The organism is Providencia rettgeri, assembly GCF_023205015.1.
Taxonomy (GTDB): Bacteria; Pseudomonadota; Gammaproteobacteria; order Enterobacterales; family Enterobacteriaceae; genus Providencia; species Providencia rettgeri_E.
The window spans coordinates 4,382,086-4,494,258 of sequence record NZ_CP096258.1; the positions used below are offsets into that span (position 1 = coordinate 4,382,086).

At 42.4% G+C, this 112,173-nt stretch carries 109 protein-coding genes and 1 pseudogene (1 of these 110 only partly in view); 64 read left to right on the forward strand and 46 right to left on the reverse strand.

Translation table 11 applies throughout. The features are described 5' to 3' along the window. The 5 genes from M0M83_RS20145 to radC form a co-directional block, all read right to left on the reverse strand. Nucleotides 1-463, reverse strand: the 5' portion of a protein-coding gene (locus M0M83_RS20145; protein ID WP_248467276.1) for a glycosyltransferase family 4 protein. Its footprint begins 659 nt before the window's first position; 463 of the gene's 1,122 nt are visible here — the first part of the coding sequence; the start codon lies at nucleotides 461-463; the stop codon falls past the left edge of the window. A gap of 1 nt (nucleotide 464) precedes the next feature. Continuing rightward, entirely contained in the window at nucleotides 465-1,529 is a 1,065-nt protein-coding gene (gene rfaQ / locus M0M83_RS20150; RefSeq protein ID WP_248467277.1) for a lipopolysaccharide core heptosyltransferase RfaQ, read from the reverse strand. 198 nt (nucleotides 1,530-1,727) lie between these two features. Continuing rightward, complete coding sequence (gene rpmG / locus M0M83_RS20155) at nucleotides 1,728-1,895, reverse strand: 50S ribosomal protein L33 (RefSeq protein ID WP_004265124.1); 168 nt, start codon at nucleotides 1,893-1,895, stop codon at nucleotides 1,728-1,730. An 11-nt stretch (nucleotides 1,896-1,906) separates the two neighbouring features. Further along, the gene (gene rpmB / locus M0M83_RS20160; protein ID WP_004265123.1) at nucleotides 1,907-2,143 is read right to left on the reverse strand and encodes a 50S ribosomal protein L28; all 237 of its coding nucleotides are present in this window, start codon (nucleotides 2,141-2,143) and stop codon (nucleotides 1,907-1,909) included. A 274-nt stretch (nucleotides 2,144-2,417) separates the two neighbouring features. Further along, nucleotides 2,418-3,083, reverse strand: coding sequence for a RadC family protein (gene radC, locus M0M83_RS20165; protein WP_248468475.1), 666 nt, complete (start codon nucleotides 3,081-3,083; stop codon nucleotides 2,418-2,420). Between the two features lie 183 nt (nucleotides 3,084-3,266). On the opposite strand from radC, the gene coaBC reads away from it, so the two are divergent. From coaBC to slmA, 3 genes are all read left to right on the forward strand, one after another. Further along, a complete protein-coding gene (gene coaBC, locus M0M83_RS20170) occupies nucleotides 3,267-4,478 on the forward strand; it encodes a bifunctional phosphopantothenoylcysteine decarboxylase/phosphopantothenate--cysteine ligase CoaBC (protein ID WP_125895053.1) in 1,212 nt (403 codons plus the stop codon). Next, a complete protein-coding gene (gene dut, locus M0M83_RS20175; RefSeq protein WP_125895055.1) occupies nucleotides 4,465-4,920 on the forward strand; it encodes a dUTP diphosphatase in 456 nt (151 codons plus the stop codon). Before coaBC ends, dut begins: the two co-directional genes overlap by 14 nt. Before the next feature lie 217 nt (nucleotides 4,921-5,137). Further along, nucleotides 5,138-5,737, forward strand: coding sequence for a nucleoid occlusion factor SlmA (gene slmA, locus M0M83_RS20180; RefSeq protein ID WP_004265112.1), 600 nt, complete (start codon nucleotides 5,138-5,140; stop codon nucleotides 5,735-5,737). A gap of 49 nt (nucleotides 5,738-5,786) precedes the next feature. Here the strand turns inward: slmA and pyrE are convergent, their stop codons facing one another. Both pyrE and rph read right to left on the reverse strand, forming a co-directional pair. Then, nucleotides 5,787-6,431 carry an orotate phosphoribosyltransferase gene (gene pyrE / locus M0M83_RS20185; protein ID WP_125895057.1) on the reverse strand — a complete coding sequence of 215 codons (645 nt, stop codon included), beginning with the start codon at nucleotides 6,429-6,431 and terminating at the stop codon, nucleotides 5,787-5,789. 112 nt (nucleotides 6,432-6,543) lie between these two features. Further along, entirely contained in the window at nucleotides 6,544-7,257 is a 714-nt protein-coding gene (rph, locus tag M0M83_RS20190; protein ID WP_125895059.1) for a ribonuclease PH, read from the reverse strand. Nucleotides 7,258-7,380: 123 nt separating this feature from the next. On the opposite strand from rph, the gene M0M83_RS20195 reads away from it, so the two are divergent. The 28 genes from M0M83_RS20195 to M0M83_RS20335 all read left to right on the forward strand — a co-directional run bounded on the left by M0M83_RS20195 (nucleotide 7,381) and on the right by M0M83_RS20335 (nucleotide 27,164). After that, the gene (locus M0M83_RS20195; protein ID WP_125895061.1) at nucleotides 7,381-8,244 is read left to right on the forward strand and encodes a YicC/YloC family endoribonuclease; all 864 of its coding nucleotides are present in this window, start codon (nucleotides 7,381-7,383) and stop codon (nucleotides 8,242-8,244) included. A gap of 190 nt (nucleotides 8,245-8,434) precedes the next feature. Beyond that, on the forward strand, nucleotides 8,435-9,703 hold the full coding sequence (locus tag M0M83_RS20200; protein WP_248467278.1) for a tyrosine-type recombinase/integrase: 1,269 nt from the start codon (nucleotides 8,435-8,437) through the stop codon (nucleotides 9,701-9,703). Then, nucleotides 9,700-10,359: a hypothetical protein gene (locus tag M0M83_RS20205; protein ID WP_222960096.1), complete on the forward strand. Its 660-nt coding sequence runs from the start codon at nucleotides 9,700-9,702 to the stop codon at nucleotides 10,357-10,359. Before M0M83_RS20200 ends, M0M83_RS20205 begins: the two co-directional genes overlap by 4 nt. A gap of 746 nt (nucleotides 10,360-11,105) precedes the next feature. Next, the gene (locus tag M0M83_RS20210) at nucleotides 11,106-11,342 is read left to right on the forward strand and encodes a helix-turn-helix transcriptional regulator (protein WP_144140339.1); all 237 of its coding nucleotides are present in this window, start codon (nucleotides 11,106-11,108) and stop codon (nucleotides 11,340-11,342) included. Continuing rightward, on the forward strand, nucleotides 11,342-11,749 hold the full coding sequence (locus M0M83_RS20215) for a hypothetical protein (protein ID WP_004265094.1): 408 nt from the start codon (nucleotides 11,342-11,344) through the stop codon (nucleotides 11,747-11,749). Before M0M83_RS20210 ends, M0M83_RS20215 begins: the two co-directional genes overlap by 1 nt. Before the next feature lie 15 nt (nucleotides 11,750-11,764). Next, complete coding sequence (locus tag M0M83_RS20220; protein WP_239978470.1) at nucleotides 11,765-12,556, forward strand: antA/AntB antirepressor family protein; 792 nt, start codon at nucleotides 11,765-11,767, stop codon at nucleotides 12,554-12,556. Further along, nucleotides 12,556-13,701 carry a host cell division inhibitor Icd-like protein gene (locus tag M0M83_RS22050; protein WP_423811127.1) on the forward strand — a complete coding sequence of 382 codons (1,146 nt, stop codon included), beginning with the start codon at nucleotides 12,556-12,558 and terminating at the stop codon, nucleotides 13,699-13,701. The genes M0M83_RS20220 and M0M83_RS22050 overlap by 1 nt, the downstream gene beginning before the upstream one ends. Further along, complete coding sequence (locus M0M83_RS20235) at nucleotides 13,694-13,867, forward strand: DUF4222 domain-containing protein (protein ID WP_004265088.1); 174 nt, start codon at nucleotides 13,694-13,696, stop codon at nucleotides 13,865-13,867. The genes M0M83_RS22050 and M0M83_RS20235 overlap by 8 nt, the downstream gene beginning before the upstream one ends. Nucleotides 13,868-13,869: 2 nt before the next feature. Then, nucleotides 13,870-14,064 carry a hypothetical protein gene (locus M0M83_RS20240; protein ID WP_248467279.1) on the forward strand — a complete coding sequence of 65 codons (195 nt, stop codon included), beginning with the start codon at nucleotides 13,870-13,872 and terminating at the stop codon, nucleotides 14,062-14,064. After that, nucleotides 14,061-14,222, forward strand: coding sequence for a hypothetical protein (locus M0M83_RS20245; protein WP_004255433.1), 162 nt, complete (start codon nucleotides 14,061-14,063; stop codon nucleotides 14,220-14,222). Before M0M83_RS20240 ends, M0M83_RS20245 begins: the two co-directional genes overlap by 4 nt. Continuing rightward, entirely contained in the window at nucleotides 14,219-14,398 is a 180-nt protein-coding gene (locus M0M83_RS21890) for a hypothetical protein (RefSeq protein WP_004255431.1), read from the forward strand. Before M0M83_RS20245 ends, M0M83_RS21890 begins: the two co-directional genes overlap by 4 nt. Next, nucleotides 14,395-14,604, forward strand: coding sequence for a hypothetical protein (locus tag M0M83_RS20255; protein ID WP_248467280.1), 210 nt, complete (start codon nucleotides 14,395-14,397; stop codon nucleotides 14,602-14,604). Before M0M83_RS21890 ends, M0M83_RS20255 begins: the two co-directional genes overlap by 4 nt. After that, a complete protein-coding gene (locus M0M83_RS20260; RefSeq protein WP_196731547.1) occupies nucleotides 14,601-15,185 on the forward strand; it encodes an ORF6N domain-containing protein in 585 nt (194 codons plus the stop codon). Before M0M83_RS20255 ends, M0M83_RS20260 begins: the two co-directional genes overlap by 4 nt. Further along, nucleotides 15,182-15,355 carry a hypothetical protein gene (locus tag M0M83_RS21895; protein WP_004255426.1) on the forward strand — a complete coding sequence of 58 codons (174 nt, stop codon included), beginning with the start codon at nucleotides 15,182-15,184 and terminating at the stop codon, nucleotides 15,353-15,355. Before M0M83_RS20260 ends, M0M83_RS21895 begins: the two co-directional genes overlap by 4 nt. Next, nucleotides 15,355-15,549: a hypothetical protein gene (locus tag M0M83_RS20270; RefSeq protein ID WP_181488332.1), complete on the forward strand. Its 195-nt coding sequence runs from the start codon at nucleotides 15,355-15,357 to the stop codon at nucleotides 15,547-15,549. Before M0M83_RS21895 ends, M0M83_RS20270 begins: the two co-directional genes overlap by 1 nt. Beyond that, nucleotides 15,549-16,163: a hypothetical protein gene (locus tag M0M83_RS20275; protein WP_248467281.1), complete on the forward strand. Its 615-nt coding sequence runs from the start codon at nucleotides 15,549-15,551 to the stop codon at nucleotides 16,161-16,163. The genes M0M83_RS20270 and M0M83_RS20275 overlap by 1 nt, the downstream gene beginning before the upstream one ends. A 58-nt stretch (nucleotides 16,164-16,221) precedes the next feature. After that, a complete protein-coding gene (locus tag M0M83_RS20280) occupies nucleotides 16,222-16,596 on the forward strand; it encodes a hypothetical protein (protein ID WP_181489823.1) in 375 nt (124 codons plus the stop codon). Continuing rightward, on the forward strand, nucleotides 16,550-18,955 hold the full coding sequence (locus M0M83_RS20285) for a primase-helicase zinc-binding domain-containing protein (protein ID WP_336432214.1): 2,406 nt from the start codon (nucleotides 16,550-16,552) through the stop codon (nucleotides 18,953-18,955). The genes M0M83_RS20280 and M0M83_RS20285 overlap by 47 nt, the downstream gene beginning before the upstream one ends. Before the next feature lie 378 nt (nucleotides 18,956-19,333). Beyond that, nucleotides 19,334-20,071 (forward strand): competence protein CoiA, encoded by a 738-nt coding sequence (locus M0M83_RS20290; protein ID WP_004906517.1) that lies wholly within the window; start codon nucleotides 19,334-19,336, stop codon nucleotides 20,069-20,071. Between the two features lie 42 nt (nucleotides 20,072-20,113). Continuing rightward, nucleotides 20,114-20,560, forward strand: a complete 447-nt coding sequence (locus M0M83_RS20295; RefSeq protein WP_248467282.1) for a ProQ/FINO family protein — start codon at nucleotides 20,114-20,116, stop codon at nucleotides 20,558-20,560. Nucleotides 20,561-20,572: 12 nt separating this feature from the next. Continuing rightward, the gene (locus tag M0M83_RS21900) at nucleotides 20,573-20,791 is read left to right on the forward strand and encodes a tryptophan synthase subunit alpha (protein WP_172767321.1); all 219 of its coding nucleotides are present in this window, start codon (nucleotides 20,573-20,575) and stop codon (nucleotides 20,789-20,791) included. 77 nt (nucleotides 20,792-20,868) lie between these two features. Further along, nucleotides 20,869-21,384 carry a hypothetical protein gene (locus M0M83_RS20305; protein ID WP_004255412.1) on the forward strand — a complete coding sequence of 172 codons (516 nt, stop codon included), beginning with the start codon at nucleotides 20,869-20,871 and terminating at the stop codon, nucleotides 21,382-21,384. 180 nt (nucleotides 21,385-21,564) lie between these two features. Continuing rightward, nucleotides 21,565-21,738 carry a hypothetical protein gene (locus M0M83_RS20310; protein ID WP_004255410.1) on the forward strand — a complete coding sequence of 58 codons (174 nt, stop codon included), beginning with the start codon at nucleotides 21,565-21,567 and terminating at the stop codon, nucleotides 21,736-21,738. Beyond that, on the forward strand, nucleotides 21,738-22,076 hold the full coding sequence (locus tag M0M83_RS20315; protein ID WP_004906508.1) for a hypothetical protein: 339 nt from the start codon (nucleotides 21,738-21,740) through the stop codon (nucleotides 22,074-22,076). Before M0M83_RS20310 ends, M0M83_RS20315 begins: the two co-directional genes overlap by 1 nt. 18 nt (nucleotides 22,077-22,094) lie before the next feature. Then, nucleotides 22,095-25,427, forward strand: a complete 3,333-nt coding sequence (locus M0M83_RS20320; protein WP_248467283.1) for a hypothetical protein — start codon at nucleotides 22,095-22,097, stop codon at nucleotides 25,425-25,427. A 46-nt stretch (nucleotides 25,428-25,473) separates the two neighbouring features. Then, nucleotides 25,474-25,839: an HK97 gp10 family phage protein gene (locus M0M83_RS20325; protein WP_172767319.1), complete on the forward strand. Its 366-nt coding sequence runs from the start codon at nucleotides 25,474-25,476 to the stop codon at nucleotides 25,837-25,839. A 295-nt stretch (nucleotides 25,840-26,134) separates the two neighbouring features. Further along, on the forward strand, nucleotides 26,135-26,704 hold the full coding sequence (locus tag M0M83_RS20330; protein WP_187710246.1) for a hypothetical protein: 570 nt from the start codon (nucleotides 26,135-26,137) through the stop codon (nucleotides 26,702-26,704). Nucleotides 26,705-26,765: 61 nt separating this feature from the next. Next, complete coding sequence (locus tag M0M83_RS20335) at nucleotides 26,766-27,164, forward strand: hypothetical protein (protein WP_172767317.1); 399 nt, start codon at nucleotides 26,766-26,768, stop codon at nucleotides 27,162-27,164. A gap of 100 nt (nucleotides 27,165-27,264) precedes the next feature. Here the strand turns inward: M0M83_RS20335 and M0M83_RS20340 are convergent, their stop codons facing one another. Next, nucleotides 27,265-27,690, reverse strand: a complete 426-nt coding sequence (locus M0M83_RS20340; RefSeq protein ID WP_172767316.1) for a hypothetical protein — start codon at nucleotides 27,688-27,690, stop codon at nucleotides 27,265-27,267. 1,037 nt (nucleotides 27,691-28,727) lie between these two features. Between M0M83_RS20340 and M0M83_RS20345 the strand changes: the two genes are divergently transcribed. From M0M83_RS20345 to M0M83_RS20355, 3 genes are all read left to right on the forward strand, one after another. Further along, a complete protein-coding gene (locus tag M0M83_RS20345) occupies nucleotides 28,728-28,916 on the forward strand; it encodes a hypothetical protein (protein ID WP_187710247.1) in 189 nt (62 codons plus the stop codon). Nucleotides 28,917-29,391: 475 nt separating this feature from the next. Continuing rightward, complete coding sequence (locus M0M83_RS20350; RefSeq protein WP_248467284.1) at nucleotides 29,392-29,964, forward strand: cytochrome b/b6 domain-containing protein; 573 nt, start codon at nucleotides 29,392-29,394, stop codon at nucleotides 29,962-29,964. A gap of 724 nt (nucleotides 29,965-30,688) precedes the next feature. Then, a complete protein-coding gene (locus M0M83_RS20355; RefSeq protein WP_195698545.1) occupies nucleotides 30,689-30,976 on the forward strand; it encodes a hypothetical protein in 288 nt (95 codons plus the stop codon). 807 nt (nucleotides 30,977-31,783) lie between these two features. Here M0M83_RS20355 and M0M83_RS20360 read toward each other — a convergent pair. The 3 genes from M0M83_RS20360 to M0M83_RS20370 all read right to left on the reverse strand — a co-directional run bounded on the left by M0M83_RS20360 (nucleotide 31,784) and on the right by M0M83_RS20370 (nucleotide 34,841). Next, nucleotides 31,784-33,040 (reverse strand): nucleoside permease, encoded by a 1,257-nt coding sequence (locus tag M0M83_RS20360; protein ID WP_125895063.1) that lies wholly within the window; start codon nucleotides 33,038-33,040, stop codon nucleotides 31,784-31,786. Further along, entirely contained in the window at nucleotides 33,037-33,954 is a 918-nt protein-coding gene (locus tag M0M83_RS21905; protein WP_125895065.1) for a DMT family transporter, read from the reverse strand. Before M0M83_RS21905 ends, M0M83_RS20360 begins: the two co-directional genes overlap by 4 nt. A gap of 68 nt (nucleotides 33,955-34,022) precedes the next feature. Beyond that, a complete protein-coding gene (locus M0M83_RS20370) occupies nucleotides 34,023-34,841 on the reverse strand; it encodes a purine-nucleoside phosphorylase (RefSeq protein WP_125895067.1) in 819 nt (272 codons plus the stop codon). 297 nt (nucleotides 34,842-35,138) lie between these two features. On the opposite strand from M0M83_RS20370, the gene M0M83_RS20375 reads away from it, so the two are divergent. Beyond that, a complete protein-coding gene (locus M0M83_RS20375; protein ID WP_248467285.1) occupies nucleotides 35,139-36,233 on the forward strand; it encodes an ROK family protein in 1,095 nt (364 codons plus the stop codon). A gap of 77 nt (nucleotides 36,234-36,310) precedes the next feature. After that, complete coding sequence (gene thiM / locus M0M83_RS20380; protein ID WP_213913799.1) at nucleotides 36,311-37,099, forward strand: hydroxyethylthiazole kinase; 789 nt, start codon at nucleotides 36,311-36,313, stop codon at nucleotides 37,097-37,099. 49 nt (nucleotides 37,100-37,148) lie between these two features. Here thiM and M0M83_RS20385 read toward each other — a convergent pair whose 3' ends face one another. The 7 genes from M0M83_RS20385 to fdhE all read right to left on the reverse strand — a co-directional run bounded on the left by M0M83_RS20385 (nucleotide 37,149) and on the right by fdhE (nucleotide 46,435). After that, on the reverse strand, nucleotides 37,149-37,853 hold the full coding sequence (locus M0M83_RS20385) for a lipopolysaccharide core heptose(II) kinase RfaY (protein ID WP_213913801.1): 705 nt from the start codon (nucleotides 37,851-37,853) through the stop codon (nucleotides 37,149-37,151). Nucleotides 37,854-38,041: 188 nt separating this feature from the next. After that, entirely contained in the window at nucleotides 38,042-39,208 is a 1,167-nt protein-coding gene (locus tag M0M83_RS20390; protein WP_213913802.1) for a nucleotide sugar dehydrogenase, read from the reverse strand. A gap of 44 nt (nucleotides 39,209-39,252) precedes the next feature. Continuing rightward, nucleotides 39,253-40,254 carry an NAD-dependent epimerase gene (locus M0M83_RS20395; protein WP_248467286.1) on the reverse strand — a complete coding sequence of 334 codons (1,002 nt, stop codon included), beginning with the start codon at nucleotides 40,252-40,254 and terminating at the stop codon, nucleotides 39,253-39,255. Nucleotides 40,255-40,486: 232 nt separating this feature from the next. Then, nucleotides 40,487-42,151, reverse strand: a complete 1,665-nt coding sequence (locus tag M0M83_RS20400) for an LTA synthase family protein (RefSeq protein ID WP_125893740.1) — start codon at nucleotides 42,149-42,151, stop codon at nucleotides 40,487-40,489. Nucleotides 42,152-42,220: 69 nt separating this feature from the next. Then, nucleotides 42,221-44,089, reverse strand: a complete 1,869-nt coding sequence (selB, locus tag M0M83_RS20405) for a selenocysteine-specific translation elongation factor (RefSeq protein ID WP_248467287.1) — start codon at nucleotides 44,087-44,089, stop codon at nucleotides 42,221-42,223. Beyond that, a complete protein-coding gene (gene selA, locus M0M83_RS20410; RefSeq protein WP_248467288.1) occupies nucleotides 44,086-45,477 on the reverse strand; it encodes an L-seryl-tRNA(Sec) selenium transferase in 1,392 nt (463 codons plus the stop codon). The genes selB and selA overlap by 4 nt, the downstream gene beginning before the upstream one ends. Before the next feature lie 22 nt (nucleotides 45,478-45,499). Then, entirely contained in the window at nucleotides 45,500-46,435 is a 936-nt protein-coding gene (fdhE, locus tag M0M83_RS20415) for a formate dehydrogenase accessory protein FdhE (RefSeq protein WP_140172669.1), read from the reverse strand. A gap of 743 nt (nucleotides 46,436-47,178) precedes the next feature. On the opposite strand from fdhE, the gene M0M83_RS22055 reads away from it, so the two are divergent. The 3 genes from M0M83_RS22055 (at nucleotide 47,179) to M0M83_RS20425 (ending at nucleotide 49,823) form a co-directional block, all read left to right on the forward strand. Then, nucleotides 47,179-47,385: a helix-turn-helix domain-containing protein gene (locus tag M0M83_RS22055; RefSeq protein ID WP_094961967.1), complete on the forward strand. Its 207-nt coding sequence runs from the start codon at nucleotides 47,179-47,181 to the stop codon at nucleotides 47,383-47,385. After that, nucleotides 47,364-48,008 carry a hypothetical protein gene (locus M0M83_RS20420; protein ID WP_248467289.1) on the forward strand — a complete coding sequence of 215 codons (645 nt, stop codon included), beginning with the start codon at nucleotides 47,364-47,366 and terminating at the stop codon, nucleotides 48,006-48,008. The genes M0M83_RS22055 and M0M83_RS20420 overlap by 22 nt, the downstream gene beginning before the upstream one ends. Before the next feature lie 210 nt (nucleotides 48,009-48,218). Further along, nucleotides 48,219-49,823, forward strand: a complete 1,605-nt coding sequence (locus M0M83_RS20425; RefSeq protein WP_248467290.1) for a metallophosphoesterase — start codon at nucleotides 48,219-48,221, stop codon at nucleotides 49,821-49,823. Nucleotides 49,824-50,205: 382 nt separating this feature from the next. Here M0M83_RS20425 and M0M83_RS20430 read toward each other — a convergent pair whose 3' ends face one another. Then, entirely contained in the window at nucleotides 50,206-50,979 is a 774-nt protein-coding gene (locus tag M0M83_RS20430; protein WP_413776255.1) for an FCD domain-containing protein, read from the reverse strand. Between the two features lie 156 nt (nucleotides 50,980-51,135). After that, on the reverse strand, nucleotides 51,136-52,431 hold the full coding sequence (locus M0M83_RS20435) for an MFS transporter (protein ID WP_125893750.1): 1,296 nt from the start codon (nucleotides 52,429-52,431) through the stop codon (nucleotides 51,136-51,138). 381 nt (nucleotides 52,432-52,812) lie between these two features. Between M0M83_RS20435 and uxuA the strand changes: the two genes are divergently transcribed. The 3 genes from uxuA to uxaC all read left to right on the forward strand — a co-directional run bounded on the left by uxuA (nucleotide 52,813) and on the right by uxaC (nucleotide 56,957). After that, nucleotides 52,813-54,000, forward strand: coding sequence for a mannonate dehydratase (gene uxuA / locus M0M83_RS20440; protein ID WP_125893752.1), 1,188 nt, complete (start codon nucleotides 52,813-52,815; stop codon nucleotides 53,998-54,000). 64 nt (nucleotides 54,001-54,064) lie between these two features. Next, nucleotides 54,065-55,531: a fructuronate reductase gene (locus M0M83_RS20445; RefSeq protein ID WP_248467291.1), complete on the forward strand. Its 1,467-nt coding sequence runs from the start codon at nucleotides 54,065-54,067 to the stop codon at nucleotides 55,529-55,531. A gap of 13 nt (nucleotides 55,532-55,544) precedes the next feature. Continuing rightward, nucleotides 55,545-56,957 (forward strand): glucuronate isomerase, encoded by a 1,413-nt coding sequence (gene uxaC, locus M0M83_RS20450; RefSeq protein ID WP_125893755.1) that lies wholly within the window; start codon nucleotides 55,545-55,547, stop codon nucleotides 56,955-56,957. A 58-nt stretch (nucleotides 56,958-57,015) separates the two neighbouring features. Here the strand turns inward: uxaC and M0M83_RS20455 are convergent, their stop codons facing one another. From M0M83_RS20455 to fdnG, 9 genes are all read right to left on the reverse strand, one after another. Next, a complete protein-coding gene (locus M0M83_RS20455) occupies nucleotides 57,016-57,729 on the reverse strand; it encodes a YoaK family protein (RefSeq protein ID WP_248467292.1) in 714 nt (237 codons plus the stop codon). A gap of 488 nt (nucleotides 57,730-58,217) precedes the next feature. Further along, the gene (locus tag M0M83_RS20460) at nucleotides 58,218-59,951 is read right to left on the reverse strand and encodes a nitrilase-related carbon-nitrogen hydrolase (RefSeq protein WP_248467293.1); all 1,734 of its coding nucleotides are present in this window, start codon (nucleotides 59,949-59,951) and stop codon (nucleotides 58,218-58,220) included. Between the two features lie 224 nt (nucleotides 59,952-60,175). After that, complete coding sequence (frc, locus tag M0M83_RS20465; RefSeq protein WP_125893761.1) at nucleotides 60,176-61,432, reverse strand: formyl-CoA transferase; 1,257 nt, start codon at nucleotides 61,430-61,432, stop codon at nucleotides 60,176-60,178. A 75-nt stretch (nucleotides 61,433-61,507) separates the two neighbouring features. Further along, entirely contained in the window at nucleotides 61,508-62,452 is a 945-nt protein-coding gene (yfdV, locus tag M0M83_RS20470) for a transporter YfdV (RefSeq protein WP_004906833.1), read from the reverse strand. Nucleotides 62,453-62,556: 104 nt separating this feature from the next. Next, on the reverse strand, nucleotides 62,557-64,260 hold the full coding sequence (oxc, locus tag M0M83_RS20475; RefSeq protein WP_125893764.1) for an oxalyl-CoA decarboxylase: 1,704 nt from the start codon (nucleotides 64,258-64,260) through the stop codon (nucleotides 62,557-62,559). A 64-nt stretch (nucleotides 64,261-64,324) separates the two neighbouring features. After that, nucleotides 64,325-65,575, reverse strand: coding sequence for a formyl-CoA transferase (gene frc, locus M0M83_RS20480; RefSeq protein ID WP_125893766.1), 1,251 nt, complete (start codon nucleotides 65,573-65,575; stop codon nucleotides 64,325-64,327). A 654-nt stretch (nucleotides 65,576-66,229) separates the two neighbouring features. Next, nucleotides 66,230-66,886: a formate dehydrogenase cytochrome b556 subunit gene (gene fdoI, locus M0M83_RS20485; protein WP_004906828.1), complete on the reverse strand. Its 657-nt coding sequence runs from the start codon at nucleotides 66,884-66,886 to the stop codon at nucleotides 66,230-66,232. Continuing rightward, nucleotides 66,883-67,827, reverse strand: a complete 945-nt coding sequence (gene fdxH / locus M0M83_RS20490) for a formate dehydrogenase subunit beta (RefSeq protein WP_004906826.1) — start codon at nucleotides 67,825-67,827, stop codon at nucleotides 66,883-66,885. Before fdxH ends, fdoI begins: the two co-directional genes overlap by 4 nt. 11 nt (nucleotides 67,828-67,838) lie before the next feature. Beyond that, the gene (fdnG, locus tag M0M83_RS20495) at nucleotides 67,839-70,886 is read right to left on the reverse strand and encodes a formate dehydrogenase-N subunit alpha (protein WP_125893768.1); all 3,048 of its coding nucleotides are present in this window, start codon (nucleotides 70,884-70,886) and stop codon (nucleotides 67,839-67,841) included. A 174-nt stretch (nucleotides 70,887-71,060) separates the two neighbouring features. On the opposite strand from fdnG, the gene fdhD reads away from it, so the two are divergent. The 4 genes from fdhD (at nucleotide 71,061) to M0M83_RS20515 (ending at nucleotide 74,690) form a co-directional block, all read left to right on the forward strand. After that, on the forward strand, nucleotides 71,061-71,891 hold the full coding sequence (gene fdhD / locus M0M83_RS20500) for a formate dehydrogenase accessory sulfurtransferase FdhD (RefSeq protein WP_213913812.1): 831 nt from the start codon (nucleotides 71,061-71,063) through the stop codon (nucleotides 71,889-71,891). Nucleotides 71,892-72,052: 161 nt separating this feature from the next. Further along, complete coding sequence (locus tag M0M83_RS20505) at nucleotides 72,053-72,457, forward strand: DUF6088 family protein (RefSeq protein ID WP_125893772.1); 405 nt, start codon at nucleotides 72,053-72,055, stop codon at nucleotides 72,455-72,457. Then, complete coding sequence (locus M0M83_RS20510; protein ID WP_248467294.1) at nucleotides 72,444-73,409, forward strand: nucleotidyl transferase AbiEii/AbiGii toxin family protein; 966 nt, start codon at nucleotides 72,444-72,446, stop codon at nucleotides 73,407-73,409. Before M0M83_RS20505 ends, M0M83_RS20510 begins: the two co-directional genes overlap by 14 nt. Nucleotides 73,410-73,655: 246 nt before the next feature. Further along, nucleotides 73,656-74,690 carry a DUF4365 domain-containing protein gene (locus tag M0M83_RS20515; RefSeq protein ID WP_001143643.1) on the forward strand — a complete coding sequence of 345 codons (1,035 nt, stop codon included), beginning with the start codon at nucleotides 73,656-73,658 and terminating at the stop codon, nucleotides 74,688-74,690. Nucleotides 74,691-75,034: 344 nt separating this feature from the next. Here the strand turns inward: M0M83_RS20515 and M0M83_RS20525 are convergent, their stop codons facing one another. The 6 genes and pseudogenes from M0M83_RS20525 to M0M83_RS20555 all read right to left on the reverse strand — a co-directional run bounded on the left by M0M83_RS20525 (nucleotide 75,035) and on the right by M0M83_RS20555 (nucleotide 79,473). Beyond that, nucleotides 75,035-75,799 (reverse strand): IS6-like element IS6100 family transposase, encoded by a 765-nt coding sequence (locus tag M0M83_RS20525; RefSeq protein ID WP_001389365.1) that lies wholly within the window; start codon nucleotides 75,797-75,799, stop codon nucleotides 75,035-75,037. 506 nt (nucleotides 75,800-76,305) lie between these two features. Continuing rightward, nucleotides 76,306-76,806 (reverse strand): GNAT family N-acetyltransferase, encoded by a 501-nt coding sequence (locus tag M0M83_RS20535; protein WP_000376623.1) that lies wholly within the window; start codon nucleotides 76,804-76,806, stop codon nucleotides 76,306-76,308. Nucleotides 76,807-76,933: 127 nt separating this feature from the next. After that, entirely contained in the window at nucleotides 76,934-77,773 is an 840-nt protein-coding gene (gene sul1 / locus M0M83_RS20540) for a sulfonamide-resistant dihydropteroate synthase Sul1 (protein WP_000259031.1), read from the reverse strand. Then, a complete protein-coding gene (locus tag M0M83_RS20545; protein WP_000679427.1) occupies nucleotides 77,767-78,114 on the reverse strand; it encodes a quaternary ammonium compound efflux SMR transporter QacE delta 1 in 348 nt (115 codons plus the stop codon). The genes sul1 and M0M83_RS20545 overlap by 7 nt, the downstream gene beginning before the upstream one ends. Before the next feature lie 116 nt (nucleotides 78,115-78,230). Then, nucleotides 78,231-79,069 (reverse strand): annotated as a pseudogene (gene aadA1, locus M0M83_RS20550) (ANT(3'')-Ia family aminoglycoside nucleotidyltransferase AadA1). A 5-nt stretch (nucleotides 79,070-79,074) separates the two neighbouring features. Beyond that, on the reverse strand, nucleotides 79,075-79,473 hold the full coding sequence (locus M0M83_RS20555; RefSeq protein ID WP_152551723.1) for a hypothetical protein: 399 nt from the start codon (nucleotides 79,471-79,473) through the stop codon (nucleotides 79,075-79,077). A 164-nt stretch (nucleotides 79,474-79,637) separates the two neighbouring features. Here M0M83_RS20555 and M0M83_RS20560 point away from each other — a divergent pair, with 164 nt between their 5' ends. The 6 genes from M0M83_RS20560 to M0M83_RS20585 all read left to right on the forward strand — a co-directional run bounded on the left by M0M83_RS20560 (nucleotide 79,638) and on the right by M0M83_RS20585 (nucleotide 87,580). Further along, nucleotides 79,638-80,930 (forward strand): IS91 family transposase, encoded by a 1,293-nt coding sequence (locus M0M83_RS20560; protein ID WP_039644698.1) that lies wholly within the window; start codon nucleotides 79,638-79,640, stop codon nucleotides 80,928-80,930. A gap of 378 nt (nucleotides 80,931-81,308) precedes the next feature. Next, nucleotides 81,309-81,959, forward strand: a complete 651-nt coding sequence (locus M0M83_RS20565) for a type A-14 chloramphenicol O-acetyltransferase (RefSeq protein WP_032488555.1) — start codon at nucleotides 81,309-81,311, stop codon at nucleotides 81,957-81,959. An 884-nt stretch (nucleotides 81,960-82,843) separates the two neighbouring features. Beyond that, nucleotides 82,844-83,857 carry a class 1 integron integrase IntI1 gene (intI1, locus tag M0M83_RS20570; protein ID WP_000845048.1) on the forward strand — a complete coding sequence of 338 codons (1,014 nt, stop codon included), beginning with the start codon at nucleotides 82,844-82,846 and terminating at the stop codon, nucleotides 83,855-83,857. A 273-nt stretch (nucleotides 83,858-84,130) separates the two neighbouring features. Then, on the forward strand, nucleotides 84,131-84,718 hold the full coding sequence (locus tag M0M83_RS20575; RefSeq protein ID WP_001076375.1) for a recombinase family protein: 588 nt from the start codon (nucleotides 84,131-84,133) through the stop codon (nucleotides 84,716-84,718). Continuing rightward, a complete protein-coding gene (locus M0M83_RS20580; RefSeq protein WP_000990945.1) occupies nucleotides 84,715-86,544 on the forward strand; it encodes an HsdM family class I SAM-dependent methyltransferase in 1,830 nt (609 codons plus the stop codon). Before M0M83_RS20575 ends, M0M83_RS20580 begins: the two co-directional genes overlap by 4 nt. Further along, the gene (locus M0M83_RS20585) at nucleotides 86,489-87,580 is read left to right on the forward strand and encodes a BsuBI/PstI family type II restriction endonuclease (protein WP_157832381.1); all 1,092 of its coding nucleotides are present in this window, start codon (nucleotides 86,489-86,491) and stop codon (nucleotides 87,578-87,580) included. Before M0M83_RS20580 ends, M0M83_RS20585 begins: the two co-directional genes overlap by 56 nt. A 38-nt stretch (nucleotides 87,581-87,618) precedes the next feature. On the opposite strand, the gene M0M83_RS20590 is transcribed toward M0M83_RS20585, so the two are convergent. Together M0M83_RS20590 and M0M83_RS20595 are read right to left on the reverse strand one after the other, a co-directional pair. Further along, nucleotides 87,619-88,155, reverse strand: a complete 537-nt coding sequence (locus tag M0M83_RS20590) for a hypothetical protein (RefSeq protein ID WP_001033779.1) — start codon at nucleotides 88,153-88,155, stop codon at nucleotides 87,619-87,621. Beyond that, complete coding sequence (locus M0M83_RS20595) at nucleotides 88,152-89,087, reverse strand: hypothetical protein (protein ID WP_000556384.1); 936 nt, start codon at nucleotides 89,085-89,087, stop codon at nucleotides 88,152-88,154. The genes M0M83_RS20590 and M0M83_RS20595 overlap by 4 nt, the downstream gene beginning before the upstream one ends. A 1,196-nt stretch (nucleotides 89,088-90,283) precedes the next feature. Between M0M83_RS20595 and M0M83_RS20600 the strand changes: the two genes are divergently transcribed. The 3 genes from M0M83_RS20600 (at nucleotide 90,284) to M0M83_RS20610 (ending at nucleotide 92,669) form a co-directional block, all read left to right on the forward strand. Then, nucleotides 90,284-91,156: an integrase domain-containing protein gene (locus M0M83_RS20600; RefSeq protein ID WP_031951562.1), complete on the forward strand. Its 873-nt coding sequence runs from the start codon at nucleotides 90,284-90,286 to the stop codon at nucleotides 91,154-91,156. Nucleotides 91,157-91,159: 3 nt separating this feature from the next. Next, on the forward strand, nucleotides 91,160-91,456 hold the full coding sequence (locus tag M0M83_RS21915) for a hypothetical protein (protein WP_000417054.1): 297 nt from the start codon (nucleotides 91,160-91,162) through the stop codon (nucleotides 91,454-91,456). Nucleotides 91,457-92,399: 943 nt separating this feature from the next. Next, nucleotides 92,400-92,669 (forward strand): hypothetical protein, encoded by a 270-nt coding sequence (locus M0M83_RS20610; RefSeq protein WP_000901447.1) that lies wholly within the window; start codon nucleotides 92,400-92,402, stop codon nucleotides 92,667-92,669. Between the two features lie 414 nt (nucleotides 92,670-93,083). Here the strand turns inward: M0M83_RS20610 and M0M83_RS21920 are convergent, their stop codons facing one another. Next, nucleotides 93,084-93,479 carry a hypothetical protein gene (locus M0M83_RS21920; RefSeq protein WP_000060801.1) on the reverse strand — a complete coding sequence of 132 codons (396 nt, stop codon included), beginning with the start codon at nucleotides 93,477-93,479 and terminating at the stop codon, nucleotides 93,084-93,086. Continuing rightward, nucleotides 93,476-94,333, reverse strand: coding sequence for a hypothetical protein (locus M0M83_RS20620; RefSeq protein WP_000783472.1), 858 nt, complete (start codon nucleotides 94,331-94,333; stop codon nucleotides 93,476-93,478). The genes M0M83_RS21920 and M0M83_RS20620 overlap by 4 nt, the downstream gene beginning before the upstream one ends. Before the next feature lie 345 nt (nucleotides 94,334-94,678). On the opposite strand from M0M83_RS20620, the gene M0M83_RS20625 reads away from it, so the two are divergent. The 3 genes from M0M83_RS20625 to M0M83_RS20635 all read left to right on the forward strand — a co-directional run bounded on the left by M0M83_RS20625 (nucleotide 94,679) and on the right by M0M83_RS20635 (nucleotide 99,663). Further along, on the forward strand, nucleotides 94,679-96,001 hold the full coding sequence (locus M0M83_RS20625; protein ID WP_226343065.1) for a conjugal transfer protein TraH: 1,323 nt from the start codon (nucleotides 94,679-94,681) through the stop codon (nucleotides 95,999-96,001). A 69-nt stretch (nucleotides 96,002-96,070) separates the two neighbouring features. Then, the gene (locus M0M83_RS20630) at nucleotides 96,071-99,409 is read left to right on the forward strand and encodes a conjugal transfer protein TraG N-terminal domain-containing protein (RefSeq protein WP_235894763.1); all 3,339 of its coding nucleotides are present in this window, start codon (nucleotides 96,071-96,073) and stop codon (nucleotides 99,407-99,409) included. Continuing rightward, nucleotides 99,409-99,663 (forward strand): hypothetical protein, encoded by a 255-nt coding sequence (locus tag M0M83_RS20635; protein ID WP_000091004.1) that lies wholly within the window; start codon nucleotides 99,409-99,411, stop codon nucleotides 99,661-99,663. Before M0M83_RS20630 ends, M0M83_RS20635 begins: the two co-directional genes overlap by 1 nt. 19 nt (nucleotides 99,664-99,682) lie before the next feature. Here the strand turns inward: M0M83_RS20635 and M0M83_RS21925 are convergent, their stop codons facing one another. Beyond that, complete coding sequence (locus M0M83_RS21925) at nucleotides 99,683-99,973, reverse strand: hypothetical protein (RefSeq protein WP_000709417.1); 291 nt, start codon at nucleotides 99,971-99,973, stop codon at nucleotides 99,683-99,685. A 179-nt stretch (nucleotides 99,974-100,152) separates the two neighbouring features. Here M0M83_RS21925 and M0M83_RS20645 point away from each other — a divergent pair, with 179 nt between their 5' ends. From M0M83_RS20645 to M0M83_RS20670, 6 genes are all read left to right on the forward strand, one after another. Further along, entirely contained in the window at nucleotides 100,153-100,764 is a 612-nt protein-coding gene (locus tag M0M83_RS20645; protein WP_000271073.1) for a hypothetical protein, read from the forward strand. Between the two features lie 2 nt (nucleotides 100,765-100,766). Further along, nucleotides 100,767-101,300 carry a FlhC family transcriptional regulator gene (locus M0M83_RS20650; protein WP_032471366.1) on the forward strand — a complete coding sequence of 178 codons (534 nt, stop codon included), beginning with the start codon at nucleotides 100,767-100,769 and terminating at the stop codon, nucleotides 101,298-101,300. A gap of 96 nt (nucleotides 101,301-101,396) precedes the next feature. Continuing rightward, nucleotides 101,397-104,156, forward strand: a complete 2,760-nt coding sequence (gene traN, locus M0M83_RS20655; protein WP_000106055.1) for a conjugal transfer mating pair stabilization protein TraN — start codon at nucleotides 101,397-101,399, stop codon at nucleotides 104,154-104,156. A gap of 150 nt (nucleotides 104,157-104,306) precedes the next feature. Next, on the forward strand, nucleotides 104,307-104,534 hold the full coding sequence (locus M0M83_RS21930) for a helix-turn-helix transcriptional regulator (protein ID WP_223805430.1): 228 nt from the start codon (nucleotides 104,307-104,309) through the stop codon (nucleotides 104,532-104,534). Then, nucleotides 104,521-105,474 carry a replication protein RepA gene (locus M0M83_RS20665; protein WP_000802152.1) on the forward strand — a complete coding sequence of 318 codons (954 nt, stop codon included), beginning with the start codon at nucleotides 104,521-104,523 and terminating at the stop codon, nucleotides 105,472-105,474. The genes M0M83_RS21930 and M0M83_RS20665 overlap by 14 nt, the downstream gene beginning before the upstream one ends. Nucleotides 105,475-105,829: 355 nt before the next feature. Continuing rightward, complete coding sequence (locus tag M0M83_RS20670; RefSeq protein WP_058647436.1) at nucleotides 105,830-106,162, forward strand: helix-turn-helix domain-containing protein; 333 nt, start codon at nucleotides 105,830-105,832, stop codon at nucleotides 106,160-106,162. A gap of 30 nt (nucleotides 106,163-106,192) precedes the next feature. Here M0M83_RS20670 and M0M83_RS20675 read toward each other — a convergent pair whose 3' ends face one another. The 6 genes from M0M83_RS20675 to rpmH all read right to left on the reverse strand — a co-directional run bounded on the left by M0M83_RS20675 (nucleotide 106,193) and on the right by rpmH (nucleotide 111,412). Continuing rightward, a complete protein-coding gene (locus tag M0M83_RS20675) occupies nucleotides 106,193-107,350 on the reverse strand; it encodes a site-specific integrase (RefSeq protein ID WP_000868608.1) in 1,158 nt (385 codons plus the stop codon). Nucleotides 107,351-107,546: 196 nt separating this feature from the next. After that, on the reverse strand, nucleotides 107,547-108,911 hold the full coding sequence (gene mnmE, locus M0M83_RS20680; protein WP_248467295.1) for a tRNA uridine-5-carboxymethylaminomethyl(34) synthesis GTPase MnmE: 1,365 nt from the start codon (nucleotides 108,909-108,911) through the stop codon (nucleotides 107,547-107,549). Nucleotides 108,912-109,011: 100 nt separating this feature from the next. Beyond that, nucleotides 109,012-110,661 (reverse strand): membrane protein insertase YidC, encoded by a 1,650-nt coding sequence (yidC, locus tag M0M83_RS20685; RefSeq protein WP_125893778.1) that lies wholly within the window; start codon nucleotides 110,659-110,661, stop codon nucleotides 109,012-109,014. A 2-nt stretch (nucleotides 110,662-110,663) separates the two neighbouring features. Then, nucleotides 110,664-110,924: a membrane protein insertion efficiency factor YidD gene (gene yidD / locus M0M83_RS20690; RefSeq protein WP_102140049.1), complete on the reverse strand. Its 261-nt coding sequence runs from the start codon at nucleotides 110,922-110,924 to the stop codon at nucleotides 110,664-110,666. Then, nucleotides 110,888-111,247 carry a ribonuclease P protein component gene (gene rnpA / locus M0M83_RS20695; protein WP_125893780.1) on the reverse strand — a complete coding sequence of 120 codons (360 nt, stop codon included), beginning with the start codon at nucleotides 111,245-111,247 and terminating at the stop codon, nucleotides 110,888-110,890. Before rnpA ends, yidD begins: the two co-directional genes overlap by 37 nt. 21 nt (nucleotides 111,248-111,268) lie before the next feature. Beyond that, on the reverse strand, nucleotides 111,269-111,412 hold the full coding sequence (gene rpmH, locus M0M83_RS20700) for a 50S ribosomal protein L34 (protein WP_042846776.1): 144 nt from the start codon (nucleotides 111,410-111,412) through the stop codon (nucleotides 111,269-111,271). Nucleotides 111,413-112,173: the final 761 nt, after the last annotated feature.

The window sequence follows — 112,173 nt, forward strand, 5'->3', positions numbered from 1 at the left end:
AATGCTTTTTAAAATGACTAATTTGATGTGGCGTTAACATTAATAGCTGTGTCGGTTTCCCCACTGCAAAAACAGCTTTTTCAAATGCAGCATAGTGTTTATAGCGAGGCGTCAGCTTATACAAAAACCCTTTTTCTTCAGCGACTTTTTGTGCATAACAGACATCAGCGGCATAATAAACATCCAGCCCTGGCATTTTATTGAAACCAATTATCCGCTCTGCAGGATGCTGTTTTAAATGAGCCAACACCCAGTCACAATATTGTGCATTTCGCCCATGATTCGTTTTTGATGTCACCGGCACGATAATAATTTCAAAGCCGCTAGGCTTATCACCATCCCATGATTGGGTATAGACACGTACGTGATGCCCACGTGACTGGCATTCGGTTGCAATACGTAGGAAATCCCGCTGTAACCCACCAAACGGAAAGTATTTATATAAGCAAAATGCCAGATTCATGTTAATACCTTGTCATCATAGAGCGAATATTCATCGGCAACATTTTCTCTGTTGCTTTAATTACATCAGAAGCTGGAATAATGGATAAATACTTTTTATCGCGATCTAGCTCTTCTCTCGGTGGCATAGTTTCATAATCACCCGCCCAAAATTGAACTACATTATCACTCCAAGGTCGCCAGAAAACATGATTTGTCGCACCGAAAAGGCATACTATAGGTGTGTTGGCTGCTGCGGCAATGTGCATTGGTGCAGAATCAACGCCAATAAATAAAGCGGCATGAGCAATCAATGCGCCTAATTCAGGAAATGAGGTTTTCCCTGCAAGTTCAGTAACAGGCTTTGTTTGGCAGCCATTTGCAATCTCATTGATACATTCTAAATCCTCTTTGCTCGGCCCCGAAGTTAAAACTACTTGATAGCCACGAGATTGCAATGCATCAATGACGGCTGAAAATTTTTCATTATCCCAACACTTAAAAGCTTGGCGTGCTGTTGGTTGAATAACGACATAACTGCTATGAACACCCAGTCTTAACAGCTTTTCATCAATATTTTTCCAGTCCTGCTTTGAATAAGCCATCGTTAAATGTGTCTTTAGTTCTTTTATTTCTAACGGCTTGAGTACTGATAAGTTATTTAGAACAACATGTTCGCCTTCAGGTTCTGTCAGATGCGTAAAACTTTCACGCCAATATTTAGAGTCACGATGGGCAAACTGATGGGAAATTTTTGTGCTAGCAGGAATAGCCCGAACTAATACGCTCACCATCCATTGGTCTGCTAGATTAACAACTAAATCATATTTATTTTGACGCAGCTTTAGCAGTAACTTAATAAAATTACAGGCTTTACTCAGCCCACTATTTTTTTTCCCTGACATACCGTACAACGTGTTAATTTCAGCATTTTCAGAGAGAATGGGGATTGTATCCTGATAAAGCAAAACATCAATTTCAGCATCAGGATATTGGTGTTTCAATGAGCTGATAACTGGTGTTGTCAGCAACATGTCCCCATGAAACCTCATCTTGATCACAAGAATTTTTTTAAACTGTTTTTTCACCAGGCACTCTTAATCAAGTCTATATGTAAAAGACAATAGTCATTCGACAACAAATATCATTATTAATTCAATGAATACTTACTATGTTACTACTTTCATAATAATGGTCATAGCGTCGAATGCACATATCAGTGACAACCCAAATTTTGAGTAAAAAAAAACCCAGCCGAAGCTGAGTTTTTAACGCAGAAAGCAAAATTATTTGATTTTTGCTTCTTTGTAGATCACATGCTTACGAACAACTGGATCGAATTTTTTCAGTTCCAGTTTTTCTGGCATTGTGCGCTTGTTCTTCGTAGTGGTATAGAAATGACCTGTACCTTCAGAAGAGACTAGCTTGATTTTCTCGCGAATACCTTTAGCCATTTTTTAGCTCCTTAGTACTTCTCACCACGGGTACGCAGTTCAGCAAGAACAGCATCAATACCCTTTTTATCGATAACACGCATACCTTTAGCAGATACACGCAGTGTTACGAAACGTTTCTCAGACTCAACCCAGAAACGGTGAGAGTGCAGGTTTGGCAAAAAACGACGTTTGGTCGCGTTTAATGCGTGTGAACGGTTGTTACCGCTCATTGGACGCTTGCCAGTAACTTGGCAGACTCGTGACATGTCTATTCTCCAAAAATCTAATCAGCTCGAGCTTTTTTGTTCTGGGTATGGCCGCCTCGTCAGGCTTAGGAGCCCATCTCAGCAAACTTTCATTGACTGAAAAAACCGTTGATACCTAAATAAAGATTTACTTTACTAAAACGTAAAAATTTACTGAGATAGGCCCTTCTCGCCAAACCCAAGATCCTTAAAGGTGGCGTAGTATACGCTTTACATCGTTTTCACTCAAGCCCAACGCAAAGAAAGTTGTCATTTTTTAGACAAAAAAATAATTTTATAACCATCCTCGCTCTGCAAATGATACACATTGCTTATGCCCGACAACAAAATGGTCAAGTAGTTTAATCCCCATAATAACGCAAGCACGCTGGATCCGTTCTGTCACCTGCCTATCTGCGGTGCTGGGTTCTGGGTTACCAGATGGATGATTATGGGCAAGTATAATCCCATTTGCATTCATTTTTATGGCAAAGCGAATGATTTCTCTGGGGTGAACTTCAACTTTGTTCAAAGTACCCTTAAACAATTCCTCATGACAAATAATCTGATTTTTATTATTTAAAAATATCACGATAAAGACTTCGCGCTCTTGCCCTGCGAATAAATCCAGCAACTTTGCTTTCAATTGCTCAGGCCCAGTCATCACATCTTCATGTAAAAACTGTTCAGAGAAAAAACGGCGAGCCAACTCACTGACAGCCTGCAATTGGGTAAATTTACAGCTCCCCATTCCTTTACATTGTTTTAGTTTTTCGTAATCTGCTTGTAAAAGCAAATAGACTGAACCAAACTCCTGTATTAAACGCTTCGCAAGCTGCAAAACAGGTTCACCTTGGCTCCCTGTACGCAAAAAAATAGCGAGTAGCTCAGCATCAGATAACGCAGCCGCGCCGTATGCAAGTAGCTTTTCTCTTGGTGGTAAGTCTAGATGTTCACTCATCATATTCTGTGTCCCTAAATCCCTTTCACCTTTTTTATCTAGCCTAAAAAACATTCGCAACCCCTCACATATGGGTTTGCGTAGCGTTTCGCAAAAATAGTACTGTGACGAAAAATCGAGCGCGCCACCTCTAGCTTCTCTGTGGTAATATGCCTCCCATGTTGACCGTATTGGATAAAAATAATGAATCAACTATCACTATTAGGTAAGCAGATAGTTATTGGTATCAGTGGGGGCATTGCCGCTTATAAGATCCCTGAACTCACCCGCCGTTTGCGCGATAAAGGGGCAATTGTGCGTATTGTCATGACTGAAGGTGCAAAAGCCTTTATTACGCCTTTAACCTTACAAGCCGTTTCAGGACACCCTGTTTCCGATGACCTACTCGACCCAGCCGCAGAGGCTGCAATGGGCCATATTGAACTCGCGAAATGGGCGGATATCATTATTCTTGCGCCAGCGACCGCGGATTTAATTGCTCGCCTCAGTGCAGGAATGGCAAATGATTTACTCACAACGGTTTGCCTTGCATCCGCGGCACCGGTTGCACTTGTGCCAGCAATGAACCAACAAATGTACAAAGCAAAAGCAACACAAGAAAACTTAATCAAATTGCAACAACGCCAATGTATGATTTGGGGGCCAGACGCAGGTAGCCAAGCTTGTGGTGATATTGGTCCTGGTCGCATGATTGACCCACTAGAAATTGTTCGTCTAACCAGTGAGTTTTTTACCCCTAAACTCGACTTACAAGGCATCAAATTAATGATCACTGCAGGCCCAACACGGGAAGCACTCGACCCTGTTCGTTTTATCAGTAACCATAGTTCAGGAAAGATGGGGTTTGCCATTGCTAAGGCTGCTAGCCAACGTGGAGCCGAAGTCACTTTAATTGCGGGACCTGTAAATATTGAAACACCTGAAGGGGTTAACCGGGTTGATGTCATTAGTGGATTAGAAATGTATGAGCAAGTCCATAAAACGATTTCAACGCAAAATATTTTTATTGGTTGCGCTGCAGTTGCAGATTATCGAGCAAAAAACATTGCTGAAAATAAAATAAAAAAACAAGGTGATGAAGTTTCGATTACACTTATCAAAAACCCAGACATCGTCGCAAGTGTTGGAAATCTAAGGCACAATAGGCCATATGTTGTTGGATTTGCAGCTGAAACCCAAAATGTGGAAGAATATGCACGCCAAAAACGACAACAAAAACAACTCGACCTTATTTGTGCCAATGATGTATCACTAGCAGATAACGGATTTAATAGCGATAACAATGCATTACACCTTTTTGATGCCAACGGTGATACCCGTTTGCCTCACTGTAATAAAAATGAATTAAGCCACTATTTACTTGACGAGATACTTCAACGTTATGAAAAAAATTGACCTAAAAATCCTTGATAGCCGCATCGGTAATGAATTTCCTCTACCAGCCTATGCCACCACCGGTTCTGCTGGTTTAGATTTACGTGCATGCATTGATGCACCAATTGATTTGGCGCCAGGTCAAACAGAGCTTATTCCAACAGGTTTAGCTATTCACATTGCTGATGAAAGTCTTGCTGCTGTCATCTTACCTCGTTCCGGTTTAGGTCATAAACATGGTGTTGTACTTGGCAATCTAGTTGGTCTCATTGATTCGGATTACCAAGGCCAACTCATGGTGTCAGTCTGGAACCGCAGTGACAAAGCTTTTACCGTTGAGCCTGGTGAGCGTATGGCGCAAATGGTGTTTGTCCCAGTTGTTCAAGCTGAATTTAATATTGTTGATGATTTTGACGCAACAGAGCGTGGGGCTGGTGGTTTCGGTCACTCTGGCCGTCAATAAATAGAATATCCTGATAACGAATATGCTAGATAGAACCTGAATTAGGTTCTATCTTTATGAATAAAAATAATCAGCCGCATATTTTCTTTCAGGAAGCTTGCTCAACATTACTTACATTTTAAATATTTTTTAAATCCATTTTGCTTCGTAAGCCTCTTTACTAAGAGCAAAATTTTGGATAGTTTGTTTTGCTGTTTTAGCAGGGGTCTTATTAGGCATGGCAGAAAAAGCGACAACACAAAAACGTAACAGGCGTGATGAGATTTTACAGGCTCTTGCGCTAATGTTAGAAAGTAGTGATGGTAGCCAACGTATCACAACAGCAAAACTTGCTGCTACGGTTGGTGTATCAGAGGCCGCGCTGTATCGTCATTTTCCAAGCAAAATGAAAATGTTCGATAGCCTCATTGGGTTTATTGAAGACTCATTGGTTTCGCGCATTAATCTAATTTTAAGTGATGAAAAAGATACGATAATTAGAATTAAACTAATACTTGCCCTAATACTGGGTTTTTCCGAGAAAAACCCAGGGCTAACGCGAATCATGACTGGCCATGCTCTGATGTTTGAGCAAGATAGGCTGCAAGATCGTATTAATCAATTATTTGAACGTATAGAATCACAATTACGCCAAGTGCTAAAAGAGAAAAAAATACGTGATGGCCATGGGTTTATTCATGATGAGTCACTGCTTGCTTCTCAATTATTAGCCTTTTGTGAAGGGATGCTCTCTCGTTTTGTGCGTTCTGAGTTTCGTTATCGGCCAACCGTCGAGTTTGAATCGCGCTGGCCTTTAATTCTAGCTCAGTTACAATAACCGATTATTTATACTACTCACCCCGCCCATCATTGGGCGAGGGCTTTTTTTACTCAATTCCGTATTGTTCGCGATAAGCCTTCATAGCCGCTAAATGTTCCTGCATACCGTCCTTTTCAGCAAGATAGGTGATTAAATCGCTCATGGTAATAATTGAGTAAACTTTACAGCCATAATCACGCTCAACCTCTTGCACTGCTGAAATTTCACCCTTACCTTTTTCTTGACGGTCGAGGCATAGCAGGACACCATTCAATGTAGCTTGTTGTTGTTTAATAATTTCCATTGATTCACGAATTGCCGTCCCAGCAGTAATCACATCATCCACAACCACAACACGCCCTTGCAAAGGACTCCCAACTAACACACCACCTTCACCATGGTCTTTAGCTTCTTTGCGATTGAAGCAATATGGCATATCGATGTCATGATGTTCAGAAAGAGCTACTGCTGTCGTCGTTGCAATTGGGATCCCTTTATACGCAGGGCCGAAAATGACATCACACTCGATTGCGCTGTCTTGTAATGCTTGTGCATAAAAACGACCGACAAGTGCCAGATCACGCCCTGTATTAAATAGCCCTGCATTAAAAAAGTAAGGGCTTTTACGACCTGATTTCAGCGTAAACTCACCAAATTTAAGTACCTGTTTTTTCATGGCAAGTTCGATAAAATCGCGCTGATAGGCTTTCATTGGTCATTCTCCTCGTTGATGATTATTTATCTATATTCAAGGCTGGCTAATTGATTGATGAACCAGCAGGCATAAAAAAGGCGACTTTTCAGCCGCCTAATTAATGATTAACTTACTTCAGCGCTTCTCGCTGAGCTTCAAAAATGGTATTTAAACCGGTTTTAGCTAACGCTAATAGAGCCAATAGCTCTTCATGACTAAACGGTTCGCCTTCTGCTGTGCCCTGCACTTCAATCATTCGGCCATCATCCATCATGACAACATTCATATCCGTTTCAGCTGCAGAATCTTCAACATATTCAAGATCACATAGAGCGTCTTGATTAACAATTCCAACAGAAACGGCAGCGACCATTGATTTTAGTGGGCTTTTTGCAATTTTACCTTGCTCAACCATGCTATTCAGTGCATCAACTAATGCCACGCATGCACCAGAAATTGCTGCTGTACGCGTGCCGCCATCCGCTTGGATCACATCACAGTCTAAAGTAATGGTGTACTCACCTAATTTTTTAAGATCAACCGCAGCACGCAAAGAACGTGCAATTAACCGTTGGATTTCCATCGTGCGACCCGTCTGTTTGCCTCGCGCAGCTTCACGCTGATTACGTGAATTTGTTGCGCGCGGTAACATGCCGTATTCCGCGGTAACCCAACCTTGCCCCTGCCCTTTTAAAAAGCGGGGAACACCTTCTTCAACAGTTGCATTACATAACACCTTCGTGTCGCCAAACTCAATAAGAACAGAGCCTTCTGCATGCTTAGTATAATTGCGCGTGATGGTAATCGGGCGCATTTGGTCTGCTTGTCTATCTGCTGGGCGCATGGTGTTATCTCCATTATCAACTCAAATTGGGACGCATTATACGTTGTTCAAACGATAATGCCTATCCTGTCATCCTGCATAGCGTTATAATCCCCTAAATCTTTACGATAATGGGAACGAATTATGATCCGTAGTATGACCGCTTTTGCCCGTCGGGACATCAAGGGTGAATGGGGGAATGCGGCCTGGGAGCTGCGTTCCGTGAACCAACGTTATTTAGAAACGTATATTCGCTTACCTGAGCAATTTAGAAGCCTTGAGCCCGTGATCCGTGAGCGCCTGCGTTCTCGCCTGACACGTGGAAAGGTGGAGTGTAATTTACGCTTTGAGTTAGACGGTGCAAACCGTAGTGAATTAATCCTAAATGAACAATTAGCACGCCAGTTAATCAGTGCAGCGAATTGGGTTAAAAATTACAGCCATGAAGGTGAAATCAACCCATTAGAAATTTTGCGTTGGCCCGGAGTAATGTCAGCTGGCGAACAAGATTTAGATGTCATCAGCGAACAATTAATGGCAGGGTTAGATGAAACAATTGATGCTTTCATTCAAAGCCGTGAAGCTGAAGGGGCATCATTACATGCGCTCATTGAACAGCGTCTTGATGGCGTCTTAGTTGAAGTCGCAAAAGTACGTCAACACATGCCAGAAATTTTACAATGGCAACGTGAACGCTTACAAAATAAGTTAGAAGAAGCTGACATTCAAGTGGATAACAGTCGCTTGGAACAGGAACTTATTCTATTAGCACAACGTATTGATGTTGCAGAAGAATTAGATCGCTTAGAAGCACACGTTAAAGAAACACGTAACATCTTGAAGAAAAAAGAGGCAACTGGCCGCCGTCTTGACTTTATGATGCAAGAATTTAACCGTGAAGCAAATACGTTAGCGTCAAAATCAATTAATAGCGAAGTCACAACTTCAGCCGTTGAGCTCAAAGTATTAATCGAACAAATGAGAGAACAAATTCAGAACATCGAATAACCTTTCTCAGCATTTCAGAGCGAATCACCAAGCCAGCCGATACACTGTATTCGCTGGCTTTTTTATTATCAGAGGATTGCAGAGTGAAGCACAATAGCGCATGATTAGCGTGTACCCAAAGGTGTACCCATAGCACTTTCATAAAACCATTTTGGGTACACCCCTTATTTTTACATTGGAAATTGCGAAAATGCCTAAGCTCACAGATAAAGAGATTAGGGCGTGGATAAAATCAGGCGAACGATTCGAAGGAAAGTCGGACGGCAATGGCCTATATCTGCGCTTTAGACAAAATGACAAAATTCCCTCATGGCGTTTCAGATATAAACTGTCTGGAAAGTCCAGAACAATGAATTTAGGTTCATATTCCGACCTATCATTAGCCAAAGCTAGAGAGCTAACTAGAGAGCTATCTGCTCGTGTATCTTTAGGCTATGACGTTGCTATGGAAAAACAGGAACGTAAAGCGGAAGCGTTAGCAAAAATTGAAGCTGAAAAAAACGCAATCAAGGTTTCTGAACTTGCGGCAGAATATTTTGAGCGTCAAATATTACCTCGCTGGAAGCACCCTGATATCTTACGTAGGCGAATAGATAAAGATATTAACCCTCGCATTGGCCACATGAAAATTGAAGAAGTCAAACCTCGCCATATTGATGAAATGCTCAAAAGCATTGTAGATAGAGGCGCACCGACTATCGCTACTGATGTCTTACGATGGGTTAGACGTATGTTCGATTATGGTATTAAGAGACAGATGATAGAAATTAACCCCTGCTCTGCTTTTGAGGTTGCTGATGCTGGCGGAAAAGAAGTCTCTCGTGATAGATGGCTAACCAGAGAGGAATTGATTTTAGTTTTAAGGGCATTTAGAACCTCAGCAATAAGCCGCCAAAATGAAATCAGCTTCAAAATACTTCTAGCTTTGTGTTTAAGAAAAATGGAATTATGCGCTGCTCGTTGGGAGGAGTTCGACTTTGATAACGCTGTTTGGCATTTCCCTGCGGAACGTAGCAAAAACGGAGATGCTATAGATATCCCTCTATGCCCTACCGTAATTGAATGGTTTATGGAACTAAAGTCTATGGCATGCAATAGCCAATACGTTCTGCCAGCTAGGAAAATGCAAACTAAGATGATCCCTCATATTCAAGAATCCACACTACCCGTTGCTTTATCTAAAGTTAGGCACGTGCTGCCACATGATATGCCTAACTTCACCATTCATGATTTTAGGCGCACAGGACGGACGCATTTAGCAGCTTTAGGCGTAGATCCATTTGTTGCTGAACGTTGTCTAAATCACCGCATAAAAGGAGTTGAGGGCATTTATAATAGGCATGATTATTTTGATGAGCGCAAAGCCGCATTAACTCAATGGTGTGATTTGATAGTCGCGTTAGAGAAAGGCGAGGATTACAACGTGATTCCAATGACGCAATGGAGAATTGAAAAATGATTAGCACTAAAAGCATTCTCAAATCTGATGTATTTGAGCGATTTTTAATGCAAAGCTCATCAACTATCAATGAAGTATCATTGGTCGTGTTTGGGCTTCCGCCATTCACTGCGGTTAAAGATATACCTGAGGATATGACCCCCTTTGTAAAGGAAGTTCGCTTATACATGAAAAGATGCCTTAACTCATTATCAAGCCACTATAAGAATATGAGTTTTCATCCATCAACTGAATGCTACATGGAGCTAATCTTAGCCTCAGCATATAGATATATAAATGAAAATACACCAGAAGCTATAGCAGACAAAATAACTTCATCTGTCCAATATTTTGTTTACTCTAACAAGTGGGAAGACTATATGCGCGCTTTTGGTGGCGATGAATTGTTAAACATTGTTAGCGAGCACAGAAAAACAGGGCGAGGGGCACACAGGAAAGAAGTTGAGCAGAATGGTACAAATAAGATTCTTGGGCTGACCTTAAAACTACTTATTTCAAAATCAAATAAATACGGGTCGCCAGAGAAACCTAAGATATCAGAAATATACGCTGATATTTTGAAAGTGGTACAAGCAGAAGAAGCAACAATGACAGGATTGGCTAAAGCAACATTTTATAACAAAGTGAATAGCGCATTACAGGCAATCCATGACTAATCACTCCAAACTTAGCAAAAGAAGTAATTACTTTTCGTTCTTTTGCTAAGTTTTCCTAAAGTTTACTAAGTTTTTCCTTTCCCTAATCAAATCAGCTCATGATTTTTTGTCACAAAATGCAAAAATTGACATAAATTGCATAACTTCCAACAACTTTAAACGACTTTAAACGACTTTAAATAACACTAAACGACGTTAAAGGGTACTAAAGAGCACTAAACAACACTAAACGACACTAAACGACACTAAACAACGCTATACGCACTTAAATAGATTCAAGCGAATTATAGTCAATGATAACTAAAGCCAGTTAAAACTAGCTAGAGCTAGTTAGAACTAAAATCCTCCATAAGCTAGCATAACAAGGATTCCATAGGGGTTCATAGATATCCACCAGCGTTCATAAGCATTCAGGTTCATTCACTGTCCTGTTAACTATTTGATCTTGTTACTAAGTAGCTATCGAGGAGAAACAGTTAAGCACAACCGAGATAAACCAAAGAACAAAGAGAAACAAAATCAACAAGTTAAGAAAATAGCAATTAGACCAATTAACTATAAAAAATCAAAGGAATACACTGTATTTTCACATCATAGACCCTTAATTTAGCTAGTGCACATTTCTTAATAGAATCTGTTTACTTAATAGATTTTTGATTTCTTTTAATAGATTCCATTATCCATAGATTGATAGATATTTGATCACTAGAATAGCCTCATCATACCAAAAGGAGGCTAGGCATAGCATGACGCAGCAACGTAAACCAAGATTAAAAAATAATACGCCTTACCCTGTCAGTGGTAATGCAAGGAAACGCCATACTGCTGATTTTTTAGGCATATCAGATGCGACACTTAATCGCTGGGAGAAGGCTGGAAAGCTCCCTAAATCATTTGAGTTAGAAAAAGGATTGTCAGTATTTGACGCTGCTGAGATTCGCGCTTGGGTAGAGTCTAAAAAAGCACAGCGAGAGGTAGCATAATGGAAAAGAAAAACCGCCCTTGCGGAGGCGGCTTTGATATCAGTAATGATATTGGAAATTGCCCCGCCATTATAACCAAACGCACACCAAAAAAACAGCGTGGATTTATTTATATTGTTGGTTCTGGTGCAAATGGAATTACAGAAAATGACGGCCTGAAATATTGTCGCTTATCTTCTTTCCGTAATTACTGCTCAGAACTGGAGCGCAAATTAAATATTAATTTAGAGCGTATCGATGAACCGAACCCAGACGGCATTGGATCACATTACCGTTATCGCATTCGCAGCCAGAAAGACGCGCAGAAGGTTATTAACCTCATCAACCAACGCGCCAATGCTGGCGGATATGAAGGTATTTCGAAATCACAATCTGAATTAATTTTGTCGCAGTACCCTACCGAATAATAAGGAAATAACAATATGAAAAATAAAATGACCGTAATGGGTCAGGGATTCGCTCACCCTGAAAACCAAGTGGCTAATACTTTTGATAATTTAATTCCTGTTATTAATAACAATATTAACGGTAAAGAAATTCAAACAGTAAGTAGCCGTAAATTACACTCATTCCTGAAAGTTGGCCGTGATTATACGAGTTGGATTAAAGGACGAATTAAACAATATGGCTTTGTTGAGAATATTGATTATATCGTTGTAGAAAATTTGAGCTCACCAAAACGGGGGAGCGCAAAATTTAGACAGCAACTTGAACATGATTACATTGTCAGCCTCAACATGGGTAAAGAGTTATCAATGGTTGAGCGCAATGACCAAGGAAAGTTAGCCCGTCATTATTTCATTGAATGCGAGGAACGATTACGCAGGATCGCTCCTGAAGAACATAAAGCCGCTATACAGAACTGGCGTAAAAACCGCGTCGCAGCTTGTGAAGACCATAAAAGCATGGCTGAGGCTATGAAAGGCTATATTGAACGCACAGGTGATAACCAGAAAGGCTTTGCATATAGCAATGAATCGCGCTTTATCAATAAGCTAGTGTTAGGCATTGACCCGATAAAGTGGGCTAAAAACAAAGGGATCAAATCTAAAGAAGTCAGGGATAACATGAGCACAGAGCAGTTAAAACTATTGGCCTACTTAGAGGCTCGTAATTGTGCTTTCCTTGACTTAGATACACCTACAGCGCAGAGAAAGACGCAATTAACTGAGTTGGCGCAACGTTGGTTAGTTCAGCGTTTGGAGGCTAACTAATGATGGCCATTAACTCACAAATGTTTGGTACACCCAAAGCGGTGTATCAAAGTTCAAATATTAATCAATTAACACCCGATTGGGTGAATATTGCCTACCAAGTGAATGGTTCCCTACTGGCAGGTGATAACGTAAGTTCAACTTACACCCTTAATAATACTGTAGCTTTAAACTACGGTATTACTGGCAACCAATCAGACAAAGTTTCGTCTGGTTACTCGGTCAATATTTTGGCTCAGCAATCAGCTAAAACTTTAGCCGATGTATCAGCGAAAATTTACGCCAATCAATCACCCAAATTTACGGGAAATCAATCAGCAAAACATTTTGCCAATCTAAAACGTGGAGAATTTACACCATTTGCTAAAGGTGAGAAAAATCACCTTTGTAAAGGGCAGAAATCTGCCATTTTGCAAGGTTTAATCGGGGTCACTACACAAGGCAGAATTGAGTTTTTACAGTCCATAAAAGGCAAAGTAATTGAGTTTTTGGAGTCCATAAAAAAGGGCAGCCAATCGGCTACCCTTGGAAACGTCGATATTGAATACCGAGCAAGTGAGAATATTAATATTAGCTTACTTCTCTGGTATGGCAAATATCAGTTTTTAGGCTTAACACCTAATCTTTCCAGCTCGTTACGACAGGCTGTCTTAACCCATGAACTAAATGGCTCATTACCAATAACTGAGTCTATTTGTTTGAGCAAATCATCATCAAATCGGATTGTTCTTCTTGTGCTGTTTGCACGGTCGTATGGTTTTTTGTCTTTTTCATCTTGCATTGGTTCGAACCACTATGATAGTTTATATGTATATGGTGCGAACCAGTATAAAGGTAAGTGCTATATAAAAACAATGCCCCGCAGTGGTGGAACACTAACGGGGCATCTAATCACCACCGATAACGAAGCTATCGAGGTAACTATGAGTAAGCATAACACACCCGTCACAGGGCGGACTAGTCTCACCCCTAACCAATCGTACAGATGGTTATTCCTCGCGTTAAACCGTAGCGATTACACCGCTAAACCTTGTCGCATTGCTGTTACAGCATCGAACGAACACGATGCAAGACTGATGCTTGTACGTGATTACATTCTGTCATTCGCTGGTCGCTTACCTGCTCAGGAGGTGGCTCATGCGTAACCCTCAACCTAATGACTTCTACACTCACAAAAATAATGGCGAAACCGTCAAAGTTCTATCGGTTCAATTCAACCGTGTGACCTTTCAGCGAGACGGCTTTGATAGTCCTGTCATTGTTCCATTAAGCCAGTTCAGCAACGAATACACCTATGCAGGGAGGGCTTAATTATGGCGGATATCACTATTAATCAAGCCGCTGAAAAGGCGCATCAGGTTGAGTTAATTAACCTACTCATTGAATCACACCCTCACCAGTTACAAGACAGTGAAATATCTACTTTGGCTTCTCTTATGGCGAAGTTATCAGGTGATGTTTGTGTATTTCTTCAAGAGGAAATTGTGGCACAGGAGGCGAAAGCATGAGTATTTCACGCCTATCTGACGCATTGAACAAAATCCAACGCCTAGCAGAAGCCGCTTTGTCTTTATCGAACCAACGTGATGAAGCGGAACTCAAAATTCAGCTAATTGAAATTATCAGCAAGACAGCAGAAGAAGCCGTATCTGAGGGGGAAGCATGAGCAAGCCTATTCCATTAGACAGAGCCGCATACAAAGCGCAGCAAAATAATTCATTGCTTGCCGTTATCTTGGAGCAAGTGAGTAGCGATTGTTCGCGTGAGTTAATCGACCTCGTTTCTATTGCGTATGACTTCAACGCAGAAATATGCGAATCCCTCGAGGAGGCGACCAAATGAAAGCGATTAAGTTGAAATCTGGTGATGTGGCGGCGTTCGATGCTGTGAAAGATATTAATAACGAAATCCAATCAATTTTATTTCCATTAATTACAGCAGTTGAGAATGAAGCAGAAACCGACACTTATTACATGGCAAGAGCGTTAAAGCGCCTTATACATGAGCAATGGCGAGAAATAGCACGGTTTGAAGAGGTGATGAAATGAGACAGGTCACTATCAATGCCACCAGCTTAAGCCCATTTATGTATCAAGGTAAGCGAGTAGTTACCTTTGCCATGATTGACGAGGTACACCAACGCCCGAAAGGTACAGCAAAGCGCACATTCAACACGCATAAAAAGCACTTCATTGATGGGGTCGATTACTTTTTGCTCACTAAGTACGTAATACGTACCGAGTTGCCCGAACTAGAGATAGGCGGCAAGGCAAAAGAGTTAATGCTTATCACTGAGTCAGGTTATTTGATGGTTGCCAAGCCATTTACCGATGATTTGTCGTGGCAGGTTCAACGCTCAATGGTTAACAGCTACTTTCGTTTGTCTGAGTTTCCCGAAATTAAACATATTCAAATCCCCACGCTGGCGGAACTTGAAGCCATGCCGATTGGTGAGGCTCAGAACTTGATTAGCAGTTTAGAGGCTGACTCTTATCAGGGGCACGGTAGGCGCGGCAGTTATGCCATGAACCTACGTCGCAAGGAGAAGAAAGCACTTAAACCAATGGTAATGGCCATTGAACAAGCTTCACAGCTACACATTCAGGATATGGGAGATTATCGCTCATGAGAACGTTTCAAATCGCAGGGTATGGCACAACACCGAAAGGCTTAACGCTAGGTATTAGCAAGCGTGTGATATCAGCCACCCAGAAAGACGCTCAATCGCAAGTGATGCGAGAAGCGCAACGTGACGGTTTAACCGATATCCGAATTAACTATGTGCGTGAGGTGAAGTGATGAATCAGGAACAGAAACGCGAAGTGGAAATGTTACTAGAGCCGCACAAAGCAAAAGTATTAATGCTAATTACTTTACTTTCTACGTGGCTGGAAGCTGAAGAGTGCGGCGAAACCAGAAACATGATCTGGGCGGTGTTGATTGTTGTTTATTCGATTAGGGATGAAATGAACGAAGCGGCAGGGAGCAAATAATGAGCTTATTTATCAAACGTAACGTTGCCAGTTTTGGCTATGGTGCCACAGGTGTATTGGTTGTTTATCGTGAGAATGGTCAGCTTAACGAGGTAATTAGCTACGACGATGCGCTTAAATCCCTTGATGCTGGTGATTTTGACACTGATTTACTCATGGGTTTTGAGCTTGTATTGGCACTCTCAAAAGGTGAACGAGAACGCTTGTTTAACCCAACATTAGAGCAAACGTTGATTTTATGCCGTTGGGTAGTAGCAGCGTCATTTGTTCAAGAGTTAAGAGATAAACATGGCGTTATTGAACTCGACAATGAGCTAGGAGGCAAAGACATTGCCACGCTGTATTACAGCGATAACGGTTCGGGGATATCGGTTTATCCATCGGGCGAACGAGCGTTGTTAACTACGCATATGGAAGACTTTGTTTGTGAGCAATACGGGCAGGAAATGGGGCGGCAGTTAGTTATCAGGGCTTACATGGACTTTATCAATATGCAGCCAGAAGTGGGAAATCGTCTCTCTGAAAAAGGGCGAAAGGGGCTAACCATCTTGCATGATGGCCTTATGAAAATCGCTCGTTCTAGTGAAGTTGGCACTATGCCAGTGTTTCACTGATAGGGGGGATCATGATTAACAATTTAAACCATTTACTGGCGAACAAAGGAGCATTTCAATGAGCAACATTATTCCATTCAAAACCAAAGCGAACTCGCTTGATGATGCGCTAAAAGCCTTTGCCTTTGCTGTATTTAAAAGCCGCCCGAATGACTTTGAAGAATGTTACACCTATACGGAAACATGCCAAGGCCGTACTAACAAGCAACAAATTTCACCGATTGAGTACCTTTGTTTCTTAACTGAGGTTTGCTTTATTGAGCCGCTAATAGACCAGTTTGAGGAATACGAAACGGCCGCACTGGAGGCATTAACCAAAGCAGTAGACTGTGGGCGTCTTACTCTGGAGGGTGAAGCGTTATATCAGTCTATTTTAAGTGTGTCTCATGAAATGGCTGAACCAGCAGGAGGCGCAGACGATGAAACCGATTGATGTTATCCGTGATGTGAAGCTGAAAGCGAATGGCCAATGGCAAAATATATTATCTAACCTCGGGGCAGAAGTGCCCCTAAACACGCACACCGCTTGCCCTCATTGTGGCGGTAAAGACCGTTTTAGATTTGATGACAAAGACGGCAACGGCACGTTTATTTGTAGCCAGTGCGGCTCAGGTGATGGATTGGACTTAGTTCAGCGTGTTCTGGGGGGCAGCGTGACAGAAGCCGCTTATGAGGTGGCTGGCATGATTGGTATTGATACCCGTTCAGATAATCCACCAGCCTACCGTAGCCATGAGGTAAAAGCGCAACAGGACGCATTGAAAGCACAACAAGCCCAGAACCAAGCTAACGAGCAGATAGAGAAGCACAAACGCTTTACATCGCGATACAACCGCACTATTGCCAATGCTAAACAGGGCGAATCCGATTATCTCAAGACGAAAGGCTTTGATAGTACCACCGTGACCCTATTAACAGATGGTTCGTTGATTATTCCATTGATAGACGCTGATGGCACAATCACAGCCGCACAGACCATTAAACCCAATGGCGATAAACGGCTATTACTCGATAGTGCGAAGAATGGCAGCTATTACCCCATTAATGAGCCTGTAAACGTTTCTACGGTGATTATCGCCGAGGGATTAGCAACCGCCATGACGTGCCAGTTAATCCAACCAGAAGCGCACACCGTAGCGGCAATTGATGCGGGTAACTTAACCCATGTGGCTAAGGTGATGCGGACTCAGTACCCAGAGAGCAAGATTATCATTGCAGGTGACAACGATATTAAACCCGACCAATCAAACACAGGAAAGCTGGCGGCAGAAAAGGCAGCTAAGGCAGTCAATGGTATTACGGTTTTACCGCCTACCGAGGATAAAGCTGATTGGGATGATTACCGCCTATCACACGGCATTGAGGCAGCAATACAGGCTTTTAACGAGGCGTTAGGGCAGCAAGGAGGCAAGGCGATTATGAAACCAAAAAATACCAAAAGAAAAATGAAACCAAGAAACAACCTTACCCAGCTTGCAGATAATGAGAAAGCATTATTACTGGCTGAACAGTATGAAGGGATAGCGGTACACCCAGAAAGTGAGGGCTTCTATACGTATCAACAGGGCGTATGGCTTAAAACGTCTTTCTTGGATTTAAGCCGAGAAATGGGACGTGTTTACATGCAGCACAATACTAATTTTAGTAAACGAGCACTCAATAATGTGGTTGAGGCTTTAAAAATTGTCGCTCCAGTCATGGAAGAACCTTGCCAAAGCCTGATCCCATTTTCTAATGGTGTGTTTGATATTAAAACAAAGCTATTTTCGCCACATAGCCCGAGCAATTGGCTCTTAAATCACAATGGGATTGAGTATACGCCAGCAAAACCAGATGAAAACTTAAGGGATGATGCCCCGAATTTTCATAAATGGATAGACCATGCAGCCAACAGCGATCCATACAAAATAAAAAGGATATTTGCCGCGCTTTATATGGTGTTAGCAAATCGTTATGACTGGCAGTTATTTTTAGAAATTACAGGGGAAGGAGGTAGCGGTAAGAGTGTATTTACACAGGTCGCTACCTTACTGGCTGGACAACACAATACAGCCAGCGGAAACATGGCCGCACTCGATACGGCTCGAGGTCGGGCGCAATTCGTTGGTAAAAGCATGATCACATTACCAGACCAACCTAAATACACGGGTGAAGGTACAGGCATTAAAGCCATTACAGGCGGTGATGCTGTAGAGATTGACCCGAAGCATGAGCAGCAATATACCGAAATTATTAGAGCGGTAGTGATAGCAACGAACAACACGCCAATGATATTTACTGAGCGTGCTGGTGGCGTGGCTCGTCGACGTGTCATTTTTCAGTTTAATAACAAAGTGAAGGATGAAGATAAAGACCCGTTACTCTCTAAAAAAATAGCAGAGGAAATCCCTGTTATCGTTCGTCGATTGCTAGCAACGTTTGACGACCCAGAAGAAGCCAAAGTGCTACTCATTGAGCAAAGGGATAGTGCGGAAGCATTAGAAGTTAAGCGAGCGTCTAATCCTGTGCTAGATCTTTGTGCTGCCCTTGCCTTTATGGGTGAGCCTAGAGGGTTAGAAATGGGCGGAGGGCGAAAAGTTGAAGAGGAACGCCAACCAAGAAAGTATCTCTATCACCTGTATTTATCTTTTATTGAATATCAAGGATTGGGTAGACCGTTAAGCGTTACTGAGTTTGGTAAAGCAATCAAAGAAGCTGCCAAAGAGTATAAGTCAGAATATTTAACAAGGACGATTCAAGGACGAAGACAGACTAACGTCCAGCTAACAGATGATGTGAACGAGTTTTTGTAAATTAAGGGATTGGTTATCTACCTTGTCTACCAAAGTGAAATAAATGATTATAATTCATATGGTTAAATTGGTAGATAACTAAAAAAGGGTTATCTACTTGTTATCTACCTTGTCTACCTAATTTTTTTGATTCGATTGAAACTTTAGGATGATGCGTTTTTAAAAGTTATCCACAGAGTGCTTTAATATTGAGCTAATTTAGTGTGTTTTTTAACCTTAAAGGTAGATAAGGTAGACGACAGGTAGAGAATAAAATAACGATTATCACCACTGTAACCATTTGTATCTTAATAAATATATTGAGTTGGTAGATAAGGTAGATAACAAAAATGCTTTTTTATAAAAACGCACTCGATACGACACAATGAGGAGAATTGTATGTTAACGGCAAATACTGATTTGGGTGATCGAATAGTGGCGAAGGAGGCAGTAAAAAAAGGTGTTAGGTACTTTTGCCCTGAATGCCACTCAGAGGTGATATTAAAACAAGGTAAGGTATTAACGGCACACTTTGCCCATAAACCGCCAGTGAGTTGTTATTATGGTTCTGGCGAATCAGAACAGCATAGGCGAGCAAAGGAAGAAATCAGCAAAGCCCTTCAATTCTGGGAGGACACTGAATACGTCGAAATAGAAAAATCATTTGGTGATGTTCGGGCAGATATTTATGCGGTAATACGTAACGTTAAGGTCGCGATAGAAATACAAAAAAGCACATTGACCCCTGAGATTATTGTTAAGCGCACAGAGGCTTATACCAAGAAAGGAATTTACATTTTATGGATCGCGCTAGCGGATGAGCGAATAAACAAATATAGCTATATCCCTAAATGGTGGGAAAAATGGCTACACGCTGCATATTTCGGTCGTTTGTATTATTGGGATTGCCTTGATTCTGTTATCCCCGTTAGCTTTGGTGATGTGCAAACATACGTAGAGGAAACGAGCTGGGGCGGTGGCTATATGAAAACGTTAAAAAGGTATAAAAGGCCTATTCAGCATAGCCCTGTCAGTATAGTTGAAAATTTTACCCCTGCTTTTGGTAAAGCATGGAGCTATGGAAGTTTTCAGATCCCGAATAGATTAATATTTACTCAAAGAAAAGAAATTAAATAAATTGTGATATTCACATTAACAAACGCATGGAAGACAAGAGCTATGACGATAAATCAGCGAAAAACACTGACACTAAAACGGAAAAATCCACCAGCGACGAACACACCAAAAAACACACAGGCTAAAACGCCACAGGAAGCCCCACAGCAACCGAAGAAGAAAAATAAGGCAGATGTTCACGCAAAGAAGAAACAACACCGTATCGACCGTATAGCGCAGCATTGGACGCTATTCAGTGAGCCAGAAGCCAAGCCGCTAATGATTGGTATCAAGGAAGCCATGATTGCTGAGGTTAACGATAAAGAGCTGGATATCCCAGAGAGCCACATTAAACAGGGATTACGGTCATACATCAGCCGCAAGGCATATTTGAAAGCCCTTACTCTGGGCGGCAATCGGTTTGATATGCACGGACAACCTAACGGAGAGGTTACGCCAGAACAACAAAGCATAGCGGAGCAAAAACTGATAGAGTGGCTAAAGAAATGATACAGGAGCCTTATGAAAATTATTTACAGAAGCAAAGGTAATCAAGATGTAATTGAATTGGCTTATACAATCTTTGAGCTTGATAAAATTAAATATGCCATGCAAGCCGTCAGGCGTATCGCTGACGTTAATGTCAAAACTTCAGGATTTATTTTTAGACGCATGGTTATTACAGGTACGCCAGAACAAATCAAAATTGCTAGAAAGGCTCTGATTAGGCGTTACAGATAGTTATTAGTTGAACACCGCCAAAGCATAAGCCGAGGCGGTTATGTATAATTGGCCTTATCAACTAAAGGGATCACCAAATGAAAAAAATCATGATAACGGCTCTATTGGCTTTGTTTCTATCGGGATGTGATAACAGTCCACCAGCACCCTACGGATTTAAGTGGGGGCAATCGGTGGAGGAAATTCAAAAGTTAAACTTAGAGGGGGCTAGCGAGTGTAAAGATCCAGCGTGCTCTATTATGGAAACACCTAGCGGAGCATATGGATTAACAACGCTAATTTTCTATAAAGATTCAGGATTGGCACAAGTGATACACTCAGAGCCACTGAACGAAACCAACAAAGATGATGTAATAGCAAAGTTTAATCATATTAGTAATGAATTAAAATCAATTTACGGCAATCCAACCAGTGAAATAATACGCATCGATGATGAAGATAACTTTATCAACTGTTTAAAAAAAATTAGTTGCAGAGATATCAAAGCAGAATATAACAACATAGATGGTTATCGGGTATTTGTCTCAATAGGCACAAGGAAAGAAGATGGGAGATTATCCATTTTCACCGATCATCAAAGACCCCTGAAATAAAACAATCCATAAAAGCTAAAGCCGACCTTGAGTCGGTTTTTTGTTGTCTTAATTTCAAATAAATCAAGATTAGGAGAAAATATTTCTATATTTACGCTTATTTGTAGCAATATATTATTGTTTATTTTTTGCTCTGGATTATAATTGTAGTGTATATAACAACAGGGTGGATAAATAATCATGGATAAGCAAAAAAGAACCTTCAAAGCAGTGTCAATTGAAAGCGACATAGTAGATCGCGTTAAAAAATTTAAAGAAAAACAGGGTGAAAAAGATGTTTTCATTCAACGAGCGCCTATTAGCCAATTGATTCAAGGGCTATTAAGTGATGCCTTACAGCGTGAGGGGTTCTAATGGAAAAGTTACAGCAGTTAGCAAGCACCATAGCTCAGATTTATGTTGATGGGCTAAAAGCGGAAACGGGAACAACATTAGTGACTTATAACGGCATTACAGGCGAGGTGATCCCTGAGTTGCTGGCGGCAGGGTTATTTGATAATGCGGTATCGATTGTTAAGTCTCGTGGTGAGTCGTTCGATGTTGAGAGTAAGGCCTGTGATTTATTGCTTCCTTACCTAAACGTATTTACCAAGCCTTATTCCATCACAGATCAGTGTATTTATGTGATTGGCGAAATGACTCGTTTTGCATTACGTGACGGTAATGTCAGTGGCTTATCAGCCGTACATTAATTAGAGGGAATAATCATTATGTATCATGGCGAAGGTTATACAATAGACATACATGGTGAGACTGAGAGCTTGCTTGAAGCGAATAAAGCGATTAGAGAAACAAAGCGGAAAATGGCTGAAATGGGTAAACAGGCTGATGATACGTCGAAAGCCTTTTACCGTTTTGATAAAACAGCAATGGCCGTTTCCAGTGCGTTAAAAATGCCTGAAATTAACCGATTATCACGTCAAATGAGCGAGTTAACGGGGCAAATTGGCGCAGCGTCAGCCGCTACAGACAGAGCGACTAGCGCGAATGCGCGTTTTACAGGTGTAATTAGTAATGTCTCTGGGTTATTAGGTTCGGGGTATATTTCTAATATTGGTAGTGCGACCTCTTCACTCTTACAACATACTCAAGGGGCGATTAACGCCACACAAGCCGAGGTTTCACATACTCGCGCTATTCAAATGAAAGCACAGGCATTACAAGCCGCAGCCTCCCAAGAAGTAATTAACGCTAGAAATCTGACAGTATCCGCACAAGCCGAGTTAAAAGCGGCTCAGGCAGCGTTAGAGCACGTTTATTCACTAGAAGCGGCTAATGATGCCAAGCAACGTGATTTAGAGTCACTGAGAGCACGACAGGCGGTACAGCTCAAGGATGCCGAAATAACCTATCAAATGGCAGCGAGTGAAGAAAATCTACAACGAGTCACCAAAGCCAGTAACGCCCTACACGCCACAGAAACTAAAATCAAAACGCATTTAGCCACAACAGGGAAAGAAATTGCGCGTGTTGAGGCTCAGGTCGCTAAAGCGAAAGAAGTTGAAGCCAACGCAACCCATAAATTAAATGCGGCATTAGCATTGGAGCAAAAAGCGAAAGCCACACTAGCGACCACAACGGACGCAGTGACCGCAGCAAATAACCGCGCAGCCCAAGCCGCTAAAACTCAATCTATCGCTATGCAAGGGTTACGGGGAGCGGTTGGGTTATTAGGTGGCCCTACTGGTGTATTCTTTTTAGCTGCCGCAGGTGTTTACGCGCTGTATAACGCCATGAACGATGACACCGCCACTAAAGAGTTTAACGACAGGGTAGATCAGTGGATTGATAAAATCGACGAACTGTCAGCAAAACAGGCGCGTGTTGTGGCTAACCGCTTAGGCGAGAAGATAGCGGAAACAACTACAGAGCTAGACGGACAGAAAAAAAGCCTTGAAATGGTTAATGGTGAGCTTAAAGTCCATGAAAATAGGCTTGCTGAAATAAACAAAGAGATTGAGAGGCAAAAGAAAGAAGATGGCAAGGCTAGCCCATCATTCACATTAGATGCTACCATCAAAGAAATTAGTGAGCTCACTAAAAAACAACAGCAATATGAGCTACTTATATCCGAAGGTGAGCAAAATATTCGACGCTGGACGGTATCACAAGGCAAAGCCACTGATATTGCTAAGGTTAGAGCGCAACAAACAGACGAACTGACCAGAGCCGATTTAATCTACCAACGCCAAGCTAAAGGCGTGATTGATGCTAACCAACAAGTAGCCCGATCACTGGAATTAGGCAGCGAGGCAGCAGTTAAGAAAGAACAGGCTATCAAAGAGCTAGAAAAGGCGTTAATTGCTGACGGCTTTGTTAAAGACTCTGAAATTTTTAAACAGAAAATCCAAGAATTAACGGATGCGTTTGATAAAACGGTCAGCTTGAACCTTGCTAACTCGCTTACTGAGATTGAGCAACGCACCCAAGCCCTCACTATTGGCATGAAAGACGGTAAGCCGGCACTGGATGAATACAACGCCTCGTTACTCCTCATGCAAATGGGATTACAACAAGGTTCAGCGGCCTACAATACCGAACTCCCGAAAGCTATTGAAGCCATACGCAAGTTACGTGAAGCCCAAGAAGCCGCACTAAGCAGTAAATCAAAAGGCAACAAGTCAGCTAAAGCCGCCAACCAAGCAAATGAAGCTATAAAGCGTCAAAGTGAGCAATTGGCCACACTGAAAAAACGTTATGGATTATTGGAAAGTGGCGCAGCCGATGTTAACCGCGAAATGGCAATCTATGAAGCTGTTCAGCGACTCGGGGCACAGGCAACAGAGAAACAAAAAGCGGCTATCTCAAAAGAGGCAGCGGAACTGTTTGACCTCAATCAGCGCGTGAATGATTTTATTGCGGCTCAGGAAATCACCCCAGAATTAAAACTGGCGCATACCTTTGGTGAGGAAGTGAAAACCCTCAAGCGTTTGTTAGATGAGGGATTCATCAACAAGGAAGATTTTGAGCGCATGGGGCGTGAGGCGATGGTGTCATTTAATCAGGGAATGACCGATATCAAAATCAATGCCTCAGTCAATTACATTGAGGAAAACCGCGCTAAATTTGACCCGATTCAGGCATTAGCTAATGAGCATACTCAGAAGTTGGCCATGATGAAAGAATACAAGGCGCAAGAGCTACAGATACTCAATGAAGCCTATGCAAAACAGCAGATTAGCCATGACCAGTTCACCGCATCCAAAGCGGCAACCGATGCTCAATATCAGCTACTCAGAACCGCAGCAGAGAAAGAGTATCAACAGCAGCAGTTAGCGGCACAATGGGAGTTAATGCGACAGCAGAACCTAGGCTATGAGATGTTAGCCTCGGCGGTTGATTCTCTGGCGGGTAATGTTTCAAACGTCATGACAGGGTTAATCACTGGCTCAATGGATGCGTCCGAGGCGTTGCGTTCGTTAGGTAATACGATGCTAAACAGTGTTGTAAATTCCATTGCTCAGGTTGGCGTGGAGATGCTTAAAAACTTCATCCTGACCAAAACAATTGGCGTTGCTTCACAGGCAGCGAACGCAGCGGCAGCAACAGCAGGAGGCGCGGCAGCATTAGCGGCTTGGACACCAGCGGCAATCGCGGCATCTATCGCAACAGGTGGGGCGGCATCAGGAACGGGATTATCAGCGTATACAACCGCACAGGCCGCAGGGAAAGCTACATCGATGTCAATGATTGGCTTTGGCGGAGGGCGTAAGAATGGCGGGGTAGTTGATGCGAGTAAATATTATCGTGTCGGTGAAAATGGTAAGCCTGAGATATTCCAAGCGAGTACGGGCAAGCAATACATGATCCCTGGTGACAATGGGCGAGTTATATCAAACAAAGATTTACAGGGCGGACGTGGCAGTAGTGTTAATTTCAGTGTGGTAATTGAAAACCATGTGGCAAATGCCGCCATCGAACCAAGAATGGAAAAAGGGCTTACTGGTGAAGATGTGGCAAGGATCATTATCACTGATATGAATGAGAAAGGGCCCATACACCGTTCAGTAATCAACAACACAACAGCAGGCCCCAAAATATAATAAGTATGGGCAGATTTCTGCCCTTTAGTTTTATTGGAGTACAGCAATGATAAAAGTAAAAGTTGTCAGTAAAAAAGGAAATGGTAGCTTTGACCGCTATGTTAGCCATGTTCAGCAAAGAGTGTCTTTAGCTATGCAGCGGTTTCTTATCGACGCTGGAGCACAGGCCGCAGTCTATACGCCTATCGATACCTCAACATTGATCAATAGCCAGTTTCGCACAGTCACCATTAACGGTACGCGAGTAACGGGGCGTATTGGTTATTCCGCCAGCTATGCCGCGTATGTGCATGACCCGAAAGTTAAGCAGAACTTTAAGCGTCCAACGGCTAAAAAAGAGTTCCTGAAAAAAGGTGTAGAGGAAACGTTACCCAATTTAGCTAAGTATATTCAGGAAGAATTGAAGCGTTAACTCGGTACTTTCGTGAACAGTACGCGCGCGAGGGAGAAATATGACTTTTCGGGCACGTTAGCAAAGGTAGTTAGATAGTTTTTACACACGCTAGACGGAATTATCGGACACGTTAGCGGTTAGTTTTCGGACATCGTAGCAAGGTAGCAAGAGTTTTCGGAGTCCATAAAAAGAGAATATTAATCTCACCTTGAAATAGGCTTGTATCTATTGGTATCACAGGGATTGATGAAGTAACGAGAATGACAATTTATGAAAAACTCATATTATTTCGGATTGAAAATGGCGAGGCATTATGAGACCACAATCAAGGCATTATACGGACGCATTACCAACTATCGGGCATGGCACTATAGCTACTATCAGAAAGTTTAAAAACAATGGTGAAGGCCTACAGTGGGATACTAGCGCAGGGAAATTAATCATTGGTAAAAACGGTGATAATTACTTGGTTGTTATAGGCGATAAGCGATTCTCTCTATCACTAGTCACTACTCAAGCAGGTTATGGCGTTCGCTATTGGTATTCATGCCCCTATTGCCGTAAACGTAGAGCAGAGCTTTATTTTAGTCGTAAAGATTTAGCCTGTAGAGCATGTTGGAATTTCCACTATGCCAGCCAGAGTGAAAACAAGCTTGACCGATTAAGGCGCAAGGTGCGAGTAGGTCGCTTTGCTATTTGGGGTTATAGCCCTGAGGTTAGTAACCTAACCAAACATGTGTATTCTTTCGATAAACCCAAAGGCATGAGATGGGAGAAATTCAGGGAGAAAGTAGCGGAACAGGCAAGATTAGAGGATTATTACTGGCAGGCGTTCATTCCATTTGTCGATAAATTAACGTCTCGTGTGTTGAAATTTAAATGATTAAATATAATAGTATTTACTATCAATAAAATAAAAAGTTAAACAGAAAGTGAGAAATATTATGACTGAAGCTACGAACTATTGGCTAGCAGGGGCTAGTTGGGATGGATGTGATCATCAAGATAAAACTTTCATAGAAAATAAAATTTGGGTTTTAGGATATAAAAAAAATGAAGATGAAGCTCAATATCAAAGAGCAAAAAAAATAAAAAAAAATGATCGGATAGCAATTAAAAGAATGATGGGAAAAGGGGCTTCTGAAATCAAAATACTACATATTGGTGTTGTTGAAGGTGTAGTGGATTATGGAAATTTAGTTATTTGTGTCGTTAACTGGCTAGTAACTAATAAAGATATTACTGTTGAAAGTAAAGGCTGTTTTGCCAGCATTCATGGGCCATATGAAATGGGAAATAATATAGAAACTGATAATTGGTTAAACAGTATTTTTTCCTTGTAACTACGGTTGATGTTTATTTTGATTGATTGGGCGAATTAAGTAATAAAATCGCCCTTTAACGCGCGATGAAGCAACTTGGTTTTAAATTCTGGACTTGATATCAACTGTCACTATCTAATTTTCCTGCTATATCCTTGTGGCGCTTCCACGCTGAATAAATATCCTTATCCCACGCTTTACCGCCTTTAGTTTGATAACCAGCCTCATTAATTCGTTCAGCGATAATCCGTCCGTTATCTATGCCCTCTGATAGCACCAAATTAACCACAGAAACGACAGCGGACTCATTATAGGTATACGGCGGGATATCTGCCTTACCAGCAATTAAAGACGCCACAGATGATTCTAGGCGTTCCACCAGCGACAGCATACGAGCATCAGGATTACTGTCTGGGCGGTTTAACTTCTCTTTGATAGCTGAGACTATCCACGTTGTTTTATCGCTGCCAGAATTCGATACAGCATCATTAAACAAAGCTTGAATTTCAGCAGGTAGACGAAAGGCAATAAGATTAGATTTACTCATGATAATAGTCCGTTATTAATTCAGTGAGTGCTTATTATATCAGCGTATAACACTGTTATACAGATTAGAAAATGTAAAATTGCTGGTGGATTTAACGGATAAATCCATAACTTAAAGTTAGGGTAACTTACTATAAAACAAGCAAAGCGTATTATTGCGCCTTGTAACTGATTGAATACATGGCAAAGCTCAAATTTGAGCACAGTCTAATTTTACCAATAGAATCAATCGGCTCATTTTTGAGCCTGTATTTATCAATAGAAACAGTGCCCTCAAAATTGAGGAGAGGTAACGATTGTGATTATGACCATAGTCGGAAAGGGCGACAGTTGAAATGCTACCCTTGGTACTAAGGACGGCTTGAAATGAAGCTCTCATATCAAAACCACAAATTAGTGCCTTTAGCCAAAGTAGCTAAATATTAGCCAGTACAGCTAACCACTCAAAAACACGGTGTAGTTATTTTGTTATCAAAAAGACTCACGGTAATAACGTACCAAAATGGTACTAATATAAACCACGGTGGTACTATCGTGTTGCTATAGTGATTGCAAGGTATCCGCTTTGGTATCCACCGAAAAGGCTATATTTTACTGGATACTCTATCCGCTGAATGTTGACAATTGTTGACAATTGTTGACATCAGAACCTGACAAAACCTGACATGAGAACAAAGTAAATGTTGTTGATTGTTGTGGTCGAAAACTTGTCAAAACTTGTCATCACGCCAAAGAAATTTATAAGCCCCGTTCAAAATCAAATAGGTACGCAGTAGGTATGTGTTTAATTCTCGCATTTCGCTATAATCAAATAAAATCATGATGTTGTGTAAAAGTACGCAGAATGGTACGCAGCAAAACAAGGGTAATAAGTTTGGACTAGTCTTGACGGATATAACTTGGTTGCCATTTTGACGGTTGCCACTCTGGTTGCCAGCAAAACAGCATGTTTTATGCTAGTGGAATGATGGGCTTTGATTATTCTAATTCAGCACAATCAAGGTATAGCGATAATCACAACACCTTTGAGGTATAGCCATGTTACAACGTGAAGCAATAGAAGCCGTTATGATGGAGTTAGCCCACCAGCAAGGACAATTACTCAATGGACGCGATAGGTTAGCAATTAGAACAGGTGTAGCCCAGACAATACAGGCTAAAGAGCGTCACAGGCGTAGAATGACAGCACCTACCTACCAATGGACGAAGCCAGCACAGAAACGGTGATGCGAAGATAATCGCAATGGTCAAATATTAAGCGATGCAAGAAAAAGTGCGACGGTATACAGGCTATAGGTTGCCTTGAAATCAAGGGCACTTAAGGCGACTGAATAGGACTCCTTGATATTAAGGAGTCATGAGGCTCTGAAATCGGAGGCTCGTCACTGGCTGGCAATATTCCAATAATGTCCACGAGATAAAAGTAACCACTTTGGTAACCACCAAAAGTAACCACAATGCAAATAAGCATTGCGATACCCATAGGACAATTTTGTCCTCTGAATATTAATTTCATACTGATAATAAAAACATCTCATAACGATAAATGTAATTATCTTAAAAGGATGGTCGTAATTAATTGGTAGATGTGAACTATATTTCATATAAAATATTCTACGCTTAGGACTTAAAGCCATAAACAAGAGTGTTATAAGCTATTAAATTGTGTCTGTGAGAAATATTATAAAAAAGGTGAAGCATTGTGAGCATATTAAAATCGATTTGGGATTTTTTTGGGCTTTATCAGACTAAAAAAATAAGAATTTTACATGCGTTAATTCTACTTTTGGTAATATCACAAATCATTGTGAGTAATTGGATGACGGGAACTAAGTCAGTAGTTGTTCCGTTTTTTGACGAGACTTATTTATTCACTTGGATTCATATCGTTTCAGGTTTTGTGCTTTTTTTCTTAACGTTCTTTTTAGTCGTGTTATGTTTTAACCAGCGAGGGTTTAGATATTTTTATCCCTATCTCTGGGGGGACTTTAAGCAAATCAAAGAAGATATAAACTCTCTTTTAGCTAAAAAGCTACCAGACAGCTCACCTAAAGGGCTTGCCGCGACAGTTCAAGGGTTAGGGTTAGGTGCTTTATCAATTGTTATTTTGTCTGGTATTGCATGGTTTATTCTATGGTTACAGCAGTCACCACTTGCTTTAGAGGCTAGAAGTATTCATAAATCACTCACAATTTTAATTGAGATTTATATTTATGGTCACGGTGGTTTAGGGATTATTCATTTTATAATTTGGAAAAAAAATAAAAATAAATAGGTTTGCTTGATACCTCATTGGCAATATGGGTGATTAGTCGCCCATATTCATTAAATGATATTTTGTTGCAATCTGTAGATGCTAATAAGTTACCGTGACGCAAATATGCGTTACTTAGTAAATCAATAGGTTATCTACTCTGAACATGAATGACTAAAGCTAAAATAACGGTCCTATTACGGTCCGTATAACGCGATTAAACGGCAAGATTACGGCAAGGTTAAACGGGGATGTTACGGGGAGGATTAAGCCAATAAATAACGGTGAGATTACGGTGAGGATTAAGTCGATAACGGTAAGGTTACGGTAAGGAATCAGGGCGAGATTACGGCGAGGTTTCCACAATGGTTTCCAGTGAAAACGCACTTTAGCAAATGGAAACTAACACTAAGGTTACGCTAAGGTTTCAGGCGGTCAATTTGACTGTTAGTAATGAAAACAATGTATTGCCACCTATTACCATTGGTCACTGAAACGATGACCAATGAGCGTTAATCTGGTTTTGTGACAGAATTAAGCGTTATCAATCAGTTATATTTTGATTCCGTCGATTTAACGGAATTAAGCATAATCAATAGCTTATAGATACATACGGGATTATCCCGTATCATCATGGATAAATTAACGTTTAGATCACCCCTAGAAATTAGAATTATTATCCGATCTTCCAGAGTCCCACTAGCATTATATTTTAACCCCTAGCTTATATTGTGATGATATCAAGATGAATAAACCAGAAATGAGAAAAGCAAAATCAATCAGGATCACCACGTCAGGAACGGTAATAAAAGCTCCTGAGCGAGTTAAAACAGCCACAGGTAAAGTTATGGCCACAATGACTATTCAGGCTGAGAGTGACAAGCGTAGCCCGTACCCATTAAAGATAGTGGCATTCGATATTAACGCGCTGGAGCTAATGACCTGCCAGAAAGGAAACAAAGTAACCGCTACAGGTCGCTATGAATGGTTTAATGGTTATCAGCTAACAGGGGCGCAGATAGTTACCTGTTAGTAAATGTTAGTATCTATAAGCCGATTTGAAATCAGGAAATCTAAAGAGGGCATTTCACCTCTTTAAGCTAACCCACAATTAGTTGCCTACCTTTAACTAACCCGAAAATATCGGCGCAGTTCGAATAAGTCCACCAGCCTACCTATTCTATTTTGTACACCTCATATTGAGGAGCGCAAATTAACCTCACCTCTTAAAGAGGGTAGCCTATCAGATGAAATATATTTTTCGGTTGCTATCGTTCCGTTTGAAACGGAGGCAGTGAAAAACACGGGTAGGGTTATTTCTGGTTGGCGAAATACACTAACGAATAAAATTCAATCAACTTAGATTCACACTACCTTTTAGGGTGTACCCAAGAGTGTACCCAATTAAAATATTGAATAGCACAAACCCTGTAACTAAAAGGCATTGAGTGACCTACTCTATGAATAAATTCAATATTGAATAATCACTCTGTAACGGTTTTAATCTATAAAGAAGCCAACCGATGAAGTAACCTTATTTATCGTTTGGCTTTTCTCTTTGAAAAGATCCTCAAACTAACTCGAAATAGGTGCCAATTTTCATGAGTTTTGGGCTTATATTTCATAAATCACCAATAGCATAGTTCCACAACAACCCTTCGAAAATATAAAAAGACAGGATAGTTCTTGGTCAACAAAAGAATTTACTCTTGCGGAAGAAACACTGACTGAACATATTTTGCGCGGAAAACGTAATTATGTTTAGCGTTAAAGCCACAAAAAAGAGAAAACCAAATTAATGGTTTTCCCTTAAGTTGAAAGTTATTTCTAACGAATCATCTTAGCTAGATTTGGCTTCTTTCAGTACCGCGTTCTTATCGTGGTGATAATGGAACGTAAATTGGAAAATTATTGCTAATACTACGGTATAAGAAGCAAAAACTAACCAAATCATTTGCCAATCTTTAATACCATCCACCGTATAGTAGTCGACAACTAACCCACTTAGTATCGCACCGAAATAGGCACCAACACCGTTAACCATCGTCATAAATAAGCCCTGAGCACTCGCGCGCATACGCGTATCCACTTCTCTTTCAATAAAGATGGAACCTGAAATATTAAAGAAATCAAATGCGCAGCCATAAACAATCATCGACATGATCAAGAACATCAGCCCGATGGCAGACGGGTCACCAAATGCAAAGAAGCCAAATCGGAGTGTCCATGCGAACATACTTAATAACATGACAGTTTTAATACCATAGCGTTTCAAGAAAAATGGAATTGCTAAGATAAAACACACTTCTGCCATTTGAGAAATCGATAATAATATCGATGGATATTGAACCACCAAACTATCTTGATATAGCGGGTTCAGACCAAAGTCATGCAAGAATGGGTTACCGAACGTATTGGTAATTTGTAAAACCGCGCCAAGTAACATAGCGAATAAGAAAAATACCGCCATAATGGGCTTTTTGAATAACACTAAAGCGTCTAAACCGAGCTTACTGATCCAACTACTTGAAATCGCTTTTTTATTCACATCAATTTTTGGCAAAGTTAATGAATAAAGCGCTAAAAGTAATGAGCTACCACCAGCAATATAAAGTTGCATACTACTTAGCTCAAATTTCAGTAAGCTAATACTCCACATTGCAACAATAAAGCCAACCGTACCAAATACCCGAATAGGTGGGAAGTTACTCACGGAGTCGAGCTGATATTGGCTTAATGATGAGTAGCTGATGCTATTTGAAAGCGCAATCGTTGGCATAAAGGCCATTGCATTAATTAACATCACCCAGAACATAACGGTTGAACTCGTGACTGTTGCGGCATAAAACAATGCAGCAGCCCCAATTAAATGGCAAATCATATATAAACGATTTGCTGGAATATATTTATCTGCAATGATTCCGATAAGCCCGGGCATTAGAATGGCAGCAATACCCTTTGAGCTATACACCATACCGACTTCTGCACCAGAAAAACTCAATGTTTTCATCATGTAGGAACCGAGTGTGACTAACCAACTTCCCCAAACAAAATATTGCAGGAAAAGCATGATTTTCAAGCGGGATTTAATGTTCATACAAAGCTCCGTTTGGAGTTATATTTATTTGTTTTTATTTTCAACTCAGCAATGGCAACACCCATGAGGATGACAGCAACACCAACAAACTGAATTAATTCAAGGGGTAACTGCAATACTGTCACGGATAATAAAATCGTGACGGGCAGCTGCATTGAGCTAACAATGGTCGCTAAGCTGGTACCGATTAGCGGGGTTCCTTTAGCAAACATCCACATGCCAAAGAAAGAACCAAAGAAAGCCAGAGGTAATCCATATGAGAAAAATAGAGATTGAAACGTTGATGCACTCAGTAAGAATGTTGGCGGAACGACAATTGATGTCAAAATTGCGCCTCCTGTAACCATGATTGCAGAACGCATCATAGGATCTGTTTTAACCGCTAATGCACCGCTGACATAAACACGAATAGCATTTGATAATGCTGCACATAATCCTAATAGCACACCAAGCCAGTGAAATACGATCCCAGAACTATTTAACAAACCTGTCGCTAATACTGTTCCGATTAATATCACCACAACAGATACCATGGTCATCACGGGGGGCATTTGGCGACTAATAAATGCGTTAATTGCAACCCCCATCCATGTAAATTGCAAAAATAAGACAACACCAAGTGCCGGAGACAAATACTGCAATGATGCATAATACAAAAGCCCGGTTAACCCTGTTGTCGTCCCAGTGAGTAACATTAATAGGCCTTGCCTGCGTGTTGGCCATACTAGACGCGCTTTTTTAACCAATGCCCCCGTAACAACAAAGAACCACAGTAAAATCGCACCTAATACTGTCTGGCTACCGATGACATCATTCAAAGAATATCCTGCACGATAAGCCAACACCACAAGCGTTGAAAGAATGCCATAACTACAAGCGCCTAAAGAAACTAAAATCAGACCTTTAAGTTTCATCTCAATATTCACCTTACTTTAGCGTTATGGACATCTTTATATTATTTTGAGAAAAAGAATCTATAAAACTAGAAGCGAGCAATCACGCCAGTCACGAGTTTCAAGAAAGTCGCTTTAACTTTTTCTGCTGTTTCAATAACTTCGTCATGGCTAAGTGGCTGCTCTAAAATACCGCAAGCCATATTGGTTAAACAGGAAATACCGACGGTTTTAATTTGTGAATGGTGAGCAACTAGCGCTTCTGGCACAGTAGACATACCAACAGCATCTGCGCCTAAGGTTCTGATCATACGAATTTCAGCAGGAGTTTCATACGTTGGACCAGTCCACCATGCATAAACACCTTCACGAACAGAAACACCTTGTTCAGCCGCTACATCTTTGATTGTTTGGCGTAATTCTTTGTTATACACCTCACTAACATCTAAGAAACGAACACCTAATTCAGGGTTGTTTGGCCCCATCAATGGATTATTTGCCGTTAAATTAATATGATCGGTAATAATCATCAGGTCACCTGGGTTAAAATCAGTATTTACTGCACCGCAGGCGTTGGTGATAATCAATTTTTCGACACCCAATGCTTTCATCAAACGCACAGGGAAAGTGACTTGGTCAAGGGAAAAGCCTTCGTAGTAGTGAAAACGGCCTTTCATGGCAACCACATTTTTACCTGCGATAGTGCCGATCACCAATTCATTGGCATGTCCTACAGCTTCAGATTTAGCAAAATGAGGAATTTCACTATAAGGAATATGGACGGCATTTTCTAATGTATCTGCGAACGGGCCTAGTCCTGAGCCTAAAATAATCCCCACTGTTGGTTTAATATCTGTGCGAGACTGAATAAAACTCAAGCTTTCTAGAATATCTTTTGTGTGATGCATGGCTGTCTCCAAATTGACATCGACTAAAAATTGTTAAAATCGATCATAAAGCAATTTAAAAACAGAACAGCGATCTTAATCTCATTTTAAGAAAAAGATTTTAGCTATGATGTGTCACAAGAAGCAGAATCTTATGCGTATATTTGCTAGTCTTTAGCGCAAGAATCGGAATGAAAAGGAGTGGGGCGCTTGTTACATACACTATTAAATGAATTTCGCACCTCAAAAAATTCAAAAACACAAAAACTAAAAACTCTTTACCGGTTAATTTTAAACCACGGCCCCATTAGGGCAGAAATGCTAACATCACTTGCTAACATGAAACCTGCAACTTGCGCTCGGTTACTTGATGAATTGGGAAAAAACCACTTAATTTCGACCTCTGAACTCGGGGAGTCAACTGGTGGCCGTAAACCTATCCTCTACAATATTAATGCTGCAGATGGTTACCTGATCGGCATTGAAATGAGTGACATATATTCAACGATTGTTTTACAAAACCTAAAGTTAGATATTTTAGGGATAGTAAAAGTGAAATATGAGCACCAAGAAACCGCAGAAAACATGGTGGACCATCTGCTTAATAAATTAGATGTTTTATTAGCTGAACATGGACTTAACGTAAAAAGCTTGCTGGGTATAGGTATCGCCATCGACCATATTTTAGAGCGCGATAAACTGCCATATCATCAATATCACTCACGTATAAAAGAACTTCACGACTATATTTCCAGTAAAGTACCTTGCTTTGTGTTACTCGGGAGCGGGATTAGTTTTGCCGCTTTTGCTGAGTATCGTTTACGTTATACTTCTGATAGCCAGCGGTTTTTATTCACAACCTGTGATACTGATATTCGCAGTTGCACCATCATCAACAATCAATACGCTCCGGCTCCCATTAGTACTGCTCAAGCCTTTGGTCATACAACAATTGATATTAATGGCCAACGCTGCGAATGTGGGTCATTTGGCTGTTTAAAGCAATATAGTTCACTGTCTGCAATTAAATCACGCGTGATCCAGCAACTTAGGTTGGGAAAAAGTTCAATAATCAATGAATTAGTTAATGATGAGTCTGAAATTAGTTACCATACTATTTTCCACGCACTGACATTGAACGATGACTTATGTCTCGAAGCACTTGGCGAAGCGGCCTATTATTATGGTATCGCTATCGCTAATGCCATTTTAACGACCCAAGCAGATGTAGTGGTATGTGGTGGAACTCTAACCCCTAAAAATCATTTTTTCGAGATGACCAAAAAGTCTATTGAGGAGAAACTCTCTATTTTTCCTCATATTAAGACACGTATTTATCCCGCCAATGATTCATACGAAATTGTTGCTCAAGGAGCGGGGGGAATGGTCATGGAGAAATACCTCGCTGATTAAGCCGTTCTTCCATTAAAACGGATAGAGTGTAGAATAAATCAACGAATCTATACTCTATCACTAGCAATGAGGGGATCATGTTAGAATTTGAACACATCAGCAACACGACGAAATCACTGGTACTACAGCAACTTGCATCTCAATCCTCTCTGGTTCATTGCATGACAAACGACGTTGTTCAGACCTTCACTGCCAATGTCCTGTTAGCACTCGGCTGCTCACCTGCCATGGTTATTGAGCCTGAAGAAGCGGAGCAGTTTGCCGCTATCGCTCACGGCTTGCTAGTTAATGTCGGCACATTAACCGCAGAGCGACGATATGCGATGAAATGTGCAGTTAACAGTGCGGAGCAGGCGAAAAAACCTTGGGTACTTGACCCAGTTGCCGTAGGTGCACTCAGCTTTCGCACCCATTTTTGCCATGAATTGCTGGCTCTCAAGCCTGCCGCTATTCGCGGTAATGCCTCTGAAATTATGGCATTGGCAGGAAGCAGTGCAGGCGGTAGAGGCGTTGATTCCCTTAACACCACTGATGACGCCCTTCCCGCAGCACAATTATTAGCGAGACAAGCTAAGACTATTGTCGCGATAAGTGGTGAAGTGGATTACATCACCGATGGAACACGCACCTTTGCGGTGTCTGGTGGCCATATTTTAATGACTCGAGTGGTCGGTACGGGGTGTGCTCTTTCTGCGGTGGTTGCTGCATGTTGCACCCTACCGGGTGATAGGCTGCAAAATGTTGCCGCGGCTTGCGCTATCATGAAACAAGCCGGAGAAGCCGCAACCCAGCGTTGCCATGGGACGGGTAGTTTTATCCCTGAGTTTTTAGATGCGCTTTATCAATCGCTTTGTTGTGATCAATAGCTTTTGCTATTTCGATAACTTTGTTGTAATGAAAACTTGGTTTCATTTATTAGAGCCGAGTTTTCTTCCCTCTTACTTTTCTTGACCAATGACGAAAGTTATCTCTGAAACGAATAAATCGATAAACAAAATTTTTGCTATCAGGTTCGATATTGTAAAAACGCTGTAATGCAATTAAATCATTTGCTTTGCAAATAGCAAAATTACCATAGTCTGATAAATCAATAACCTTAAGCCCTTCATTGGTTATAACAAAGTTCCCTGCGTGGATATCATTAGAAGATAAACCATATCTATGTAATTGGTTTATAATGGTTTTCATCTCTGTATAGTAAGGCTTGATATCATCAATTTCAGATAAAACAGTTCCTTCTACATACTCAGCAATAATCCATGTTTCTACTGACTCGCGACCGACCATTTTTTCTGCAACAAAGTAAATATCATTCGTTACAGTGCATCCCTTATTTTGTGCGGTCACCAGACGTTTCAATAAACGTGAATAAAAAGGGCCTGAGATAATACGCATTAACCGTTTTTCAAAACGCTTATCACGTTCTTTCTCACATTTAATAATAAAATTTTGCCCATTGACTTGAATACGGGCAACGCTTCTATCGATATTTCCGCTACTTAAATTCTTACCCGCGATCTTCCCATCAATATAATCATTAACAACTTGCCAAAAATCTATCTCACCTTCTTTTTGAAAGGTGATAAAACCGTCTTTCTGTTTTTTTATTATTTTCTGCATAACAAAATAGCCAATTTTTAATCAATTGGCGGATGCTAACAAATGGAAAACGACATTTCTTAGCGATTATTGCAAAACAGCTCTAAAAGTAGGTAACTTGTGCGCTATGGCACAAAATAGGTGGGGTTATTAGGTTTTAATATACAGAGATAGGTTAGCACGATGCCAACCTACCCCATAAACGCGTTTTAATCGTTACCAAATAAATCGCGGGTATAGACTTTATCGGCGACATCTTCGATCTCAGGTACCATTCTATTTGCTAAGATGATATCGCATTGAGCTTTAAATTCCGCTAAGTCATTGACGACTTTAGAACGGAAAAATTCTGTTTCTTTCATTACGGGTTCATAAACGACAACTTCGATGCCCTTGGCTTTAATACGTTTCATGATGCCTTGCACTGCTGAAGCGCGGAAGTTGTCTGACCCTGCTTTCATCACTAGGCGATAAACACCGACTTTGCGTGGCGCTTTAGCAATAATTGCATCGGAGATAAAGTCTTTGCGGGTACGGTTCGATTCCACAATAGCGTTAATCAAGTTATTCGGCACGTCATCGTAGTTGGCTAACAACTGTTTGGTATCTTTCGGTAAACAATAGCCACCATAACCGAATGAGGGGTTGTTATAATGGTTGCCAATACGTGGGTCTAAAGAGACCCCTTCAATAATTTGGCGGGCATTTAAACCACGGCTTTCTGCATAGGTATCAAGCTCATTAAAGTACGCCACACGCATCGCTAAATAAGTGTTGGCAAACAGTTTAATGGCTTCGGCTTCAGTGCCATCAGTAAATAACACAGGAACGTCTTTTTTAATCGCACCTTCTAGCAATAAGTCCGCAAAAATTTTCGCACGCTCTGAACGCTCGCCCACTACAATACGAGAAGGATGTAAGTTATCCCACAAGGCACGCCCTTCACGTAAAAACTCAGGAGAAAAAATCACGTTGGTATAGCCAAACTCTTCACGTAACCGTGAAGTAAAGCCCACAGGGATCGTGGATTTCACGATAATCGTCGCTTCTGGATTGATTTTATTCACATCATGAATAACAGACTCAACCGATTGAGTATTAAAGTAATTGGTTTTTGGGTCATAGTCGGTTGGTGTCGCCACAATCACATATTGAGCCCCTGTATAGGCCTCAGTTTTATCTTCTGTGGCACGGAAATTGAGGGTCTTTTCCGTTAAAAACTGCTCAATTTCTGCATCAACAATGGGTGATTGATGGTTATTTAACATCGCCACTTTTTCAGGGATGATGTCCACCGCAACCACTTCGTGGTGTTGTGACAGTAACATGGCGTTAGATAAGCCGACGTAGCCGGTTCCTGCAATTGCTATTTTCAAACTTGCCTCTCAAATCCTGCTAAAGATGTTACAGCTTATTGATATTATTGATGATAGTAAGAACGGTACCAATCAACAAATGCCTGAACACCCTGTTCGATAGAAACTTGTGGGCGATAACCTGTCACACTAAACAAGTCTTCCGTATCCGCCCAAGTGGTGTACACATCACCCGCTTGCATAGGCAAAAAGTTTTTAATCGCTTCTTTACCCAGCGCCTTTTCCAGTGCAGAAATAAATTCAATCAACTTAACGGGCTGCCCATTACCGATATTATAGATGCGATATGGCGCGCTACTTTCTGCAGGTGATACCGAATGATTATTCGGGTTCGCTTGTGGAATTATATCTGAAATACGGATCACACCTTCGACAATATCATCAACAAAAGTGAAATCACGACTGAGATTGCCGTTATTATAGACATCAATAGGCTCGCCCGCCAAAATAGCTTTGGTGAATTTAAATAGAGCCATATCTGGGCGCCCCCAAGGGCCATACACCGTAAAGAAGCGCAGCCCTGTGGTTGGTAGCTGATATAAGTGTGAATAGGAGTGCGCCATTAACTCATTGGCTTTTTTTGTTGCCGCATAGAGGGAAATCGGGTGATCGGTTGCCATGTCAGTGGTAAATGGTGTTTTATCAGTTACGCCGTACACCGAACTTGAAGAGGCGTAGACCAAATGTTTTACTTTTGCTTGGCGACAGCCTTCTAGAATAGCGAGGTGGCCGGTCAAATTACTATCTGCATAAGCAAATGGGTTTTCCAACGAGTAACGGACACCCGCTTGTGCCGCTAGGTGAATAACTCGGTCAAATTGCTCTTGGGTACATAATACCCGAACAGTTTCACGATCAGTAAGGTCAAGATGAATAAAACGAAATAAAGGAAACTGCTCCAGTAAATGTAAACGGGATTGCTTAAGCCCCTGATCATAATACGCATTTAAGTTATCAATCCCGACAACTTCATGGCCATTCTCTAATAAACGTTGGCAAAGCTTAAAACCAATAAAACCTGCACTTCCCGTGACCAAATATTTCATATTAATTGTCTTCTAGCATTAAACTATTCTAAAGCTCGAAATGAGCACCTAATTTCACAGAAAAATTAACTAAAATTAAGACAAAAAAAATAACGAATGGTTTTGTTATTAAGGCAAGAAAGCGTAAAAAATAATAATTTTTAAGAAAATATTAATATTTAAGGTCGGGGAATAGCAAAAAAGTGGGGATCAGCCGTAAATATCATAAATATCTACGGCTGATAATAACATCCTATTGAACATCGCCTTTATTCGCATTGGCTGCGTCTAAAGTGCCATAAACATAGTTACGGTAGCTATCAAGTAGCTTTTGGTCCTCACAATCATTTAGCTTGCCATCACATAAGTGACGCATTTTGATGTTGGCCTCATAAAACGGGGAAATTTTTAAATTTGCCCTTTCTAACAAAATTCCGCCTAAGAAGGAAATATCCGTTAACTGCCCTGTTTTTATCGTAGTCCCTGATTTCAAATTATCCCGCAAAGTAAATTGTGTTAGGTAAGCGGGGGATGAAAATGAAGAATTATACTGATTTAAGCTAATACCTGGTTGATGGTCTCCAAAATATAAAAACATCAACGGACGCTCACGTTTTTCAATAAATTCGGCGAAATCACGTATTGATGCATCTGAAGTTACGATTTTGTCCATATAATGGCTAAATTCGCCTGCTGCATCTGGGTTTTTAATTTTATCTTTTATGCCATAGTCATCACTGTGATTCTCTTTGTAAGGGCCATGTTCATACATTGTAAGAGAGAAAATAAATACGGGTTTATCTGTTTCTTTAGCTAAGATTTCTTTTACGTATTTCAGCATGTCATCTGTGCTGATCGTCCATAAATTATCTTGCAGTTTTCCTGGGTAACCAAGTTCTTGTGGTTGAATAATTCTATCAACCCCAAGCGTTTCATAAGCATGACCTGAGTGGTAAGCACCTTTATTAAAGGGAGTAAGTACCACAGTATAATAACCATTAGCCTTCATTTCTTTGAATAAGCTATTTTTAAGATGGTCAACGATAAAGTAAAATACGCCACTTTTTTGTGCACCGAAATCATCGCTATTTAAACCGGTTAGCGCTGAGAATTCAGATAACCAAGTCCCACCACCAAAAGTTTGCACCCGCATCTGACTATGCGCACTAACGCCACTATCTCGCTGGAACATAAATAAATCAGGAAGCTTGGTTCCTTCCGGTAAATTATAAATATGTGGGTCAACGGTAGATTCTTGCAATAATAAAACGATATCTGGTTTTTCTGATCCCACATTATTGTCTAAGGAAACTGCCGCTGCTTTCTCCACAAAGTAATCGGCTGAACCTGCAAATTCAGGGGATTGGTAACTCGCATTCTGTGCTGACATAATAATATTGGTCACGGTCCCACGGCCTTTTGGCAACGTCTGAGACCACCTGTCATAATAATGTGAGCTTGTTAAGTTAATACCGAAGTAACCTGCAACAATAAGAACAGCACCAATAACGCGAGTCATTTTTGATTTACTTGGCTTGAGCAACCGCCAGCTAATCACCCCATTGATGACTAATAATATAAGCAGCCCAACCAAGGCGACACCCGCTAACCAATAATGGCCTAAGGTTCCCATATTGGAAGTGTCCGTCATGATATTGATATCACTAAAGAAGAGCTGTTCTTTGTAATAATGAACTTTTAACTGATTCAAGAATTTAATGATGATAAATAATGTACTGGTAATCACCACAGAAAATAACCAGCGGGCTGTTAACACCATTAAAATACCGAATAAAACGGCATATACACTGACCGATATGAGCACAGGATAAATTACGCTACCTTTTTCAAAAACCAAGAAAAGGGAGCCAATAAAGATCAATGCCAGATAAAAGCCTGCAAATAACTTTTTCTTCATCAGTTTTACCACAAATTTAATATTGGAGGTTGCTATGAGGCACTACTATAACGGATCCAAACACTCAATTTATTCAACGAAAATGCCTTTGTCTCGTAAATAGTGACCATCGCCTTTACGACGAGTAAAACCGCTTTTATCAAAAAACTCAAGAATTTGAATAGCAAGCTTACGGCCAATGCCTAATTCGTTACGGAAATCAGCTGCAAAAATGGCCTCATTTTCCAAGCAATAGCGATGAATCAATGAAGCAAAATAGTTAATTTGCTCATGGCTATAATAGCGGTCACGAACTATCGCTGTAATTAATCCCATTTGCGCAGCCTTTTTTAGAACGCGGCGCATCGTATCTTCTTCATAACCACTTTCTAATGCTAAATCACGGACCCACCACGCCTCGTTACGCGAAAATAAAGGATGTATTTGCTGCCAAATTAACTGCTGTTGCGCATCAAATACCAGCCCATGTTGGGGCATATGTAACCAACCTCGAGTTTGCTTAATAACATTTTCATCAATGAGGTCATTAATGAATTTAAATGTTAACGCCTCACTCATGGAAGGTAGAGCCATACGTTTTAAACGAGCTTTACCCACACCGATTTGGTCACTGTGTATCTCATTAAATTTCTCAAGGGTTTGAACAATGCGATCTTTTGCTATTTGAGCTTTAAATACGGATAAAACATGGTTTCCAACACGTTCTACATCTGATTGTGATAGCAAATTATCTAATGCGTCATGGGTGAGTTGCCGTGCCCAACTGTAATCACGTAAATTAAGTTCACCTTGAGGAAGTTGTAACTTAAAGTGAGCCAGCTCATCTTGTTCTCGGCAAAGCTTAGATAACCAATCCAAAAACTCTGGGAGCCTTTTGCCTCGGCGTGGAGAAACCAAACGTATCACGCGAGCACCGCCTAACGTTTGGCGAGCGCTAATATCACGGATGATTAAGCGGTCATTCTCTACTAACCATAATGGGGTATCTAAAATTAACTCAGCAAGCACGGGGGTTTCCCCTTGCTCCACTAATAATGACACTCGCCCAGTGATATGGCTCGCACCATGATAAAGATGCACAGGCTGCCAGTGCTTAATTAAGGCATCGCATTCCAATTCGACAATAACCCGTGTTGCAATGAATGCAGGTTGCTCCGCAAGTAACCAATCACCTCGGGTAATATTTTCTTTATCAATATCGCCCGCCAAGTTTAAGGCCACGCGATCACCCGCAACAGCGAATTCAGATGGTTGGTTTTGCCGATGAATGCCTCTGACACGAACTTGCTTATCTGCGCCAGTCACCCAAAGTGACTCGCCAACGTGAATTTTTCCTGCTAATGCGGTGCCAGTCACCACTATCCCTGCGCCTTTTACCAAAAAAACGCGGTCAATGGCTAAACGAAAACGACGTTGGGTATTAGGATGTGAACCACTTTGCTGATGAAGTTGTTGCAGATATAACCGCAGCGCATTAATGCCACGGCCATCTTCAGTAGACGTAATAAATAATTTTGCGTCAGGCCAACCTTGCTGAGACAGCTCGGAGGTGACTTGCTCAGTAACTTGTTCAATTCGTGAGTGATCGACTCGGTCAGCTTTCGTCAATACGACACTGACATTTTCACAGCCTGCTAGTCTTAAAATCGAAAGGTGTTCAAGGGTCTGCGCCATTACCCCATCATCACAAGCGACAACCAAAAGAGCATGGTTTATGCCGCCAATCCCTGCCAACATATTGGCTAAAAACTTTTCGTGTCCAGGAACGTCGATAAAACCAATAGAACTCCCATCTGGCTGTGGCCAGTAGGCATACCCTAGGTCAATGGTCATGCCGCGCTTTTTTTCCTCGGGAAGGTGCGCGGTATTAACGCCAGTAATAGCTTGAATTAAAGAAGTTTTACCATGGTCAACATGGCCAGCTGTCGCAAAAATCATGAAAGTAAAGCCTGTAATAATGCATGTTCATCATCAAGACAGCGCAGGTCAAGCCACAATTTACCTTCTTTCATACGCCCAATCACAGGTTGAGGTAACTGACGCCACTGTGTAGCGAGTTGCTCTAATGTGCCACCTTTTCCATTTAGCGGTGTAAAGGTTACCGCAAAACTAGGAAGCCGGTCGATGGGAAGTGAACCGCTCCCTATTTGTGAGAGACAAGGCTCCACTTCAACAATAAATTTGTCCCCGTAAAAGGCTTGTAGAGCAACAACTATGCTTTCTGCGCTATCACGGATCGTCTCAGGGTCTCGGGTCAACCAACGCAATGTGGGTAAATCTGTTGTGAGTTTCTCAGGAGTTAGATACAGTTTTAGTGTTGCTTCTAGCGCAGCTAAAACCATTTTATCAACCCGCAAAGCTCGTTTTAATGGATGCTTCTGAATTGCATCAATCCATTTTTTCTTCCCTAAAATGATCCCTGCTTGTGGACCACCGAGAAGTTTATCTCCAGAAATTGAGACTAAATCAATACCTTGAGAAAGGTAGCTTTGTGGCATCGGTTCTGCGGGTAGCCCATAAGCTGTCATATCAATCATCGAGCCGCTACCTAAATCAATTGCTGTCGGTAATTGGTACTTTCTACCTAACTCTGCGAGCTCTTCACCTTCAACTTCAGCCGTAAATCCTTCAATGCTGTAATTACTGGTATGCACTTTCATTAATAATGCAGTTTGATCATTAATCGCATTCTCATAATCACGTAAGTGAGTCCGATTCGTGGTTCCCACTTCAACTAATTGGCAGCCAGCCTGCGCCATCACATCAGGCACTCGGAAAGCGCCACCAATCTCAACCAATTCACCCCGAGAAACAATTACTTGCCGACCATTTGCAACTGTTGCTAATAATAATAAAACGGCTGCTGCATTATTATTAACAATGCACGCATCTTCTGCGCCAGTGAGTTCACACAGCAAATCAGCAATCGCACGGTCACGATGCCCACGCATCGCGCCATCTAGAGAATACTCTAATGTGACAGGCGAACTCATCACCTGGCTAACCGCATTCACTGCGGTGGTCGACATTACCGCGCGGCCTAAATTGGTATGTAGCACTGTACCAGTCAAATTAAATACGTTTTTTAGCGCACTTTGCCCTAAAGCTTGATGGCGTTGAACTAACTCTTTGACCCAATCGTCCTGCCAAGCAGGTAATTTCCCTGCCTGTGCAATACAGGCTCGAGCTTGCTCCTGCATCTCACGTAAACATGCCGTAGCCCAATGAGCCCCTGATTGTTCAACCAATATCTGAACTTCATCGAGCTGCAATAATTTATCAATAGCAGGAAGTTGACGATATAAAGCCAAGTCTGATTCAGCCATAGTCACAATTCTCTTTTACCGCTTATTTTTCACCAGGGAACAAGAACGGGTTAATACTACTACGCGCAAAGCCTTCTTCTTCCATGCGAGCATCTAAAATAATTGATGCTAAATCATCAGCAACAGCTTCAACTTTGGCTTCTTTTTCTTGATAAAGAATCTTCAGATAGCTACCACAATCACCACAGCTTTCCGCTTTAACTGCTGCATTTTCATCATCTAATGACCAATAATTTAATTTACCGGTTTGCTCACAGTTACTGCATTTTACGCGCACCATATGCCATTCGGTTTCACATAAATTACAGTGTAAATAGCGTAAACCTTGAGAGGTGCCAATTTGCACAATACTCGACACTGGCATGCTATTACAAACAGGGCAGAAATGACGATGGTCACCATGTTCCGCACGCGCTTTACCAGGGATATTTGCGGCCATTTGCGCCCAGTACACCGATAGTGCAGCCCAAATAAACATCGATTTATCCGCAGGCACTTTTTCAAACTCTTCATTCAGCAAAGCCGTTGCCATACCTTCAAGTTCTGTTTCAGAGGCTTTATTCAGGTTTTCTAATGCAGGTCGCACAGACTCAGGCACGACTGGCATTAATTCAGCAATAATTGCCGTTAATAATTTGTGCCAATGTGTTGTCCGTGGAAATGTTTTTGCATCCAATGGCGAATTATTAGTATTTGTTGTGCGTTCAAGGATAGAGACCATATCCACTTCTAATGGATTATCATGCTGTGCATTATGTTGGGCAGTTGCCACTTCAGCAGCAAAATTCAGATAATCTGCAAAAGGATGTTCTCCCGCACCAAGTTCTTTTAGTCGCTCAGCACGGCGCTGATATAAGCTTTTTAAGTTAGGAAACAGAACTGGTGGAATAAAACCAATTCCCTTTTCTTTCAATCTTTCTTGTCCTAACTCTTCTTTAGGAACGATACGAATACCCATTGCGTTCTCTCTTTTCTATTTTCTATTTTCTATTTTCTGAACAATTTTTTGAGCATAGGGTAAACCTATACTCAAATTAATCATTCCTATTTTATGCCATCGGCGGAAATTGCTGCCACTTACTGCTCAGGATAAAACAAAAACGGTTAGGTCGCTACCTTGATGCCCTTGTATCAAGACGGGTATTTGATCTGATAAGGGTTTTGTAGGCAACAAAGGAAAAAATGCAGACAAATTTACCTTAAGCAAAGAACAATTATGATACAAAATCACCGATGATAAAGGCATTTTCAAAGGTGTAAATCAATCTATTTCAAGATCATAAATGACCGATTGTGGTGGGCTTAAAATCATCTATTCTTGTTAAAATATGTGGGGTTAATCAAACTTTAACGATATAAGAATAATTAATAAGCTAATAGATACAGCTAAATAAAGTTTTTATTGAAACATTAGCAAGGATATTTAAATTACTGCATTAATTTTCTTTGATATAGTTTTAAAACTAAATTATAGCGGAGACCGTAGAAATGAGAGAGTTATTAATCACACTAATAATTATACTTCCTATTTATTCAATTTTATTTATTAGCGAATTATAGATAAATGTTTAATTAGAATTCTAATAGCTGCATTTTATATTAATTTAACTTATAAAAACAACTTTTAGATTAAACTACCGTAATAGATTATTAATGGATTGAGATCCTAATTTAGAGTTTTCCAACCGACTAAGGACAGTTATGTTTTTCTCGAAACAATTAAACCAGTTTATTGCTTTGGCTAAAAATGGTTCGCTAAATCAAGCGGCAGAGTCTACCAATGTCACGTCTTCAGCGATATCACAAGGTTTGATTCTTCTCGAAAAAAAGCTAGGAAAGAATATTTTAGTTAAAAAAAAAATAAAATACTCATTTCCGATTATGGCATGGAGCTATTTAATAAAATAAACCCTCACTATGAAAGTATAAATAAAATATTAAACAACTTAACTGTGCCAAACAATGAAAAAAAAATTAAAATTCTTATTGATGGATTTCCATTCTATGGGATACATTCGATAATAAACAACCTATTGAAAAATAAGAGTATTAGCATTGAAGTTGAATGCAAGATCTCAAATGATATTTTGTATGAAATAAAAAACCACCACTATGACATCATAATATCACCTGTAGATATCGACGTTAACCATAAAAGTATACAAAAAATAAATTTAAAAACTGAAATATTAGGTTTAGTTTTTCATAAAGAATTAATGAAAAAAAGTATGAGCGTTGAGAAAATGATGAGTAATGAAATTCTTATTCAAACAAAATCATCATTCGAACATTGTACCATGATAGAATTTTTAAAAGAAATAAAAAAAATCGGTATAAACTTTAAAACACTTACAATAAACGAACTGGATTTATTACATTCATTAGAAAATAAAACTGGCTATTCATTCATGACTGAGGAATACTTTAATAAAAAATCGAATCCTGACTTGGTGTTTAAAAAAGAACCCTTTAATTTTTTTCTTAATAGGAGAGCTTATCTACTAAAAGAAAGTAATATTGAAATTTATTAATGAATAATTTTACTTTAAATAAAAATCAATTTAAATAATTCGAGACTAACAATGAAAATCATTTCTTTTTTTATGTTTTCTTTATTTTTATCTTCTTGCCAAAATAGTTTTATTAATGAAATTCAAGACAGTACGATTGAAATAAAAAACCCCAATCAGACAAAAAACAATGGACTATAATTTTCAACTCATTTTAAAAGGAAATTTCGTATGATAATTGGTGTAATTAGTGATATTCATATAGGCTCAGATCATGATAAAGAAGTATTGGCAACGTCTATTAAAAATATTAATCACTGTGGAGCCAAAGGGTTATTAATGGCTGGGGACATTGGTGATTATCATCAACATAGAAAAGATTCTTTTGATATTTTCCTAGAACAATTTCCAAAAAAATATCATCAAAATTTATTATTGATGTTAGGCAACCATGATGTCCGAACTGGGGCCGAACCCCATGAGCCATTAGACCCCGATTTAGTCGGATTATATGACTCTTACTTAGAAAAATGCAATATTGACCGGCAAGAAGATACAATGTGCATTGATGCATGGATTGATGGTTATCATTTTATTTGTTTGAACACAGATGTTCCTTTAAAAAATCAAATGGAATTAAATGAAGCATCACTTCTCTGGTTAGAAAAAAAACTGGCTGAAGGCGTTGATGCGAATAAACCGATTTTTGTGATGACACATCAAGCATTCAATTGTTCACATTGGCGGTCATACTTATATGGCGGATTTGGACCGCAAGATGAAAGACTAAAAAGTCTATTTTCTCGTTATCCCCAAATAATTATGTTAAGTGGTCATATTCATAATGGCTTTGGGATTATTGAAGCTATTCAACGTCCATTTGGAACATTAATTGATATTCCAAGTTTAACATTAGGTGAAAATGGGGTTACAGATAAAGGCACTGGCTATTTATTAAAAATAGAAGATGATAAACTAACCTTTGAAGCTTGGAATTTTTATCAAAATATTCATTTATCTGAATTTGATACAATAATATTATTACCTACTTTATCAAGTTTAGCCGCTGAGCTACCAGATTATGCTGACGAAGAAACTGATTCATTAATTTCAGAATCAAATCGCTTAATGAATAAAGAATACAAAGATGAATACATAAAAATCTATGACGAGAAAACATGGAAAGAAATTAACACCCTAAGAAATAAAATTATTAAATACAAATCTAAATCTAAATCTAATGAAATTAATTACCATAAATTAAAATTTAATAATGACGATAATATCACCATTGAGGTATTGAATGCAGCACTAAATCAGCACAACCATATTCTTATTGAATCAAAAAATGGTCACTGGGCTGACCAAATTACAATACCGCCACTAAAAAATAATCAATCCGTTACCATTGTTCCTACTGCGGCCTATTGTAGTACACTGATCGTGAATAAAGAGAAGCATAGGATTTCAACAGGTGAAAAATGTACGGTTTCCTGTAAGTCTTATTGGCAGTTTGAAATGAAAAATGACGTAGATTCGTTGGAGCAAAAATCAGCTTATCAGCTTACGTTTAAGAATGAAGATTCTATTACACAAAAAATGATAAAAGATATTTTTAAAACTAACGATAGTATATATATTGAAATTAAAAATGAGAAATGGCTAAATAAAATTTCCATTCCCAAACTGCCCCTAAGTAATAAAAAGATTATAGTTAAATCAACAGCGGATCGTAATAGTTCAATAGTTGGTGGCTACTATACGTATATTATTAAGTCAGGCGACTTATTGACTATTTCTGCAAAACAGGATTGGAGTATTGATAAAAAAAATTAAAATAACTTAACAACTAGTTCAATACGCGACTAATTATAATTTAGTCGCGTATTTTTATGCGTACTCAACCCTTTGATATCACGTAAATACCAAATAATAAAAATCAATCCTAAAAAGGCATTTATATTTTTATATAATTCAGGATAAAACAAAAGTCACCTTGAGATTACTCTAGCACCAGAATTATCCCTCGCATAAACCCGTAGTAGATCAAGGTAAATGTAAATCAGGATGATGATTGTTTTATTTGATATAAATAATTTGTTATCACTAGGATAAAAATAGTGAAGTTGAGGTTTGAAGTGGTTATGACTGCAAGGCGCTCAATATCATAGTCGCTCTATTGTTAGTTAAGAGCGACCTATTCAAATTAAATTTGTCTTTAATTACGTACTAAAACGACAGGGTAAGAATTGAATAAATAACCATCAAAATTTGGGTCATCAACGTCCGATAGCTCAAGTAACCTTTGCTTTACATTCTCCAAATGCTGCCACATAGCTTCTTTTGCCGCTGCAGGATCTTTTTTGATCATGGCCGCTAAAATGACTTCGTGATCCGTCATCCATGCTTTTCGATAGTCTTTATCTGTGATGCGCGCGTGTAACTTTTGCCACATCGGGTTGTTTTCACGCCACTCCCATGATTGTTTCAGTAACTCGACTAACATACTATTATGCGTTGCTTGCGCTATCGCAAGGTGAAACTCACGATCTCCTATTTCATCTTCACCTGTTTTTAGTTCATCTCGTTCTCTTTTAAGCGCTTTACGCATATTCGCAATATCTACAGGGGTAACTTGTGTTGCTGCGAATTCTGCAATATTGCTTTCGAGTAATTGACGAGCTTGAAGTAATTCAAATGGCCCTGCGGCATTAAGAGCAAGGCCGTCAGGTTTATCCTGCTCACCAATTCCCTTGTCCTGAGGCAGTGCAATAACATAAACCCCAGACCCCTTACGAACTTCAATAAGATTTTCAATTTCTAACATAATCAAAGCTTCGCGTACGACTGCACGTGAAACATCTAGCATTTCAGCAATTTCCCGCTCCGGTGGAAGCCTGTCACCAATCGCATAGCTCATATTAGAGATCATTTGGCGTAAAGCATGGCCGACTTCCTGATAGGGGCGTTTATATTCAGTAAACTGTGTCATTACATTGGCCATTCAATTAAAACTTAACTTTTATTATATTTAGTTTAACAGATATTGGTCGACCAAAAATAGTTTTGTACTACACAAGTGCAATAAAAAACAAATAAAAAGGCGCAGAACAATAAATTCCGCGCCTTTTCAAATAACTAGCACTAATTACGATGTTGCTAATGAGTTATCTTGATTATGCCCATTTTCTTCCGGTTCTTTTTTTTCTTTAATAAGGATCCACAATACTGCAGCACCAATTAAATCAAAAACAGCTAAAGCCACAAAGAATGGACCAAAACCGATGATACCAACAAATGCACCGATGAATAAATTAAAGATTAACTGACCAGTCCAAGCACACGCACCTGCCATACCAACAGCTGTTGCAACTTCGTTCTTTTTGAATAAATCCGCACCGAGAGTGGCTGCAACTGTTGATAATAGCTGGTGAGAAAATCCACCAATACTAATAAGTAAAACAGCAACATATGGATTCTCAACAATACTCACTAAGCCAATGGTCGTCATCAAAATGGCACCAATGGTAAAAGTAATACGGCGCGAGTTAATTAATGATACTCCACGGTCATTTAAAAACTTGGCAACAAAACCACTTGCCAAGCAACCTAAATCTGCCATTAGGAATGGCAGCCAAACAAACATTGCGATTTCTTTGAGGCTAAAATTTAGTGTTTCTACAAAGAAAATAGGTACCCAGAAGTTAATCGTTCCCCAAGCCGGGTCAGCAAGAAAACGAGAAATCCCAATTCCCCAGAAATTACGTTGTTTCAAAATATTTGTAATAGACGTTTTTTCTTTCTTAGATACCTGAAGATATTTTTCTTGTCCATTTTCGATATAAGCACGCTCTTCATCGGATAATCTTTTCGCATCTTTAGGGTCTTTGTAAAAGAAAAACCAAATAAATGCAGCGATAATGGCCAATATACCCGAAATGATGAAAGCAAATTCCCAGCTATGAAATAGGATAGCCCAAGCAATTAATGGTGGCGCTAACATGGCACCAAAGGATGTTCCCATATTGAAAACACCAGTTGCGATGCCTCGCTCTTTCGCTGGAAACCAAGTTGATGCAGTTTTCACACCGGCAGGAATTGCGGAGGCTTCACTGAACCCCATAATCCCTCTCATAAAGGCTAAACCTTGCCATGAGCCTGTTAATGCATGCCCCATAGTGGCTAAACCCCAGATTAATGCACAAATAAAGAATCCTAATTTCAAGCCAATGGTGTCAATAAAAAAACCCATTATTGGTTGACCAATTGTATAGGCTAACTGGAATGCACTCACAATCCATGAATACTGTTCCTTTGTGATCCCTGTAGTTTCCATGATGGTTGGAGCAGCAACACCGAGTGCGGTTCTATCTAAGTAGTTAATTATGGTAATGAAGCAAACCAGAAGAATCATGTACCATCGATAATGTTTTAACTTTTTCATAATCAGCCTTTTACGTTTTATATTTTTCTTGTAATCCTGAATGAATAAATGGTTAGCCCCGTTAAAACCAAATTGGTCAACCAGTGGTAAAAATAGTTTTAAATTGATAACTCTTCTATTTTATTGTTCGGATTCTGCATAAAACAAAGGCTTTATTTTGTGAGCTGCCTCTTACTTTGTTATTGGTCACCCAAATTTAATGGGTATTTGTGATCTGGTTAACCAAATTGGTTGACCTCTATAGATCTTAAAACAACATCGTGGCACAATTTTTATAAAATAAGTGAACTGACTATCGGTTCCAAAATACGGCGCGACAAACTTGCAAAAAAGCTTATTAGCCGATTAAGAAGCATCTGTGAAATATAAACGAGGTTAAGTATGAAACAAACTTGGCGTTGGTACGGGCCGGCTGATCCGGTTTCTCTATCGGATATTCGTCAGGCAGGCGCAACAGGAATTGTAACGGCACTTCATCATATACCTAACGGTGAAGTATGGAGTGTTGACGAAATACAAAAACGCAAAGACTTAATTGAGGCCAACCAATTAGAGTGGGCGGTAGTGGAAAGTATTCCTATTCATGAAGATATCAAAACACATACTGGTGACTGCGATAAATGGATAGCAAACTACCAACAATCAATGCGTAACCTCGCAGCTTGTGGTATCCGTACAGTTTGTTATAACTTTATGCCAATACTTGATTGGACACGCACTGACTTAGAATATGAGCTTCCAGATGGCTCAAAGGCATTACGTTTTGATCAAATCGCTTTTGCTGTATTTGAGATTTACTTATTACAGCGAGAAAATGCGGAGCAAGATTACACCGCTGAAGAACAAGTTCAGGCAAAACAACGTTTTGAATCCATGAGCGATGAAGAGAAACAAAAGCTCATTAGTAATATCATCGCGGGCTTACCTGGTGCAGAAGAAGGGTATACCCTTGAGCAGTTCCGCCAACACCTAAAACGCTACGCAAATATCGATAAAAATAAATTACGTGAACACTTTGCTTATTTCTTAAAGAAAATAATTCCAGTTGCAGAAGAAATTGGTATGAAAATGGCGGTTCATCCCGATGATCCTCCTCGCCCAATTTTAGGTTTGCCACGTATCGTCTCAACAATTGAGGATATGCAATGGATGGCAGACACCGTTGATAGTGATGCAAACGGCTACACAATGTGTACAGGCTCCTATGGTGTAAGAGCTGATAACGATTTAGTGAATATGATCCGTACCTTTGGTTCACGCATTTATTTTCTGCATTTGCGTTCAACATTACGAGAAGATAACCCAAATACATTCCATGAAGCGGCGCATTTGGCGGGCGATGTTGATATGTATAATGTGGTTTGCGCTATTGCTGAAGAAGAGCATCGCCGACTACAAAGTGGCTCAGGTGAATTGATCCCTATGCGTCCAGACCACGGACACCAAATGCTTGATGACTTAAAGAAAAAAACAAACCCAGGTTACTCCGCGATAGGCCGCCTCAAGGGGCTCGCAGAACTGAGAGGGCTAGAATTAGGGATCCATCGCGCATTCTATCCAAAAAAATAATCATTCACCGTTGTACCTGACAGGCGGTCACATGATATTGGCCGCCAATCAACAGGGAATCATCATGGAAAAAAATATCGTTACTGCGGCAATTAATGCTAATCGCCCAAACTGGACAACAGACCGCCTAACCACCCGTATCGTGCATCTAGGTTGTGGTGCTTTTCATCGTGCTCACCAAGCGCTCTATACTCACCACGTGTTAGAAAAAACAGACAGTGATTGGGGCTATTGTGAAGTCAATCTCATGTCTAAACATGATGCGGCTTTGATAGAAAATCTTAAGCAACAATCCATGCTTTATACCGTGGCAGAAAAAGGTGAAACGCATACCGAATTAAAAATTATTGGCTCAATGAAAGAAGCGCTGCACCCGCTCATTGATGGTGTTGATGCCATTCTTGAAAAAATGGCTTCGCCTTCTGTCAGCATTGTTTCTCTTACTGTCACTGAAAAAGGTTATTGTGCCGACCCCGCAACAGGGAAATTAGATACAAATAACCCACTCATTCAACAAGATTTATCAACGCCAAACAATCCCGCCTCAGCGATTGGCTATATCACTGCGGCTCTAAAACGAAGATCTGAACGCAAACTACCGCCATTTACCGTACTTTCTTGTGATAATGTTCGCGAGAACGGCCATGTCGCTCGAGAAGCGGTTTTAGGATTAGCGAAATTACAAGATGCTGAATTAGCCCAATGGATAGAAGACAACGTCACATTCCCTTGCACTATGGTTGACCGCATTGTTCCCGCAGCAACAGAAGAAACCTTGTCTGAAATAGCAGAACTTTTAGGTGTTAAGGACGATTGTGCTATTGCTTGTGAACCTTTCCGCCAATGGGTCATTGAAGATAACTTTGTCAATGGTCGGCCAGAATGGGATTGTGCCGGTGCACAATTCGTTGAAGATGTTGTTCCATTCGAACTGATGAAACTAAGAATGTTAAATGGTAGCCACTCTTTCTTAGCCTATCTTGGCTACTTAGGTGGATACGCACATATCTCTGATACCATGACTAACCCCGATTATTGTCGTGCCGCTCATGCATTAATGTTAAATGAGCAAGCACCAACCTTGGTTATGCCAGAAGAAACTGACTTACCTGCCTACGCCAATAATTTAATTGAGCGCTTTACGAATCCATCATTGAAGCACCAAACATGGCAAATCGCGATGGACGGTAGCCAAAAACTCCCACAGCGTTTATTAGACCCAGTCGCATGGCATATCGAAAACCAATCTGATTATCGTCATTTAGCGTTGGGGATCGCCGGCTGGATGCGTTATGTCGCAGGTGTAGATGAACAAGGCCAAAAAATTGATGTCCGTGACCCGCTTGCTGATACATACGCCACCATTTATGCGAAACATGGGCTAACTGTTTCAGTTGTTGATGATTTACTCGCCATTGATGCCATTTTTGGTACTGAGTTACCTCAAAATCCACACTTTGTCGCTGCAATTAAATCAGCTTATCAACAGTTGCTTGATATCGGCGCGCGCCAAGCCGTTGCTAAGCTTTAAATTGGATACTGATATGAAAACATTTCTTTGTGAAGATTTTTTACTCAATAACGAAATGGCTCGCCGTCTTTATCATGACTATGCTGCAACAATGCCAGTCTATGATTATCACTGCCATTTGAACCCTCGTGAAATAGCAGAAAACCGCCAATTTGATAATCTTGGGCAAATCTGGTTAGAAGGTGACCATTATAAATGGCGTGGAATGCGGTCTGCTGGGATCCCTGAATCTCTTATTACAGGCCGTGAAACGAGTGACTACGAAAAATATCAAGCTTGGGCAAAAGCGGTTCCTATGACGCTAGGTAACCCTTTGTACCATTGGACTCATCTAGAATTACGTCGCCCTTTTGGTATTACGGGTAAGCTCTTTTCCCCTGAGACCTCTGAAGCCATTTGGCACGAAGCAAACGAAAAATTGGCTCACCCCGAATTTTCAGCTCGTGGGATTATGCAGCAAATGAACGTACACATGGTCGGTACAACCGATGACCCAACAGATCCATTAGAATATCATCAAAAAATTGCACAAGATGATACTTTCAATATCGAAGTCCGTCCAAGTTGGCGTCCAGATAGAGCATTTAAAATTGAGCTTGATGGTTTCGTCGATTACATGACGAAATTAGGGCAATCAGCGGATATTGAAATTAATCGTTTTAGTGATTTATTGTCAGCTTTAGGATCACGCCTAAACCACTTTGATAAGCATGGCTGTGTGGCCTCTGACCATGGAATTGAAGTGCTACGCTACGCCCCGATCCCCGATGAAAGTGTGCTCGATACTATTTTACAAAATAGACTTCGTGGGCAACCTCTGGATGAGCAATCTATTGCTCAATTCTCTACTGCAGTCATTGTCTGGCTAGGTAAGCAATATGCTAAGCGAAACTGGGCTATGCAATTGCATATTGGTGCATTACGCAATAATAACACCCGGATGTTCAAACTGTTAGGTGCTGATAGCGGTTTCGATTCTATTGGTGATAGCCCTATAGCTTACCCACTTTCCCGTTTGTTAGATGAAATGGATAAGAGCAATGAGCTACCAAGAACCATTTTATATTGCTTAAACCCTCGTGATAATGAGGTACTAGCAACTATGATTGGCAATTTCCAGGGTGGTGGCATAGCAGGGAAAGTTCAGTTTGGTTCTGGTTGGTGGTTTAATGACCAAAAAGACGGCATGGTGCGTCAACTTGAGCAACTTTCACAATTAGGCTTATTAAGCCAATTTGTTGGAATGTTAACCGATTCTCGTAGCTTCCTATCCTATACGCGTCATGAATACTTCCGTCGCATACTATGTAATATGATTGGAACTTGGGCGGTTAATGGTGAAGTACCAAGTGATGAAAAAATGCTAGGAAATATGGTTCAAGATATCTGTTTTAATAATGCACTGAATTTTTTCACTTCAAAATAATGACTGTCATTTTATGAGATAGGCGGTATTTTCCCGCCTATCACTCATTGTTCAAAAACTAGTTAGAATCTATTGGCACTCCTTTATTTTCTTTCGAAAATTGGTGGCCAAAGAAAAATATCAAACATAGTGGGATTAATGTGGCAAATAAAGCATATTTCTTAACATAATCAGCCAATAACACCATCATGAAAGCCCCGCCAGCAAAACCCAATAGCGTCAGAAAGTAACAATAACTTTTATATAATGCACTTTTTCTTTCTTGACCTTTAAATGCAATAGACTCTGCCAATGAGCTAAAACCCAGTTGTACATTCAAAGTCACCGCAATATTGCCATATAGCATGCCATTAATCTTATGAAACGCATTACCTTGCATTCCCGCAATAAAAGAAAGAGCCCAAACAGCATGAAACCCATTAGAGTGAACATTAAAGAAAAAAATATAAACAATGAGTAATAATAAAAGGACGATTTCCAGTGATAATAATGTAAATGTCCATGTTTTTTCATCGGTATTATAGCGGTAGCGGATCCATGCCAACAGCATTGCCCCCGCACCAAAGGAAATAATGGAAACAATATAAGGCATCACTGCGGTTAGGCCATGCTTAGCAAACTCATAACCTAACATAATAATATTGCCTGACTGAAAAGTAGCGAATGATTTAGTCGTAAAGAAGGCATATCCATCGAGCATTCCTGACGCAATAGCTAATAAAAATGCGATCGCAGGTAACTGCATAAAAGGAACTTTTGGAGAGGAAATCATAGTTTACTTACCTGTCTTGATGATTCTTTTTCTGACTGACTTAGTCGACTGATATATACCGTAAAAATAGGAAAAACCGTCATTGCCGCCCACTAAATGGCATCCCCATACGTTTTAACATCAACATTAAGACCCCGTTCGAAAATGTAGAAAATTAAGCTAATAAAATAAACCGTTGAAAAGAGTAAAATCATATAAGATAAAAAAATCACATGTAAAATAGATGCAGAACTAAAATTGAATATCAAAGTAAATTGACCGCTTGAGAAAGGGGTCATGATTGAATGTTTCAATAGCAATACTCGCGATTAAAACCAACGAAGCAACACCCCTTAAAAAATGGAGTGTTTTAATCCGGGTTTCTTGGCTACCAAACTGTCGAAAAGTCAGCATATAAATAATCTAGTTATGGAAGTCATTAACCATAGCTCCTATTCACAGTAAGATCCCGTTGCTATATTTCTAATAACAACGGGATGATATGAACATTACTGCGTCAGTGGGGGGAACCAAATAGCTTGCTGACCACTCACCAACCGTTCTTGGTTAATCCAAGTAAAAGGAGCGGGTACCTGAGCTTGTAAACGTACATCTTCAGCACCTCGTTGTGCTGTCAATGTTGGAGTCAGCACAACAGGCTCTGGCCCATAAATCGCGGCTGACGTAGAATCACGTTCGTTTCGTCCACCACAAACCACCCATAACTGATTTAACGTAGCGATCGCATAAGGGGCAAAATCGGCACGCCCTGTTGGTGGCTCTTCAACCGAAAAAAGATGGCTATCAATCTCCACTTTTAAATCACTCGGCATACCCGCTGGCGCAGCAAGAATATCAGCGCGTAACGTACTATATAAACCACCTAACTCAGGTACGTCTAATTCATATGCAGCTGCCAGCGCAATACGGCCAATTGGCGTTGCTGTCACACTCACAGAGCTACCCGCTGTTGCCCAGCCACTATCCCGCTCATTAAGATGTGTCACACGATAGCGCGCTAATATATCTCCTAACGGCCCTGCAAGTACTACCGTATGGAACAATCTATCCTTTTCAATTTCAGGGTAGCTTCCAACAATATACCCTTTCCCTTTTTGAGCGGCTTTACACAATGTTTGCTCGAAAACCCCACCCTGTTGTTCAGCATAAGACAAAACAATGTTGGGATCGTTGGTATAAGGTAGTGCGGAAAGCTCAGGAAGTACTAGGAGCTCATTTTCCCCCACTTGAATTGAGTCTAGTTTAGAAACCGATTTTTCCCACTGCGCTGCAATAAGTGTCGTTTGTGTTATTGTTGACGTAGCATTGATATCTGTTGGGCTGCGGTGAAAAGCGAGCGTTGGGAAATATAATTCAGGGCGACGCTTCGCCAGTAATGCATCGCGTTGTGTATCCGCTTCATCTAAATCAATTGTCGCACTGTATATACCATTTAGCCCGGGTTCTAGCTCTAACGGGCTAAGCACTGGAGATTGTGCCACTTTATGCCCTGATGGCGCCCATACGCTCGAACCACCATTATAATAAAGCTGTCCTTTGGTAATTGGATTGGTTTCAATTCCACTACGTGTTGCACAAATTACCCACACTCCATTGAAAGCACTCATATGCTGCACATGTGCAACGGTTGAATGATCGCCAAGCATTTCAGCAGGAGTCGCGTTCGGCATCATACGGTCAGAGACTGAATGCCAACCAATGATTTGTGCACCTTCCAATGCAGCTAACCGAACATATTGCCAGTAAGTATCATCATAACAAATCAATAAGGCGATACGGCCAATCGGTGTTTCAAAGGTTTTAACACCGGTATTACCCGGAGCAAACACTTTTTGGTCTTGGGAATTCAGGCCTATTTTACGATATTTACCAATAATGCCTTCTGGCCCCATCAAAACAGCGGAATTATAAGCTAGCCCTGTTTCGCTATCTCGTTCCGCGATACCGACACTCATATACATCCCTGTACGAGCCAATATAGGCAATACTGCCGCTGTCGTTTTTCCTGGGATGGTATCTAAATAAGGTGCTAATTCCGTAAAGTCTGAAAATAAATAACCACTCACTGCCGTTTCTGGAAATACAGCGTAATTTACCCCTTGAGCGGCCACTTTTTCTGTCGCTTCGACTAAACGTTGAATATTTCCATTTAGATCTCCCCATGCAGGAATAAAATCAACGGCTGCTACTTTACTGCTTTTTTTTATTTCAGCAATACTCATACAATAATCCTTATTCAAAGAATTTATTAGTAAATAAATAATTTTTTGCTATTAATAAAAATAAATATTAAATAGGAATGATATTTCTATAACTCCAAATAATTTAGGTAATAATAGCTTGAGTGTAGCGGCTATATTTAAATACATCGAGAACCTAAATATAGCTGCTAATATTAATTTTCCATTTTAGAAAGTCATATTAAGAGCGAATTTAATGTTATTAATTAAATAACATTATTTTTTCTCATTTCCATAATTTGTTCATCGCTATAACCAAGCTCTTTTAACACTTCGTTATTATGTTCCCCTAACAATGGAGCACTTTTAATTTCAGGCATAAAGGCTGAAAACTTCATTGGGCAGCCTACCGTTAAATATGTCCCTCGTTTTGGTTGTTGAACCTCGACAATCGAGCCGCTACGACGCAAAGAAGGGTCTTCCATAATTTCTTTCATACTTAATACTGCAGAACACGGCACATCAAACTGATCAAAATAATCGGTTAGTGCATGTTTATCTTTGTCTTTAGCGATTTCTTCAATTGCATCCCATACATCTTGGATATGGCTTGCGCGTGCCTGTGTAGTGGCAAAAGCAGGATCAGTTTTCCATTCTGGACGCCCAATGGCATCACAGGTATTTTCCCAATTATGGTCTTGATTAATAAAGTAAATGTACGCATTTGGGTCAGTATCACTGCCTTTGCACTTAAGCATCGTTCCAGGTTGACCTCCCCCACTCGCATTTCCCCCACGGGGAACCGCATCACCAAACGTGCCATTTGGGTATTGAGGGTATTCCTCTAAGAAACCGAGTTTTTCTAAACGTTGTTGATCACGCAATTTCACACGACATAAATTAAGCACCGCATCTTGCATTGACATGGTCACACGTTGGCCTTTACCTGTTTTTTCTCGGTGTAACAGCGCCGTCAGTATGCCAATCAATAAATGCATACCCGTATTACTATCACCTAATGCTGCAGCACTTACCGTTGGCGGGCCATCAGGAAAACCCGTTGTCGATGCTGAACCACCAGCAGATTGAGCAACATTTTCATAGGCTTTCACATTCGCATACGGCGAGTTCTCATTAAACCCTTTAATCGAACCAAAAATTAACCGTGGGTTAAGTTCTTGAATGTACTCCCACGTAAACCCCATATGGTCGATAGCCCCCGGATGAAAATTTTCAACTAATACATCAGATTGACGTATTAGCTTCTCCATTACGGCTTTGCCCTCTGGGGTCTTAGTATTGAGCTCTAAAGAACGTTTATTACTATTTAACATCGTAAAATATAATGCATCGACATCAGGGATATCACGTAATTGATTACGCGTCACATCCCCAACCCCTGGTCGCTCTATTTTGATCACATCAGCGCCGAACCACGCAAGCATTTGTGTACAAGATGGGCCTGACTGGACTCCCGTAAAATCAAGAACGCGTATCCCATCAAGTGGTTTTGAAGAAGTCATAATTCACCTTTTTACAAAACTGCCATGACGCAGTCTCTCACGCCATGGCAACTCATTTTGACCCATTTACTTTTTCTATGAAACGAGCCGAGAGATGTAAATCCACGCTGGAGCCGCAATGATAAAACCAAGTACACTCACCGCCAGCGACGCTGTTCCTGTACGGGTATACAGATTAAAGCGGCTTGCTATAATGATCCCAGAGAAAGCAGGTGGTAACGCTCCGGCTAATACCATCATTTGCAGTTGCTCTGTTCCCATATTAAACATCATACCTGCGAGCAACATTAATCCTGGCATTAACACTAGCTTTAATAGCGTGTTATAGACAATCTCACCATCGAACTCGAATTTATTTGCGGCTAATGTCAGACCGGCAGCAAATACCGCAACACCTGAGTTTGCTTTCGCAATTAAATCAAATGTCGGATCCCAAACGGTAGGAATTTTCACACCAACCAATACCAGTGCAGTCGCGAGTACCGGAGCCCATACGACAGGTTCTTTAAAGGCTGAGATTAATGCATCCATACCGCCGCCGCCCTTTTTCCCTTCTGCATCAGATGGGTTCAGTAAGAACAAGCCAATCGGAATTGTAATGGCATTAACGATGATGGATATAATGGCAACAACTAACCCCGTTGAAACGGTTTCACCATAAATAGGGTCTAAAACCGCAAACCCTAAGAAACCAATTGTCGGAGAACCTGCAATTAATGCACATACCGCTGCTTCGCCACGACTATGTTTAAAAATATATTTACAGCTAAAGAAAGAGAAAAAGAAACAAACAAGTAAGACTACAAATGAAATAATCGTCAATTTAGCGTCTGCAAATATCATTTCTCGATTAGCGCGTGCGATAGAAACAAATAATGCAGCGGGTAATGCGTAATTTAATACCAACTTATTGAATGCTTTCGCTTGGTCACTGGTAAATACATTTCGTTTACCACTCACATAACCTAATACCATAATAATAATGATAGGTAATAGGTCGCTCATAAAAATCTTATACATAAAATCAGCCATAAGACCCACCTATTTTTGGCAATAAGACCCCCTACGCCACTCATTAAAATGAGCCGCATAGGGTTATCTTTGTTAGTTAACGTTATGCTGCGTTAATTTTTGACGACAGACTTCGGATTTAAATTACCAATATGGCCACTTTCCGTTCCAACTGCAGGGTCAATAACAACGTTTATCAAGGTTGGATGACCCGATGTTAAACCGGCCTTCAAAGCCTCCTGTACTTCTGCAGGGGTTGTTGCTTGATAGCCAATGCCACCAAAAGCCTCAATCATTTTGTCATAACGAGCACCGCCCATTAAAACAGTCGGAGAAGGGTCTTGGTCACCATGGAGATTTACACCATCACCACGATAAATTCCGCCATTATTGAAAATCAAAATAGTGACAGGCAATTTGTAGCGACAAATCGTTTCAATTTCCATACCACTAAAACCGAACGCGCTATCGCCTTCAATCGCCACAACTGGCTTACCACTGGTTACAGCGGCACCGATTGCATAACCCATTCCAACGCCCATTACGCCCCACGTTCCACAATCTAAGCGCTTACGTGGTTGGTACATATCAATAATATTTCTTCCATTATCCAGCGTGTTAGCGCCTTCATTAACGACATAAACGTCTTGGTGATCGACCAGCACATCGCGGATAGCACGTAACGCATTGAAGTAGTTCATCGGGGAAGTGTCAGTGTTCAACTTCACTGCCATTTTCTCGACATTGATTTTCTTGTGTTCATCAATGCTGGTAATCCATTCCGTTGGGGACTTAACAGGGATTGATTTAAGTCCTGCCAATAATGATTCAATACTTGAATAAATATCGCCAACAACGGGAGCCGCTATTGGACGGTTACTATCGATTTCAGAAGGTTCAATATCTAACTGAATGAATTGCGTTTCTGGTGACCAGTGCTTACCTTTACCATGATCAAGCAACCAATTAAGACGTGCGCCCATTAATACCACAACATCTGCACTGGATAAGGCATATGAACGAGCTGATGCGGCTGATAGAGGATGGATATCAGGTAACAAACCTTTAGCCATTGACATCGGTAAATAAGGGATACTGGTTGTTTCAATAAATTGGCGAATATTATCATCCGCTTGGGCATAAGCAGCGCCTTTGCCCAAAATAATTAATGGCCGCTTAGCCGATGCGAGCAACTTAAGGGCTTTATTTACTGAATCGGGTGATGGAATTTGTCTTGGTGCAGGGTCTTCAACGGTAAAAATGGTTTTATCCGCAGCGTCTTTATCCATCACAGCAGATAAAACTTCCGTTGTTAAGTCAAGATAAACCCCACCCGGACGGCCTGATACCGAAGCACGGATTGCTCGGGCGAGAGCAATACCAAGATCTTCAGGTTTATTTACACGGTAAGATGCTTTTACGAAAGGTTTTGCCGTGTTCATTTGGTCTAATTCTTCGTAATCACCTTGCTGCAAATCAATTATCGCTCTGTCGCTCGAACCACTGATTTGGATCATAGGAAAACCGTTGGTGGTTGCATTAGCAAGAGCAACCATACCATTCAAGAAACCCGGTGCCGATACCGTTAAACAGATACCCGGTTTTTGGGTAATAAACCCACTGATTGCAGCCGCGTTTCCCGCAGATTGCTCATGACGAAATCCAATATAGCGAATACCTTCAGCTTGTGCATGCCTTGCCATGTCAGTTACTGGAATTCCAACAACACCGTAGATTGTATCAATGCCATTTTTTTTGAGAGCATCGACAATAATATGCATACCATCAGTCAGGTTTTGGGTTTGATCAGCAGACATGTCTACCTCATAATTAACTGATTAAAAGATTAAAGGGAGTGATAAGTCACCCCCAATTTTTAAATTAGATCGCTTTGTTCGCACGCATAGTCGCAATTTCATCTGCGCTATAACCTAGTTCAGTTAGAACTTGCTCGGTGTGCTCACCCAACAATGGTGCGCTTTTGATATCCGGTGTAAATGAAGAGAATTTCATCGGGCAACCTACCGTCAAGTAAGTTCCACGTTTTGGCTGCTCAACTTCAACAATACTTCCGCTCTTACGCAGAGATTGGTCTCGTGCGATTTCACGCATACTGAGTACAGGGGCACAAGGGACACCGTATTTACTCAAGTACTCGACCGCTTCATGTTTATCTTTATCTGCTAAGAATTTTTCAATTTCAGCAAAAATATCAAAGATATGGGGCTGACGAGCCTTTGGGGTATTGTAAGCGGGGTCAGTTGCCCATTCAGGCTTACCAATCGCTACACAGGTTTGCTCCCAGTCCTGTTCTTGGATAGTAAAATAAATATAAGCATTTGGGTCTGTTTCCCAGCCTTTACATTTTAAGATCCAACCTGGCTGGCCACCACCGCCAGCATTACCGCCACGAGGAACGGCATCACCAAATGTGCCATTTGGGTATTGTGGATATTCTTCAAGATAGCCAATTTTCTCTAAACGTTGCTGGTCACGAAGTTTGACACGGCACAAGTTGAGTACAGCATCTTGCATCGACATAGTCACTCGCTGGCCTTTGCCAGTTTTCTCACGATGTAATAGCGCTGCAAGTAAGCCAATCAGCAAGTGCATACCCGTATTGCTGTCACCTAGCGCAGCGGCACTCACTAATGGTGGGCCATCCCAAAACCCTGTGGTTGATGCGGCACCACCTGCGGCTTGGGCAACGTTTTCATAAGCTTTAACATCTGCATAAGGCGAGTCTTCATCAAAACCTTTGATGGAACCAAAAATCAAACGAGGATTTAATTCTTGAATGTGTTCCCACGTAAAACCCATATGGTCAATCGCACCAGGGTGGAAGTTCTCAACGAGGACATCGGCCTGCTTAATCAGCCGCTCCATAACCTCTTTACCTTCAGGAGTCTTTGTATTCAATTCCACTGAACGCTTATTACTATTGAGCATCGTGAAATACAGCGCATCCACATCAGGGATATCCCTTAATTGGTTACGCGTGACATCTCCAACTCCGGGGCGTTCAATCTTAATAACATCTGCGCCGAACCACGCTAACATTTGAGTACAAGATGGTCCTGATTGTACACCGGTGAAATCCAGTACTTTAATACCTTGTAAAGGAAGATCCATGTGGTACCTCTTTATTTAGCTATCGTAAATGGAATGAATTAGTGTTCTATTATTTAGCTGTGTTAAAAAGATATTTAAATATATGACTGTTTTTATATTTATTAATAATTATATTACTATTTTTATTAAATAATATCACTAATGTCCAGCAATTAATTCCTTTAATATATGTACATCATAACGCTCTTAAAAGGAATAAATATTAGAATATTAGTTTACTTTTAAATCAAAATAAAAAACAAAGTCTCGAACCAATCAATAATGACCATTTAAGATAGACATTTATTGATCTAATATCAATATCCAATAGATATTTACAAAAAAATAACAACCGCCAAAACAACCAATTATCAATCAGTTAAAGTTTTAATGTCTTTTTTTTTACATAAAATAAAAATGAATAAATATTTATTTGTTTATTATTGGTTTAAAAAAATAACTTATATGCAAAATTAGAGCGTCTTTATTTGATGTGCTTTTTTTATTAATCTTATTTTGATTGGATATAATCATAATAAAATCGTAAATAGGTCATCAAATAAATATATCTCATTTTCTTTCTTTCAAATAAATTGAAGATTTATATTTTTTAGATATAAAAAACCCACAAATAACATTAGTCATTTGTGGGTTTGATAACAACAATAATAAAACTTAGTTTTTCTCTTGTTGCTGTTTTTGCTGTTTTTCTTTTTCCAAAAGCTGGCGGTACCACAATGGATGGTGTTTTCTAGCCCAACCACGAGTCACCCAACCTTCAACCATCGCACGCACTGAACCTTTCACCCAAATCGCGGCATAAGCGTGAACCACAATCATGATAATCAGCGCAATTGCAGAGAGCGAGTGAATAAGAATAGCTGCACGATAAACAGGGATTGGGAAATAATCTGCGAAATAAGGACGCCACATGATCACTCCCGTGATCACCAGCGCCAATAAGCAGATAGTGACCACCCAATACACCCCTTTTTGGCCTAGGTTATATTGGCCGACATCGCCCGCTTCTTCGTTTTTCAGTACTTTGCCGATATTTTTTGCCCACTTAATATCTTCTTTATTAATGAAGTTATGGTGGAAATAACGGAAGAACATAAATACGAACAGCAAGAACATCGCCGTCCCCACGAATGGATGCAAAATTCGCGACAGTTGTGGTGTACCCAAAATGTTCATAAACCAGTTTAGGGATGGGAAAAAGAACCCGAGCCCACTGATTGCGGTGAACAAGAAGCAAATCACAACCGCCCAGTGATTGATCCTTTCAATCGGCTTATGGCGGATAATTTTGTCGTTATCATCTGGCATCATTTCTGATCCTCCCCTTCTTTTGATTTCGAAGTGTCAGATGACATTGCATTATGCAAATCTTCTAAAGCCTCTTCTTCATCTTTTTTGGAGACGCGGTTCGGACCAATACCCACATAGTGGAAGATGGCCGCCGCAAATGTTGCAGCAAAACCAACCGCTGCTAACGGCTTCCAGATACCTTTCCAGAAAGTCACTGTAGGGCTGATTGTCGGGTTCTCCGGCAATCCGTGATACAGCTGAGGTTTATCTGCATGGTGCAGGACGTACATCACGTGCGTACCTCCAACACCTTCAGGGTCATATAAACCTGCATTCGCATAACCACGTGTTTTCAGCTCTTCTACACGCTCGCCAGCCATGTTGATCATGTCCTCTTTGCTACCAAAATGGATAGCGCCTGTTGGACAGGTTTTCACACACGCAGGCTCTTGGCCGACTTCAACACGGTCAACACACAGCGTACATTTGTATGCGCGGTTATCTTCTGGGTTAATACGCGGTACATCAAACGGGCAACCCGCAATACAATAACCACAACCAATACAGTGTTCCGATTGGAAGTCAACGATACCGTTTTTGTACTGCACTATCGCGCCTTCCGAAGGACACGCCTTCAGGCAGCCTGGGTCAGCACAGTGCATACAGCCATCTTTACGGATCAGCCATTCGAATTTATCGTTCTCTTCCACTTCAGAGAAGCGCATTACCGTCCATGACTTAGCGGTTAAATCTGTTGGGTTATCATATACCCCAACGTTAGTACCAATTTTGTCACGGATATCGTTCCATTCGGAACAGGCAACCTGACAAGCTTTACAGCCGATACAGGTCGTCACATCGATAAGCTTTGCAACTTCTTCCTTATAGTCCCGCACCTGAGGTGCGGGAGTCAGGGAATTGGTGGCAGAGCGACGAATAATGTCCTGAGATTGCATTGACATAATTTATCTCCTTACACCTTTTCCACATTGACAAGGAATGATTTAAATTCCGGTGTCTGAGTATTCGCATCACCCACAAACGGCGTTAATGTGTTAGCAATAAAGCCTTTCACAGCCAAACCTTCAAAGCCCCAGTGAATAGGAATACCGATAGTATCGATATCTTTCCCAGCCACTTTCAGCGTATGAATACGTTTGGTCACCACCGCTTTCGCTTTGATGTAACCACGTTTGGAGCTGACTTTCACCGTATCGCCTTGCTTGATCCCTTTCTCATTCGCTAAACGTTCACCAATTTCAATGAACTGCTGTGGCTGAATGATGGCATTTAACAAGGCGTGTTTTGTCCAATAGTGGAAATGTTCAGTCAAGCGATAAGTGGTTCCCACATAAGGGAATTCTGTCGCTTTACCCATCTGCGCCCAGTCATCTTTAAACACACGAGCCGCCGGGTTTGACACAACTTTCGGGTGCAGTGGATTGGTATCCAATGGCGTTTCTATCGGTTCGTAATGCTCTGGGAATGGGCCTTCGGCCATTTTATCCAGTGCAAATAGACGTCCCATTCCTTCTGGCTGCATGATAAACGGACCAACACCACTACCTGGTGCAGCATTGCTATAGTCAGGAATATCCATGCCTATCCACTTGCTGCCATTCCACTCAAGGATTTGACGTTTTGGATCCCACGGTTTACCCATTGGGTCTGCCGATGCGCGGTTATAAATCACACGGCGGTTAAGAGGCCACGCCCATGCCCAACCTAATGTATTCCCCAGACCCGTTGGGTCAGAGTTATCACGGTTAGCCATTTGGTTGCCTTTTGGTGTCCAGCTACCTGTAAATATCCAGCAGCCACTCGCGGTGGTACCGTCATCACGTAACTGTGCAAACGAGCTCAGCAACTCACCTTTTTTCGCAATAACGTTGCCATCAGCATCTTTCAAGTCAACCAAGGCATAGCCATTGTTTTCTTGAGCAACTTCTTCTGGCGTTGGGTGATCACGGTCGAAGTAATTCCAAGTCATACTTAGAACTTGTTCAGGTACCGCACCACCTTCAGACGCATACAGTTGGCGTAAACGGTGGAAAATACCGGATAGAATTTCACCATCACTAATCGCTTCACCAGGTGCATCTGCGCCTTTCCAGTGCCACTGTAGCCAACGCGCTGAGTTAACAATCGAACCATTTTCTTCAGCAAAACAACAAGATGGCAGGCGGAATACCGTCGTTTGGATTTCTTCCGGCTTCACATCATTCATTTCGCCGTGGTTTTGCCAGAAATTCGACGTTTCGGTGTTCAGCGGGTCAACGGTGATTAAATACTTCAGCTTAGAAAGTGATTTAATCACTTTGTTTTTATTCGGGAATGAGGCCACTGGGTTAAAGCCTTGGCAAATATAGCCATTTACTTCGCCCTTATCCATCATCTCGAAATAACGCAGCACATCGTAGCCTTGATCCCATTTCGGTAATAAATCAAAGCCCCAATTATTTTCTTTCTGCGCTTTATCGCCATAGAACGTCTTCATCAAACTAACAAAGAATTTCGGGTAGTTACCCCAATAGTTTACCTGGCCTTCAACCGTCGCTTTTGGCGTGTTTGCAGCTAAGTAACTTTCTAATGTCGTTTGTTTTTCTGATGGTAAGGTCAAATAACCCGGCAAGCTTTGAGATAACAAACCTAAGTCAGTCAAACCTTGGATATTGGAGTGTCCGCGCAGTGCATTAACACCACCGCCTAACATCCCCATATTACCCAACAGTAATTGGATCATCGCCATGGTACGGATATTTTGCGCACCCACGGTATGTTGAGTCCAACCTAATGCGTATAAGAACGAGGCTGTTTTATCTTTAGCACTGGTTTCTGCAAGGTACTCACAGACTTGCAAGAAGTCTTTGATTGGCGTCCCACAGATGTTATTCACCACTTCAGGTGTATAACGGCTGACGTGCTCTTTTAATAGGTTTAACACACAACGTGGGTGTTTCAGAGTCGGATCGCGCAGCGCAAGGCCGTTTTCATCCATCTCATAGTTCCACGTGGTTTTGTCGTATTGACGTTTTTCTTCGTCATAACCTGTAAACAGGCCATCATCAAACCCATAATCTTCACGAATAACTAAACTGGCGTTGGTATACGCTTCCACGTATTCACGCTGAATTTTCTCATTATCCAGTAAATATTTGATAACACCCGATAAAAATGCGATATCAGTCCCTGAACGGATAGGCGTGTAAAAATCCGCCACTGCCGCAGTACGGGTAAAGCGTGGGTCAATAACAATGAGTTTGGCTTTATTATGGATTTTAGCTTCCATCGCCCAGCGGAAACCGACTGGATGCGCTTCTGCCGCATTACCACCCATAACGACAACTAGGTTTGCATTTTTAATGTCAACCCAGTGGTTGGTCATCGCACCGCGACCAAATGTTGGAGCAAGACTTGCTACCGTTGGTCCGTGTCAGACACGCGCTTGGTTATCAACGGCAAGCATGCCGAGAGCGCGGGTGAATTTTTGCGTTACAAATCCGCTTTCGTTACTACCAGCCGATGCGCACAGCATACCGGTGGTTAGCCAACGGTTAACCGTCACACCCTCTTTATTTTTCTCAATAAAGTTCGCATCGCGGTCTTCTTTCATTAGCTTAGCGATACGATCAAATGCGTCGTTCCAAGTGATACGTTTCCACTCATTAGTACCCGGCTCACGCACTTCAGGGTATTTCAAGCGGCTTTCACTGTGGATAAAATCGATAAGTCCAGCACCTTTCGGACAAAGTGCACCACGGTTTACCGGATGATCCGGGTCCCCTTCAATATGGAAAATGCTCTCTTTAGCATTTTTCGCGCCATCACCGAGGCTGTACATCAACAGCCCACAGCCGACAGAACAGTAGGTACAGGTATTTCTGGTTTCCTTCGCACGCAGTAATTTATACTGGCGCGTTGACGCTAACGCGGTGGCGGGTGCAAAACCCAAGGCCGCTGCCGTCGTACCTGCCATACCGCCAGCGCAGATCTTAAAGAACTGCCTTCTGCTGACTTGCATGGGGATCTCCTCATTTACATTGCTCATGTTTACCTAACGTCAATCGCGATAATCAGGTAAACTCTTCTTATTCAACGTTATCCTTACGTATCCAGGTTCATTGCCTGGCAAATGGTGTAAATTCTTTTTACCCATAATTAATATTATGTATCATTAATGCTAGGAATTCATCTAATGTATGAAACAAATACTACAAATGACTCCAAATTAACCAAAATGATTGGCTTAAACCAAACAACCGTGCAACAAAAAGGCAACCTTGATTTGCCTGTTAATGACTATGTTGCCGAAGAATATCCTGTTGCTTTAGTCTTCAATGGCATATCCCATGTGGTAATGATGGCAACGCCGAAAGATCTTGAGGACTTCGCGGTTGGGTTCGCTCTTTCTGAAGGGATAATACAGTCAGGTGATGAAATTCGTGGAATTGATATCGTTGAAGGCTGCAACCGCGGAATTGAAGTACAAGTAGAATTATCTAGCCGCCGGTTTATGGAGTTAAAAGAACGTCGCCGTAATTTAGCGGGGCGTACTGGCTGTGGTATTTGTGGAACAGAACAACTTGACGAAATCTTCAAACCTATCGCCCCTCTGCCTTTCACCCAAACCTTTTCTTTGTCCTACCTCGATAATGCATTACATGAATTGAAAAAAGTGCAAGAAATTGGTGCACTGACGGGCTGTACCCACGCTGCTGCATGGATCTCTCCAGAAGGTGTGTTAGTGGGAGGTTGCGAGGATGTCGGTCGCCATGTGGCTCTTGATAAACTTTTGGGAATGAAACATCGCAACCAATGGCAGCAAGGTGCGGTACTGGTTTCTAGCCGTGCCAGTTATGAAATGGTGCAAAAAGCCGCCAGCTGCGGCGCAGAAATTCTGTTTGCCGTTTCTGCGGCTACCGCCCTCGCTATTGAGGTAGCAGAGAAAGCCAACTTAACGTTAGTTGGATTCTGTCGTCAGGGGAAAGCCACGGTGTTTACGCATAGCTTTCGTATCAGGAACTAATTTTTAAAAATTAAATCTAATAATTGCAATATCATATAAATTATATCAGATTGAAAAATAATAAATATTTGTCATTTTAACTTGTTATTTTTGTCGTATTTTCTCCATTGAGAAATGTTGTATTTTTGATTATAATATAATCAAAGCGCATAGGAGGTATAATGACAATACAAGACAGAATACAAAAAAAAGTAAAGCGTTCTAGACGTTCTGTTTTCCTACGCTCTGACTTTTCAAAAATAGCTGATTATGATCAAGTAGGCCGTATACTCAAAAAACTTACAGACAATGGTTTATTAATGAGAATTGGTTATGGTGTCTATGTAAGAGCCAGAGTGAATCGCATCACTGGTAAATTAATGCCAGATAACCCAAGTGGTGCTGATGGCGTTATTATCGAAGTAATGAAAAAACTCAATGTTGATTATACTTTTGATAAGCTATCTATGATGAATTTGTCTGGTGAGAGTACACAAATTCCTTCTAACATTAAAATTATCCCTAAAAATCCTAAATTTACTCGTAAAATTAAGGTAGGGAAACAAAGTATCAATGAAACTCGATAGCTCTTTATTTATTGATGTTGCCGATGCCATAGGGCTCGGCAACCCTGCAATAGTTGAAAAAGATTATTATGTTGTTCAATTACTTAAACTACTATCTAACTTTCAGTTTACATATCACCAAGCCATCTTTTCAGGAGGAACAGCTCTCGCCAAATCGGATATCAAAACTTATCGAATGTCTGAAGACATTGATATAAAACTAATTCCAAACCAAAGATATCTTGAATTAGCATCTCGAAATGCAAGAAAAACAGCCAGAAAAGAAATAAAAAAAATTATTGAAGAAATAATTAACCAAAATCCTATTTTTTCTTTAGATAATGCGCCTTCTGTTAAAGATGAATACCGCTATTTTTCCTTTGATATCCGTTATCCTCAAGATCACAGGCAAGTACCATGTTTACGCCCTTTTATAAAATTAGAATTTATAGAGACAGACCTTCTTAGTGAACCCATATCTAGGAATATTCAATCTATTTATTCAAATGTTACAGAATCTGATATCGAAATTTATAACATGATTTGCTCGGCAATTATTGACACTCAAGCTGAAAAGTTACTATCAATGCTACGAAGAACAGCGAGTGTTGCAAGAAATGGCCAACGTGAAGATGATGAGACACTTATTCGACATGTTTATGATACTTTTCATATACAGCTATCCCAACCATCTAATATTGAATTCTTAAGTCAATTACTGAAAAAAGCACTTGATGGAGATATTACAAGATACGGAAATCAACACACACAACTGGTTGACTCGCCTATTACAGAACTTCGCTATGGGCTAAAATTATTAGTAGAAACCCCCAAATTCATAGAGCGTTATAATAACTATGTAAGTCCTATGGTTTATGCAGAAGTTCCTATTCAATGGGATGAAGCAATTATTGCTTTTACTAACTTAGCTAATCAAGTATTGGATTATATAGAACAAAAACTTAATAAATAAACTAAAAGTTAGCCAATCTTTATTACCCATTGGCTAACCACTGTACCTTTTATCTTACTAGCTAATAGTCATCACTTCCCAATGCAGAAAGTGAAAAAACATTAATTATCAATTAATTATAATTAAATTGGCGTGCATTTGGGGTAATTTCGGTTATTCACCTAAGTACGGTTACTTTGTACTGCCAGAACATATTATATTAAAAAATGCGTTCTGCGTCAGTGTTCAAGGTATTGAGGAACCAATATGCCAACCTATGCAAAATCGTTAGTAACTTCTAAGAAAGGTATTAACTACGTAAGAGGAGTTATCGAGGGAGTTGGCTGCTTGTTTCAAAAGATTGAGCAGGAAAATGATCTTGGGATAGATGCGATTTGCGAGTTGATAAACTCAAATGGTCAGCCAGAAAACCACCTTTTTGCTTTGCAGATCAAGTCTGGTGACTCTTACTATGATAGTTCTAAAAACTCCTGTTCATTTAGGATAGGAACTCATAGGGATTACTGGACAAATTATAAGGTCCCCCTTTTTGCTGTTGTTTACATACCATCTCTCGACACGGCTTATTGGACAGATATTAAGAAATTTCTGAAGAGTAACGTTCACGCTAGCTCCATTAGTTTCGATTTGAGTCGTGCCAATCACTTTGATGAAGAGAAGTTCATTTCTTACTTTAAGCCCTTGGTTACTGGGAGAGGGCCAAATATTTCTCTGGAAGACAGTTTAAGACTTGTTAGAAGCAGTAATGATGACGAGGCTTGGCTTGGTTTAACAACGTTATTTAGGCGATTTCCTAATACATACCAAACCTGGGATGAGTTGGTTAGAGCTTTCAAAATAAGAAGTATTGCCAAAATTCCTAGATTACTCATTTATCTTCTAGCCCATATCCCTTGGCATGGCGATATTTCATACAGTGGCGAAGATATAAAGTCAGAGATTAGATGTTATGCCGCTGACTTGTTTAATTCGTTTGATGAAGGTGACATACGTAAGTTACTGTCCATGATCGATGACAACGGAATACAGAGGGGAGCTATCGGGCAATCGGTCGAAGCTGTAATTAACTGTGTAGGTAGTGCATCACAGTATCTAATCAGAATTATCAGGAATGGCTGCGACAGTATGGAACTAAGAGAATCAGCAGCGTTCATTTTGGCCGTCGATAAAGGTGTTGAGGCTATACCGTACCTTCGAGAGTTAGCATCTAGTGGCAGCGAGATATCCAGTTTGATTATTCAGGATATCGCTGAACATGGTGGGTTTTACCCATACTCTTAATGCTTTTGATTTTCACCTCAACGATACCCATCTAATCTATCAATAATTAAGTGCAAAAAGTCCGCAACCCAAATTGGATGCGGACTTTTTTTTGTCCAGAAAACCACCGTTTATTGAACAGTTAGAACACTTACCTATTGTCATTTTCAGAAGACGACTGCACCAGTTGATTGGGCGTAATGGCTGTTGTGCAGCCAGCTCCTGACAGTTCAATATCAGAAGTGATCTGCACCAATCTCGACTATGCTCAATACTCGTGTGCACCAAAGCGAGGTGAGCATGGCGACGGAGGCTCTGTTGCAAAGATTGGCGGCAGTCAGAGGTAGGCTGTCGCTCTGCGCCGATCAGGCGGCTGCTGCGAAATGGTGGTTGAGCATGCCCATGGCCTCCGTCAGCGCCGAGGGCCCAATGCCAAAAGCTCTCTCCACAAGGCGCACCTCGCCCCTGATGCCGGGCTGCAGGCACCAGGGGCGAGCCTGTCCTTTGCGCAGGGCTCGCATGACTTCGAATCCCTTGATCGTGGCATAGGCCGTGGGGATCGATTTGAAACCGCGCACCGGCTTGATCAGTATCTTGAGCTTTCCGTGATCGGCCTCGATCACGTTATTGAGATACTTCACCTGCCGGTGGGCCGTCTCCCGGTCCAGCTTTCCTTCGCGCTTCAATTCGGTGATCGCTGCACCATAGCTCGGCGCTTTGTCGGTATTGAGCGTGGCAGGCTTTTCCCAGTGCTTCAGGCCTCGCAGGGCCTTGCCCAGGAACCGCTTCGCTGCCTTGGCGCTGCGGGTCGGCGACAGGTAGAAATCGATCGTGTCGCCCCGCTTGTCGACTGCCCGGTACAGGTAGGTCCACTTGCCCCGCACCTTGACGTAGGTTTCATCCAGGCGCCAGCTCGGATCAAAGCCACGCCGCCAGAACCAGCGCAGCCGCTTCTCCATCTCCGGGGCGTAGCACTGGACCCAGCGATAGATCGTCGTATGGTCGACCGAAATGCCGCGTTCCGCCAGCATTTCCTCAAGGTCGCGATAGCTGATCGGATAGCGACAATACCAGCGCACCGCCCACAGGATCACATCACCCTGGAAATGGCGCCACTTGAAATCCGTCATCGTTCCGTCCGTCCAATCTCCGCCAAGCATGCTCAAGCTTCACGATTTTTGCAACAGAGCCCACACGAGTATTGAGCATAGTCGAGATTGGTGCAGATCACTTCTGATATTGAACTGTCAGGAGCTGGCTGCACAACAGCCATTACGCCCAATCAACTGGTGCAGTCGTCTTCTGAAAATGACATTTGGTATCTCTCATAAACGGATGTTTTTGAGAGAACTATCTTCGGCCTTCACACGCACGAAAGGCGGCGAAGCTCCGCCGTTAATCCGTCCGCCGGAGATCTCGCCCAGGCAGGCTGAAGGCCGAGCAAGCCTGACAGGCCCGAAAAGCCCGGCACGGGCGTCGGCGGCGATGACGGCGGCGGCATTATCCAGGGTTGATGATGGAAGTGGAGGATATCGACAACCTCTCGCGCAACCAAGACATCGCGGTCGGACTGCAAGTGATCTTGAAGCCACGGGCCCGTCCCACCCCGACATGGACCTCGATGCCCGAACGGACGTTAGATTTCGAGTTCTAGGCGTTCTGCGATGAAGGTTGGATCCCAGCCGGGATTGAAAGTGTCGACGTGGGTGAATCCGAGCCGCTCGTATAGGCCACGCAGGTTCGGGTGGCAGTCGAGCCGCAGCTTGGCGCACCCCTGCGTTCGCGCGGCATGGCGGCAAGCCTCGATCAGCGCGGAGCTGACACCCCGGCCCGCATGTGTCCGTCGCACCGCGAGCTTGTGCAGATATGCGGCCTCCCCCTTGAGGGCGTCGGGCCAGAACTCGGGATCCTCGGCCGACAAGGTGCAACAGCCGACGATGCCGTCGCTGCAACTCGCGACTAGGAGCTCGGATCTCAGGACGAAGGTCTCCGCGAATGTCCGGTCGATCCGCGCGACGTCCCAGGCGGGCGTTCCCTTGGCGGACATCCACGCCGCAGCGTCGTGCATCAGCCGCACAACCTCGTCGATATCACCCGAGCAGGCGACCCGAACGTTCGGAGGCTCCTCGCTGTCCATTCGCTCCCCTGGCGCGGTATGAACCGCCGCCTCATAGTGCAGTTTGATCCTGACGAGCCCAGCATGTCTGCGCCCACCTTCGCGGAACCTGACCAGGGTCCGCTAGCGGGCGGCCGGAAGGTGAATGCTAGGCATGATCTAACCCTCGGTCTCTGGCGTCGCGACTGCGAAATTTCGCGAGGGTTTCCGAGAAGGTGATTGCGCTTCGCAGATCTCCAGGCGCGTGGGTGCGGACGTAGTCAGCGCCATTGCCGATCGCGTGAAGTTCCGCCGCAAGGCTCGCTGGACCCAGATCCTTTACAGGAAGGCCAACGGTGGCGCCCAAGAAGGATTTCCGCGACACCGAGACCAATAGCGGAAGCCCCAACGCCGACTTCAGCTTTTGAAGGTTCGACAGCACGTGCAGCGATGTTTCCGGTGCGGGGCTCAAGAAAAATCCCATCCCCGGATCGAGGATGAGCCGGTCGGCAGCGACCCCGCTCCGTCGCAAGGCGGAAACCCGCGCCTCGAAGAACCGCACAATCTCGTCGAGCGCGTCTTCGGGTCGAAGGTGACCGGTGCGGGTGGCGATGCCATCCCGCTGCGCTGAGTGCATAACCACCAGCCTGCAGTCCGCCTCAGCAATATCGGGATAGAGCGCAGGGTCAGGAAATCCTTGGATATCGTTCAGGTAGCCCACGCCGCGCTTGAGCGCATAGCGCTGGGTTTCCGGTTGGAAGCTGTCGATTGAAACACGGTGCATCTGATCGGACAGGGCGTCTAAGAGCGGCGCAATACGTCTGATCTCATCGGCCGGCGATACAGGCCTCGCGTCCGGATGGCTGGCGGCCGGTCCGACATCCACGACGTCTGATCCGACTCGCAGCATTTCGATCGCCGCGGTGACAGCGCCGGCGGGGTCTAGCCGCCGGCTCTCATCGAAGAAGGAGTCCTCGGTGAGATTCAGAATGCCGAACACCGTCACCATGGCGTCGGCCTCCGCAGCGACTTCCACGATGGGGATCGGGCGAGCAAAAAGGCAGCAATTATGAGCCCCATACCTACAAAGCCCCACGCATCAAGCTTTTGCCCATGAAGCAACCAGGCAATGGCTGTAATTATGACGACGCCGAGTCCCGACCAGACTGCATAAGCAACACCGACAGGGATGGATTTCAGAACCAGAGAAAGAAAATAAAATGCGATGCCATAACCGATTATGACAACGGCGGAAGGGGCAAGCTTAGTAAAGCCCTCGCTAGATTTTAATGCGGATGTTGCGATTACTTCGCCAACTATTGCGATAACAAGAAAAAGCCAGCCTTTCATGATATATCTCCCAATTTGTGTAGGGCTTATTATGCACGCTTAAAAATAATAAAAGCAGACTTGACCTGATAGTTTGGCTGTGAGCAATTATGTGCTTAGTGCATCTAACGCTTGAGTTAAGCCGCGCCGCGAAGCGGCGTCGGCTTGAACGAATTGTTAGACATTATTTGCCGACTACCTTGGTGATCTCGCCTTTCACGTAGTGAACAAATTCTTCCAACTGATCTGCGCGGGAGGCCAAGCGATCTTCTTCTTGTCCAAGATAAGCCTGTCTAGCTTCAAGTATGACGGGCTGATACTGGGCCGGCAGGCGCTCCATTGCCCAGTCGGCAGCGACATCCTTCGGCGCGATTTTGCCGGTTACTGCGCTGTACCAAATGCGGGACAACGTAAGCACTACATTTCGCTCATCGCCAGCCCAGTCGGGCGGCGAGTTCCATAGCGTTAAGGTTTCATTTAGCGCCTCAAATAGATCCTGTTCAGGAACCGGATCAAAGAGTTCCTCCGCCGCTGGACCTACCAAGGCAACGCTATGTTCTCTTGCTTTTGTCAGCAAGATAGCCAGATCAATGTCGATCGTGGCTGGCTCGAAGATACCTGCAAGAATGTCATTGCGCTGCCATTCTCCAAATTGCAGTTCGCGCTTAGCTGGATAACGCCACGGAATGATGTCGTCGTGCACAACAATGGTGACTTCTACAGCGCGGAGAATCTCGCTCTCTCCAGGGGAAGCCGAAGTTTCCAAAAGGTCGTTGATCAAAGCTCGCCGCGTTGTTTCATCAAGCCTTACGGTCACCGTAACCAGCAAATCAATATCACTGTGTGGCTTCAGGCCGCCATCCACTGCGGAGCCGTACAAATGTACGGCCAGCAACGTCGGTTCGAGATGGCGCTCGATGACGCCAACTACCTCTGATAGTTGAGTCGATACTTCGGCGATCACCGCTTCCCTCATGATGTTTAACGTTCGAAATAAGGGGCGCCGAGGCGCAGCCGAGGGAAGTTAAAAGCGCAGCTTTTAACCGTCCCGGTTGATTGACCTGTTAGGCCAGTGTTTTTTGCAAGAATACCAGCGCCGTGCGCCGCAGCAAACTGACCAAGAACAATCGAATTTGAAAACCAGAAAAACTGGCGCACCGGAACAACACGCCGGCCGGAGCCGTGGGTTTTGAAACCTTCGCAAGAATAGTCGGTTTTGGCCGATGCCCCTGAACGAAGTGAATTGTCTTTGGGCGCGCATTCTGGCCATAGACGTTTCTTGAGACGTAACCAGAAAAATGCGCGCCTTCTGCTGAAGAAGCCAATACCGTAAAAAACTTCTGCAAGAACGCTGGTTTTGCTTTTCCTGACTAAAGCCAAGTTTTAAAGCTCTAAATAAAAATAGGCCTAACATTCGGTTGAGCTGCGAACGGGCTTGTCCCGTGAGTCCGCTCGAACCGGTTGTTAGGTGGCGCCAGTCCACATTTTCCATTATTTTCTTCGCAATTGCAAGCAAATGATCGTTTTCCTGCGTATGTATAGGTATGGGAACTTACATTCCCCATCGGGAAGGGATAATCCAGACCATAGTCCGCAATTCTCTAACCCAGTACCAAGCCTACGCAAGTCCATCGCAAACTATCCTTGACCGCCTTGAGCATTTTGCTGAATGTGCCGATTGGACCAAGGGTGTTGTTCGAATACGTTGCCATGATTGTGGACATTCGTACTTCAGGCCATTTTCGTGCAAGGTTTTCCACCTTTGCCCATCCTGTGACCAAAAACGGACCTTACTCTATGCTGAATACCTGGCCGAGGATTTGCTCCTTGATCTACCGCATCGGCAATTTGTTTTTACGATTCCCAAGATTCTCAGACCATACTTTAAATCGGATAAGCGACTGTTTGGCGAGGTGTCCAGGCTGGTATTCTCCTTGCTTTCTGATTTTTTCTCCCTGGCAGCCGGTCAAGAACTACTATGTGCCTGTGTTGTCAGCTACCAGTCGTTTGGTGAATTCGCTCGATTCCACCCGCACTGGCATGTTCTGGTTCTGGAAGGTGGGTTCACCAAGTACGACCGCTTTGTATATTTACCAATCGGAGCCGACGAAGGGATGCTCAAGGTCTGGCAAGCAGCGATTATGGCTTTGTTTCTGCGAAAGGAACTAATAGATCAAGCTCGTGTAAATATGCTCAAGGACTGGAAGCATTCTGGCTTTAGCATCGAGAGCGAAACCAGACTATTCAAAAAGGCCGATCGAGAAGCCCTCGGCCAGTATGTCGTTCGCGGCGCTACCTGTGCAGAAAAAATTCAGTATAATCCAGCTTCCGATACCGTAATCTGGACAGCTGCACCAAAGGGATTCTACAAAGGCAAATCTGAAACATTCAAAGGTTTTGAATTCGTTGACCAACTGGTAGCCCATTTACCGCCACGACGGGTTCAATTGGTTCGTCGCTATGGCGTATATGCGGGTAAAGTCCGCAAGCAGTGGCAAGAGCGCCCCAATATTTATAACCTGGCCCCAGAAAGTTGGCAAAAGGGTCATCCAAGCGAACCCAAAATTGTTCAAGCCATACCTCAGGAGAAACCAGAAACTGTACAGGCTCCAGATTCTTGGTCCAAGTTGCGCAAACAAAGTTGGGCACGGTTGTTACAGAAAGTCTATGAAGTTGACCCGTTTGTTTGCCCAAAATGCCAGGGAACAATGTCGGTTGTGGCGATAATCGAGGATCCCAAGGAGCTTGCCAAGATTATTAACTGGGCAAAGCAGCAGGAACGGGAGCAGCCAGTGGCCGTCTGTGCTCGTTCACCTCCTGAGCTTGCTTTGGTGTAGGTATAATACCCAAAAACGAAGTTTATGCGGAACAGGATAACACCTCGAAATCGGAGTTTATATGGCTTCGTGGGGGAGTTATGTGTTTGAGCTTTGTCGCATTAACGCGAATCAGGGGTTGACGGCAGAAATAGACTGGAATTACACTTCTTGGAGTCGGCGTTGCCGGAAAATTCTGATTGGATTAGTTGTTCGGGGTGCGAAAACAGTCGTAGTTCGGGGGAAAAACCGAATTTTGACCCGAAACCGCAAAAAACCCGAAATGACAGTTCCTATCAGTATCAGTATCAGTATAATGTCTATAAGAGCCGGGGAAAAAACAACAACATATAAACGATTTTCAAAGGCTATATGGATATGTATGATTAGGAGAAAATAATGGAGTTTCGTTTGGTTGATCTGAAAACATGGAAAAGAAAAGAGTACTTTACGCATTATTTTGAATCTGTGCCTTGCACATATAGCATGACCGTAAAGCTGGATATTACTACGATAAAAACCGGTAAAGCGAAATTGTATCCCGCCCTTTTGTATGCCGTTTCAACAGTAGTTAACCGGCATGAAGAATTCCGTATGACTGTGGACGATGAAGGTCAAATCGGGATATTTAGTGAAATGATGCCGTGCTATACAATTTTCCAAAAGGACACGGAGATGTTTTCAAATATCTGGACCGAGTATATCGGTGATTATACGGAGTTCTGCAAACAGTATGAAAAAGATATGCAGCAATACGGTGAAAACAAGGGCATGATGGCAAAGCCAAATCCGCCTGTGAATACTTTCCCAGTCTCTATGATTCCATGGACAACCTTTGAAGGATTTAATTTAAATTTGCAAAAGGGATATGGGTATCTGCTTCCCATTTTTACGTTTGGACGATATTATGAAGAAAACGGGAAATATTGGATTCCGTTATCTATTCAGGTACATCATGCGGTATGCGATGGATTTCATACCTGCCGTTTTATCAATGAATTACAGGATGTAATCCAAAGTTTACAAAACCATGGAGGTGACGAAGAATGAGTGAGGAACAGGGACTGACCCCGTATGAAACCAGAGAAATCCTAACAGCATAGTGCAAAAGCTAACAATCTTTTATTACTATACTCAAGTAAGATTGAAGGGTAATAACTACTACATCTGTACAATAAAATACCTTGAACGAATAATACTATAAAATAATAATCCAGTTACAAGTGTATGTTTTGTTTTGCACAATTAAGTATCGAAGCATACCTTCAATCGTTTTATTTCTTCTGCGCCGAAGGCGTCAAACTAACGTAGAAGTGAGGGGCGCCGCGCGAGGCGGTGTGAGGCGAAGAGCGCCCGCTTATTCGGCGTCCCCTCGACTGCCGGGTTAGACGCAGGCGATGGCATAAGCATGATGGGCAAGAGAATACCGCAGACGGCGGGCAAACGAGAAGCTGAGCTGATGCGAAGAACGGACGCTTGCGCACCCGAGAGGAAAACGCGGCGTTCGCCGGGGCAAAGGCGGACGAAGGCGGCGGTGCTAGCGCCCACGCGGGACGCGGGCGGTGGCAGGCCCATAACAGCAGTGAAAAGCGAAGAAAGAAAGTCTGACGCTCGGGCGTAGGCAGGACAGAAGAAGCTTGAACCCCACCCCGCGACCCGCCGTAGCACACCGCCGACGCCAACGGAAGAGAAAGCGACGAACAGCGGCCGTAGCGGGAGGGATGACCTGTGTGACGGAGAAATGAGGTTTCCGGTTCTCATAAGCGCACGCACAAGAACAGCGGCGGGTGTGGGCTAACTTTGTTTTAGGGCGACTGCCCTGCTGCGTAACATCGTTGCTGCTCCATAACATCAAACATCGACCCACGGCGTAACGCGCTTGCTGCTTGGATGCCCGAGGCATAGACTGTACAAAAAAACAGTCATAACAAGCCATGAAAACCGCCACTGCGCCGTTACCACCGCTGCGTTCGGTCAAGGTTCTGGACCAGTTGCGTGAGCGCATACGCTACTTGCATTACAGCTTACGAACCGAACAGGCTTATGTCCACTGGGTTCGTGCCTTCATCCGTTTCCACGGTGTGCGTCACCCGGCAACCTTGGGCAGCAGCGAAGTCGAGGCATTTCTGTCCTGGCTGGCGAACGAGCGCAAGGTTTCGGTCTCCACGCATCGTCAGGCATTGGCGGCCTTGCTGTTCTTCTACGGCAAGGTGCTGTGCACGGATCTGCCCTGGCTTCAGGAGATCGGAAGACCTCGGCCGTCGCGGCGCTTGCCGGTGGTGCTGACCCCGGATGAAGTGGTTCGCATCCTCGGTTTTCTGGAAGGCGAGCATCGTTTGTTCGCCCAGCTTCTGTATGGAACGGGCATGCGGATCAGTGAGGGTTTGCAACTGCGGGTCAAGGATCTGGATTTCGATCACGGCACGATCATCGTGCGGGAGGGCAAGGGCTCCAAGGATCGGGCCTTGATGTTACCCGAGAGCTTGGCACCCAGCCTGCGCGAGCAGCTGTCGCGTGCACGGGCATGGTGGCTGAAGGACCAGGCCGAGGGCCGCAGCGGCGTTGCGCTTCCCGACGCCCTTGAGCGGAAGTATCCGCGCGCCGGGCATTCCTGGCCGTGGTTCTGGGTTTTTGCGCAGCACACGCATTCGACCGATCCACGGAGCGGTGTCGTGCGTCGCCATCACATGTATGACCAGACCTTTCAGCGCGCCTTCAAACGTGCCGTAGAACAAGCAGGCATCACGAAGCCCGCCACACCGCACACCCTCCGCCACTCGTTCGCGACGGCCTTGCTCCGCAGCGGTTACGACATTCGAACCGTGCAGGATCTGCTCGGCCATTCCGACGTCTCTACGACGATGATTTACACGCATGTGCTGAAAGTTGGCGGTGCCGGAGTGCGCTCACCGCTTGATGCGCTGCCGCCCCTCACTAGTGAGAGGTAGGGCAGCGCAAGTCAATCCTGGCGGATTCACTACCCCTGCGCGAAGGCCATCGGTGCCGCATCGAACGGCCGGTTGCGGAAAGTCCTCCCTGCGTCCGCTGATGGCCGGCAGCAGCCCGTCGTTGCCTGATGGATCCAACCCCTCCGCTGCTATAGTGCAGTCGGCTTCTGACGTTCAGTGCAGCCGTCTTCTGAAAACGACACCTATGGATTGGTTTTTTAATCAATAATCTGTTAAAATACTCGTATAAAAAACTATGTAAATAAAACGTGCATGAATCAAAGAGTCGGCTATGCCAGAGTATCAACTGATGACCAGAACCTGCATCTCCAGCGGGATGCGTTGGTTGCTGCCGGTTGTGAAGTCATTTATGAGGACAAAGCCAGCGGTAAAAGTACTGCCCGGCCAGAACTAGATAACTGTCTAAAGGCTCTCAGGCCAGGTGATACGTTAGTTGTTTGGAGGCTCGATAGACTCGGTCGCAGCCTGGGTGATTTGGTTAAAGTCGTGACTAATTTGATTGATGAACGGGGAGTTGGATTCCTGAGCTTACAAGAGCAGATTGAAACCAATAGTGCTTCTGGAAAGTTGATTTTTCATGTATTTGCAGCTTTAGCTGAGTTTGAGCGTAATTTAATTAGTGAACGGACTAAAGCTGGACTTGATGCTGCTAGGGCTCGGGGACGTAAAGGTGGCAGAAAGCCGAAGCTCGCACCAAAGGATATTCGAGAGATTAAGGTATTACTAAAAGATCCAAGCATACCCGTTTCCGATGTAGCTAAACGATTTGGTGTATCTAGAACAACAATTTATAACAGTGTCGGGGTCATAAAACCTGACCGTGAGGGGGCAAGTATATGAACGCTTTCCACTTTCAGGATCTTTTAAGTGAGTCAGCAGAGCCTCTTGTTCGTTATGAGGCCTGCAAAGGTATGGCTCGTGGTTATGCTCACTCTATCATAGATGACCAGTATCGACTTAAAATCGCCAGGTCTTATTGCGCAGCTTTAATAAAATCTTATTGGGACGAAATTAACGCTAGGCACAATAGCAAGCTTAAAATTTTTTCAATCCCAACTGATTCCGAATTGGCCGAAATTACTCTCGATGCAGAGGATGTTGCTAAAAATACCGGTAAAGTGATCGCACAATTCCCTGATATTGATGCGGGCTATCTTATCGGATCAATATATACAGCCATGTTGCCTACTGCTTATCGATCTGATTTAGGAGCTTATTACACTCCGCCACCTTTGGTATCTAGGCTTCTTGATTTGGCTGAAGAAGCAGGCGTTGATTTCAGTACCGCGTCGGTAATTGATCCTGCATGCGGCGGAGGTGCTTTCCTTGCGCCAGTCGCTATGCGAATGCTCCAACGTTCCAAACATGCTTCAAGTGAATGGAAGCTTGCGCAAATAGGCAAGAGGCTCAAGGGGGTTGAGATAGATCCATTTGCTGCCTGGATGACGCATGTCTTATTAGAGTGTGTATTAATAGAACATTGCATTATTGCCAGAAGGCGGCTTGAAAAAAGCGTTATCAGTATTTGTGACGCTCTAACGTACCAGTCACCTGTAGATTTTGATCTTGTAATAGGCAATCCTCCATACGGTAAAGTTTCTCTTGATACAGAAGTTAGAGAGAAGTTTAGTCGCTCACTGTTTGGTCATGCCAATTTATATGGTCTTTTCACCGACCTCGCTTTAAGACTCGCCAAGCCTGAAGGGGTAATAGCTTACTTAACACCTACATCATTTTTGGGTGGGCAATATTTCAAGGCATTACGTGAGCTGTTAATTGATGAATCTGCACCACGAGCTTTTGATTTTATATCAAATAGAGAGGGTGTTTTTGACGATGTTTTACAAGAAACTCTTCTTGCAACATTCAAAAAGTCAGCAAGAAAAACACCGGCAAAGGTTTCATTGTTAGTACCGGAGGGGCTTAACGAAGCAAGAGTAGAGCCTATTGGAAAGGTATCAATTATTAAAGGTGATGGTCCGTGGCTAATCCCTAGAGTAGCTGAAGACGCTGCATTGTTAAATCGACTCAAGAAGATGAAGACCCGTCTCCCTGATCTGGGCTACGTTGTTTCGACTGGGAAACTTGTTTGGAATAGACATAAAAGCCAGTTACGTACTGAAAAAACAAAAGGGGCACTACCTCTTGTTTGGGCTGAATCGGTAACTTCAAATGGCTTTAAATTCTCTTCGGTGAAGAGAAACCATGTTCCTTATATTCAAATTGAAAAAAACCAGCGACATCTTGTAACTACTGATTCATGTGTTTTGGTGCAGCGAACCACATCTAAAGAACAAAATCGAAGAGTTCTCGGTGCTGTCATACCACAAGACTTTATTGATCGATATGGTGGTGTCGTTGTAGAGAATCATTTAAATATCGTTTACGCAGATACACTTATACGGGAGTTGAGCGTAGAAACTATCAACGGATTACTTAATTCTCAGGTCTTTGACCGTATATACCGTTGCATAAGCGGTAGTGTAGCTGTTTCTGCTTATGAGCTTATGGCCGTGCCTTTACCGAGCTTGGACGATATGAAAAAGCTGGAGAAGATCATTGCAGCAGGTTCTGATAGACTCTCCATCGAGAAGTGTATCGCAGGATTGTATGGAGAGAGCAAACTTGAGCTGGCCACATGTACCAAGTCTGGAGGTGATTGCTGAACGCTTACCTCTAATATTCCCTGAAGGGACAGAAAATCGTAATTATGTCATCCGAGAAATGGCTGCAAGAACTCTCTATGTTATGTTCTACGCAGGAGCTGTCGAGGGTGCTGATCGTTGGATTCGGCCAAGCCAAGTAACCGACATGTCTGATGTTCAGGCTGCTCTCTTGACGGACGAGGAGCGTCAGTCTTGGGTTAAGCAGGCGCTATCTAGTAAGAAAGATAGGCCTGTTACGACCTGGTATGCTCCAAATTCTCGAGAACCTGTCAGAGATGAAACTATTCGATATGGGTTTATAGCCCTTGGTGCCGTTATTGAACGCACTGGTTTGCCCGTGACAACTCCTCTTCCTAAATACGCAATGTCAAAAGCATTTGCAGCTCTGTTCAATGTAGATTTAATTGGGGATGATTTAGAGGCTTTAATTCGTAGCTGGCAGAACTCTCATCTTAATGCTGCCGCTTTAAGTCGAATTCGATTACTTGGTGCGCATGCCACTGCCGCAGCATCAGATCAGATAACCGCGACATTACCTAATTCTGGGTTAGTAATGCTTGAGTCTGGTCCGTCAGGCGTAATAGGTAAGGCGGTGATCGAACAATTCGCTCGGAAGTTTTTAAAGACGCCAGCCGTATTATGGTTGTCTCAGTCAGGGGAAAAGGTTGGTATTGATCTTGCGAGTAGGTTAAAGCTCAAAATTGACCCTTCAAAAACGTTACCTGACGTTATTTTAGTTGATCTTGGGACCAAGACTGACGGTAGTGACATGTTATTTGTTTTTATTGAAATTGTTGCTTCAGATGGTCCAATTAACTCTATGCGTAAACAGAAGCTAACTGAGATAGCTATTGAAGCTGGCTTCTCTGCCCAGAATCTTGCTTTTGTAACTGCATTTCAAGATCGTTCAGCCGCTCCATTCAAAAAAGCAATGTCAGAACTCGCGTGGGGAACTTATGCGTGGTTTTGTTCTGAGCCAGATAATTTAATTGAGCTAAGAGATGGCAGTTCTATAATCTTGTCAGAGCTTTTATGATTTTTAATACAGAACAGTATAATACCTCTATACTGTTCTTAGTTATCTAATATAATACTGAATCTTTTTAATATCATTAGAAATGTTATCATTGTAGAAATAAATAATGAATAGCAAAAAAATGAACATGTAATAAAAAAGTAGTAACTAAACCCAGTGTTGATTTTCGAATCGTAGAAGGAAATTACTGCTGAAAGTATTACAATTAGTATTGATGTAAGGATTGCATAGCAAATGTTGTGACATAATTCTTTGTAAAGATTTATGTGCTTCAAGTAAGAGGTTATTTTATCTGCGATAGTCTCATTATCTTTTTTATCTATGAGCTTACTCTTTTGATCATAAACCATTACGACAGCACTCATTAATAATGCTGTTGTTATAGCTCCGAAATTAACCATTATGCCAACTACTGAGCTCGGCATTACTTTGAATAAAAAGCATATTGTTCCAGAAGCTATGATTGGGAATATAAGATGAAAGAAAATATCTGATTTAGATAAACTATCTGAATCTTCATTTTTAAAACTGGAGATGTGATTCTTTATCAAGAAAAATATATTTATTTTATTCATATACAATATCCTTTGCCGTATATTTCACAAATATAATCATTTATCTCTTCTTTTACACAGTTATGTAGGTCGGCTTGATTAGGTTCGTTGGTTATTGGATTTATATTCAGACTTGCATCATCCAACGTTACAGATACGCCTTTTGCTATTATATTTCTTAAATCATAAATTTTATTTTTTCCATTCACCTGTGCTGTTATTTTTATTTTATCACTATTTGGCTCTAAAATATCTATTAACTTATTTTGTGAAGGAGATTTTCCGAGATAATCATTGATATAGCCCATTGAATAACCTTTGTTTTTTATTACAAAGTCGGCGGTCATTCTGTCACCAATTAATCGCATGGCATCTGCGGTGTCTTTACTTGTTTTATAGCCAATAGCTTTTATTTCTATTACAGGGGAGTCTTTAATAGTTTGAGGTATATCTTTGTGTAGTAATGGTAGTATTCTCGCTTCCAATGAAGGATTGTGCGCTTTAAACCCAAGTTCTACTGTGCTTTTTATTGGAGTTCTTGCATTTAATCGAGATGTTTCATGGAATGCAAAAATTCCAGTATCTAAGCTATCCGGTAGATAGATAAAAATATATCTTTTTTTCTCAGTGACTTCATCATGAGTTACTTTTTTATGATTTGTTGATGATAGAGTCTTCTGTCTAACAGTGTAGTTTTCTCCATAACGGCCCGCATTTACATAGCCATATATAATTCTTTTTGAATCATCAAAAGTTAAGTTTCCTGTTGGTATAGATACAATTAGTTTTGAATCTTGATCTTCCAGAGGGATGTTAACTTTGCTTTGGAGTATTTTTTTTGTAATTTCATAGGCGCTCAGTTTGTTATCACCATTTAACTCTCCAAGCTTGTATGATTTTCTTGATCTTTGCTTAGTTAAAACTCTGAATGATGACATGTGTACTGAGTGCATTATTATACCTTTTATTACTGATTCTCATTACTGTTTGTGAGTTGTGTGTTAAATATTTTTCGCACCTATAACTTAGGTTGGTGCTTGTAACTTCGATACTTCAGTTGGCGGTTGATTGTTTAAATTAGATTGATCTAAATAACCAAAACGCCACCGAAAAGCAGCTTGCTGATAAAAAATGTTGAGCTTTACATTCATAAGCAATCGAAAAACAATCTAAAAGCCACTTCTCAAGCAAACTTCATGGTTACTATATCTGTACTGCATCAAAAAGCCATCCAAAAACGACCTAAAGGTTATCAAATTACGATGTTATGCTCGACTTGACTACTGTATCCATTTGATTAGTATATAAAGTGTTTTTGGTAGCTGGCCTTCAAACAGCATTCTGCAAAACTAAGGCGATTGCCTTCATTTCTTAACCCTCAGGGGGACTGTCCCCTATGGGCATTCCTCCATCTGTAACAATCTCCCCGGAGGAAGACTCGATGTTTATCATCTTTATACTTGCAGCGTTATGCTGCTGCCTGTGCTTGTGTATTGCACAAGTTAAAAGGCTTCCATACCGCGATTTTGCTCAAAGCAATATCGTGTCCTTGGTACTCGATTCCGAGCTGCCAAACCAAAGAGGACCACCCTCAAAATCAGGACGAGTGTTGGAATACCCAACTTGCTCGATGCTCCACCCCGTCTCTGTCGCCGTAGGCGTAAACAGAGACGGGGGTAGAGCCCCCGACGGAAGCCTTGAGCCTCAAGGGCTCTAGGCTTTCGCACCGCGCACGAATGTGCGCGAATTATACCGCCTTCGGCGGTTGGCGCGCTTCGCGCTTTCCTTTCCAAAGAATGACACGACAGTACCAGCCGGATCTGCTGGCAGTTTGTTCCGTCGGAACAGACCAGCCAATGGAATGAGCAGTTCGCTCCATAGCAGTACAGTTCGTAATTAATGACCGTGGACATCGGGTTTAACTGTCCTGTGTTTGGGCAAGATCCCAACGTTGGCCTTAGCATGCAGAGCTAATTAAAAAACTGCGTTTCACTTACCACTGGATACGGACGGGCCAACAAAATAACAATTTTGATTAACAGAGTTAGGGGGAACAATGCGTTCAGAGCGGACTAATCCGGATTCACGGAATTTTGGCCTTCGTAGCCGAGATATAAACAAGGCTGCCCTGAACGCTCTCAAGGAGGGGATGAAGAGTTTTCAGTCCATAGCCACTATTCATGACCGATGGAGCGTTTTTAGCGCTTGGATTAAGTCCGAACAGGGCATAAAGGACATGCGGGATATAGAAAAGGCTCATTTGGTCGCTTATGCGGCGCACCTTAATGATCGCTACGAGCGGGGAGAAATTGCGCCATCCACGGCGCAGAACTACCTGAGCGCAGTGAATCGGGTGATGGAGATTGCGCGTGGCGACCGACAGGTACGTGTAGATCCTGTCTCCGAGGGGGGACTTCCAAAGCGCTCAGGTATCGCCACTGGCGACCGAAGTGTTTCGGAAGCTTCCCATAATGCCGCAATGGGGGCAGCCTCCGAGCGCCTTGGGGCTTTGCTGGAACTACAGCGTAATTTCGGTCTGCGGTTCGAGGAATCGGCCAAGCTGGATGCAGCCAGAGCACTAAGAGAGGCCGAGAAAACTGGCTCCGTGAGCATAAAAGATGGCACCAAGGGTGGCCGGGCGCGCACTGTTCCGATCACCAGTGATGCTCAAATTACGGCACTCCAGCGAGCCGCCGCCATACAGGATGGCCGCAGCATGATCCCCGCCGAGAAGAATTATCGTGAGTTTCGGCAAGAAGCCTACCGGGAGATCGGCCGCCATCCGGTGAACTTCCACGGCGAACGGCACCACTACGCTCAAACGCGCTACAAAACTTTGATGCGTGCTGATTGCCCGGTAAAAGCAGGTGTTAAACATGGGCGAGAGCACTATGAATATTTAGCCAAAGAACTTGGAGTATCAATAGCTCACGCCAAAATGCTGGACAAAGAAATCAGAACTGAAGTGGCTTTGGAATTGGGTCACGGTCGCATCGATGTGACAAATAGTTATTTGGGGTAATTGATGGAAAAATGGGTAAGAGAAAGAAGCCATGTTTATGTGCGGCACGGAGGGAAGACTGCTCGGCGAGCGATGGTAAAAAGGCTAATTGCGGCTTTAAATGATATCGCTGCCAATGAAAAAGGGGTCAACGCACCATCACAAATCGGAAGAGCTCATATCCATCGGTATTACACTAGGCATCAAGGATTGAGTTCCACGACATTACGGGATCATTTTTATGCGTTCCGACTCTTGTGGGAATTACTTAACCGTCCTGGAGAACCTCCACGCCCAAAAAACACCGGCTCTGCTGATTAAAAGCCATCTATGCCTATGTCATATTCCTTAATCAGACCTTCCGTTCGCCGCATTACCGTTTGTAATTACCGTATTATCATAATTATCGTAATTACGATAAAAAGCAGGTGGAATGGGGGCTTCTGCATAATAAAAATAGTTCCTGCATTGTTTAATTGTGCCCAAAAAGGGCCAATACAGCGCGTGTCGATTCAGAACTGAGCTGTTAAATTTGAATTAACTTCAGCCCCGTGCTGAGTATGTGCGATAGCTGGTCGCCAAAAACAAACAGCATTTTATCAATTTATCCCGCAACCGGGGTTCACCGGTTCTGCGGTGTAACCCCTTCAATTCCATCTAATTGGAGGTGTTTATGTACTTTTCTACGTTCGTTTTGATCATGATTGTTACCGTGGGCGTCATTGCTTTCGGGGCTAACATTGTCGCCAAATTACTAAATAAGGCTTCGATTCTTGCATATCGATCATTGAGAAAAACGCGGCCCGTACGGGTCGTCAGTCCATTGGTAATTAATAGCAGTTCATTGTGTGGTGAATGGTTGAAAGCTGCCTCCGGTAGCAATCAACCTGGTGTCTCCGATGCTGTCGAATGCGCTCCGCTTGAGGGTGAGCTGGTTGCAGAACGCGCTGTAATAGGTTCCACCAGGAAATTATTGTCAGCTCAAAGTTGAGGGAGATTTAATGTATCGACTGATTCTAGTAAACAAAAAAAAGCGAACGCGAGAGTATCAGCCTTCTGATGCTGGTTATAGGGCAGCTCTCAAAGCCACGCGCAAGTTTTTGGAACAAAATCCCCAGGGAAATGCGGTGCTTTACGGGCATGGTGTTTGTGAGTCCTTCACTATACGCAACATGCCTGAAGCCTAATCCCTAATTAAATAACCCAACCGGGTACTTTGCCCGGTTGGGCTAAGTCCCGGCTATTAAACTTTCGGAGAATTAATATGTTGGGACAAAATCAAACAGAGATCCATCAATTCGATGTGTGTGGCCGCGTGTATTATCGTGGGGTTAACTACACTGAAAAAGAAGGTGAGTTGGCTGTTGAAACGGTAGAAGCTACTTCTCATGATGAAGCTGAAGCGATGTTTAAAAGCCTGCAGGTTGAGTATGCTTGTGAGTGTAATCGGACTGTTGAGCGAATCGATATCACTTTCACTATTGACTTGACGATAGCTGAAAGCGACAACGATGAACCGTACTTAGTGATGTAATTACTAAGAAAAGCAAAGGGCCAGCTTGTCTGGCCCTTTGCTACATATGGTGATAGGAATCTACTGAATCGGTTTCATGAGCCTGCTTGGCCGTTTGCTCATCCAAGAGGTGGAGTATCTCTGATGCCTTGCGTCTGGCCTCGGCTACAATTTCTGGCTTCTCCTGCTCCAAGATCTGGTCTAGTGTTTTTGCCACTGGTAAATCTCGCTAGTTTAGTTAGACTCTAAGTATATAAGGTTTTACAAGAGAGGTTCAGTTCCGTGGATGCCTTTACTATTGCAATGTTAAGTTTGCTCGCATTTTTTACCATTGTGACGTTCGGAAGTTTGTATTTATACAACAAACACAATCAAAACCGCTCTGATCAATAAATATATGTGTATTAAACGGCCCTGTTATCAATGCTGAATAATTCAGCAACAAACTGGTATTTTTACTTTCTCAATTAGATGATCGGACATAGCGTTAATTTCCTCATCGTCTAGCTTCGGGGCAAACAGGGGCGTTCCCCAGAATTGAACCTGTGGATAGTCTGAAAGCCTAAATACTCCATACGGCCATCGGTCCTCGTCACCCAACCACCGGCGTAAAGTCAGATCTATACCCCATCCATCCTTTAGCTCTATCCAGCAATGCGGATTGATTTGTGTCTTGCTATGTACTGTTTCAACAAACCCTACTCTGCACTGATGTGGAATGTCTGATTTGGCTAGAATGTTGCTGATCACGTAAGTCATCACATCACAACTGGCTTTTGAATCCTCCAGATTTAGCAAAGCCAGTTCCAGTTCTTCATGCCACAGACTCATTGTGCCTTCCTAAATAGCAATTGCTGGCCTTTTTCATAGATAACTGGATATGGTAAAGCTTTGCCATCCTGGAACACACTACTGGGCGGGAAATACATGACTGCCCATTCCGGCAGCGCTCGGCTCGTACTTTTGTAAAAATCGTCCATTGGAAATGATTTCACGTCGCTGACCTGGGTGAAAATCAATCGAGAATATTTGGTTGTGTTATTAGCGGCCAGATTAAAGCTATCAATATTACCATTGCCCACAAAGGCTGGTGTTTTCCAAGGATTCGGCATTGTAACGTTGTATGCAATTACGCAGTTTGAGCCATCACAGCCAAATTGCGGAGCCATTACTGCCCACATAATTAAGGGGTTTCCATCAATCTTAGGCGCTGTACTTTCCACTATTTTAGTTAAATCCAGGTTCATAGATTTCGCGGCTACCGCAACGGCATTATCAATTAGGTTTATATAGTTGCTATAAGCATCTTCTGAGGATTTAGCCATTGATGCAGGCATCCATGCCATCAAACTTGGCCTAGCGGATGGGTTATCCGGTGATGTAAGAATGCTTGCAGTGTTAAACATGAGAGTTTGCTGACCGTTCAATCCTCTTAATGGAGCATCAAGCGATGAGGCCAAGCTTGTGACATTTAGCGCTTTCATCAATAGAGACTGTTTATATGAGTTCCGCCCATCTTCTGAGTCTCTCAGATCTTGGTCATAAATACCCCCAGCTCTTGCCAAGTTTAGCGCTCTGGACATCTCTGGATTATAGGATTTTGGGGTTGTAGCACAGCCTGCGAGCATAATGGCGGCGAACAAGGCTGTAGCTGAACTTACGGAAGTTGACATATTCATTTTCATTTAAAGCTCCTCTTTTAGAAATAGAGTGCCATTGGTTTGTGAAAATGCAACAAGGGTTAAGTAAAACTTTTTAAAAATCATAAGTTTGTACGGACGTGACAAAGTTGCCGACATTATTCAATGATTAACTTTCACATGTGAAAGTTTTATTTGGACTGCCCAAATTGGACAGTTTGGCAGTTCGGTTTGTACTCATTTGCTCGGTAGGCTTTCGGGTGACACGAAACCTATTGGAGCAACAGTATGAGAGTCTCTCCCCCTTACATTAGAACACTATCTGCCTCTTGTTTAATCATCTTCTCTGTCGTCGCCACTCATGCCTCGGCTGAAGGGCTTCAGTCCGAGATGGATAGACTATTCAACGAAATGAGTAATACAACCAGACCGGGTATTCATCAGACACAACGCCGTGGAGTTATTGCGGGTGGGCGTGTGACCACCAAAGCGCGTATTTTTGATGAAAACCTAGTTAGCTTTGTCCCTCCATCCTGGAAAGCTGGGTGTGGTGGCGTTGATCTATTCGGTGGTTCTTTATCGTTTGTGAATGCAGATCAGATTGTTCAACTGATGCGAGCTGTGGCAGCAAATGCAAAGGGCTATGCTTTTCAACTAGCTCTGGATAATGTTTTTCCTGATGGTGCCAAATGGATAGAAAACTTTCAGAAGAAAGTTCAGGCTTTGAACCAGCATTTAGGCAATTCTTGTCAGTTAGCTCAGGGTATTGTTAACGATTCACTAAGTGCTTTTGACACAAAACTAAAGAACGATACTCGTACAAAAGCATCGACCAAAGGCTTATTTGAAGACATGTTTTCTGCAACGCAGGAAACGGATGGACAAACGGCAATCAAGACGCTGAAAGACAACTCGCAACAGGCCTACCAAGAGATGATAGGTAATATTGTCTGGAAGCAACTCAAAAAGAATAGTGTAAGCTCATGGTTCCTGTACGGGGATAACAGCCTGCTTGAAGCCATGATGTCTATAACTGGTGCCGTTGTCATTGGTGATTTAATTAATGATCCAAATCTTGCTGGAGCAGACAACAGTACTAATCCCATCGTCACCTTACCGGGGAATCGAATTACCCTTGGAGATCTCATTTCAGGTGGCTCTGTTAAAGTTTATTCATGTGACAGTGATACGGTTAACTGTATTTCTGCTGGTTCTGAGCTGAAGAGTGTTCAGCTCAGGGGTATTGGCAATCAAATGTCAGATTTACTTCTTGGTTCTGATTCTTCACCTGGATTGATTTATAAATATGCAAACAATGTTGGGGCGTTAAGTTCTGCCGAGATAGCTTTTGTATCAAATCTCCCCAGTAGCTTTGGCTCACTCTTCCGAAATCTTGCTGCTGTTTCCAGTGATACAGCAGAGCAGTTTGCTCAGCAAGCACAGACCATCATAGCGCTAGATATAACCTACAGGTTTATTGAGGAGATATACCGGGCAACAACTATTGCGTTAGCTAACAGTGATAATGCCTATCAACAAAAAGCTGTTGATGTACTTGATGCTTCTCGGGCTGTTGTCAGACAAGAGTATGACCAATTAATTGTGAGACACGGGAAGCTAAGTGATCTGATGGGGTATTACAACAGCTTACTTGATGTCACAAAGAAGCAGCGGCTTTTACTTGCGGCCCAAGCATCAGGGAAAAAGGAGTAACTAATGGATTTTAGTATTTATTCCGTCGGTGATGCCGCATTTCTAGAGCAAATAATGATTGCTGTGGCGATGGCTACTGGCACCGGTGATTTTGAACGCATGGTAAGTATTGGCCTTTTAATTGGCGCTCTTGTCATCTCATTTCAGTCGTTATTCCAGGGAGCTAAATCCTGGGATTTACATCAAGTTTTTGCTTGTTGGCTCGTGTATGCCATTTCCTTTGGATCCGGCGTTACGGTAACTATTGAGGACGCGTACAACGGACAAGTGCGAGTAGTGGATAACGTACCTGTTGGTCCAGCCGCCGCTGGTTCTATAATCTCAAGCGTTGGATTTGGTCTCACAAAATTATTTGAGGTTGCATATAGTCCTGTCGCGAGTGTGACTGAATCAAAGTTCATGGATTCTTTAGAGCTATTATCAAAGCTCAGAAATCACGAAATGGAGTCAGCACTATGGACTGTCTGGAATGATTCCCTAGGAGGCGGTGCTGTTGATATGAAGAAAAGCCTGACTAACTACATATCGGAATGCACAGCAATTAAATTTTCATTAGGTGAGTCAAATGAGGATCAAATCAACACAGAGAATTGGCGTACAGCTCTCAGATTTGATTCACAAATATATGGGACCCGATTGTTCCTGTCTCCATCAGGCCCGACAGATCCCAGTTGTACAGATGGCTGGATTCAGTTGAGCCAATCCTTTGAAACTGCATTCAATTCTGGCCTTTCGCAACAAGCCCTTGGCTATTTGCTGTCTACCACTGATGCTTTGAATGCTACATCTGACGCTTTGTATCGCCTGCAGGTTACGAATGTGGCCGCAGGTGATTTTATAAAAGCCAATTTTCTGCAACCTATCGTACAGCGTGGCTTTGCTCAGTACTACAGTGATATGAATGATCCGTACGCACAAATCATGCTCACTCAAGCTGAGTCTCAGCGAAATACGCAATATGCAGCCGAACAGTCTTTGTTTGTAAAATCGATTCAACCTCTTATGACCTTGGTAGAGGGGTTTGCCTATGCGATTACGCCCATAGCCGCATTTGTGATGGTGCTAGGTTCTAAAGGTTTGCTATTGGTTGGTAAGTATCTTCAAATGCTTATATGGGTACAACTTTGGTTGCCAATTATGTCGGTAATCAATCTATTCATTTACATAATGGGGCAGCAGGCGCTCGCAAAATATACCACAGGGAACTTATCCTCATTTGAAGGCGTTGCATATGCTGGGGCCGAAATTGAGCGTTGGATAGGGATAGGTGGAATGATGGCCGCAGCAACGCCAGTCCTATCGTTGATGTTAGTAACTGGCTCAGTATATGCCTTCAATAGTCTCGCCCAACGAGTGGGTGCGAGTGATACAGTCAATGAAAAACTAATGTCTCCAGACTTAGTGGACCGTGGTTCTGTTTTGAGCCAACAACCACAATTTAATCAATCCCGAATTGCTGGAACAATGACCTCTGGAGGTGAGTCGTTAGTTGATAGTATTAACTTAGGAAGTACCGTAAGTAATGCCCTTAGCAGTAGTTCTGCTGCTACTGCACAGGCCCAGAAAGGCTTTGCTAGCCAATTAAGTAATAGTGTGTTTTCTGGACATGGTTCAGAACAGACTTATTCACAACTACAATCATTAGGACAAACCCTGAGAGCGTCCGATTCAACTCAGGCTAAAAGTATTTTGTCCGCGGCGCAGAACTACGTTACTGATCGTGGGATAAATGCTTCTCACACGGATGCTGTGGCAGGAGCTATTGCTATGCGTGCTAGCGCTGGAGTGGATGCCGGAAAACTTGCTGCTGCTTTTACAGGACCGGTTGGTGCCGCTGTAAATGCCGCTAATCCGGTATCTATGAACGGTAGTTTAGATGTATCTGCGCAATCGCAGAGTCAGGATAGTAGACAGCAGCTTAGTTCTGATATTGACTCTTTATCTCGCGGACTCGGTTTTACAAAAGATGACAGTTCAGCATTAACGAGTGATTTGGCACGGCAAGTGTCTACTGATAAAGGTCAACGTTTTACCCAGAGTTTAGGTGAAGAGCAGAGAAAGCAGCTCATGCAATCCAGTTCTGATCTTTTGTCTTCGCAACAAACCTACCAAGAGTTATCTCAGGCTCAGCAAACTATCGGGACTACTAGCAACAATAATATTAGCGCGTTAGCTGACAAAGTTCTGAACAACTGGTCAGCCGGTAAGTCATTGTCAGATGGTGTTAGACAGTCATCGCCAGAGACAAGAGATTTTGCGCAAAGAAAAGCCCAGCATTACCAAGATTTAGGTATTGATTCCCAGAGGGCAATAGTTGGAGGGCAGTTGTTTGCTATGCTCAATTCCAACTCTCCATCTGAACAAGCAATTGCAGCCAGTGCAATAGCAAAGGCCACTGGTGGCAACAGTGGTATTGACTTTAATCAACCTGGTCAAAGTGCAATGTTGGTAAAGGATGCTCCGCGCTATGTCTCGCCAGTTGAAAATTCGAGCGCACTTTCGGCACCGGAAAGAATGAGCAATGAACAAAAGCTTTTAGCTGAATCAGGCAGTATTGGATCTGAAAATTCTGTTCGTGACGCTCATGAAAAGGGTATCCAGCAACTTGAGCAGAGTTATGGGACAAGCAGAAATGAATATCTTAATGACCGCTTGCCTGCGTTAAGAGCACAGATCATGGCATCCGATTTGGCCCCGTCAACATCCAGTGCTTTGTTTGCAGGTGCTGAGGGCGCAGGTCGTTTTGTACAGCAAGTTGTGGGTGGCGCAGGAGCCGCCAAAGAAGGGTTCGCAGAGAGTTTTGGGCAATCGATGTCTAAGTTAGCCCAGATGACTCCGGAACAACGAGATCAGTTTATTGAGGACACAAAGAAAGGGGACGATTACGTCAAGCAAGAGTATGGTCTTGGAGGCTTCCTGGCTGTAGGTGCTGCAAATCTGGGTAGGGATATCATTGGTGTGGGGATCAGTGGATTTGAAGCCGGTAAAGAATGGTTAACCGGTAAGTCAGATCTTTCAGAGGCAGCACAGGGAATGTCTGTTAGAGAAAGAGGGATGTTTTTTGCTTCTGCATTAGCAAGTGCAAGCGAGGCTGGAGCTGGAAAGGCTGCTGAGTTTGTTCAGCAATATGGTGACGAATTCAGGCAGATAGCAATGGATACTGCAAGATATGATTATGGTTTGAATAGTCAGGCAGGAGCAGAATTGTTTGCTGCATCGTTGATGGGCGGCGATTCATCGCGCTCTGGAGAACTAAGAGAAAATCTCAGAGAAGAGGTTGGTGATAACGCATTGGCAGATAAAATGGCTGCGATTATTGAAAGTTCTGCGGGGGCAGGTAAAGACCAAGCGGGCGGATATTTAGCGCCTGTTTCAAGATACTTATCTGTAGCCAAAGGAGGCCGTTAATGAGCAGACGAGCTGAATATAGACGCGCCATTAAAGAGCTTAAAGTGATGATATTACTGGGGGAAGGGAGATGGCTAAACGAAAAGCCAATCTCCTGTGGAAATAAAAAATTTATCGTCGATGGTTCGGTGTTGAACAATGTAATCAGAGAGCATCCGGAACTTAATAAACACATTTTGATAGGTTTTTTTTCGTCGCCTCAACGGTATCCGTTATTAAGATATAAAGATAGGCAGTTAACGTTAAGTCTATAATTAATAGAAACAAAGGCTCTCAGGAGCCTTTGTTTTTATTCAATCCATAGAAGCTTCCGGATACATCTACGTCACTTACCATTGGAGATCCTGTGGCAGGGTTGTATGTGACGTCTGCAAACAGATCTCGCCCAGATAATGTGTTCGTTTTACTCCCGGAACTACTGATTAGATTGGCTCTTTTACCAATCTTTAAAGATGCCAGCAGAGAAACTCCGACTACAAAAAATATGAGCGACCATAGGGCAAGAAGTTTGTACGAATAGAACAAACTTACGATTAAAAACAAAGAGAATAGCGCCTTTTTCATTTACGCCTCCTGATTAATATGTAACCGATTATAGATTATCGTTCAGAAATGCAAATCTTCATAGCACCATAAAATGATGCTGTAAAAAAATACAGTATTTGGCGTTGCATTATCAAAAAGTCATGGTATTTATGATTGATGACAAAGTTAATCAGTGAATAAAGTAAGGAGGACTACTGATGTATGCCTTAGAGCCGTTAGAACGTGATGTTATTGGTAGCTTTGACAAGTTTGCCGTTCAATTGAGTGAAGAGAAGCCAGACCAAGATATTTTTGAGTTTGATTTGACTCTGTGGACACTACTGAAGCTTTTATCAGCCAATGCGCCATCCCAGGTTAGCAATCATTTTTCTCTTCCAGAAGATCTTGTTAATAAATTGGCGTCAACTCCTGACAGTTATCTTTCACAATTAGCGAGTGGAGTTCTTCTTAGCTTTAAACTTGAAACAGATCAAATGGAAGTGATCGATACTCTTGCCGGTAGCTACGATTCTGTCATATGCCTTAAAAATGTTGTGGACGACTTTGACGCAGCGTACTGGCTATTGCTTAATAAGTTAGCTAGTAGAAACTTGGACATGGCGATGCAAAGTTTTGGTGTATCTTCTGGTCTTGCTTCCTCAGTCGCCGCCTCCTCAAACAGCCAGTTAAGGTCGTTATCGCATAGGGTCGTTATTAGATTTTCATTGAGATTTGATATTGGCGTACTCGATCAATTCTTATCAGCAGCTCTTGCCGATACAACGCCGATTTTATTAAAAAAGATTCAGCAATCTTTGGTGTGGAGATAATCATGAGTGAATGTTTTACATCTGGTTCGTTATCTCGCTGGGTAAAGGCAAGGCACATGGCATTGGCGGGTTATATCACAAAGATAATTATCCTAGAGACTGGTTTGACTTATAAGCAAGTTCGCAGGCTGTACGCTGAGCTTGAATATTGCAGATATGATGTGAAGGATAAGAAATCCAGGACATTCCGTGGTGGAGCGACGCTGATCCACAGTCAGACATCTAAAATTCAAGCATCGCTTTTAATGCAGCTCTATTCAAATCTTGGAGGGGAAAAGGTTAAGCGTTCTGTAGATATTAGCGCTCTGAATAAAGCGTTTAGGATGTATCACGCTATCCGTAAAGAAGTACCAGGTATGAAGGGAGGAAAATGGGAGCCCTTCGACATTACAGATGCCTGGTGTCTTGCCTCTGAACTGCGCAATGGAGAGGCAATGATAGAGCATTGCGAGCAATGCCAATGCACTTTTTTTACGTCAATTAATCAGCGAACATGTGTTGAATGCCCATTCTGCCGGGTCTCAAAAGCTGCCTGAATACATCCGCGTATGCCGCAAAAGGGCAAATAGCGATGCTAATTTTTATGAGAGAGCGACATAGCATTATCCAAACTAAAAAGCTGGAGAAATGCTATGTCCACTATGCCGCCCATCATGACGAGGTTTGTTGCCTCGCTCCTATGTTTAACCATCTCAGTTCTTCCGATACATTCTTATGCTGGTAATCAGGAACCTAACATCGGAGCTGTTGGTCGTGATGCCAAACAATTTGGTTTATCTATTGCGAACGGAGTTAAGCAAAACTCTGCTCAGATTCAAGATGGTAAAATTTCTCTACCAGTCGGTAATGGTCAATCAACATCCATAAACATAAATGAACTGTTTCCTGGAGTTCAACCTGGTCAAAATACCGCAGAGTATTTCCCTGATGCAGCATCTCCAGAGGAGCTAGAACAGATATTTAGTGATGCTGATGCTATGGATCAGTTTGGTAATGAGGCAAAAGCCAATTTATTCCAAGACGCCAACAGCTCCAATCCCTCAATATCAGGTTCTGCATATCAAGTTCTCATGGATGCGGCCAATCGCTCACGCCCTGATTTCAGTAATGACCCGGTATTAAATCTAAGCAAAAAGACCTATGAGGATATGGACCTCATCGCAGGTGGCTTTGGGGATTGTTCTGCCGAAACAACCATTAATCAGAATACTATCAACGCCCACATTCCAGAGTATGAACGGTGTCAGCGTGTTGTAGATCAAAGCGCGGACTGTGAGGTTGTCCATGACTACGACGCCTCAGTTGTGAAGCACTATGATGGTCCATATAACCTCAAATCTTGTGGAGATGGCTGTACTGAGTTGTGGATTGGCCGAGTGGGTAACGACTACTGGAGTGGCAACTGTTCGATTTATGAGGAATACACGCGGGTCCAAGTCAGTAATCCAGACGCCATAGTGTCTGCAACGCTTGAGTACGCCAAGTGGGATGACTACATGCAAGTTTGGGTTGGTAAATCAGGTCAGGAAACTAAAGTATGGTCCGGCCCTGACGGCAATTTCCCTCCAGAAACGGCTGGCCGATGTGAATTGTCAACAAGTTGGGAGCGAAACCCTAATGTTGATGTCACTCCCTATTTCAAGAATGTGAAAGATGGTGATGTTGTTACGTTTAAGATCCGCGTTTCAGTAACTGGCGCAGGTGAGGGTTTTGGCCGCATAAAGCTACACTATGACCCATCAAAAGCCATTACCAAGGATGAGTGGGCTCCACAGAGCTGCATGGATTCAGCCAAAGGGGTTGTAGATGGTTTTGCGGAAGGCGAGATCACTTGTATAGATGACCCGACTGATGCTACAGGCTGCACAGTCATCAACGGGATCAAAGTTTGCGAATCCCAACTGAAACCGTCACCTTTCCCTGGCATTCCAAAGCTGTGCAAAAAGGTTCGAGTTAAAGCCGACTATGACTTTTATAAGGGGCAAATGGACTGCTGGACAGATCCTCAAGGTGAAACACACTGCCCTGTAAATACTGGTGGAAATCTAAACAGTTGCCAGATGTACGAGGATAATCCTCAGTGTGGATTTATTAGTTCTGAATGTATTGATGGAGCAGAGGGTTCCTCGGGTAAGTGTTATGTGTTTAAAGATACCTACGACTGCGGAACGGACATATCAATACCTACTTTAGAGAAAGAAACGACGTATCAATGTGGTGGACCCATTAGGTGTATGGGGGATGATTGTCTCGATATAACAAAGTCACAAAGCACTGATTTCGCTCGTGCATCTGCATTGTTGAATGCAGCTCAGTTCATGACTCAGGATATGAGTTGTACTGGTCAAAATGATGATGATAACCCCACTGGTGAAGAAAATGTGATGTGTTCAGCTTTTGCCGGTGAGGCTGGGGAATGCAAGATTGCTGTGGGTGGTGTCTCAGATTGTTGTGAAAAGCCGACGAATATTTCGTTTGCTGATTATCTCAATTTGATTATGGCCGTGCCTAAGCTAGACGGTGCCGTTATGGGACTCTCTGATGGCAGTGCCGTGAAAGGAGCATACCAAGTATTAAGAGACCCCGTAATGTCTGGCTGGACCGAAATAACACAGCCTTTTGCAAGTTATATAGAAAATATTAGTGGAGCGGTTGATAGTTTTCTCCAGCCTGTTCAACAGTTTGCCCAAGATACTATTGGCGCATTAAAGGAGCAAATTACCAAGCTGACTTCTGAAGCTCTAGGGAATGCTTCTGCGACGGGGGCCGCAGGCGTACCTGCCGGGGCTCCTGAATCAATGACTGAACAAATCCTCGGCCAACAAGGTGCCGCCATGCTAAGCACCGTTATGACTGTTTACACTGTCTATGTAGTGTCGATGGTCATGATCCAAATGATTTGGAAGTGTGAGGAAAAGGAATTCACTATGAATGCTAAACGAGCACTGAATAGCTGCACATACGTTGGATCTTACTGCAAGTCCAAAGTGCTGGGAGCATGTGTGGAGGAGAGAGAGTCCTATTGCTGTTTCAACTCGCCACTATCCAGAATTATCCAGGAGCAAGTTCGGCCACAATTGGGTCTTAACTTTGGTGATGTGCGCGCACCTCAATGCGGCGGAATTCCATTGGATCGAATAGCAGATATTGATTGGAGTAAGGTCAACCTAGACGAATGGTTGGGGATACTTCAGCAAAATGGAAAACTTCCTGATCCCGCATCGTTAAACTTGGATGCTTTAACGGGAGCTGGAAGTGATTTTAATATTGATGGTACTCGACAAGACGCCTCAGAACGTATCATGGAGCGGCTGAAAGGGATTAATGTGGACAAAATTAGAAACGACAAAGCGCGTGAAATCTTTCCTGACTTGGATGGCAATGGTGGTTGATGTTTATCAATGAGAAACTTTCACATGTGAAAGTTTTTGTGTTGGAATAAATCTTCAAGGTGCCCAAATAGGGCACTTACAGAGGCCATGTTTACGGGGGTTCACCCTCAAAATTTCTCCAGTAAATCAATGATGATGCTGGAGAAATTTATGCAGCAAACTTTAAATGAAAAAGATTACAGTCACCTGCAGATGATCTCTGTCTATGAGGTGACAGCCTTACTTAAAATATCTGTGCCAACGCTTCAGCGAATCCGCACAAACGACCCCTCATTTCCCAAACCATATAAGATCAGTGGCGATAAAACATTAAGATACAGATTAGATCAGTTGGAGGTATGGCTTGATTCCCGCAGGGTAAGTAATGAAGCCATTTAGCCAACTACTTGCTCAGTATCAGACTGATATTGAAATAAAACATAATGGTAAATCACAAGTCTTGAGTCGGGCTGATTCTGAATTAATAGATGCTTCTGTAAGGATTAATTCAGATCCACCCTCACCCAATGATTTCACTTTTATGCACTCAATTATGTGCCAGATCGGTTTACCTCGTTCAAGAGTAAATGGAGTTGAGTTTGAAAGGCGCTGCGGTGCTGCTGGTCTCTACGTTCGAGCGGGTAAAATATGGGATGGAAAACAGTTTGTTCAGCAGCCGGTTCCCTATGGGCCAATGCCCCGTTTGGTAATGGCATATCTGAACACTCAGGCCTTACGCTCTAAGTCACCGGAGATTGATGTCGGCAGTAGCGCTAGAGGCTTCCTTAAACAACTGGGCAAGGATTCATCAGGAGGGAAAAACGGAAGCTATACAAACTTCCGTAAACAGGTTATGGCGTTGTCTGCTTGTAGTATTACGCTTGGTTTTAGTACTGCTGACAAAGCGATCACTTACGATGGTAAGCCAATCCAAAAATTTGAGGCTTGGATTGGTAACAATGATAATCAAGGTGCTTTATGGCCCGGTGTTATTACATTTTCTCAGGAGTACTTCGCGACGTTAAGCGAACATGCAGTGCCGCTTGATTTAAGAGCTTTAAATCAGCTTAATAGCAGTGCACTGGCAATGGATATTTATGCCATGCTTGCGGATCGTTTACATCGAATTAGTGGTAGGCCTGTTGTATTGTACTGGCGTAATTTACGTGAGCAGTTTGGTCAAGAATACACCGGAGACGACGCTGACAGGAATTTTAAAAAGGTATTCCTTCCTGCTTTAAAGAGAGTTCTTTCTGTTTACCCGGATGCAAAAGTTAAGAGAGTGACTGGCGGAATTTTGATGATGTCCAGCCCCCCACCGATTCCATACCGTAATTAAATTAATAACCGGCCCATGTGCCGGTTTTTTTTATGTTATTGCTTTGCAAAGTTGTGGAAAACCCTGTTGGTTTTGGATTTTATCCACGCATAATCGCCCCCCCTTTTTACGCATAATTACCCCCCCCTGACTACTGACGATCTGCGCATAATCCCCCCCCCTTGCCACGCATAATTACCCCCCCCCTAAACCTATAGGTATTGCCTTTAAAAAATCCTATAAAGATACCTATAGTTGAACCATGTTCAGGTGTTAATAACTTTGTTCGCGCCCTAAAAGGGCAGATCCAGAGCCGAGGATCTGAAACCTGTGTTGGTAGACTAAACCAGTCGATTATTTATGGGTTTCAGTAGATATGACTATGCAAGAGACAGAGTTGCTTAATAGTGTTTTGAAAGAACTGGCTGAGATAAAAAACATGCTCGCTAGATCGTCAGGAGCAGACAAAGTTAATTTGGAAAAGGTAATGCTGAACATTGATGACTGTGCTGAGCTGACAGGGTTGTCAAAAGGTCATTTATACAAGTTAACCAGTCAAAATGTTATTCCGTTTTACAAACCAAATGGTTGTCGGATTTATTTTAAGCGGGAAGAAGTGATCGATTGGCTACAGTCCAACCGGGTCAAGACAAACACAGAAATTTCAAAGGAAGTGAGTTCGAGAATAATCAGGGGCCAAAGAAATTAATTTTTTTGGCCCTATGTCTATTGTTCTGTTTTAAAGACTGTCGGCAAAAATATCAGGAAAGCTCCGCATTGCGTCCCTTCTTCTTTGATCTAAGATATCAGCATAAATCTCAGTTGTTTTCAGTTCACTGTGGCCCAGCAAGCGTGATAATGAATAAATATCTAAGCCCCGCGCAAGCTGGTTAACTGCAAACGAGTGGCGACCGGCATGGAAAGTTACATGCTTGGTTATTCCAGCAAGCATTGCCCAATGAAGTAGCGCTACGTTGGTATAGCTGCTGTATCGCAATGCTTTAAACACGCGTTCATCGTTATCCTTGCGCTCTCCCATCAACCTTACCGCTGAATCTGGTAAGTCGAGGTATTGAAGTGCCGTTCCTCTATTCTGGATTTTTTTCTGCTTAAAAATGATTCGAAAATGGCCTTGCTCAAATTCTTCCACTTCTGACCAAACTAGCTTCTGTATGTCAGACCAGCGCAGTCCTGTTGTGCAGCTAAACAGAAAGGCTCGTTTAAGCACGTCATAGCGACATTCAGCTTTTGCCATAGCTTTTATCTCTTCCAGAGTCAGATAAACCCTTTGGTTTGTTTCTGGTTTAACGCTTTTCACCGTCCGAACAGGGTTATCTCTGATAATCCCCTCTTGGTATGCCTGATTCAGGGCCGCCCTTATTTTATTGAAGTAACTGCTTACTGTATTTCTTGACAGCAGTTGATCAGATTTCGTCGTTGCACTTTTCAAAAGATAAGTTTTAAAACCCTCAAGAAAGGCTCTATCAATATCTTCGAATGTGAGTTCTGCTCGCCCATGGTAGCGTCTCAGATGATGTCCGGCTGAGACCCAAATTGAATAATTGGATTTACTGCCAGAAGCTTTGCTATCGGTAACTGAATCGTAATAATCGAAGAAACTGGCAGAGAGTTTAGTTCGATCCTCCAGCTTATGCTTTGATGTCTCGCTTTCAAGCAGTCTCTTAGATCGCACAGCTTCAGCGATCCTTAAAGCTTCTTTATTGTGCTCTCGCTCTGCTGGAGAGCGCGGTTTGTCATAGATGAAGATGTCTAGTGGCTCGTGTGAACGTTTCAGTTTACGTTGCCCGTCTTCAACGTTGGAACCGTAGTAATATACCAAGCGCAAAGAGCGTTTTCCTTCGCGGTCTGGCTGTCGCTTTTCGATAGATACTTTCATTGATGGTTTTCCCCGTGTTCCCCACGATTATATGGCTGGGGAACACACAGGGCAATATATGACCAAAAGAACACAGGAGAAGTAAAAAGAAAACTAAAAAACATCGTTAGATTTATTTTTTTTGTGTTCAAAATCAATATTTTAGTTTGTTTTCTTTTGGTGTCTTTTGACTTCTTTTTCTTTCAAGTCTATAACTTCACTTCCCGATACAAAAACTTGAAAAAATACGGCCTAATAAATCATCAGAGGTAAATTCACCCGTGATTTCGCTAAGTTCCTGCTGAGCTAAACGTAATTCCTCCGCCAGTAACTCACCGGAGCGAGCATTCACTAACTGGTCATAGCCCTGTTCAAGGTGAACGGCTGCTGCATTTAGTGCTTGTAAATGACGGCTGCGTGCTAAGAAACCACCTTCTGTATTGCTGTTAAAACCAATGGCTTCTTTTAGGTGATCGCGCAGCAAATCGATGCCTTTTTCTTCGCGTGCAGACAAACGAATTAATGGATAACGCGTATTATCAATAAACTCAACGGGTTCGCCCGTCATGTCTGCTTTGTTACGAATGACGGTGACCGGAAGGTCGCCAGGCAAGCGCGCCATAAATTCAGGCCAAATCTCTTGTGGTTCTGTTGCATTGGTTGTGGTGCTATCCACCATAAATAGAACGTGATCGGCTTGCTCAATCTCTTTCCACGCACGCTCAATACCAATTCGTTCCACTTCATCACTGGCTTCACGTAGCCCTGCGGTATCAATGATATGCAGTGGCATGCCATCAATGTGAATATGTTCACGCAACACATCACGCGTCGTACCCGCAATATCCGTGACAATCGCAGCTTCGCGACCCGCCAATGCATTTAACAAGCTCGATTTACCTGCATTTGGGCGCCCGGCAATCACCACTTTCATCCCTTCTCGCAATAAACTGCCTTGGCGTGCTTGGGAGCGAACTTGTTCTAAATCTGCCACGACTTCATTGAGTTTTGCTTCAATTTTACCGTCAGACAGGAAGTCAATTTCTTCATCAGGGAAATCAATCGCAGCTTCTACATAGATGCGCAAGTGAGTGAGTGCTTCCACCAATTGGTGAATATGGGAAGAAAATGCGCCCTGTAAGGAGTTCATTGCGGAACGAGCCGCTTGCTCTGAACTTGCATCAATCAAGTCAGCAATCGCCTCTGCTTGGGCTAAATCCAGCTTATCATTTAAAAATGCACGCTCAGAGAACTCCCCTGGATTCGCAATGCGAATACCCGAGATCGTTAATATTCTTCTTAGCAATAAATCAAGAATGACTGGGCCGCCATGTCCTTGTAATTCAAGCACATCTTCACCCGTAAATGAATTTGGTCCAGGAAAGTAAAGCGCAATACCTTGGTCAAGGACAGCACCGTCCACATCACGAAATGGCAAATAATCTGCATAGCGTGGTTTAGGAAGTTTTCCTAGCACGATTTCAGCAACTTGTGCCGCTTTCGGGCCAGATACACGTAAAATACCGACACCGCCACGACCGGGAGGTGTTGCCTGTGCGACGATAGTATCGTTGATTTGCATGATGTTTCTCTGTCATTCCTATAAAAAATTAAGGCGGTCATTAAATGGCCGCCTTAATATTATATCGATAGCTGAGCGGAAGGCTCACCTAAAATTCAATTTATTTCTTTTCTTTTTTATCGCGACTGTGTAAACCACGTTTTTCCAGACCACGATAAATCACTTGCTGCTGGATGATAGTCACTAAGTTACTCACGATATAGTACAGTACCAGACCTGATGGGAACCACAGGAAGAAAATAGTAAACACGACAGGCATGTACGTCATGATCTTCTGCTGCATTGGGTCAGTGACTGCAGTTGGTGACATTTTCTGGATCACAAACATCGTTACACCCATCAATACCGGTAGGATGTAGTACGGGTCTTGTGCAGACAAGTCTTGGATCCAACCGAAGAATGGCGCGTGACGCAGTTCAACAGAACCCATCAACATGTAGTAAAGTGCAAGGAAGATAGGCATTTGGATAAGCAGCGGTAAACAACCACCCAGTGGGTTTACTTTTTCTGCTTTATACATCGCCATCATTTCTTGGCTCATGCGTTGTTTATCATCACCAATACGCTCACGCATTGCAGCCAATTTTGGTTGCAGTAAACGCATTTTCGCCATCGAGGTGTACTGTGCTTTAGTCAGCGGGTACATAATACCACGAACGATAAAGGTGATAACGATGATGGCAATACCCCAGTTACCCACAAAACCGTGAATGAATTTCAACAGTTTAAACAGTGGCTGAGAGATAAACCATAACCAACCATAATCTACAGTTAAGTCTAAATGAGGTGCAACTGCGGCCATTTCTGACTGAATTTCAGGACCAACCCATAACGTTGATGAATAAGTACCCGCACCGTTAGCTGCGATAGTCATTGGTTCACTCTTATAACCAATGATGGCAGATTTTTTATCAAGGTCGATAGTATAGAAAGTGCTCTTCTCAGAACTTGCAGGGATCCATGCCGTTGCAAAGTATTGTTGCAACATGGCCACCCAGCCACCTTTGGTGGTTAAGTCGAGGTTTTTATCTTCGATGTCACCAAAACTATATTTTTTATAGTTGTTTTCATCAGAAGAATACGCCGCACCACGATAGGTATGCAGAGCAAAGTTGCTGCTGCCTGTATCACGCTCTTTTGGTAACTCGATAGTTTGTTTTAACTGACCGAAGAAAGCGAGGCTCAGTGGTTGAGCGGTTGGGTTTTGAATACTGTATTCAACTTCAACAGTATATTGGCCACGTTTTACAATGTACGTTTTCTGATACACAACACCGTTGTTATCAGTAAATGTCATTGGTACGCGCAAGACGTCTTGGCCTTTCTCTAATGTGAAAGTTGTAGAATCTACGCTATACAGTGGACGTTCGCCATTATTATTTGCTGGGTTGTCTGGACCATGAAGACCAATCAAACCACTCTGTGCCTGGTAGACAAAGCCTGGATTAGTTTCCAGTAAACGGAAAGGACTTTCCGAATGAAGGGTCGCAGGATAGGCTAACAGGTCAGCCTCATCGATATCACCACCACGAGTATTGATGCGAATATCCAGTACATCAGTCTTGACTGTGATGAGCTTACCTTGCTCACTGCCAGTAACGGCTTGAGCATCACTGCTTGGCATATCCGCTTGTTGCGAAGCTTGAACAGTTTTCACGTCCTGAGCAACTTTATCGCTCTCCCAGGCCTGCCAAACTAAGAACGACACGAACAACAAAGCGATGAGTAGAAGATTGCGTTGCGAATCCATCGTTATAATTCTCTATTATCATCAGTTTTTCTAGGTGGGACAGGATCATCTCCACCAGCGTGTAAAGGGTGGCATTTTAATACGCGTTTTGCCGTTAACCAACTCCCTTTTAACATACCAAACCTGCGCAATGCCTCAATTCCGTAATTTGAACAAGTGGGATTGAAGCGACAACGAGGTCCTAACAACGGGCTAATAGCCAGTTGGTAGCCTCTGATCAGCATGATCAGGATTTTTGAGCCAAGCGACGATGACGACGCCATAACTTATCCAATGTTTCCGTGATCTGTTGATTGTCAAGATTGGCGACCCCTTTCCTTACCAATAACACAAAATCCATTGGAGGCAAGTCGTGTTGATGCAAACGAAAGTATTCACGCGCTAATCGTTTAATACGATTTCGCTCATGAGCTCGTTTAACATTTTTTTTAGCGATGGTAAGACCGATGCGGGGATGCCCCAGCTCGTTTAGGCGACCAAGGATTGTTATCTCTGGGGAACTCGCCCTCTGCGGCTGCTTAAAGACATTATCGAAATGCCTGGGAGTTAACAAACGTAACTCCCGGGTAAAAGCGAGCGTAACCACTTGAATAGAGGGCTAGCTTTATTACTTAGATGAAACGGTCAGACTAGAGCGGCCTTTCGCACGACGGCGAGCCAGAACTTGACGACCATTTTTAGTAGCCATACGAGCGCGGAAACCGTGTGAACGGTTGCGCTTCAGTACAGACGGTTGAAAAGTGCGTTTCATAACGATTTCTACCTAACTTTAAAATTTATTACTGATTCAGTAAACGCGTTGGCAACCAGTGAAAACTGATTTACACCTGTGCCTCTATCGCAACAATATAGAAAGAGGCAGGATTGTAATAAAACATAGGGGGTCACGTCAATGAAATGACGCAATCAAACCACTTTTATTTATAGCCTGGCTGACCGGTTTGCCGACATATGTTGTGACAGCCGACGAATGATTACATTCGTATACTGGCCGAAAACCTGCTTTTGCCCCCGCCCCGCCTAACATTAATGTTAAAATAGAGCGATACGACCCAACAAGTTTACCTCAGTTTCGTGTAAAAATCACATCAGTACTGTACACAGGGAGGAAGATTATACGGACTCCGACCTAAAGCGCAAGGATCTTCAAGAGATCTAAAAATATTTTTTGATCATACAGAATATTTCCTGTAAATCGTCTAAAGTTATCCCCAGCATGTGGAAAAATGGCTGTAAATTAAGGTAACCCGGTCTATTTCTTCTTTATAAGAGGTTCCTTATCACATTTACCTGTGGATAAAAAGCATAAAAACTGTGTAAAAGAATGGAGATCTCTGACTAATTTTGCGGTATGATCGCAGGTCTATTTCTGATCCATCGATCAGCAATATGCAGTAAGTAAGAGTTAATCTAAAACATTTTTGGGCCATTGCAATTAAATGTAAGCCCGAGAAAATTCTTTGTTTACATCCGTACTTCTTGTTCCATTGACCTTGTTTAGGGGAGTCCAAC

Excerpts from the sequence above, each read along its gene's own strand:
- M0M83_RS20210 (WP_144140339.1), top strand. The coding sequence starts at position 11,106 with ATGACGCAGCAACGTAAACCAAGATTAAAAAATAATACGCCTTACCCT.
- M0M83_RS20320 (WP_248467283.1), top strand. The coding sequence starts at position 22,095 with ATGTATCATGGCGAAGGTTATACAATAGACATACATGGTGAGACTGAG.
- mnmE (WP_248467295.1), bottom strand. The coding sequence starts at position 108,911 with ATGCAAATCAACGATACTATCGTCGCACAGGCAACACCTCCCGGTCGT.
- M0M83_RS20345 (WP_187710247.1), top strand. The coding sequence starts at position 28,728 with ATGTTACAACGTGAAGCAATAGAAGCCGTTATGATGGAGTTAGCCCAC.
- M0M83_RS20665 (WP_000802152.1), top strand. The coding sequence starts at position 104,521 with ATGAAGCCATTTAGCCAACTACTTGCTCAGTATCAGACTGATATTGAA.
- M0M83_RS20275 (WP_248467281.1), top strand. The coding sequence starts at position 15,549 with ATGAGCTTATTTATCAAACGTAACGTTGCCAGTTTTGGCTATGGTGCC.
- M0M83_RS20360 (WP_125895063.1), bottom strand. The coding sequence starts at position 33,040 with ATGAACATTAAATCCCGCTTGAAAATCATGCTTTTCCTGCAATATTTT.
- M0M83_RS20215 (WP_004265094.1), top strand. The coding sequence starts at position 11,342 with ATGGAAAAGAAAAACCGCCCTTGCGGAGGCGGCTTTGATATCAGTAAT.
- M0M83_RS20195 (WP_125895061.1), top strand. The coding sequence starts at position 7,381 with ATGATCCGTAGTATGACCGCTTTTGCCCGTCGGGACATCAAGGGTGAA.
- M0M83_RS20355 (WP_195698545.1), top strand. The coding sequence starts at position 30,689 with ATGAATAAACCAGAAATGAGAAAAGCAAAATCAATCAGGATCACCACG.
- M0M83_RS20585 (WP_157832381.1), top strand. The coding sequence starts at position 86,489 with ATGGAGAGAGCAAACTTGAGCTGGCCACATGTACCAAGTCTGGAGGTG.
- M0M83_RS20310 (WP_004255410.1), top strand. The coding sequence starts at position 21,565 with ATGGATAAGCAAAAAAGAACCTTCAAAGCAGTGTCAATTGAAAGCGAC.
- M0M83_RS20255 (WP_248467280.1), top strand. The coding sequence starts at position 14,395 with ATGAAAGCGATTAAGTTGAAATCTGGTGATGTGGCGGCGTTCGATGCT.
- M0M83_RS20285 (WP_336432214.1), top strand. The coding sequence starts at position 16,550 with ATGAAATGGCTGAACCAGCAGGAGGCGCAGACGATGAAACCGATTGAT.
- M0M83_RS20565 (WP_032488555.1), top strand. The coding sequence starts at position 81,309 with ATGGAGTTTCGTTTGGTTGATCTGAAAACATGGAAAAGAAAAGAGTAC.
- M0M83_RS21915 (WP_000417054.1), top strand. The coding sequence starts at position 91,160 with ATGGAAAAATGGGTAAGAGAAAGAAGCCATGTTTATGTGCGGCACGGA.
- M0M83_RS21890 (WP_004255431.1), top strand. The coding sequence starts at position 14,219 with ATGAGCAAGCCTATTCCATTAGACAGAGCCGCATACAAAGCGCAGCAA.
- radC (WP_248468475.1), bottom strand. The coding sequence starts at position 3,083 with ATGAGTGAACATCTAGACTTACCACCAAGAGAAAAGCTACTTGCATAC.
- M0M83_RS20595 (WP_000556384.1), bottom strand. The coding sequence starts at position 89,087 with ATGCACTCAGTACACATGTCATCATTCAGAGTTTTAACTAAGCAAAGA.
- M0M83_RS20205 (WP_222960096.1), top strand. The coding sequence starts at position 9,700 with ATGATTAGCACTAAAAGCATTCTCAAATCTGATGTATTTGAGCGATTT.
- M0M83_RS20675 (WP_000868608.1), bottom strand. The coding sequence starts at position 107,350 with ATGAAAGTATCTATCGAAAAGCGACAGCCAGACCGCGAAGGAAAACGC.
- M0M83_RS20340 (WP_172767316.1), bottom strand. The coding sequence starts at position 27,690 with ATGAGTAAATCTAATCTTATTGCCTTTCGTCTACCTGCTGAAATTCAA.
- M0M83_RS20420 (WP_248467289.1), top strand. The coding sequence starts at position 47,364 with ATGGAGCTATTTAATAAAATAAACCCTCACTATGAAAGTATAAATAAA.
- M0M83_RS20445 (WP_248467291.1), top strand. The coding sequence starts at position 54,065 with ATGGAAAAAAATATCGTTACTGCGGCAATTAATGCTAATCGCCCAAAC.
- M0M83_RS21895 (WP_004255426.1), top strand. The coding sequence starts at position 15,182 with ATGAGAACGTTTCAAATCGCAGGGTATGGCACAACACCGAAAGGCTTA.
- M0M83_RS20395 (WP_248467286.1), bottom strand. The coding sequence starts at position 40,254 with ATGAAATATTTGGTCACGGGAAGTGCAGGTTTTATTGGTTTTAAGCTT.
- M0M83_RS20610 (WP_000901447.1), top strand. The coding sequence starts at position 92,400 with ATGTTGGGACAAAATCAAACAGAGATCCATCAATTCGATGTGTGTGGC.
- M0M83_RS20510 (WP_248467294.1), top strand. The coding sequence starts at position 72,444 with ATGAAACTCGATAGCTCTTTATTTATTGATGTTGCCGATGCCATAGGG.
- slmA (WP_004265112.1), top strand. The coding sequence starts at position 5,138 with ATGGCAGAAAAAGCGACAACACAAAAACGTAACAGGCGTGATGAGATT.
- M0M83_RS20535 (WP_000376623.1), bottom strand. The coding sequence starts at position 76,806 with ATGGACAGCGAGGAGCCTCCGAACGTTCGGGTCGCCTGCTCGGGTGAT.
- M0M83_RS20375 (WP_248467285.1), top strand. The coding sequence starts at position 35,139 with ATGCTAACATCACTTGCTAACATGAAACCTGCAACTTGCGCTCGGTTA.
- traN (WP_000106055.1), top strand. The coding sequence starts at position 101,397 with ATGTCCACTATGCCGCCCATCATGACGAGGTTTGTTGCCTCGCTCCTA.
- M0M83_RS20400 (WP_125893740.1), bottom strand. The coding sequence starts at position 42,151 with ATGAAGAAAAAGTTATTTGCAGGCTTTTATCTGGCATTGATCTTTATT.
- M0M83_RS20580 (WP_000990945.1), top strand. The coding sequence starts at position 84,715 with ATGAACGCTTTCCACTTTCAGGATCTTTTAAGTGAGTCAGCAGAGCCT.
- rpmH (WP_042846776.1), bottom strand. The coding sequence starts at position 111,412 with ATGAAACGCACTTTTCAACCGTCTGTACTGAAGCGCAACCGTTCACAC.
- M0M83_RS20315 (WP_004906508.1), top strand. The coding sequence starts at position 21,738 with ATGGAAAAGTTACAGCAGTTAGCAAGCACCATAGCTCAGATTTATGTT.
- dut (WP_125895055.1), top strand. The coding sequence starts at position 4,465 with ATGAAAAAAATTGACCTAAAAATCCTTGATAGCCGCATCGGTAATGAA.
- M0M83_RS21930 (WP_223805430.1), top strand. The coding sequence starts at position 104,307 with ATGCAGCAAACTTTAAATGAAAAAGATTACAGTCACCTGCAGATGATC.
- selB (WP_248467287.1), bottom strand. The coding sequence starts at position 44,089 with ATGATTTTTGCGACAGCTGGCCATGTTGACCATGGTAAAACTTCTTTA.
- yidC (WP_125893778.1), bottom strand. The coding sequence starts at position 110,661 with ATGGATTCGCAACGCAATCTTCTACTCATCGCTTTGTTGTTCGTGTCG.
- sul1 (WP_000259031.1), bottom strand. The coding sequence starts at position 77,773 with ATGGTGACGGTGTTCGGCATTCTGAATCTCACCGAGGACTCCTTCTTC.
- fdxH (WP_004906826.1), bottom strand. The coding sequence starts at position 67,827 with ATGTCAATGCAATCTCAGGACATTATTCGTCGCTCTGCCACCAATTCC.
- M0M83_RS20330 (WP_187710246.1), top strand. The coding sequence starts at position 26,135 with ATGAGACCACAATCAAGGCATTATACGGACGCATTACCAACTATCGGG.
- M0M83_RS20635 (WP_000091004.1), top strand. The coding sequence starts at position 99,409 with ATGAGCAGACGAGCTGAATATAGACGCGCCATTAAAGAGCTTAAAGTG.
- M0M83_RS21925 (WP_000709417.1), bottom strand. The coding sequence starts at position 99,973 with ATGAAAAAGGCGCTATTCTCTTTGTTTTTAATCGTAAGTTTGTTCTAT.
- M0M83_RS22050 (WP_423811127.1), top strand. The coding sequence starts at position 12,556 with ATGATGGCCATTAACTCACAAATGTTTGGTACACCCAAAGCGGTGTAT.
- rph (WP_125895059.1), bottom strand. The coding sequence starts at position 7,257 with ATGCGCCCAGCAGATAGACAAGCAGACCAAATGCGCCCGATTACCATC.
- M0M83_RS20515 (WP_001143643.1), top strand. The coding sequence starts at position 73,656 with ATGCCAACCTATGCAAAATCGTTAGTAACTTCTAAGAAAGGTATTAAC.
- M0M83_RS20290 (WP_004906517.1), top strand. The coding sequence starts at position 19,334 with ATGTTAACGGCAAATACTGATTTGGGTGATCGAATAGTGGCGAAGGAG.
- M0M83_RS20235 (WP_004265088.1), top strand. The coding sequence starts at position 13,694 with ATGCGTAACCCTCAACCTAATGACTTCTACACTCACAAAAATAATGGC.
- M0M83_RS20430 (WP_413776255.1), bottom strand. The coding sequence starts at position 50,979 with ATGACACAGTTTACTGAATATAAACGCCCCTATCAGGAAGTCGGCCAT.
- M0M83_RS20245 (WP_004255433.1), top strand. The coding sequence starts at position 14,061 with ATGAGTATTTCACGCCTATCTGACGCATTGAACAAAATCCAACGCCTA.
- M0M83_RS20650 (WP_032471366.1), top strand. The coding sequence starts at position 100,767 with ATGAGTGAATGTTTTACATCTGGTTCGTTATCTCGCTGGGTAAAGGCA.
- pyrE (WP_125895057.1), bottom strand. The coding sequence starts at position 6,431 with ATGAAAGCCTATCAGCGCGATTTTATCGAACTTGCCATGAAAAAACAG.
- M0M83_RS21900 (WP_172767321.1), top strand. The coding sequence starts at position 20,573 with ATGAAAATTATTTACAGAAGCAAAGGTAATCAAGATGTAATTGAATTG.
- M0M83_RS20295 (WP_248467282.1), top strand. The coding sequence starts at position 20,114 with ATGACGATAAATCAGCGAAAAACACTGACACTAAAACGGAAAAATCCA.
- oxc (WP_125893764.1), bottom strand. The coding sequence starts at position 64,260 with ATGTCTGCTGATCAAACCCAAAACCTGACTGATGGTATGCATATTATT.
- M0M83_RS20630 (WP_235894763.1), top strand. The coding sequence starts at position 96,071 with ATGGCTACTGGCACCGGTGATTTTGAACGCATGGTAAGTATTGGCCTT.
- M0M83_RS20220 (WP_239978470.1), top strand. The coding sequence starts at position 11,765 with ATGAAAAATAAAATGACCGTAATGGGTCAGGGATTCGCTCACCCTGAA.
- yidD (WP_102140049.1), bottom strand. The coding sequence starts at position 110,924 with ATGGCGTCGTCATCGTCGCTTGGCTCAAAAATCCTGATCATGCTGATC.
- uxuA (WP_125893752.1), top strand. The coding sequence starts at position 52,813 with ATGAAACAAACTTGGCGTTGGTACGGGCCGGCTGATCCGGTTTCTCTA.
- M0M83_RS22055 (WP_094961967.1), top strand. The coding sequence starts at position 47,179 with ATGTTTTTCTCGAAACAATTAAACCAGTTTATTGCTTTGGCTAAAAAT.
- M0M83_RS20560 (WP_039644698.1), top strand. The coding sequence starts at position 79,638 with ATGGGAACTTACATTCCCCATCGGGAAGGGATAATCCAGACCATAGTC.
- fdhE (WP_140172669.1), bottom strand. The coding sequence starts at position 46,435 with ATGGGTATTCGTATCGTTCCTAAAGAAGAGTTAGGACAAGAAAGATTG.
- frc (WP_125893761.1), bottom strand. The coding sequence starts at position 61,432 with ATGACTTCTTCAAAACCACTTGATGGGATACGCGTTCTTGATTTTACG.
- M0M83_RS20200 (WP_248467278.1), top strand. The coding sequence starts at position 8,435 with ATGCCTAAGCTCACAGATAAAGAGATTAGGGCGTGGATAAAATCAGGC.
- M0M83_RS20260 (WP_196731547.1), top strand. The coding sequence starts at position 14,601 with ATGAGACAGGTCACTATCAATGCCACCAGCTTAAGCCCATTTATGTAT.
- M0M83_RS20425 (WP_248467290.1), top strand. The coding sequence starts at position 48,219 with ATGATAATTGGTGTAATTAGTGATATTCATATAGGCTCAGATCATGAT.
- M0M83_RS20460 (WP_248467293.1), bottom strand. The coding sequence starts at position 59,951 with ATGAGTATTGCTGAAATAAAAAAAAGCAGTAAAGTAGCAGCCGTTGAT.
- intI1 (WP_000845048.1), top strand. The coding sequence starts at position 82,844 with ATGAAAACCGCCACTGCGCCGTTACCACCGCTGCGTTCGGTCAAGGTT.
- M0M83_RS20590 (WP_001033779.1), bottom strand. The coding sequence starts at position 88,155 with ATGAATAAAATAAATATATTTTTCTTGATAAAGAATCACATCTCCAGT.
- M0M83_RS20600 (WP_031951562.1), top strand. The coding sequence starts at position 90,284 with ATGAAGAGTTTTCAGTCCATAGCCACTATTCATGACCGATGGAGCGTT.
- rpmB (WP_004265123.1), bottom strand. The coding sequence starts at position 2,143 with ATGTCACGAGTCTGCCAAGTTACTGGCAAGCGTCCAATGAGCGGTAAC.
- M0M83_RS20335 (WP_172767317.1), top strand. The coding sequence starts at position 26,766 with ATGACTGAAGCTACGAACTATTGGCTAGCAGGGGCTAGTTGGGATGGA.
- M0M83_RS20545 (WP_000679427.1), bottom strand. The coding sequence starts at position 78,114 with ATGAAAGGCTGGCTTTTTCTTGTTATCGCAATAGTTGGCGAAGTAATC.
- M0M83_RS20325 (WP_172767319.1), top strand. The coding sequence starts at position 25,474 with ATGATAAAAGTAAAAGTTGTCAGTAAAAAAGGAAATGGTAGCTTTGAC.
- selA (WP_248467288.1), bottom strand. The coding sequence starts at position 45,477 with ATGGCTGAATCAGACTTGGCTTTATATCGTCAACTTCCTGCTATTGAT.
- M0M83_RS20270 (WP_181488332.1), top strand. The coding sequence starts at position 15,355 with ATGAATCAGGAACAGAAACGCGAAGTGGAAATGTTACTAGAGCCGCAC.
- M0M83_RS20525 (WP_001389365.1), bottom strand. The coding sequence starts at position 75,799 with ATGACGGATTTCAAGTGGCGCCATTTCCAGGGTGATGTGATCCTGTGG.
- fdoI (WP_004906828.1), bottom strand. The coding sequence starts at position 66,886 with ATGATGCCAGATGATAACGACAAAATTATCCGCCATAAGCCGATTGAA.
- frc (WP_125893766.1), bottom strand. The coding sequence starts at position 65,575 with ATGGATCTTCCTTTACAAGGTATTAAAGTACTGGATTTCACCGGTGTA.
- M0M83_RS20625 (WP_226343065.1), top strand. The coding sequence starts at position 94,679 with ATGGATAGACTATTCAACGAAATGAGTAATACAACCAGACCGGGTATT.
- M0M83_RS20670 (WP_058647436.1), top strand. The coding sequence starts at position 105,830 with ATGACTATGCAAGAGACAGAGTTGCTTAATAGTGTTTTGAAAGAACTG.
- yfdV (WP_004906833.1), bottom strand. The coding sequence starts at position 62,452 with ATGTATAAGATTTTTATGAGCGACCTATTACCTATCATTATTATTATG.
- thiM (WP_213913799.1), top strand. The coding sequence starts at position 36,311 with ATGTTAGAATTTGAACACATCAGCAACACGACGAAATCACTGGTACTA.
- M0M83_RS21920 (WP_000060801.1), bottom strand. The coding sequence starts at position 93,479 with ATGAGTCTGTGGCATGAAGAACTGGAACTGGCTTTGCTAAATCTGGAG.
- uxaC (WP_125893755.1), top strand. The coding sequence starts at position 55,545 with ATGAAAACATTTCTTTGTGAAGATTTTTTACTCAATAACGAAATGGCT.
- coaBC (WP_125895053.1), top strand. The coding sequence starts at position 3,267 with ATGAATCAACTATCACTATTAGGTAAGCAGATAGTTATTGGTATCAGT.
- M0M83_RS20645 (WP_000271073.1), top strand. The coding sequence starts at position 100,153 with ATGTATGCCTTAGAGCCGTTAGAACGTGATGTTATTGGTAGCTTTGAC.
- M0M83_RS20575 (WP_001076375.1), top strand. The coding sequence starts at position 84,131 with ATGAATCAAAGAGTCGGCTATGCCAGAGTATCAACTGATGACCAGAAC.
- M0M83_RS20370 (WP_125895067.1), bottom strand. The coding sequence starts at position 34,841 with ATGCATCACACAAAAGATATTCTAGAAAGCTTGAGTTTTATTCAGTCT.
- M0M83_RS20505 (WP_125893772.1), top strand. The coding sequence starts at position 72,053 with ATGACAATACAAGACAGAATACAAAAAAAAGTAAAGCGTTCTAGACGT.
- M0M83_RS20455 (WP_248467292.1), bottom strand. The coding sequence starts at position 57,729 with ATGATTTCCTCTCCAAAAGTTCCTTTTATGCAGTTACCTGCGATCGCA.
- M0M83_RS20620 (WP_000783472.1), bottom strand. The coding sequence starts at position 94,333 with ATGAAAATGAATATGTCAACTTCCGTAAGTTCAGCTACAGCCTTGTTC.
- M0M83_RS20240 (WP_248467279.1), top strand. The coding sequence starts at position 13,870 with ATGGCGGATATCACTATTAATCAAGCCGCTGAAAAGGCGCATCAGGTT.
- M0M83_RS20435 (WP_125893750.1), bottom strand. The coding sequence starts at position 52,431 with ATGAAAAAGTTAAAACATTATCGATGGTACATGATTCTTCTGGTTTGC.
- M0M83_RS20305 (WP_004255412.1), top strand. The coding sequence starts at position 20,869 with ATGAAAAAAATCATGATAACGGCTCTATTGGCTTTGTTTCTATCGGGA.
- fdhD (WP_213913812.1), top strand. The coding sequence starts at position 71,061 with ATGTATGAAACAAATACTACAAATGACTCCAAATTAACCAAAATGATT.
- M0M83_RS20385 (WP_213913801.1), bottom strand. The coding sequence starts at position 37,853 with ATGCAGAAAATAATAAAAAAACAGAAAGACGGTTTTATCACCTTTCAA.
- M0M83_RS20280 (WP_181489823.1), top strand. The coding sequence starts at position 16,222 with ATGAGCAACATTATTCCATTCAAAACCAAAGCGAACTCGCTTGATGAT.
- rpmG (WP_004265124.1), bottom strand. The coding sequence starts at position 1,895 with ATGGCTAAAGGTATTCGCGAGAAAATCAAGCTAGTCTCTTCTGAAGGT.
- M0M83_RS21905 (WP_125895065.1), bottom strand. The coding sequence starts at position 33,954 with ATGAAACTTAAAGGTCTGATTTTAGTTTCTTTAGGCGCTTGTAGTTAT.